The 114160-nt window shown below is 54.6% G+C and carries 107 protein-coding genes, 1 tRNA gene, 1 other RNA gene and 1 riboswitch (2 of these 110 cut by a window edge); of the genes, 74 read left to right on the top strand and 35 right to left on the bottom strand.

Features of this window, described 5'->3' with window-relative positions; translation table 11 throughout:
• A protein-coding gene (locus tag IE156_RS02995) for an ammonium transporter (protein ID WP_189390986.1) crosses the window boundary here: on the bottom strand, nucleotides 1–1088 show its 5' portion. It extends 154 nt beyond the left edge of the window; 1088 of the gene's 1242 nt are visible here — the first part of the coding sequence; its start codon is at nucleotides 1086–1088; its stop codon lies off the left edge, out of view.
• A 14-nt stretch (nucleotides 1089–1102) separates the two neighbouring features.
• A complete protein-coding gene (locus IE156_RS02990) occupies nucleotides 1103–1441 on the bottom strand; it encodes a P-II family nitrogen regulator (protein WP_189390985.1) in 339 nt (112 codons plus the stop codon).
• A 1573-nt stretch (nucleotides 1442–3014) separates the two neighbouring features.
• On the opposite strand from IE156_RS02990, the gene IE156_RS02985 reads away from it, so the two are divergent.
• The 3 genes from IE156_RS02985 (at nucleotide 3015) to IE156_RS02975 (ending at nucleotide 5783) form a co-directional block, all read left to right on the top strand.
• Nucleotides 3015–3491 (top strand): MarR family winged helix-turn-helix transcriptional regulator, encoded by a 477-nt coding sequence (locus IE156_RS02985; RefSeq protein WP_189390984.1) that lies wholly within the window; start codon nucleotides 3015–3017, stop codon nucleotides 3489–3491.
• A gap of 88 nt (nucleotides 3492–3579) precedes the next feature.
• Nucleotides 3580–4458 carry a TauD/TfdA dioxygenase family protein gene (locus IE156_RS02980; RefSeq protein WP_189390983.1) on the top strand — a complete coding sequence of 293 codons (879 nt, stop codon included), beginning with the start codon at nucleotides 3580–3582 and terminating at the stop codon, nucleotides 4456–4458.
• A gap of 35 nt (nucleotides 4459–4493) precedes the next feature.
• Nucleotides 4494–5783 (top strand): MFS transporter, encoded by a 1290-nt coding sequence (locus IE156_RS02975; RefSeq protein WP_189390982.1) that lies wholly within the window; start codon nucleotides 4494–4496, stop codon nucleotides 5781–5783.
• 120 nt (nucleotides 5784–5903) lie between these two features.
• On the opposite strand, the gene IE156_RS02970 is transcribed toward IE156_RS02975, so the two are convergent.
• Nucleotides 5904–5979, bottom strand: a tRNA-Lys gene (locus tag IE156_RS02970).
• Between the two features lie 75 nt (nucleotides 5980–6054).
• Entirely contained in the window at nucleotides 6055–6906 is an 852-nt protein-coding gene (gene ypfJ / locus IE156_RS02965; protein WP_189390981.1) for a KPN_02809 family neutral zinc metallopeptidase, read from the bottom strand.
• Between the two features lie 265 nt (nucleotides 6907–7171).
• On the opposite strand from ypfJ, the gene IE156_RS02960 reads away from it, so the two are divergent.
• Nucleotides 7172–8818, top strand: coding sequence for an ABC1 kinase family protein (locus IE156_RS02960; protein ID WP_189390980.1), 1647 nt, complete (start codon nucleotides 7172–7174; stop codon nucleotides 8816–8818).
• 154 nt (nucleotides 8819–8972) lie between these two features.
• Here IE156_RS02960 and IE156_RS02955 read toward each other — a convergent pair whose 3' ends face one another.
• On the bottom strand, nucleotides 8973–9671 hold the full coding sequence (locus IE156_RS02955; RefSeq protein ID WP_189390979.1) for a cytochrome b/b6 domain-containing protein: 699 nt from the start codon (nucleotides 9669–9671) through the stop codon (nucleotides 8973–8975).
• Nucleotides 9672–9749: 78 nt separating this feature from the next.
• Entirely contained in the window at nucleotides 9750–10262 is a 513-nt protein-coding gene (locus tag IE156_RS02950; RefSeq protein ID WP_189390978.1) for a hypothetical protein, read from the bottom strand.
• A gap of 310 nt (nucleotides 10263–10572) precedes the next feature.
• On the opposite strand from IE156_RS02950, the gene ribA reads away from it, so the two are divergent.
• Entirely contained in the window at nucleotides 10573–11244 is a 672-nt protein-coding gene (ribA, locus tag IE156_RS02945; protein ID WP_189390977.1) for a GTP cyclohydrolase II, read from the top strand.
• Nucleotides 11245–11529: 285 nt separating this feature from the next.
• Here ribA and IE156_RS02940 read toward each other — a convergent pair whose 3' ends face one another.
• A complete protein-coding gene (locus IE156_RS02940; RefSeq protein WP_189390976.1) occupies nucleotides 11530–12156 on the bottom strand; it encodes an FMN-dependent NADH-azoreductase in 627 nt (208 codons plus the stop codon).
• A 126-nt stretch (nucleotides 12157–12282) separates the two neighbouring features.
• Here IE156_RS02940 and IE156_RS02935 point away from each other — a divergent pair, with 126 nt between their 5' ends.
• Nucleotides 12283–13191: a LysR family transcriptional regulator gene (locus IE156_RS02935; protein ID WP_189390975.1), complete on the top strand. Its 909-nt coding sequence runs from the start codon at nucleotides 12283–12285 to the stop codon at nucleotides 13189–13191.
• 5 nt (nucleotides 13192–13196) lie between these two features.
• On the opposite strand, the gene IE156_RS02930 is transcribed toward IE156_RS02935, so the two are convergent.
• Nucleotides 13197–14759, bottom strand: coding sequence for a glycosyltransferase family 39 protein (locus IE156_RS02930; RefSeq protein ID WP_189390974.1), 1563 nt, complete (start codon nucleotides 14757–14759; stop codon nucleotides 13197–13199).
• 91 nt (nucleotides 14760–14850) lie between these two features.
• Nucleotides 14851–15027: riboswitch (yybP-ykoY riboswitch) on the top strand.
• Here IE156_RS02930 and IE156_RS02925 point away from each other — a divergent pair.
• Nucleotides 15028–15603 carry a TMEM165/GDT1 family protein gene (locus IE156_RS02925; RefSeq protein ID WP_189390973.1) on the top strand — a complete coding sequence of 192 codons (576 nt, stop codon included), beginning with the start codon at nucleotides 15028–15030 and terminating at the stop codon, nucleotides 15601–15603.
• A 5-nt stretch (nucleotides 15604–15608) separates the two neighbouring features.
• On the opposite strand, the gene IE156_RS02920 is transcribed toward IE156_RS02925, so the two are convergent.
• Complete coding sequence (locus tag IE156_RS02920; RefSeq protein WP_189390972.1) at nucleotides 15609–17312, bottom strand: methyl-accepting chemotaxis protein; 1704 nt, start codon at nucleotides 17310–17312, stop codon at nucleotides 15609–15611.
• A 203-nt stretch (nucleotides 17313–17515) separates the two neighbouring features.
• The gene (locus IE156_RS02915) at nucleotides 17516–18139 is read right to left on the bottom strand and encodes a helix-turn-helix domain-containing protein (RefSeq protein ID WP_189390971.1); all 624 of its coding nucleotides are present in this window, start codon (nucleotides 18137–18139) and stop codon (nucleotides 17516–17518) included.
• A 1165-nt stretch (nucleotides 18140–19304) separates the two neighbouring features.
• Here IE156_RS02915 and IE156_RS02910 point away from each other — a divergent pair.
• A complete protein-coding gene (locus IE156_RS02910; protein WP_229840920.1) occupies nucleotides 19305–20078 on the top strand; it encodes a sensor histidine kinase in 774 nt (257 codons plus the stop codon).
• 172 nt (nucleotides 20079–20250) lie between these two features.
• Nucleotides 20251–21525: a polyamine aminopropyltransferase gene (gene speE, locus IE156_RS02905; RefSeq protein WP_189390969.1), complete on the top strand. Its 1275-nt coding sequence runs from the start codon at nucleotides 20251–20253 to the stop codon at nucleotides 21523–21525.
• Nucleotides 21526–21744: 219 nt separating this feature from the next.
• Here the strand turns inward: speE and IE156_RS02900 are convergent, their stop codons facing one another.
• A complete protein-coding gene (locus IE156_RS02900) occupies nucleotides 21745–23454 on the bottom strand; it encodes a sulfate adenylyltransferase (RefSeq protein ID WP_189390968.1) in 1710 nt (569 codons plus the stop codon).
• A gap of 487 nt (nucleotides 23455–23941) precedes the next feature.
• On the opposite strand from IE156_RS02900, the gene IE156_RS02895 reads away from it, so the two are divergent.
• Entirely contained in the window at nucleotides 23942–27385 is a 3444-nt protein-coding gene (locus tag IE156_RS02895; RefSeq protein ID WP_189390967.1) for a hybrid sensor histidine kinase/response regulator, read from the top strand.
• On the opposite strand, the gene IE156_RS02890 is transcribed toward IE156_RS02895, so the two are convergent.
• The 7 genes from IE156_RS02890 to sstT form a co-directional block, all read right to left on the bottom strand.
• Nucleotides 27372–28034 carry a response regulator transcription factor gene (locus IE156_RS02890; protein ID WP_189390966.1) on the bottom strand — a complete coding sequence of 221 codons (663 nt, stop codon included), beginning with the start codon at nucleotides 28032–28034 and terminating at the stop codon, nucleotides 27372–27374. The two genes, IE156_RS02895 and IE156_RS02890, sit on opposite strands and share 14 nt — an antisense overlap.
• Before the next feature lie 128 nt (nucleotides 28035–28162).
• Entirely contained in the window at nucleotides 28163–29827 is a 1665-nt protein-coding gene (actP, locus tag IE156_RS02885; RefSeq protein ID WP_189390965.1) for a cation/acetate symporter ActP, read from the bottom strand.
• The gene (locus IE156_RS02880) at nucleotides 29824–30135 is read right to left on the bottom strand and encodes a DUF485 domain-containing protein (RefSeq protein WP_189390964.1); all 312 of its coding nucleotides are present in this window, start codon (nucleotides 30133–30135) and stop codon (nucleotides 29824–29826) included. The genes actP and IE156_RS02880 overlap by 4 nt, the downstream gene beginning before the upstream one ends.
• 272 nt (nucleotides 30136–30407) lie before the next feature.
• Nucleotides 30408–31244, bottom strand: coding sequence for a MurR/RpiR family transcriptional regulator (locus tag IE156_RS02875; protein WP_189390963.1), 837 nt, complete (start codon nucleotides 31242–31244; stop codon nucleotides 30408–30410).
• 198 nt (nucleotides 31245–31442) lie between these two features.
• Entirely contained in the window at nucleotides 31443–31946 is a 504-nt protein-coding gene (locus IE156_RS02870; protein ID WP_189390962.1) for a nucleoside 2-deoxyribosyltransferase, read from the bottom strand.
• Nucleotides 31947–32016: 70 nt separating this feature from the next.
• Entirely contained in the window at nucleotides 32017–32649 is a 633-nt protein-coding gene (locus tag IE156_RS02865) for a LysE family translocator (RefSeq protein ID WP_189390961.1), read from the bottom strand.
• 184 nt (nucleotides 32650–32833) lie between these two features.
• The gene (gene sstT / locus IE156_RS02860) at nucleotides 32834–34060 is read right to left on the bottom strand and encodes a serine/threonine transporter SstT (RefSeq protein ID WP_189390960.1); all 1227 of its coding nucleotides are present in this window, start codon (nucleotides 34058–34060) and stop codon (nucleotides 32834–32836) included.
• A 146-nt stretch (nucleotides 34061–34206) separates the two neighbouring features.
• Here sstT and ssrA point away from each other — a divergent pair.
• Both ssrA and IE156_RS02850 read left to right on the top strand, forming a co-directional pair.
• Nucleotides 34207–34568, top strand: a transfer-messenger RNA (tmRNA) gene (gene ssrA, locus IE156_RS02855).
• 233 nt (nucleotides 34569–34801) lie between these two features.
• Nucleotides 34802–35503 (top strand): pseudouridine synthase, encoded by a 702-nt coding sequence (locus IE156_RS02850; RefSeq protein ID WP_189390959.1) that lies wholly within the window; start codon nucleotides 34802–34804, stop codon nucleotides 35501–35503.
• A gap of 121 nt (nucleotides 35504–35624) precedes the next feature.
• Here IE156_RS02850 and IE156_RS02845 read toward each other — a convergent pair whose 3' ends face one another.
• Nucleotides 35625–36278 (bottom strand): FMN-binding negative transcriptional regulator, encoded by a 654-nt coding sequence (locus IE156_RS02845; protein ID WP_189390958.1) that lies wholly within the window; start codon nucleotides 36276–36278, stop codon nucleotides 35625–35627.
• Between the two features lie 108 nt (nucleotides 36279–36386).
• On the opposite strand from IE156_RS02845, the gene pdxR reads away from it, so the two are divergent.
• Nucleotides 36387–37892 (top strand): MocR-like pyridoxine biosynthesis transcription factor PdxR, encoded by a 1506-nt coding sequence (pdxR, locus tag IE156_RS02840; RefSeq protein ID WP_189390957.1) that lies wholly within the window; start codon nucleotides 36387–36389, stop codon nucleotides 37890–37892.
• Here the strand turns inward: pdxR and IE156_RS02835 are convergent.
• Nucleotides 37883–38782 (bottom strand): LysR family transcriptional regulator ArgP, encoded by a 900-nt coding sequence (locus tag IE156_RS02835; RefSeq protein WP_189390956.1) that lies wholly within the window; start codon nucleotides 38780–38782, stop codon nucleotides 37883–37885. The two genes, pdxR and IE156_RS02835, sit on opposite strands and share 10 nt — an antisense overlap.
• A gap of 109 nt (nucleotides 38783–38891) precedes the next feature.
• On the opposite strand from IE156_RS02835, the gene IE156_RS02830 reads away from it, so the two are divergent.
• The 4 genes from IE156_RS02830 (at nucleotide 38892) to IE156_RS02815 (ending at nucleotide 41212) form a co-directional block, all read left to right on the top strand.
• Nucleotides 38892–39509 carry a LysE/ArgO family amino acid transporter gene (locus IE156_RS02830; RefSeq protein WP_189390955.1) on the top strand — a complete coding sequence of 206 codons (618 nt, stop codon included), beginning with the start codon at nucleotides 38892–38894 and terminating at the stop codon, nucleotides 39507–39509.
• Between the two features lie 161 nt (nucleotides 39510–39670).
• On the top strand, nucleotides 39671–39985 hold the full coding sequence (locus IE156_RS02825; protein ID WP_189390954.1) for a DMT family transporter: 315 nt from the start codon (nucleotides 39671–39673) through the stop codon (nucleotides 39983–39985).
• A gap of 155 nt (nucleotides 39986–40140) precedes the next feature.
• A complete protein-coding gene (locus tag IE156_RS02820) occupies nucleotides 40141–40632 on the top strand; it encodes a RidA family protein (RefSeq protein WP_189390953.1) in 492 nt (163 codons plus the stop codon).
• A 76-nt stretch (nucleotides 40633–40708) separates the two neighbouring features.
• A complete protein-coding gene (locus IE156_RS02815) occupies nucleotides 40709–41212 on the top strand; it encodes a GNAT family N-acetyltransferase (RefSeq protein ID WP_189390952.1) in 504 nt (167 codons plus the stop codon).
• A 107-nt stretch (nucleotides 41213–41319) separates the two neighbouring features.
• On the opposite strand, the gene IE156_RS02810 is transcribed toward IE156_RS02815, so the two are convergent.
• Nucleotides 41320–43062, bottom strand: coding sequence for an ABC-F family ATP-binding cassette domain-containing protein (locus tag IE156_RS02810; protein ID WP_189390951.1), 1743 nt, complete (start codon nucleotides 43060–43062; stop codon nucleotides 41320–41322).
• Nucleotides 43063–43780: 718 nt separating this feature from the next.
• Between IE156_RS02810 and IE156_RS02805 the strand changes: the two genes are divergently transcribed.
• Together IE156_RS02805 and IE156_RS02800 are read left to right on the top strand one after the other, a co-directional pair.
• Nucleotides 43781–44236, top strand: coding sequence for a MaoC family dehydratase (locus tag IE156_RS02805; RefSeq protein WP_189390950.1), 456 nt, complete (start codon nucleotides 43781–43783; stop codon nucleotides 44234–44236).
• The gene (locus tag IE156_RS02800; protein WP_189390949.1) at nucleotides 44237–44830 is read left to right on the top strand and encodes a TetR/AcrR family transcriptional regulator; all 594 of its coding nucleotides are present in this window, start codon (nucleotides 44237–44239) and stop codon (nucleotides 44828–44830) included.
• 145 nt (nucleotides 44831–44975) lie between these two features.
• Here the strand turns inward: IE156_RS02800 and IE156_RS02795 are convergent, their stop codons facing one another.
• Nucleotides 44976–46259 (bottom strand): pyridoxal phosphate-dependent aminotransferase, encoded by a 1284-nt coding sequence (locus IE156_RS02795; protein WP_189390948.1) that lies wholly within the window; start codon nucleotides 46257–46259, stop codon nucleotides 44976–44978.
• A gap of 467 nt (nucleotides 46260–46726) precedes the next feature.
• Here IE156_RS02795 and IE156_RS02790 point away from each other — a divergent pair, with 467 nt between their 5' ends.
• Complete coding sequence (locus IE156_RS02790) at nucleotides 46727–47215, top strand: MarR family winged helix-turn-helix transcriptional regulator (protein ID WP_189390947.1); 489 nt, start codon at nucleotides 46727–46729, stop codon at nucleotides 47213–47215.
• On the top strand, nucleotides 47212–47988 hold the full coding sequence (locus IE156_RS02785) for a DNA alkylation repair protein (RefSeq protein ID WP_189390946.1): 777 nt from the start codon (nucleotides 47212–47214) through the stop codon (nucleotides 47986–47988). The genes IE156_RS02790 and IE156_RS02785 overlap by 4 nt, the downstream gene beginning before the upstream one ends.
• A 16-nt stretch (nucleotides 47989–48004) precedes the next feature.
• Here the strand turns inward: IE156_RS02785 and IE156_RS02780 are convergent, their stop codons facing one another.
• Nucleotides 48005–49141 (bottom strand): metallophosphoesterase, encoded by a 1137-nt coding sequence (locus IE156_RS02780; RefSeq protein WP_189390945.1) that lies wholly within the window; start codon nucleotides 49139–49141, stop codon nucleotides 48005–48007.
• 407 nt (nucleotides 49142–49548) lie between these two features.
• On the opposite strand from IE156_RS02780, the gene IE156_RS02775 reads away from it, so the two are divergent.
• Entirely contained in the window at nucleotides 49549–51624 is a 2076-nt protein-coding gene (locus IE156_RS02775) for a catalase (RefSeq protein ID WP_189390944.1), read from the top strand.
• 40 nt (nucleotides 51625–51664) lie between these two features.
• On the opposite strand, the gene IE156_RS02770 is transcribed toward IE156_RS02775, so the two are convergent.
• Entirely contained in the window at nucleotides 51665–52471 is an 807-nt protein-coding gene (locus IE156_RS02770) for a hypothetical protein (RefSeq protein ID WP_229840917.1), read from the bottom strand.
• A 109-nt stretch (nucleotides 52472–52580) separates the two neighbouring features.
• Between IE156_RS02770 and IE156_RS02765 the strand changes: the two genes are divergently transcribed.
• The 3 genes from IE156_RS02765 (at nucleotide 52581) to fdxA (ending at nucleotide 54789) form a co-directional block, all read left to right on the top strand.
• A complete protein-coding gene (locus IE156_RS02765; RefSeq protein ID WP_189390943.1) occupies nucleotides 52581–52910 on the top strand; it encodes a hypothetical protein in 330 nt (109 codons plus the stop codon).
• Nucleotides 52911–53244: 334 nt separating this feature from the next.
• Nucleotides 53245–54318 (top strand): linear amide C-N hydrolase, encoded by a 1074-nt coding sequence (locus IE156_RS02760; RefSeq protein ID WP_189390942.1) that lies wholly within the window; start codon nucleotides 53245–53247, stop codon nucleotides 54316–54318.
• Nucleotides 54319–54456: 138 nt separating this feature from the next.
• A complete protein-coding gene (gene fdxA / locus IE156_RS02755) occupies nucleotides 54457–54789 on the top strand; it encodes a ferredoxin FdxA (RefSeq protein WP_189390941.1) in 333 nt (110 codons plus the stop codon).
• On the opposite strand, the gene IE156_RS02750 is transcribed toward fdxA, so the two are convergent.
• A complete protein-coding gene (locus IE156_RS02750) occupies nucleotides 54786–56321 on the bottom strand; it encodes an MFS transporter (RefSeq protein ID WP_189390940.1) in 1536 nt (511 codons plus the stop codon). The genes fdxA and IE156_RS02750 overlap by 4 nt on opposite strands.
• Before the next feature lie 85 nt (nucleotides 56322–56406).
• Here IE156_RS02750 and IE156_RS02745 point away from each other — a divergent pair, with 85 nt between their 5' ends.
• Nucleotides 56407–57273 (top strand): LysR family transcriptional regulator, encoded by an 867-nt coding sequence (locus tag IE156_RS02745; protein ID WP_189390939.1) that lies wholly within the window; start codon nucleotides 56407–56409, stop codon nucleotides 57271–57273.
• A gap of 7 nt (nucleotides 57274–57280) precedes the next feature.
• Here the strand turns inward: IE156_RS02745 and gph are convergent, their stop codons facing one another.
• From gph to ompA, 3 genes are all read right to left on the bottom strand, one after another.
• On the bottom strand, nucleotides 57281–57976 hold the full coding sequence (gph, locus tag IE156_RS02740) for a phosphoglycolate phosphatase (protein WP_189390938.1): 696 nt from the start codon (nucleotides 57974–57976) through the stop codon (nucleotides 57281–57283).
• Nucleotides 57977–57981: 5 nt separating this feature from the next.
• On the bottom strand, nucleotides 57982–58704 hold the full coding sequence (gene ubiG / locus IE156_RS02735) for a bifunctional 2-polyprenyl-6-hydroxyphenol methylase/3-demethylubiquinol 3-O-methyltransferase UbiG (protein ID WP_189390937.1): 723 nt from the start codon (nucleotides 58702–58704) through the stop codon (nucleotides 57982–57984).
• Between the two features lie 83 nt (nucleotides 58705–58787).
• Nucleotides 58788–59384, bottom strand: a complete 597-nt coding sequence (gene ompA, locus IE156_RS02730) for an outer membrane protein OmpA (RefSeq protein WP_189390936.1) — start codon at nucleotides 59382–59384, stop codon at nucleotides 58788–58790.
• A gap of 440 nt (nucleotides 59385–59824) precedes the next feature.
• On the opposite strand from ompA, the gene gyrA reads away from it, so the two are divergent.
• From gyrA to cysM, 14 genes are all read left to right on the top strand, one after another.
• Complete coding sequence (gene gyrA, locus IE156_RS02725; protein ID WP_189390935.1) at nucleotides 59825–62512, top strand: DNA gyrase subunit A; 2688 nt, start codon at nucleotides 59825–59827, stop codon at nucleotides 62510–62512.
• Nucleotides 62512–63621, top strand: a complete 1110-nt coding sequence (serC, locus tag IE156_RS02720) for a 3-phosphoserine/phosphohydroxythreonine transaminase (protein ID WP_189390934.1) — start codon at nucleotides 62512–62514, stop codon at nucleotides 63619–63621. Before gyrA ends, serC begins: the two co-directional genes overlap by 1 nt.
• Nucleotides 63614–64705: a prephenate dehydratase gene (pheA, locus tag IE156_RS02715; RefSeq protein ID WP_189390933.1), complete on the top strand. Its 1092-nt coding sequence runs from the start codon at nucleotides 63614–63616 to the stop codon at nucleotides 64703–64705. Before serC ends, pheA begins: the two co-directional genes overlap by 8 nt.
• Before the next feature lie 281 nt (nucleotides 64706–64986).
• Entirely contained in the window at nucleotides 64987–65871 is an 885-nt protein-coding gene (locus tag IE156_RS02710) for a prephenate dehydrogenase (protein WP_189391396.1), read from the top strand.
• Nucleotides 65868–67190 (top strand): 3-phosphoshikimate 1-carboxyvinyltransferase, encoded by a 1323-nt coding sequence (gene aroA, locus IE156_RS02705; RefSeq protein ID WP_189390932.1) that lies wholly within the window; start codon nucleotides 65868–65870, stop codon nucleotides 67188–67190. Before IE156_RS02710 ends, aroA begins: the two co-directional genes overlap by 4 nt.
• Nucleotides 67187–67867: a (d)CMP kinase gene (cmk, locus tag IE156_RS02700; RefSeq protein WP_189390931.1), complete on the top strand. Its 681-nt coding sequence runs from the start codon at nucleotides 67187–67189 to the stop codon at nucleotides 67865–67867. The genes aroA and cmk overlap by 4 nt, the downstream gene beginning before the upstream one ends.
• Nucleotides 67868–67951: 84 nt before the next feature.
• Nucleotides 67952–69670, top strand: a complete 1719-nt coding sequence (rpsA, locus tag IE156_RS02695) for a 30S ribosomal protein S1 (protein WP_189390930.1) — start codon at nucleotides 67952–67954, stop codon at nucleotides 69668–69670.
• A gap of 5 nt (nucleotides 69671–69675) precedes the next feature.
• Nucleotides 69676–70035 (top strand): integration host factor subunit beta, encoded by a 360-nt coding sequence (locus tag IE156_RS02690; RefSeq protein WP_026482971.1) that lies wholly within the window; start codon nucleotides 69676–69678, stop codon nucleotides 70033–70035.
• Nucleotides 70036–70149: 114 nt separating this feature from the next.
• On the top strand, nucleotides 70150–70482 hold the full coding sequence (locus IE156_RS02685; RefSeq protein ID WP_189390929.1) for a lipopolysaccharide assembly protein LapA domain-containing protein: 333 nt from the start codon (nucleotides 70150–70152) through the stop codon (nucleotides 70480–70482).
• A 16-nt stretch (nucleotides 70483–70498) separates the two neighbouring features.
• Nucleotides 70499–71740 (top strand): lipopolysaccharide assembly protein LapB, encoded by a 1242-nt coding sequence (lapB, locus tag IE156_RS02680; RefSeq protein WP_189390928.1) that lies wholly within the window; start codon nucleotides 70499–70501, stop codon nucleotides 71738–71740.
• Entirely contained in the window at nucleotides 71737–72666 is a 930-nt protein-coding gene (gene rfaE1 / locus IE156_RS02675) for a D-glycero-beta-D-manno-heptose-7-phosphate kinase (protein WP_189390927.1), read from the top strand. The genes lapB and rfaE1 overlap by 4 nt, the downstream gene beginning before the upstream one ends.
• Nucleotides 72663–73661, top strand: coding sequence for an ADP-glyceromanno-heptose 6-epimerase (gene rfaD, locus IE156_RS02670; RefSeq protein WP_189390926.1), 999 nt, complete (start codon nucleotides 72663–72665; stop codon nucleotides 73659–73661). The genes rfaE1 and rfaD overlap by 4 nt, the downstream gene beginning before the upstream one ends.
• 116 nt (nucleotides 73662–73777) lie before the next feature.
• Nucleotides 73778–74164 (top strand): ComEA family DNA-binding protein, encoded by a 387-nt coding sequence (locus IE156_RS02665; RefSeq protein ID WP_189390925.1) that lies wholly within the window; start codon nucleotides 73778–73780, stop codon nucleotides 74162–74164.
• 101 nt (nucleotides 74165–74265) lie between these two features.
• Nucleotides 74266–75171 (top strand): cysteine synthase CysM, encoded by a 906-nt coding sequence (cysM, locus tag IE156_RS02660; protein WP_189390924.1) that lies wholly within the window; start codon nucleotides 74266–74268, stop codon nucleotides 75169–75171.
• Here cysM and mltB read toward each other — a convergent pair.
• Nucleotides 75168–76361: a lytic murein transglycosylase B gene (mltB, locus tag IE156_RS02655; RefSeq protein ID WP_189390923.1), complete on the bottom strand. Its 1194-nt coding sequence runs from the start codon at nucleotides 76359–76361 to the stop codon at nucleotides 75168–75170. The two genes, cysM and mltB, sit on opposite strands and share 4 nt — an antisense overlap.
• A gap of 11 nt (nucleotides 76362–76372) precedes the next feature.
• On the opposite strand from mltB, the gene IE156_RS02650 reads away from it, so the two are divergent.
• The 6 genes from IE156_RS02650 (at nucleotide 76373) to IE156_RS02625 (ending at nucleotide 82330) form a co-directional block, all read left to right on the top strand.
• Nucleotides 76373–77296, top strand: a complete 924-nt coding sequence (locus IE156_RS02650; protein ID WP_189390922.1) for a histone deacetylase family protein — start codon at nucleotides 76373–76375, stop codon at nucleotides 77294–77296.
• An 85-nt stretch (nucleotides 77297–77381) separates the two neighbouring features.
• Nucleotides 77382–78131 carry an electron transfer flavoprotein subunit beta/FixA family protein gene (locus IE156_RS02645; protein ID WP_189390921.1) on the top strand — a complete coding sequence of 250 codons (750 nt, stop codon included), beginning with the start codon at nucleotides 77382–77384 and terminating at the stop codon, nucleotides 78129–78131.
• On the top strand, nucleotides 78132–79061 hold the full coding sequence (locus IE156_RS02640; RefSeq protein ID WP_189390920.1) for an electron transfer flavoprotein subunit alpha/FixB family protein: 930 nt from the start codon (nucleotides 78132–78134) through the stop codon (nucleotides 79059–79061).
• A 108-nt stretch (nucleotides 79062–79169) separates the two neighbouring features.
• Entirely contained in the window at nucleotides 79170–80987 is a 1818-nt protein-coding gene (locus tag IE156_RS02635; protein WP_189390919.1) for an acyl-CoA dehydrogenase, read from the top strand.
• Nucleotides 80988–81171: 184 nt separating this feature from the next.
• The gene (locus IE156_RS02630; RefSeq protein ID WP_189390918.1) at nucleotides 81172–81813 is read left to right on the top strand and encodes a peroxiredoxin; all 642 of its coding nucleotides are present in this window, start codon (nucleotides 81172–81174) and stop codon (nucleotides 81811–81813) included.
• Between the two features lie 322 nt (nucleotides 81814–82135).
• Entirely contained in the window at nucleotides 82136–82330 is a 195-nt protein-coding gene (locus IE156_RS02625; RefSeq protein WP_042481688.1) for a hypothetical protein, read from the top strand.
• Between the two features lie 34 nt (nucleotides 82331–82364).
• Here IE156_RS02625 and IE156_RS02620 read toward each other — a convergent pair whose 3' ends face one another.
• The gene (locus tag IE156_RS02620; protein WP_229840914.1) at nucleotides 82365–83135 is read right to left on the bottom strand and encodes a lipoate--protein ligase family protein; all 771 of its coding nucleotides are present in this window, start codon (nucleotides 83133–83135) and stop codon (nucleotides 82365–82367) included.
• Complete coding sequence (gene lplB, locus IE156_RS02615) at nucleotides 83132–83407, bottom strand: lipoate-protein ligase small subunit (protein ID WP_189390917.1); 276 nt, start codon at nucleotides 83405–83407, stop codon at nucleotides 83132–83134. The genes IE156_RS02620 and lplB overlap by 4 nt, the downstream gene beginning before the upstream one ends.
• Nucleotides 83408–83677: 270 nt before the next feature.
• On the opposite strand from lplB, the gene rplS reads away from it, so the two are divergent.
• Both rplS and IE156_RS02605 read left to right on the top strand, forming a co-directional pair.
• Nucleotides 83678–84052, top strand: a complete 375-nt coding sequence (gene rplS, locus IE156_RS02610; protein ID WP_189390916.1) for a 50S ribosomal protein L19 — start codon at nucleotides 83678–83680, stop codon at nucleotides 84050–84052.
• Nucleotides 84053–84204: 152 nt separating this feature from the next.
• Nucleotides 84205–84876, top strand: coding sequence for an NUDIX hydrolase (locus IE156_RS02605; protein WP_189391392.1), 672 nt, complete (start codon nucleotides 84205–84207; stop codon nucleotides 84874–84876).
• Nucleotides 84877–84968: 92 nt separating this feature from the next.
• Here IE156_RS02605 and rsgA read toward each other — a convergent pair whose 3' ends face one another.
• Both rsgA and IE156_RS02595 read right to left on the bottom strand, forming a co-directional pair.
• Nucleotides 84969–85868, bottom strand: coding sequence for a ribosome small subunit-dependent GTPase A (rsgA, locus tag IE156_RS02600; protein ID WP_189390915.1), 900 nt, complete (start codon nucleotides 85866–85868; stop codon nucleotides 84969–84971).
• Entirely contained in the window at nucleotides 85865–87112 is a 1248-nt protein-coding gene (locus IE156_RS02595) for a M48 family metallopeptidase (RefSeq protein WP_189390914.1), read from the bottom strand. Before IE156_RS02595 ends, rsgA begins: the two co-directional genes overlap by 4 nt.
• Before the next feature lie 43 nt (nucleotides 87113–87155).
• Between IE156_RS02595 and orn the strand changes: the two genes are divergently transcribed.
• The 15 genes from orn to IE156_RS02520 all read left to right on the top strand — a co-directional run bounded on the left by orn (nucleotide 87156) and on the right by IE156_RS02520 (nucleotide 101422).
• Nucleotides 87156–87701, top strand: coding sequence for an oligoribonuclease (gene orn, locus IE156_RS02590; protein ID WP_009455985.1), 546 nt, complete (start codon nucleotides 87156–87158; stop codon nucleotides 87699–87701).
• A 286-nt stretch (nucleotides 87702–87987) separates the two neighbouring features.
• A complete protein-coding gene (paaA, locus tag IE156_RS02585) occupies nucleotides 87988–88980 on the top strand; it encodes a 1,2-phenylacetyl-CoA epoxidase subunit PaaA (RefSeq protein WP_189390913.1) in 993 nt (330 codons plus the stop codon).
• 93 nt (nucleotides 88981–89073) lie between these two features.
• A complete protein-coding gene (gene paaB / locus IE156_RS02580; RefSeq protein ID WP_003799192.1) occupies nucleotides 89074–89358 on the top strand; it encodes a 1,2-phenylacetyl-CoA epoxidase subunit PaaB in 285 nt (94 codons plus the stop codon).
• Between the two features lie 8 nt (nucleotides 89359–89366).
• Entirely contained in the window at nucleotides 89367–90131 is a 765-nt protein-coding gene (gene paaC, locus IE156_RS02575; RefSeq protein ID WP_189390912.1) for a 1,2-phenylacetyl-CoA epoxidase subunit PaaC, read from the top strand.
• Nucleotides 90132–90136: 5 nt separating this feature from the next.
• Complete coding sequence (gene paaD, locus IE156_RS02570) at nucleotides 90137–90637, top strand: 1,2-phenylacetyl-CoA epoxidase subunit PaaD (RefSeq protein WP_189390911.1); 501 nt, start codon at nucleotides 90137–90139, stop codon at nucleotides 90635–90637.
• 4 nt (nucleotides 90638–90641) lie between these two features.
• Nucleotides 90642–91724, top strand: a complete 1083-nt coding sequence (gene paaE, locus IE156_RS02565; protein ID WP_189390910.1) for a 1,2-phenylacetyl-CoA epoxidase subunit PaaE — start codon at nucleotides 90642–90644, stop codon at nucleotides 91722–91724.
• Between the two features lie 83 nt (nucleotides 91725–91807).
• Entirely contained in the window at nucleotides 91808–93472 is a 1665-nt protein-coding gene (gene paaN, locus IE156_RS02560; protein ID WP_189390909.1) for a phenylacetic acid degradation protein PaaN, read from the top strand.
• Nucleotides 93473–93486: 14 nt separating this feature from the next.
• Complete coding sequence (gene paaG / locus IE156_RS02555; RefSeq protein ID WP_189390908.1) at nucleotides 93487–94278, top strand: 2-(1,2-epoxy-1,2-dihydrophenyl)acetyl-CoA isomerase PaaG; 792 nt, start codon at nucleotides 93487–93489, stop codon at nucleotides 94276–94278.
• The gene (gene paaI / locus IE156_RS02550; protein WP_189390907.1) at nucleotides 94278–94739 is read left to right on the top strand and encodes a hydroxyphenylacetyl-CoA thioesterase PaaI; all 462 of its coding nucleotides are present in this window, start codon (nucleotides 94278–94280) and stop codon (nucleotides 94737–94739) included. The genes paaG and paaI overlap by 1 nt, the downstream gene beginning before the upstream one ends.
• Before the next feature lie 75 nt (nucleotides 94740–94814).
• Complete coding sequence (gene paaK, locus IE156_RS02545; RefSeq protein ID WP_189390906.1) at nucleotides 94815–96128, top strand: phenylacetate--CoA ligase PaaK; 1314 nt, start codon at nucleotides 94815–94817, stop codon at nucleotides 96126–96128.
• Between the two features lie 129 nt (nucleotides 96129–96257).
• The gene (gene acpS, locus IE156_RS02540) at nucleotides 96258–96716 is read left to right on the top strand and encodes a holo-ACP synthase (protein ID WP_189390905.1); all 459 of its coding nucleotides are present in this window, start codon (nucleotides 96258–96260) and stop codon (nucleotides 96714–96716) included.
• Nucleotides 96713–97768 carry a beta-N-acetylhexosaminidase gene (gene nagZ / locus IE156_RS02535; RefSeq protein WP_189390904.1) on the top strand — a complete coding sequence of 352 codons (1056 nt, stop codon included), beginning with the start codon at nucleotides 96713–96715 and terminating at the stop codon, nucleotides 97766–97768. The genes acpS and nagZ overlap by 4 nt, the downstream gene beginning before the upstream one ends.
• Nucleotides 97731–99554 carry an excinuclease ABC subunit UvrC gene (uvrC, locus tag IE156_RS02530; protein WP_189391391.1) on the top strand — a complete coding sequence of 608 codons (1824 nt, stop codon included), beginning with the start codon at nucleotides 97731–97733 and terminating at the stop codon, nucleotides 99552–99554. The genes nagZ and uvrC overlap by 38 nt, the downstream gene beginning before the upstream one ends.
• Before the next feature lie 39 nt (nucleotides 99555–99593).
• The gene (gene pgsA / locus IE156_RS02525; RefSeq protein ID WP_189390903.1) at nucleotides 99594–100166 is read left to right on the top strand and encodes a CDP-diacylglycerol--glycerol-3-phosphate 3-phosphatidyltransferase; all 573 of its coding nucleotides are present in this window, start codon (nucleotides 99594–99596) and stop codon (nucleotides 100164–100166) included.
• A 5-nt stretch (nucleotides 100167–100171) separates the two neighbouring features.
• Nucleotides 100172–101422, top strand: a complete 1251-nt coding sequence (locus tag IE156_RS02520) for an MFS transporter (protein WP_189390902.1) — start codon at nucleotides 100172–100174, stop codon at nucleotides 101420–101422.
• A 158-nt stretch (nucleotides 101423–101580) separates the two neighbouring features.
• On the opposite strand, the gene queF is transcribed toward IE156_RS02520, so the two are convergent.
• A complete protein-coding gene (gene queF, locus IE156_RS02515) occupies nucleotides 101581–102408 on the bottom strand; it encodes an NADPH-dependent 7-cyano-7-deazaguanine reductase QueF (RefSeq protein WP_189390901.1) in 828 nt (275 codons plus the stop codon).
• A gap of 308 nt (nucleotides 102409–102716) precedes the next feature.
• Here queF and aceA point away from each other — a divergent pair, with 308 nt between their 5' ends.
• The 10 genes from aceA (at nucleotide 102717) to IE156_RS02465 (ending at nucleotide 111333) form a co-directional block, all read left to right on the top strand.
• Nucleotides 102717–104024: an isocitrate lyase gene (gene aceA / locus IE156_RS02510; protein WP_189390900.1), complete on the top strand. Its 1308-nt coding sequence runs from the start codon at nucleotides 102717–102719 to the stop codon at nucleotides 104022–104024.
• A gap of 648 nt (nucleotides 104025–104672) precedes the next feature.
• Nucleotides 104673–105641, top strand: coding sequence for a P-type ATPase actuator domain-containing protein (locus tag IE156_RS02505; RefSeq protein WP_189391389.1), 969 nt, complete (start codon nucleotides 104673–104675; stop codon nucleotides 105639–105641).
• A 1-nt stretch (nucleotide 105642) separates the two neighbouring features.
• On the top strand, nucleotides 105643–105828 hold the full coding sequence (gene ccoS / locus IE156_RS02500) for a cbb3-type cytochrome oxidase assembly protein CcoS (protein WP_189390899.1): 186 nt from the start codon (nucleotides 105643–105645) through the stop codon (nucleotides 105826–105828).
• Nucleotides 105829–106010: 182 nt separating this feature from the next.
• Nucleotides 106011–107498 (top strand): cytochrome-c oxidase, cbb3-type subunit I, encoded by a 1488-nt coding sequence (gene ccoN, locus IE156_RS02495; RefSeq protein WP_189390898.1) that lies wholly within the window; start codon nucleotides 106011–106013, stop codon nucleotides 107496–107498.
• A gap of 11 nt (nucleotides 107499–107509) precedes the next feature.
• Nucleotides 107510–108169, top strand: coding sequence for a cytochrome-c oxidase, cbb3-type subunit II (gene ccoO, locus IE156_RS02490; RefSeq protein WP_189390897.1), 660 nt, complete (start codon nucleotides 107510–107512; stop codon nucleotides 108167–108169).
• Complete coding sequence (locus tag IE156_RS02485; protein ID WP_189390896.1) at nucleotides 108170–108346, top strand: cbb3-type cytochrome oxidase subunit 3; 177 nt, start codon at nucleotides 108170–108172, stop codon at nucleotides 108344–108346.
• A complete protein-coding gene (gene ccoP, locus IE156_RS02480) occupies nucleotides 108339–109253 on the top strand; it encodes a cytochrome-c oxidase, cbb3-type subunit III (RefSeq protein ID WP_189390895.1) in 915 nt (304 codons plus the stop codon). Before IE156_RS02485 ends, ccoP begins: the two co-directional genes overlap by 8 nt.
• A gap of 37 nt (nucleotides 109254–109290) precedes the next feature.
• Complete coding sequence (ccoG, locus tag IE156_RS02475) at nucleotides 109291–110790, top strand: cytochrome c oxidase accessory protein CcoG (RefSeq protein WP_189390894.1); 1500 nt, start codon at nucleotides 109291–109293, stop codon at nucleotides 110788–110790.
• Nucleotides 110791–110808: 18 nt separating this feature from the next.
• Nucleotides 110809–111012 (top strand): FixH family protein, encoded by a 204-nt coding sequence (locus IE156_RS02470; protein WP_189390893.1) that lies wholly within the window; start codon nucleotides 110809–110811, stop codon nucleotides 111010–111012.
• 66 nt (nucleotides 111013–111078) lie between these two features.
• Entirely contained in the window at nucleotides 111079–111333 is a 255-nt protein-coding gene (locus IE156_RS02465; RefSeq protein WP_189390892.1) for a hypothetical protein, read from the top strand.
• A gap of 147 nt (nucleotides 111334–111480) precedes the next feature.
• Here IE156_RS02465 and IE156_RS02460 read toward each other — a convergent pair whose 3' ends face one another.
• A complete protein-coding gene (locus tag IE156_RS02460; RefSeq protein WP_189390891.1) occupies nucleotides 111481–112209 on the bottom strand; it encodes a helix-turn-helix domain-containing protein in 729 nt (242 codons plus the stop codon).
• A 324-nt stretch (nucleotides 112210–112533) separates the two neighbouring features.
• On the opposite strand from IE156_RS02460, the gene clpB reads away from it, so the two are divergent.
• On the top strand, nucleotides 112534–114160 hold the 5' portion of the coding sequence (clpB, locus tag IE156_RS02455; protein ID WP_189390890.1) for an ATP-dependent chaperone ClpB. Its footprint extends 965 nt past the window's final position; only the first 1627 of its 2592 coding nucleotides appear in the window; it begins with the start codon at nucleotides 112534–112536; its stop codon lies off the right edge, out of view.

The raw sequence follows: 114160 nt of genomic DNA, 5'->3' as shown, positions 1-114160 counted from the left end.
TCCAATTGAATCCATAATTGCATCCAGATACTGTTTCCGGCTGCTGTGCCGGGTCCACCCAGAACGGGAGAGTTAAACAGGCCAGTCAGCAAAGCGCCCACAATTCCACCCAAACCGTGAATGCCAAACACGTCCAGCGTATCGTCGGCACGTAACCAGCGCTTCAGGCCATTCACACCCCACAAGCAAGCCAGGGAAGTGATCAGACCAATGGCTAAGGCACCTGAGGGGGCAACAAAACCAGCGGCAGGGGTAATACCCACCAATCCTGCAATCGCACCCGAACATGCACCTAACAAGGAAGGGTGGCCTTTACTGATCCACTCGCCCAAGGTCCAAGCGATGACGCCAATAGCAGCGGCCAACATGGTGTTAAAGAAAGCCAGGGTGGCGTTTTCATTGGCAGACAAAGCCGAGCCCGCGTTAAAACCAAACCAGCCTACCCAAAGCAGGGCGGCACCGATAAAGGTCAAAGGCAGGTTATGCGGCGGCATGGCTTCACGACGGTAGTTCAGTCGGGGACCCACCATCCAGGCACCGATCAAGCCTGCAATACCCGCATTGATATGCACCACCGTCCCACCGGCAAAGTCCAGCGCCCCACGGGAGTTGAGCAGGCCACCTTGCTGTTCATCGGCGAACCAGACCATATGGCAAATAGGCAGATAGGCCAGGGTGAACCAGATCACGGTAAAGACCAGAATGGCAGACAAGCGAGCCCGTTCTGCCAGACTGCCGACCACCAGTGCGCACGTCAGACCGGCAAAGGTTGCCTGGAAAGAAGCAAACAGCAGCTCAGGCAAGGTGCCTGACATGGAGAACTGTTGATCGGCGGCATTGAACATACCGTTGAACAGCACCTTGTCCAGGCTACCTATGAAGGGGTTGCCTGCGGTAAAGGCCAGCGAATAGCCGTAGATGAACCACAACACGACACCCAGACAAAACACCAACATGGTCTGGGACAACATGGACAAGGCATTTTTTTGACGCACCATCCCTGAGTAGAACAGGGCCAGGCCCGGCGCGGCCATCATCAGTACCAGAAGCGTGGATACCAGCATCCACGATAGATCAGCGTTGTTCATGATGGGTTCTCCGATTACAGGGCTTGCTCATCGCATTCGCCGGTACGAATGCGTACGACATGGTCCAGCGGCTGGACAAAGATCTTGCCGTCACCAATGCGACCGGTGCGGGCACTGCTTTGAATAGCCTCCAGCACACTGGCTAACTGCTCGTCTGGAATGGCCAGTTCAATGCGGATCTTGGGCAGGAAGTCGACCGCATATTCCGCGCCGCGGTACAGCTCGGTGTGGCCTTTTTGACGACCAAATCCCTTGACCTCAGTTAGCGTCATGCCCTGTATGCCCAGATCGGAAAGGGCCTCGCGTATCTCGTCAACCTTGAACGGTTTGACGATGGCGGTAATTAATTTCATAGATGTTCCTGAAGTAAACACAGGCAAGCCAGCCTTGCGGATGCAAAGGAACACCGAGGGGGATAGGAGACGGTTGAGAGGGGGCCAGCCGGGATGGGTAATCCTGACGGATGGCTTGAGTGCAACCGAGCAATGCCGGTTAGAGCGACTCTCAGGCTGTCAGCAACGTATGTGACAGCATGAACGCAAGTGTAGGCAAGCGGACCTGTGTTGTAGGTTGAAGAGCAACACAATTCCGGCAAGGCGAGTAAGCTAGCTAGGCACGTGACCTCGGTCTTGCCTAGTCGGTGGGTAGCGAGATAACAGCAGCGCTCTGTGACGCCTGTTTCCGCTCATCTCACCACCGCAGGAACAACGACTATGGAAAAATAATATATGCTGCGGCGCAACAAGTGCACGTTGTGTGCGGATTTTTTTTTAATAGTCTTAACTTTGCAACATTCAGTTCTGAAAAATAACGGATGCTCAAAGGCTCCGTACACCTATGTTTGCGCAACAGTCAGCGTGCTTTAGACCGCAGAGCTCAGCGTCGCGATCGCCTTGGCTTGTCTCGGAAGCAGGTGCAGCATTTTGTAGGGTGGAGACCCTCTGAAGGGTGCGCAGCGCAGCTAAAGAAGGGCGGCGGACAGGCAGCGAGTCTGTAAGAGCTGCCTGTGCATGGGGGTAACGCATTGGGTTTGTAGCGACGGTCAGGAGAGCAATTCAGGACCTTTGTACATATTGGTTTTTTTGCTGACTGTGCTCTGAGTGGGGAAAGTAAGCGGTACATGCCGCCGATTAAATGCCTGCAGCCCGCCTTGCCATAATTTGAACCCCAGGCAAGCGTCCCACTTGTCACGTTGATACAGCCAATGGGTTTGGCAGACGGTGCAGTGATAAAGGCTTTCCGTGCCTAGCTCATCTGCTTCGTCTACGCGTCTGATGGGTTTGAGGTAAGGGTGTCGCTGCGCATTGGGCTGCGAGAGCGGGAGGGTCTGGCACATGATGCACATCGTGCCTCGGTCTAACTGGGCCATACAATGCTCCTCAAATAATTTTGCGGTTGATGTAATAGCGTTAAGAGGCTTATTGGCTAATAAGAGAGACGTGATGGCTTGTAATAATTGTCAACACAATTCACTGTACTGCGGAAAGTGTAGTGTCAATGTCAGGACGCATCTCAATGTAATGACATGCGTCCTGAGATTTCATTGATAGCGGCCACAGCCGCTTCGTGCATGGCTCTGGAATCTTGCGTTTTACCTATTTTTTGGACGGCGGCTCCTTGCCCGGAATTTTTTTTGGATCGGGCTCCGGATTGGGAGTTTTACCGGGAGGAGTGGTGTCGGGCGCTTTGGTGGGATCAATGGCATTCAACATAGAAGTCTCCTGACAGAAATGATCTTCCAGCGTATCGGAATTAGCACCTGGCAAGGTAAACAACTATGACTGGCGAAATGACTCCCACGTCAGCCTAGTGCTTGTTTATTGTTTCATCAAAAGCAGGCAGGAGCAGTAGCGGGGGTAGCCTATGGCTGAGCAGTGCTATCATCGAACTCCTTAAAGAAAGCGTCGTAGCGCCTTGGGAAGCGAGTTGGAAAAAATTACCCTGGACCTGGAGAATTTTCTCCCGTATCAAGTCACGATACTGGCCTCGCATATTGCGGTGACCTTTGCCCGCCAGCATGCGCAGCAATTTGGCTTATCAATTCCGGAGTGGCGAGTTATTGCCACCCTGGGCCGCTACGGCACCTTGACGTCAGGCAGTTTGACCGAGCGCACCAGCATGGATAAAGCCAAGGTGAGCCGAGCTGTTTCCCGTTTGACTGCCGCCCAGCTGATTGCTCGTCGCGATAATGAAAACGATATGCGTAGCAATCTGTTGTGCCTGACCGAGCAAGGCCAGGAAGTGCATGATCGCATCGTGCCCATTGCCCTGGATCTGGAACAGGAGCTGACTGCCGTCTTAAGCGAAGAAGAGCTGAGCTCGTTCAAGCACATGATGCAGCGGCTGGAGCAACGCATGGTGCAGCGTTTTGGCAGCGATTTCAGCGGCGACGCACATATTTGAAGTCTCAAGGGTAATCACGGGGTGGTGCTGAATTGATATCACGCTAATATAGTTTCGTTTCAAACGAAACTATATTTAGGAGATGATAATGATGCAGGACGTAGACAGCCCAATCGCAGCCAGTCGCTTGGACACAAAGATCATGTCGCCCGCTATTGGGGTAGAGGTGGCCGGGCTTGATTTGACCCAGCCCTTGGAAGACTCACAGGTACAGGAGTTGCGTTCTTTATTGTTGAAGCATCAGTTACTGGTGTTTCGGGATCAAGCCTTAAGTTCGGCCCAGCACATCGCGTTTGCTCGCCGTTTCGGAGAGCTGGAAGTACACCCTGTTTTTCCGCACGATCCGGATTATCCCGAACTGGTCTTATTGGGTGGTGATAGCACCCAGCCAGGGAGGGAGAATCTGTACCACAGCGATGTCAGCTGGCGCGCTGAGCCGTCCATGGGATCTATCTTGCGTTGTATTGAATGCCCGCCAGCTGGAGGAGATACGATCTGGTGCAATATGGTGCTGGCCTACGAAAATCTGCCGCATCATATCAAGGATGTTTTGCATGAGCTGGAAGCAGTTCACGACTTGTTGCCGGGTTTCATCGACCGTATATCTGAAGAGGAAAGGGCGGCGATACGTGAACGTTTTCCGGCTCAGACGCATCCTGTCGTACGTACCCATCCAGAGACCGGGCAGCGGATTCTGTATGTCAGCAGCTGGACAACCCACCTGGCCAACTATATAGAAACCGGTTTCTTCCGTGGCATGCCAGAACTGCAAAGCGGTGCGCATTGGCTGCTTCAGTATTTGGTGGATCAGGCCCGTCATCCTGAATATCAGGTGCGGCTCAAATGGCAGCCTCATACGCTCGCGTTCTGGGATAACCGGTCGACTCAGCACTACGCCGTTCAGGATTATTTCCCTTCGCCTAGAAAAATGGCCCGCGCCACCATTATTGGTGACCGGCCTTATTGATCGCACTGCTGCACTTTTATCGATTAGGGGGAGACATGGAAAACCAAAAAAAGTATTTCCCAGGGCAGCGGTACGTCGTGGTGTTGCTATTGTTTTTGTTCATGGTGATCAACTTCGCTGACAAGGCGATCTTTGGTCTGGTGGCTGTTCCCTTGATGGAGGAACTGGCCATCAGCCCACAGCAGTTTGGCACAATTGCAGGCAGTTTTTTCTTCCTGTTTGCGATCTCGGGCATTGTGGTGGGTTTTGTGTCCAACACGGTGTCCTCGCGTTTGCTGTTGGTGGTGCTGGTTGTTATCTGGTCAGTCGCTCAGGTACCAATTGCCATGGGGGTCAGCACCATTGTCGGCCTGATGGCTTGTCGGATTTTGCTGGGAGTGGGGGAAGGGCCAGCCTACCCCTTGGCCTTGCATGCTTGCTACAAGTGGTTCCCGGATCAGGAGCGGACCTGGCCTACGGCCATTGTGATGCAGGGCGGGCAGGTTGGTATGTTGCTGGCCGGTCCTTTGGTCGGCTATCTGGCGATCAGTCATGGTTGGCGTTCTGTATTTTGGGTGACGGCGGCGGCCGGCGTCTTATGGTTGATTGTCTGGGCCTTGCTGGGTAAAGATGGCCCGATCAGTACGGTCAAGACTCCCGAGGCTGCTTCGGGTTTGGCCGCAGCAACTCGTTCGTATCGCCATGTTTTGCTGAATCGCAGTTTTATCGGTAATTTGCTGATGTACTGGGTTTCGTATTGGTGTGCAGCGTTGGTCTTTACCTGGTTGCCGGCCTATTTGCAGCGCGGCCTGAAGTTTTCACCAGAGACTGCGGGCTGGCTGTTTTCCTTGTGTATCTTCGTGGCAATTCCCATTGTGTCAGGTGGCTCCTACCTGTCCAATCGCCTCCTGCGCCAAGGCTACTCGTCCCGAGTGGCACGCTGTCAGGTCACGGTGGGGTTTCTGCTGGCGGGGGCCGGGTGCCTATTGGCGGCCGTCTATTTGAGTCCAGGGCCATTGGCCGGTATTGTGTTGATCGCACTGGGGCTGAGTTTTCCGCAAGTGGGCTTTGTGCTGTGTTCGGCGATTTCCGCTCAAATTAGCCCGGTGGAGAAGCGAGGCTCTACCTTGGCGATTACTAACTCCTTATCGACAACAGCAGGGCTGGTAGCACCGATTGTGATGGGCCGCTTTATACAGGCCGAGCCGGGCATGGCGGGTTTCCATCATGGCTTTGCGCTGACAGCCATTTTGCTGCTGGCCGGTGCCGTAGTGGGTTTTATCTTGGTTGACCCAGCCAGGACCCTATCCAAACTACAAGGTAAGGCGATGGGCGTCATGAGTTGATTGTGGGGTGGCTTGATGCATGCTCCGCCATTCAAGCCTGTTTTTAGACGCAAAAAAGCCCGCTGGAAGGCGGGCTAATTTACAGTGTTACGGCTTGGTGTTCCGTAAACCGCAGGTTTTTGGTGGGTCGTGACAGGCTCGAACTGTCGACCAATGGATTAAGAGTCCAGTGCTCTACCAACTGAGCTAACGACCCCTCTTTCCTGCGAAGAAAAAGATTATAGAGCGAAAATTAAGATGCACAAGGCGCGGTTACATAATTTTACGTTTATCAGGGGCTTGGGTCGGGACGAGCAAAGGTATCGCACATTTTAAGCTGGCCCGTTTTGTAGCCTTCCATAAACCAGGCCATGCGCTGTTGCGAACTGCCGTGGGTAAAGGAGTCGGGTACGACATAGCCTTGAGATTGTTTCTGCAGGGTGTCATCACCGACTGCTTGGGCAGCGTCCAGAGCTGAGCGGATGTCGCCGGGCTCCAGAATCTGTCGTTGAGCATCAGCGTGATTGGCCCAGATGCCGGCGTAGCAGTCAGCCTGAAGCTCCAGGCGTACGGAGGCCTGGCGAGCTTGAGCAGCCGAGCCACTGCGACGAGCCTCATCCACCCGGCGCATCATGCCTAACTGGTTCTGAACGTGGTGGCCCACCTCATGCGCAATGACATAGGCGGGGGCAAAGTTACCTTTGACGCCCATGCTGCGTTCCATCTCGGCAAAAAAGCCCAGATCAATATAAAGTTTTTGGTCGGCGGGGCAATAGAAGGGACCCATTGCGGATTGGCCTGAGCCACAGGCGGTAGGGGTAGCGCCGCGATACAAAACCAGTACGGGGTCGCGGTAGCTGCCATTGGTTTGCTTGGCAAAAATATCACGCCAGACATCCTCGGTTTCACCCAGGATTTTGGCAATGGTTTGGCCCTGCGCATCCGAGCTGGCCACTGGCTGAGATTGAGGCGCGCTGCCGGGGCCATCTGCCAGGTTCAGCACCACGCTGGGATCGACCCCAAAGTACATCGCTACCAGTGCCAGTACGATTGTCCCCAAGCCGATTTTGCCGCGACCTATGCGTGGCCCACTTGCACGGCGATCCTCGACGTTCTGGCTGGAGCGAGATTTATCCAGACGCATCACGCTCTCCTTAATTTTTAAAACGTCAATGTACTCTGATTTTTGCGTCTGAGCAGGAGCGTTTTCGATTATTGTCATCCTCTTTCATAGCGAGGGCTTAAATTACCCCATGATGACAAGTCATTGAATTGTTTGGGTTAATGTGACTTGTCCAAGAGCTATCCCCGAGCTTGCCCACTGAAAATGTGGATAAGTGGATAAGTAAGCCGGCTTGCCGCTGAGGTATGCTATTTTTTCTCAGGGCGTACCCTACTGGAGAGCGAGTATGTTGGCAGGAACCTTGTTGGCCTTGCGCGACCATGCGCGTGTCCGCGCGATTGGGGCGGTTATTGCTCGATACGGGATGGGGGATGTCATGCATCGCCTGGGCTTATCCGAACTTTTGCCCGGTAGCAAAACGGCCGTGCCCAGTGAAATGCCGGAGCGTTCGGCACCCGAACGTCTGCGACGTGCTCTGGAGGAGCTGGGTCCCACTTTTATCAAGCTGGGTCAAATTCTGGCGACTCGCAATGATTTGCTGCCAGTGGAGTGGACTCAGGAGTTGGAGAAGCTGCAGGGTCATGCTGCGCCTGTACCGTGGGAAAGCATACGTTCCGAGCTCGAGTCCGCGCTGGGCCAAACGGTAGAGCAGGCTTTTGCGCGCTTTGATGATCAGGTGTTGGCCTCGGCCTCTATGGCTCAGGTGTATCGGGCCTGTCTACAGGACGGCACCGAGGTGGTGGTGAAAGTGCAGCGGCCCGGCCTGGAACCGTTGATCCAGGCAGATTTGCGTTTGCTCAAGCAGATTGCCCGTCTGGTGCAACAACAAGGCTTGCTACCTGAGTACCGGCCCTACGATATTGTGCGAGCCCTGGCCGACGCTATTGCGGATGAATTAGACTTCACGCGTGAGGCGGCCAATACCGTGGCCGTACGCGAGAATATGGAGCCCTTTAAAGACATCGTGGTTCCGCGTGTTCATATGGAGTGGACCAGCCCGACGGTGATGGTGCAGGACTTTGTACCAGGAGTGTCACCCATCAAAGAAGCTGAGCTGCTGGCTATCGGAGCTGATCGCCCCTTGCTGGCTCGCCGTGGCGCTTTAGCTTTTTTGCATATGGTGTTGGAAGACGGGTTGTTTCATGCCGACCCGCACCCCGGCAATATGATGGCCTTGCCAGGTAATAAGGTCGCTTTCATTGATTTTGGCTTGGTCGGTCATGTGACCGAACGTCGGCGTCAGCAGTTGTTGGTGCTCTTGCGGGCGATTGTGGATGGGCAGGCAGATGGAGTTGCCACCACCTTGCTCGACTGGTCCGGTGCGGAGGATTTTGATTGGACCCGCCTGGAAGAAAGCGCGCAGCGCTACGTAGCCCGGCAAAGTAGTGGGCTTTTGTCGATCTCGGCTGCGCTGTTGGATTTCATGGCTCTGGCGCGCGAGAATCATTTGATTCTGCCTCCGGATCTGGCTTTGCTCTTTAAGGCCTTTATTACCGCTGATGGGGTGCTTAAGCGCCTGGACCCTCAGTTTGATGTGGTCGAAGTGGCGCAGCCCGTTATTATGGGCTTGATGCGTAAACAATATTCACCCCGGCGGGTGTATGCCGACTTGCAGCGCAGCTTGCTGGAGTCACGGCAATTGGCTATGGATGCCCCTCAGTTGCTGCGTTTATTGATGCATCGGGTGCGACAGGGCAAAATTTCGGCACGTATTCAGGTTGAAGGTATGCCGCGCCTGGCTTCGTCTCTGGAAAAGGCCGCTACCCGTTTAGCGATTGCCATTGTGACGGCGGCCTTTGTCTTGATTCTGGGGCCTGTGCTGGTAACGCGTGGTCCATCCTGGTTAGGCCTGACCATTTTTAGCTGGGCGGGTTTATTAGCCGCCTTGCTGGGTTTGGTTCTGGTTTTGTGGGGATTTTGGCGACGACGCTAAGGAAGTTGGCTGGGGCTGCCGCGTTTTGTGCACAGAGTGCTCAATCGGCTAGTCTCCGTCCAGTTTAAAAGACGGCTAGCAAAAATGCGGCTCAGCCCAAACAATCCCCGCGTTATCCCCAGGTTTATTCACAGCTTCTGGGGATAAGTCGGGCTTACATAAAGTCGTCCATACCACCGCCCACGGGAGCCAGCCCGGTCAGGTAATACACGCCCCAGCCAATCAGTGCAGCGATTATCAGAGCGAGAAAACGGGTTTTCCAGCTGTCTTGGCTGGCAGGCAGGCTAGGTTCAGCGGGTACAGGCATGCTGCCCTTGACCATGACGCTGGTTAATTTCTGACCACGCAGCACGCGATACAGGAAAATAGCGACGATGTGCAAGCCAATAATGGCCAGCATGATCCATTCGTTGGCTTTATGCAGACCGGTCAGCGTTTTGGACCAATCGCTGTTCAGGTAAGCCAGCGGACCCGTGGTGAAGATATCGTCATTGGCAAACAGCCCCGAGACGGCCTGAAAACCAAACACAATCAACATGATCCATACCGACCAGGCACCGATGGGATTGTGGCCCGGGTAGACCGCAGGTTTATCACGCAGATAACTCAGGCTGCGCACCGGGGTGGGGAGAAACTGGCTAAAGCGTGAGTAATGACCACCAATCAGGCCCCAGACCACGCGAAAGACCAGCAGCCCTAAGGCCAGCAGGCCAAAGCGGACATGCCAGTCCATCCATAGGCCACCCACCTTGATGGTCACAAAACAGCCCACGACGCTGATGACCAGCAGCCAGTGGAACAAACGGGTGGGTAAATCCCAGATGAGTAAAGGGCGAGTCGAAGAGGGCTGCATAGGGAAAATCCGGAGAGACGTAAACACTTGATTATAGATGGTGTTCCGTTTGAGTCCGGTTTCGGTCCCCGGTTCCCGCTATTGGATGGCTTGGCGACGTTTGCGCAAACTGATTTTGCGGCCGTCGTAACGGTACTCGTCGATCAAGCTAGGATTGTCCAGACTGGGCGTTTCCATGATCAAGGTCTGGCCATGATGGCGTACCCGAATCTGTGCGCTGCACGAGCCAAAGGCTGGCGAGACGGTATAGCCCTTGGAGGACACCGTGACCCAGTGGTAGTTGATCGAGCAGCCACCCAAGCCATTGTCTACAGAAATCAAGGCGGTTTGATGGTTCTGTTGCTTGAAGGCGTAGGGGATATTGATGAGGCCCTTGAGCTCCGGGGCGATGATTTGCGTGTCCAGCTGCAGTTGAGCTTCATAGACATAATCGCTCTGGCTGACTTGCAGTTTGCCGTAAGGGCTGTCCAGACTTAATTGTGATGGGGGCTGGGGCCAGGTCTGGCTTGCTGAACTATGGGCGACAAAGGGCTGCAGAGCTAGCAAAAGCCCAATCGCAACATAACGGATAAAGACCTTGTAGGCACGCATGATCAATCAAGTCTGAGGATGATCAGGGCTCAGTAAAAAACACATAGCGTCATAGATCATCTGTATTTGTAAGTTTCATAACATTTTATGTATTTTCTTGTTGCGTAGAATACCGGATAGCAGAATTTTTCGCTATAAGGATAGGCACATAAGGTGGATGTTTCATCTATGTGTCAGGGGAATCTGGATAGAATTAGCCCTGAAAAGCATTTCGTCCTAGGACTAAGTGACTGAACTGAATTGAGCTATCATTACTAGGTTGCCCCGTATGGGGTCAAGCCGCATTTCTTCCTTGCAGCAGAGACTTATTATGCAATCCATCCCGGATGCCGCACTGGCACCAGAACCGGACTCCACACCTTCAACTGAACAGGCCAAATCCGGCGCTTTATTGGACTATGTCAGTTCCAGCCGCTTGCCAACACCGTGGGCTGTGTTTGAAATCCATGTGTTCGTAGAGCGCAGCAATCAAAAAGAACACGTTTTGTTGACCTTAGGCGATGTGGCCGATGGCCAGCCTGTGCTGGCCCGAGTCCATTCCGAGTGTCTGACAGGGGATGCCCTGTTCAGCCTGCGTTGCGATTGTGGTCCACAGCTGCAACTGGCGCTGGAGCGTATTGCCAAAGAAGGGCGTGGCGCTTTGATGTATCTGCGCCAGGAAGGTCGGGGCATTGGTTTGCTGAACAAGATCCGTGCGTATCACCTGCAAGATCAGGGCGCAGATACGGTGGAGGCCAATGAGCAACTGGGCTTTCCGGCGGATATGCGCCGCTACGATATCTGTAAGGACATGCTGGAGCATGCCGGTATTCAAAAGCTGCGTCTGATGACCAATAATCCGCGCAAGGTAAAGACTTTGCAGGAAATTGGGATCGATGTGGTGGAACGTGTGCCGCACCAGATTGAAGGTAATCCTTTCAATGCCGGTTACCTGAATACCAAGCGATTGCGTTTGGGCCATTGGCTGGAAACGGACGAATAACATCGTCCAGGCCAGGTCTGATATTTCGGTTGTCAGACCCGGAAAAATGCTTCAGGGCTGCTTGCGTTAGAAACGGCGTGCCGTCTTTAAAAAATTGCCTCCTGCCCACACGGATTTAAGTCCCTGTTTGCAGGAGGCAATTTGTATTTGGGCCAAATAAATGAAAGCCAGACCTGAAACCCCTAGATGGGTTTCAGGTCTGGCTTTGACTGTCAGCGGCTAATGATTCAGACCGGATGCTGGGCCTGGTGATCGCGGCCAGGACTAGCCCGGCCGTTTGCTGTTTTAGGCGACGCTTTTTTCTAGCAAGGCGCTTACACTGGCTTTGGCGTTGTCGATAATCTGATCACGCAGCTCGGGAGCCTTGCCCAGACCTTCGGCGTACACAATGCGCAGGTCAGTCACACCCATGAAGCCAAACATGACGCGCAAGTAGCTTTCCTGGTGTTCCATGGCCTGGCCTTGCTCCGATTCGGAGTAAATGCCACCACGGCTCAGAACCAGGTAGACCGTTTTGTCGCCAGCCAGACCTTCTGGGCCATTGCTGGTGTAGCGGAACGTACGACCAGCTTGTGCCAGACGATCCATCCAGGCTTTCAATTGGCTGGGAATCGTGAAGTTGTAGAAAGGGGCGCCAATTACAACAACGTCCGAAGCCAGGAACTGTTCCAGGTATTGTTCAGTAATCGCGTTTTCGGCGCGTTGACGATCGGTCAGGGTGGCGGGGTCCAGACCCAGGCGCATACCCAGCGAGTCAGCCGAAAAGTGGGGTGGTGGGTTCAGGGCCAGATCGACGTGCTCGACTTGAACTTGATCATTTTGCTGACGCAGCTGGTCAACCACAAATTGGGTCAGTGCACGGGAAACAGAGTTCGTGCCGGTGATGCTGGAGTCGATGTGTAGCAATTTCATGATGTTTGGTGTCCAAAGCGATGAAGGAATGCTTGTCATTATGTTGGAGGAGCCGGCCTTTGATAAGCCGGTTTTTCTGAGAAAGATTATTCTACTTTTGTCTGTAATCCTGGAAAACAAGCCTGTATGTATGACTTAAATGACATGGTGCTGTTTACTGAAGTGGTGCAACGCGGTGGGTTCAGCGCCGCTGCCCGCCATTTGGGTATGCCGCCATCGCGGCTGTCGAGACGCCTGAGTCGACTGGAAGCCGAGGTTGGCGTCCGCCTGTTGCAACGCACCACGCGCAGCCTGTCCCTGACTCCGGCGGGTGAGGTGTTTTTGCGTCATTGTCAGGCCATGCGTGATGAGGCTGAGGCTGCGTATGCCGCCGTTGCCCAAGTACAGCAAGAACCGCGTGGCCTGTTACGCATCAGCTGCCCCGTCACCTTGGCGCATACCGTGCTCTCGACTGTTTTCGCTCAATTTCTGATTCGCTATCCCCAAGTCGAGCTGGAGGTGGAGGTAAGCAATCGGGTGGTGGATCCGGTGGCCGACGGAATCGATGTAGCTCTGCGGGTACGCAGTACCTTGAGCGATAGCGCCAGTTATATCGTTAAACGGCTAGGGGAGACGGGGGCCATTCTGGTTGCTCAGCCTGCCTTGTTGGCTCAGTTCGACCCCGTGCAGGGACCGGCAGACTTGGCCCGCTTGCCTACCGTGGCCATGTCAGCCCGCCAAGGAATAGGCGAGTGGGAATTGTATGGCCCTGATGGAGCCAGTCTGACTGTCAGCCACAGGCCGCGCTATATGGCCTCTGATTTGCTGACTCTGCGTGAAGGGGTGGAGCTGGGCATAGGCGTGGGCATTTTGCCTGACTATATGTGCTGCGATGCGCTGCAAGCGGGGCGCTTGGTGCAGGTCTTGCCGCAGTGGGCGCCGTTGCCTGGAATTATTCATGCCGTGTTTGCCTCACGCCGAGGCATGGCCCCGGCGGTACGGCATTTCCTGGATTATCTGGGAGCGCAATTGCCGGTGCATCACCCCAGAATTTAGGCTGCTTAGGGCTCGCTGGGCTGATACGGGCAACTACTTTTGGCCGGCAAGATCGCCCAGTTCAAATCAATCATGGGGCTGCGCTCGGAAGACCAGCGTTGCTCTGCCAAGCCCTTGATCGGTGCGTGCTCATAGAGTTCAAGTAAGGAGACCGGCGGTGTTCCGCGTGTTTCCAGACTGTAGACAATCAAGGCTCCGCACTCTAGGTCTTGCGGCAGTTTCAGCCAGGGGGAGGATTCTGGCTCTGCGTCAATAAAGACCATTACGTCTAGGCCCGCATGGACGGCGATATTGCCGCCTAACCAGGTGTCGGCCACTACGACTTTCAAGGGAATGCCGGGCATGTGCTGTTTCCAGATGGATTGCATTTGAGCAGAGACTTCAGGGCCAGGAAAGGTGGAGCGCGAGTCCCGTCCCTTTTGCCAGGCCAGCGGTCCACGCGCCAGGGCATAGCCTGATGCCAGCAGAATCTGCAACACAATCACAATGATGGCCACACGACGCAGCTGGACCTTTTCACGGCCATGCATTACCCACAAGGCAAAAAAGCCAAATAATACAAAAAAGGTAGTGGCCCAGGAAGCGACCAGCCGTGTGCCTAGGATGGCGGAGATCAGGACTGTACTGATGATGGGAGTTAGACCCACCCACAGTAAGAATTGCTTATCGGCGCGGGACAAATCATCGGCGTAACGGTAATTGCTGCGCGGGGTGGCGTCTGTGGCAGGTTCATCCTTTTGGGCGCGCCGGTTCCAGACTGCGAGAGCAATCAAGGCCACCAGCATGGGGCTTAGACGACCAAGCTGGTCCAGACTAAAGGCCAGCAGCTCTCTGTAGGCTTCCCAACGAGTGTGGGTTTCCAGCGAACCATCCATATAGCGGAAGGGGGCGAAGTCGTGTTGTGCCAACCAGTACAGATGCGGGGAGAGCACCAGCACGTAGGCGGCCAGTGCTAAAACCAGCCCGATCCAGGTTTGAAGCTGACGCCACATGCCGCTGCGCAGAAAATATAAAAAGAAGGCAGTGAACAGAATCACGGCACTGTATTTGGTGACGGTAGAGAGCGCTGCAACCGCCCCTAGCCACAGCCAGTCTGCCAGTTTTTGATCCCGGCTGGCACGATAGAAAAACCAGGTGGCGGCAGTGACGGACCACAGTTGGGCCGTATTGTGATTAAAAATGGTGCCGCGCAAGGAAAAGTAAATGCTGACTGAACTGATCAGCAGCACCATCAGGGCGCGTTCGGGGTTCAAAAACTCGCAGGCCAGCTTCCAGATAAACCACAGCCCCAGAGCCGAGGCGGTCATGCCCGCTGCAAATGTCAGCCAGATGGGGCGGCCGAACACACTGGTCAGGGCAGCCATGATCCAGGACGGGAAGGGCGGATGTTTCACATAGCCCAGTTCAAAACTGGCGGACCAGACCAGCTCTTCCATGCCGTCCAGATCAGGCGCCTTGTGGCTGATAGCCATCAAAACGGTCCACATCAAAACCATAAATAACAGATACAGCAGCACATAAGGCTGGTAGGTGTTTGGCGCGCTGGGGGCGGGGAATCGGGTGCTCATACAGACGAAAGAGTTGTGTAATTAAGTAAGTGTAACGTCTGGGCGTTGAAAAGCTCCCTATTGGACAGGCGCACTAATCTGGGCTACCATGCGCTTCGTCATTAGGGAGTAGCCGCTTCGGTTTACCGAAGACCAGCATCAACATACTTGGCCTACACAGGGTCATGGTGCTGGTAGCAACTAGCCTGGCAAGACTTTTGACCATAGACCTTCGCGTTTGGCCGGGAGGGTTTGTGGTCATTTGTCTCTTATCCGGCCAGGAGTTGTTATGGAAGCGCTGTTTATCTCCACGGGTGTGGTTGCCTTGGCAGAAATTGGGGATAAGACCCAGTTGTTGGCCTTTATTCTTGCAGCCCGCTACAAACGCCCTTGGCCCATCATTCTCGCTATCTTCATAGCAACCTTAGTTAATCATGGTTTGGCCGGTGCTATTGGCGCCTGGGTTCCCGCTTTGCTGGATCCGGAAATCTTGCGTTGGGTGCTAGGTGTTTCCTTCCTGGCCATGGCTGTCTGGATTCTGATTCCTGACAAAATCGATGATGCTGAAGCGTCCCGTACCCGCTTTGGGGTGTTCGGTACCACGCTAGTCACGTTTTTCCTGGCTGAGATGGGTGATAAAACTCAGATAGCCACGGTCGCCTTAGCCGCTAAATATCAAGAGTTCTGGTGGGTGGTTATTGGTACCACCCTGGGCATGATGTTGGCCAATGCACCGGCAGTGTTGTTTGGCGAGCGTATTGCCCGCCGCCTGCCCACTCAGCTGGTGCACCGGATTGCGGCCTGTATCTTTGCCGTCCTGGGTGTGCTGGCTTTGCTAGGGGGAGCGCAAAGCCTGGGTTTCTAGCGAGACTAGGTGCTGGATGCCAATTGTCGTAATCGTGGCGCTTGGCTGGGACGACGACGAGCGGTATCCATATTGACGACCGGCGCTAGCGCCAGGGGAGTCGGTCTATGCTGATGGTGGGTTTGCCCGCCATCACCATGATTCAAGACACTGATGGCCTCTTGCAGTTCAGCGCCGTTTTGGTTCAGTTCCTGAGCTGTTTCACTTAAGTCGTGCACCAAAGAGGCATTGTCGCTGGTGATCTGGTCCAGCTGTTTCAACGCTTGGGTCAGTTGGCCCAGACCAATGCTTTGCTCGCCCGTGGCGGCTGAGATTTCTCCCATCAAACCGGCGACTTCCGACACTGAGGTCAGGATTTCCTGCATGGTCTGCCCAGCGTGCGCTGCATGGCCTGCCCCTTCGGCACTAAGTGTCTGGGTTTCGGACACCAGCTGCTTGATTTCATCGGCCGCTTGCGCAGCCTGTTGAGCCAGTGAACGCACGGCAGACGCTACAACTGCAAAGCCTTTGCCTGCTTCCCCGGCCCGCGCTGACTCAATCGAGGCGTTAATCGACAAGATATTGGTTTGAAAGGCGATGTTATTGATCATCGACACGATATTGCCAATATGCTGCGAGCTTTCCAGAATCTGCTGCATGGAAGAGCTAACTTTCTGTACCGCTTCATTGCCGCGACCGGCAATCCCGGCACTGCGGCTGGCCAGTTCATGGCTGGCTTTAGCATTTTCAGCCGTCTGCAAGACAGCTTGCCCAAACGAGTTCATGCTGGCGGTGGTTTCTTGCATGGAGGCCGCTTGCTCTTGGGTACGTGCTTCCAGCAAGGCGCTGTTGTCCGAGAGATTGCGGGCAATGACCTGGTTATTGCCACAGCTCTGGTCCACATCCGTGCTGATGCTCATCAGACTTTTGCGCATCAAATCCAGATTCTGACCTAGGGTTTCCAATTTTTTAACGTCAGGCCCGCGGGTATTGACGGTTAAATTACCGGCTGCAATTTGTTGAGCGATATGCGTGGCGGTTTTAAACGAGCCTAAAACACGGCGCATCAAAACAGCTTGATACGCCAGAATCATAAACGTGCCTATGCCTAATGCGCTGGCCAACAGAATCATGCTTTGCCGGGGCATTTCCGTATTCAGGACCATGGCAATAATCCCGCCGGTAATACCCAGATTTAATAAGCCTTTACGCAAAAAGGCGGCCAACAAACTGGGGCCAGCCAGAAATCGTAAACCTGCAAACGGACGCCGCCAGCTGCGGGCCGTGATTTGGCCTGCACGTATGGTTCGCGAACGATTTCGGCCGTCACGCAATTCCTGATAAAACTGCTCGGCGGCTTGAATATCCTGGGGTTTGGCGCGTACCCGCACCGAAGCAAAGCCAGTTAATTCGCCTTGCTCAATAATCGGGCTGGCATGGGCCAATACCCAATAAAAACCGCCGTCTTTACGGCGGTTCTTAACGACTCCAACCCATGAACGGCCCTGTTTCAGGGTATGCCACAAATCGGCAAAGACGGCCGAAGGCATATCCGGGTGGCGCACGATATTATGCGGCTCGCCGATCAGTTCCTCCCGGCTGAATCCGCTGACCTCAACGAAAGCAGGATTCGCATAAATAATGCGACCGGCCAGATCTGTTTTGGAAATGAGATATTGATCGTCCAGCAGCTCGGTTTCGACGCCGGTGATTGGTAGGTTCTTGCGCATAGCCTTTCCCTTTGTATTTTTGTATCAGCAAAAGACTCAAGATAAGCGGATCGATTTCTTGTAGTGAATTTTCGTGAATAGTATCATTTGATTCGTTTTTTATGTCTAAAAATAAAAAAATGATAATAAAATGAAAACATTTGTCACAAAAAGACTGAAATTGAAAAAATCGATCCGTGCTGAGAAAGGGAAAAACCGTGGGTTTAAGAAGGCAGGTATTGAGCGTGAAACGCTTCGCTGAGCAACTGCAGGAGCAGGGCGATGGGAATGGGTTTGGCCAGGGCCGTTGCGTTGCTGGGCAGTCCACCGCGCGCGTGAATGTCGACTGCATTCAACGCAGAAATCACATAAATCAGAGTATGTTCTGTTTCTGGAGCGTCGGCCAAGGCTTTGAGCATGGCAAAACCATCGAGCTTGGGCAGGTTTAAATCCACGATCAAGACATCGGGGTAGAAGTTACCTGCTGCAATCAAGCCTTTTAGTCCGTCTTGCTCGCAGCGTAACTCGACCGGAAAAGGCAGGTGCTCCATTGCCATGCGGTAAATAGCCAGCAGATCCAGATCGTCCTCGACGACCAGAACGCGCAGGCAGGGCTCGCCATCGCAAACCGGCATGTTGTGGCTGGTGGGATTATCCGGCGCCGCCGGGCTGTTTTGCCCTTGGCGCTCTTGCAAGATGGCTTGCACGGATTCGCGTTCAATGCGTCGGTGTCCGCCTTGGGTTTTCCAGGCTTTGAGGGTTCCAGCTTCTACCCACAGTTGGACGGTACGTACAGACACGCCCAGTAAATCAGCAGCCTGCCGAGTGGAGTAAACGGCGTCGTTCATGGAATCAAAAAAATGAAAGCAGGCCAAACCGGGGGGGAAGAGGGTGCTTGCCCCGATACAGCAGTGCAAAGTGTAGAGACGGCATTATTAAGTACAGAAAAACTAATAATGGCAAAGGGAAGCGGCCTGTTTATGCCCATGGGCAGGCACGGTGTCCGACAAACATGCTTCTAATAGCTCCGTTTTTCAGATGTTCATGCTGTTCAGGGGACCACTTCAATTTGGCAAGCCTGTGAACCTGGACTTGCCTTGCTGATTTTACGCGTAACCCTTGCGCTAACGTGTGACCGGACGAGCCTAGTGTGGGTAGCTGAACACACTTGGGGGCGTGGTGATACAAGCCTGTCCGCAGGACGGGTTGATCGGTGACGGCCAAAAAAATGGGTGTTAGCACCCTAGCATTGGTTTTTAGCGTTAGTCTTGATATTAATCAGACTTTATGAATTAAATAAGAATCTATTTTGAATAAAGCACCCGGTTGTCTCAAAGAATTTTTATGCACCTTATGATACGTCTGTTTATGGTTTTTAGCAGCTTAACGCGCCAATCAGGAGCCAATCTTTTAAAACTGTCTATTACCTTTCCCGAAGTTACGCTTAATCGTTATTCCTTTAACTCATTAGACGATTAACCGTTTTTTTCACCTGGGCGGATGCAAGCGCATCGGCATATCAATAATCCCATTAAGAAAAAACGTCGGCCCATTGTCTGGACTGGCTTTTTGAGTGGATGGTGATTGAAAACGCACTGAGTCAGGCTCAAGACCTGTCTCAGGACGAAAAGGGGGATTGGCTTGTTGCTCACACTAGTTACTGGTTTATTGATAGGGCAACATTTTTTACACAAAACGAGTGTATCTAAATGGCTCTGGTCTACTTATACGCAGGCGTGCTGCTTTGAGAAAATGCTGGATGCTTTGCCTGATGCCGTCATTATGTTTGATGCTAATGCCCGGGCAGAAGGCTGCAATCGAGTGATGCGTACGCTTCTTGGGGATTCAGAATTACCAGCCTGTAGCGGGAATTTAGTCAGTTTTTTTCAGGGATTGGAAAAAGGAATACAGGCCGATTTAGAGTATTTGCTGCCTGGAATCATTCAAGTCGTCCAGCGGACTCAGCCCTCTTTTTTATATAGACATAGCGATGGAGAGGGTGAGCAGGCTCGCGTGCTGGAATTTCATGCCTATGCCGCTGCGGCGCCCAATGCATCCACATTGCTGATGATTCGTGATGTCAGTGCCAAAGCACAGCATGATCGCAATCGTGCCGACTGTTTCGCCGTGGCCGCACATGAAATACGTTCTCCGCTGGCCGCCATCAGTGGCTATATCCAGTTGCTGCAACTGGAGACGACACCTTCCGCTTGGGCGAGCAAGATCTATACACAGCTTCATGAAAAAGTCCGGGGCGTGGATGTGCTGCTGGACGATTTGACGCGTTTGAATCGTATGGAGTACGAAGCGGCGGGCAGCGTGGGGTGGCGCAAGCCGGATTTGCGGGCTGTGTTGCGTTTGAGCTTGCGGGCTTTCAAGGAGCAGCGCCATCGTCTTTGCTTGGACTTGCCTGCCCATAGCATGCGGGCCAAGGTGGACATTATTCCCTTATTAGTTGCGCTGCGTAATGCGCTGGAAAATGCCCTGAAGTATTCCGCGCCGGACACCATGGTGACCTTGCGTTTGCAGTCAGGCCCGCCCGGTTGGGCCTGTATTGAGGTGCTGGATCAGGGACCCGGTATCGAGCCTCTTTATAGAGAAAAGGTGTTTGAGAAGTTTTTTCGGATACCGGGGCAGCAGGAACAGGGCAGTGGTCTGGGCTTGGCTATTTTGAAGTCCATCATGCAGCACCATGGTGGACAGGTCTATTTCAAGGACAGTCCGGGACAGGGCGCGCATCTGGTCATGGAATTGGTTCTGCTGCCTTCCGCGTCGTATATACCTTAATCTTCTCTAAAATAGGGTTATTTTCATATATTTAAGTTTGATATAAGGTACAATTTGCGCTCTTTTCGAGAAGCGGGGTGATCGCCATTCCAGGTGCACCCCGCTTCAAGTTTTTACGTTGCGGTCATCTCGTTGGTGGGGAACGCAAAATCCGTTAAAGGAGCACACGATTATGCAAGGCTTGCACTTGACCGCAGACCTTTACCAATGTGCATGCAGCCCAGAGCTGCTGATCGATGCCCAGAAACTGGCCGATTTTTGCCGCCAGCAGACCCTGGATGCGGGTCTGACGATTGTTGGTGAAGAGTGGCAGGCGTTTCCCGAGTTTGAAGGGCAGCCCGGTGGCGTCACCGGCGTGCTATTGCTGGCTGAGTCCCATCTGGCGATTCATACCTGGCCAGAACGCAATGGCGTGACGCTGGACGTGTATGTCTGCAACTTCATGCAGGACAACTCCGGCAAGGCCACTCGCTTAATTAACGGGATTGAACAGGCTTTTAAACCTGGCCAGGCTCAACGCAACCGCCTCTGGCGTGGCGAGGCCGACGGCCCGGCCCATGCAGGCGAGCTTCTTACTGAAAACCTGAACGCAGATGCCCTGTACGGCTTTCGCTTTACCGAGCGCTTGCTGGAGCGTCAGACGGCATTCCAGCGTCTGGAACTGCTGCATTCCGAGACCTTGGGCAAGACCTTGCGTCTGGACGGTTGCATGATGACCTCCGAGGCCGAGGAGTTCTTCTACCATGAAGGCCTGATTCACCCAGCTGCCATGGCCCACCCCAACCCGCGCCGTGCCCTGATTGTGGGCGGTGGCGATGGCGGGGCGCTGGAAGAACTGCTGAAGTATCCAAGCGTGGAACGAGTCTGTCTGGTTGAACTGGACGCTGAAGTTATCGAGGTATCCCGCGAGCACTTGCAGTCTATTCATAAGGGGGCGTTTGATAACCCGCGCGTCCATATTCAGATTGAAGACGGTGCTCAGTTTTTGGCAAACACGCAGGAACAGTTTGATCTGATCTATCTGGATTTGACTGACCCTGAAACACCTGCTGGTCCTTTGTACACCGCGGCTTTCTTTGAATCCTGCAAACGTGCCCTGTCGGTGGGGGGCGCCTTGGTGTTGCATCTGGGTTCGCCTTTCCACGAGAGCCAGCAGGTTCAGAGCCTGAGCCGATCCCTGGCAGAGGTGTTCGCGCAAGTCCATGGTTATGGTCTGCATATTCCGCTGTACGGTTCTTACTGGGGGCTGGCGATTGCGTCCGACGAATTGAATCCGCGTGCGTATTCGGCGGAGCATATTCAGGAGCGTCTGGAACAGCGAATGAGCACTGAGAACCAGGAATCCCTGCAGTTCTACAACGCGGATGTGCATGGGGCCTTGTTTGCCCTGCCTACGTTTTATCGTCGTCTGATGCCGCTTAACGAAGTAAGTCTGGAAGTGGCCTAAGCGGCCAGTCTTGATGGTGGGGCAGTTTATGCCTGCCATACAATGAATCAAGCCCCTGATCTTGTTTGAGATCAGGGGCTTTTTTTGCCTTGATAATGGCAATCGCTGATTGCGTCGAAGCGGGCTTGGGCCTGGATGCCCAGCCCAAACCCATCGTGCCAGATGATCCGGGTTTTATGCGCCCGGAGCCTCTGGCCAGAGCGGATGAAAAATCAGCTTTTACTCTTTATCCGCTCCGCGATAACGCTGATAGGGCAGCACGTTCCAGGTGCGGGTCTGGATTTGTGTACTGCAGATCAGCCCTGGAATATTGTCCAACAGTTTGCGGGCTGACTCCAGTTCACGGACCACTTCCTGTTTATCTTGGTACATGAACTCATCCGAGGCTTCTGCCGGCGCTTGGTGCAGCTTTTCTTCCAAGTCCCCGATCAGGCGTTCTTGCTGGAAGCGCAGGGCGGAACGGGCATCCTCCACCCAGGAGGTGTGCATATTGCGGTTGTGATCCATGACTGCGCTGTATTCGGCGTAGACGCCGTTATAAATATCCCCCGCGTGATGTCGGACATCATGGCTGGCGATTTCCAGGTCCCGCACCGTCAGCTGGCTGGGGTCCAGGGGCTCGCTACGGCGTGCACCGCCCAGGCGGGTGTACTGGGTGTAGTAAGGGAACATGCTCTGGATGACTTTGCTGACGGGCTGGATGGCTTGGCCTTCTTCGCACAAGCCCTTGGGCTGCACGCCTTGCATGGCAGGCAAGATGGATTCCGGACGGCAAACTTCCTTTGGGGGCATGATGCCGTGGCGCAGCATCTCGCGAATGCCGGTTCCGGAGATGGTTAGCCTGAAGCGATCATCGTGCGGGCAGGTTTCGGAGGAGGCATGGCTGGCGCAGCGGGTGCAGTAAAAGACCTCGTGGAACAGGCGTACGTCAATGCCCATTTCTTTGGGGCTGAACTGGTCAAAAATGCTGTGGCTGGCGTACTTGTCGTAGTAGCTGCCAATACCGGCGTGGTCACGGCCAATCAAGGCATGCGTACACCCGTAGTTCTTCATGATCAGAGCGTGCAAAATGGTTTCACGCGGGCCTGCAAAGATATAGGTGACACGCAGCGGCGACAAGATGGCGCGGTCTTTGGGGTAGTAGGTATCGAGCACATTCCGGTAGGCCATCATGCGAAATTCATGACGTACGTATTCGCGCTTTGCCATCTCGACCAGCGGCTGCAGGAACAGGCCATCAATCCCTTCCAGGGCATTGCGGTGAATGTATTCGTGGCCACGGTGCAGCGGGTTGGCGCCGGTAATGAAACCGGCTACCGACTTGAATTGCTTCTCTTCGTAGAACAAATGCCAAGTGTCTTTGGGCTCACGGCGCAGTTTCTCGAACGGGCCCCAATCCACCCGCTGCAGCAGGTGTAGCGTACCGCCCAGAGAGATATCGCCCATGCGGCGATAAATGGAGTCAACGCCAGGGTGGTTGCGGTCAGTTGTTCCGAATAGTTGCTGGGCGCGCTGCTCTTTGTCGTACGAGAAAATGTCTTCGATGCTAAGAATGGCAACCGGCTCGTTCTGGCTATCGGTCAAGGCCACCTCGGAGCCGACCGAGAGCTCTTTGATAATGTCGCGGTTGCGATCGCCAATTGGGGCGAAGCTCAAAGGCACAGGCCAAACCACGCCATTACTCAAACGACCCTCTTTGAGCACGGAGTTGTAATCGGCCTCGTTCATGAAGCCTTTATTGGGAGAGAGCACCCCTGTGGCAATCATCTCGATGGTGATCACCGCTTCCAGATCCACCCGGATGCTGGGCAAAGACCGGGCCCGCTCGATTTCGTCTTTGACCAAGTGCTCAGGAACTACCTGATTGACCAGGGTTCCGCCGTGCGGTTGCTGTGGGTAGCGATCAAAGTTCAAGGTTTGATGGTTCATATTTCCTCCTTTAGTTTTGCCCCGCATGACGATGAAAGATAGTTTTATTGTCGGGGCGTTTTCCGGCTTGGTTTTGATAGATATGGCTTTAAGGCTGAGTAGTCGCCTACTTACTTACTTAAAACGCTCTATTTCTCGTTATTGGGCCTGACGAATCGAGTTAGTCCGAAGGCCTGAAACTACAGTTGTTTCATGCTGCTCCAGCCAGCTCACCGTGTTAAAGCCGGAGATACTGACTAGAGTGCAAGCAGGGGAGATATAGACAGCAATGACAGGTTTGCGCCTGCTGATTGGCAGGGGGGCGATTGATCACGGCTGTTTACGCTGCTTGTACTGCTAGGTGCCAAATGGATCAGTCTTGAAATTGAAAACGGGTATAGGGAATAAGCCCTAGTCCGCAGGGGTGAGATCCAGCTGGAACTGTCTTAGTATTACTCACAATCGCGAGAAAAATCATCGCGTTATACCAAAGTAGGAGACAGTGCTGATGACGCCGGTTTGGGTGGTCTTGGCTTCTTTGATTTACGCCGCCATTTTGTTTGCTATTGCCTGGTTTGGGGATCGGAACCCCTTGTATACCCAGCGTCCCTGGTTGCGCCCCATGGTGTATAGCCTGGCCTTGGCGGTGTATTGCTCTTCGTGGACTTTTTACGGGGCGGTGGGGTCGGCAGTGCGCTACGGCATTGGTTTTCTGCCTATCTATCTGGGGCCGTTTTTGATGCTGCTGTTTGGTTGGCGAATTCTTGAACGGCTGGCGCTAGTGGCCCAATCCCAAAACACGGTTTCTATTGCTGACTTTATGGCCAGCCGCTATGGCCGCTCTCAGCGTCTGGCTGCGATGGTGGCCGTGGTCGCTGTAGTGGCGGCAGTCCCCTATCTGGCTTTGCAGTACAAGGCGGTCGCCCTGAGCTTGAGCGTCTTGGCGGGCACCGAGTTTCATGCCAGCGTCCTGGGTGATCCGGCCTTGTATGTGGCCATTCTCATGGCTTTGTTTTCCATTCTGTTTGGCACGCGGCAAGTGGATGCGACTGAGCACAGGCCGGGCTTGATGCTGGCGGTGGCTTTTGAGTCCGTGGTGAAGCTGGTGGCACTGGTTGCAGTGGGCCTGTTTGCGGTTCGCTGGTTTGGCAAGGCCGATCTCAATATGGTGGGTGCCGTCAGCACTCTGTTTGAGAGCAGTCCTCCAGTCGGTTTTGTCGGGCAGACCTTGCTGGCTTTCGCCGCCATTATTTGTTTGCCTCGTCAGTTTCATGTGGCCATCGTCGAATGCGGGGACGTGGTGGATATACGGCGGGCGCGTTGGCTGTTTGGCGCTTACCTGCTGGTGGTCAGCGTGATGGTCTTGCCTATCGCGGCGGCGGGAGTCAGCTTGTTCGGGACGGGGGCAGAGGGTGTGGCACCGGATAGTTTTGTGCTGGCATTGCCTTTGTCGCAGAATCAGGTGGGTCTGGCTTTAATGGTTTATATCGGTGGTTTTTCGGCTGCGACCGGCATGGTTATCGTGACCAGCGTGGCCCTCTCGACCATGGTCAGTAATGATCTGGTGATGCCTTTATTGCTGCGCCGGGGCTGGGCACAGTATCAACAAAGTACAGTTGCCTCGACGGTGTTATGGATACGTCGAGTGGCCATTATGGCCTTGGCCGGGGTGGCCTATGGCTATTACATGCTCAGCGGTAGCGATACGACCTTGGCCGCTTACGGGTTGATGGCTTTTGTGGCCGTGGCGCAGTTTGGCCCTGGCTTGATTGGGGGCCTGTATTGGCGGGGAGCCAGCCGGCAGGGGGTGGAGGCGGGCTTGCTATTGGGCTTTGCCATCTGGGTTTATACCTTGCTCTTGCCAACCTTGACCGAAGTCGGGTGGCTGGCCGATGACTGGCTGTATCACGGGCCCTTTGGCCAGTCGTGGCTGCGTCCTTATCAGCTGTTTGGGTTGGATGGCTGGGACCCGTTGACGCATGGCACCTTCTGGTCTTTGTTGTGCAATATCAGTGCGTTTTTGTGGGTGTCCTGGCGCAAGCGCCCTGGCCTGGGGGAACGCTTGCGTGCAGAGCCTTTTCTGAACCCTTATGCAGAGCGGCAGACCCTGGCCTCCCGGCACTCTTATGGGGATTTGTCGGTACACGATTTATGGCTTCTGGCTGAACGGATCGTGGGCAAGAAAACGGCCCGACGAGCTTTTGAAACGCAGGCCAGACAGCTAAATCAGGTGTTTGAGCCGGGTTTGCGTGCGAATAATGCGTGGGTGCATTTTACCGAGCTCTTGCTGGCGGCAGCGGTGGGGGCGGCCTCGGCTCGCTTGGTTTTGACTAGCGCACTGCGCGGTTCCGGTATGGAAGTGGCCGCCATCATGGCAGTACTGGATGAGGCGGGCCAGGAACTGCGTTTTAACCGGGATATTCTGCTGGCTACACTTGAAAATATTGATCAGGGCGTCAGTGTAGTGGATGCGGATATGCGTTTGGTTGCCTGGAACCAGCGCTACCAGCAGCTATTCGATTACCCCCCCAGCATGCTGTATGTAGGCAGATCGGTGGCCGATTTAATCCGCTTTAATGCGGAGCGCGGCAAAGTTGATGGCGTAGAAAGTATAGGTGTGGAGCAGGCCATTGCGCGCCGTATTCAGTTTATGCGGGAAGGCTCCTCGTACGTGACCCAGCGCATGTTGAATGACAAGCAAGTAATTGAGTTGCGTGGACGCCCTTTGCCAGGAGGTGGTTACGTCACCAGTTATAGCGACATTACGCAGTACAAGCGTGTCGAACGTGAATTGAGGGAGATGAACGATAGTCTGGAGCAGCGTGTGGCCGTGCGTACCCAAGAGGCTGAAAAGGCGCAGGAGTCCCGCACGCGATTCTTGACGGCGGTTAGCCACGATGTTCTGCAGCCTATCAATGCCGCTCGCCTGTTTGCGTCCGCCTTGCGCGATACGAACGATAGGGCAGAGATGCCTAATCTGGCCGAGCGGGTTGATACCTCCTTGCGTACTGCCGAGGAGCTGTTGGAGGGCTTGCTGGACATTTCCCGCCTGGATGCAGGGGCCTTGAAGCCGGATTTAAGTGTAATTAATGCTCATCAGCTGCTGCAGCATTTGGCTGATCAATACGCCCCCATGGCGGCCCGACGCGGTATCCAGTTGCGGATTCATGCCCGCCCGCGGCTGGTGTATAGCGATCATCGCCTGCTGCGCCGGGTATTGCAGAACTTCCTGGCCAATGCCTTGCGCTACACGCAAGAGGGGCGGATTGTGCTGGGGGCTAGGGTGCGTGGGGAGGAGCTGGAGTTTCAGGTTTGGGATTCCGGGCAGGGCATACCGCCGCACCATATTGATCAAATCTACGCAGAGTTCCATCGCTACGAGCAGGCGTTTGATTGGGACGGCCGTGGTTTGGGTTTGGGCTTATCCATTTGCCAGCGTATTGCCGTGTTGCTGGGTCACACGCTGGATGTGCGATCAAACGTCGGTGCGGGGAGCATGTTTTCGATTCGGGTTCCCTTAAGCCAGGCGTCTGAGATCAGCAGCCATCAGGCTAGTGAATCCACTAAACCCCAAGATGGGATGGCCCTGTCAGGCTTGCGTGTGCTTTGCCTGGATAACGACCTGGAGATTCTGGCAGGGATGGAGGTTTTGCTTAGCCGATGGGGGGCGCAAATCATTACCGCCAATACAATAGATACCGCGCTGGAAAAGATCAGCTTGAATCCCGATGTGCTGTTGGTGGATTATCACTTGCACGATCGTCTGGACGGCTTGCAGGCTCTGCAGCTGCTGCGTCAGTATTTGCCCCATGCGCAGGGTGCCTTGTTAACAGCAGATGGTAGTGACGAACTCAAAGCAGCGGCTCGTCAGTATGGCTATCTGGTGCTGACTAAACCAGTTAAACCCGCCTCGTTGCGAGCCTTTTTAACTGCGCAGATCAGAAGGTATTAGTCGCGGGGGACTCGTCTTGATTCAAGCCCAGGTGGCTGGCCATCAAGACGGCCTGTGTTCGGTTCGAGGCACCTAATTTGCGCAAAATAGCGGTCATGTGCGCTTTGATGGTGGCCTCGGAAACATTAAGCTCGTAAGCAATCTGCTTATTGAGTTGACCGGTGCTGAGCATTTGCAGGACACGAAATTGCTGAGGAGTAAGTTCGCGTAATTTTGCGGCGACCTCGCGTTCGTCCGTGCTGATGCCGGGGGCGGATGAACCTTGCTCTGGCAGCCACGTGCCACCATCCAGGACGACTTGTAGCGCAATGCCTAGTGTGTGCGAATCAATGGATTTGGGGATAAAGCCCATTGCCCCATGATCCATGGCGCGGCGCATAAATCGGGCCTCTTCGTGGGCGGTGACCAGAATAATAGGCAGCGACGGGTAGGTTGCACGCAAGTGGACGAGGGCGCTGAAACCAATGGCCCCGGGAATATCCAGATCCAGCAGTAATAAGTCGGCGTCCGGATGGTCGTCGACCAGTGGATATAAATTGGAGATGCGATCCGCTTCGTAGATAGCGGTATTGGGAAACAAGCTGGCTACGACACCTCGTAATGCTTCACGAAATAGAGGGTGATCGTCAGCAATGAGCAGTTCAGTCATGAGGGGATTATGCCATGTCCAAGTTTCGGTAATGGTGCCTGCCAGGATGAGCCGCGTATCAGTGAAAACAGGGCACCGAAATGCCCTGTTTTCTATTCAGGCGAGCTGATTAAATCAGCTCAAAAGTCTTAGTGAGCGCTGGCCGTTGCTGCACCAATGCCGGTTTGACTACGTACTGTCAGAGCTTCAAAGGCCTCGCGCTCTTTGTCTGCGCGAGCACTCTTATCCAAGGTCGAGAACAACCAGATGGAGAAGAAAGCCAGGGGGATGGACAGGATGCCTGGGTTAGGGAAGGGAGTGATGGGTTCGGCAAAACCGAATACATCAACCCAGACGGTGCTGCTCAAGACAACCCAAGCGGTTGCCGTTACCAAGCCCAGGAAGCCGCCGATGGTCGCGCCACGGGTGGTGCAGCCACGCCAAGCAATGGACAGAACCAGTACTGGGAAGTTGGCGCTGGCAGCAATCGCAAAGGCCAGACCCACCATGAAGGCAACGTTCTGGTTCTCGAAAATAATACCCAGCAAAATTGCCAGTACACCCAGGACGACCGTGGAGATACGCGAAATGCGCATTTGGTCTTTCTCGGTGGCTCGTCCCTTGGCGATAACGTTCGCATAAAGGTCATGCGAGATGGCCGCAGCGCCTGCCAACGCCAGACCGGCGACGACAGCCACAATCGTAGCGAAGGTAACGGCTGCCAGAAAGCCCAGCAAGAGGTTGCCACCTACCGCGTTGGCCAGATGCACCGCCACCATATTGGTGCCGCCGATCAGGTTGGTCAGCATATTGAAGGAGCCGTCAGGACCCGTCTGGAAGTACTCAGGATGCTTGACCAGCAGGGCGATAGCGCCAAAACCGATGATGAAGGTCAGCAAGTAGAAGTAGCCAATAAAGCTGCTGGCGTAGATGACGGATTTGCGGGCTTCTTTGGCATCAGCCACGGTAAAGAAACGCATCAGGATATGGGGCAGGCCAGCGGTACCAAAGGCTAGGGCAATACCCAAAGACAGCACGTTAAGTGGGTTGCTGCTGACGGCGGCGCCCGGCTCAAGAATGGCATGTCCGGTGGGGTGGGTGGCAACGGCTTCGGCCAGCATGGCGTCGACGTCCCAGAAGAATGCAGCCAGCACCAACAGCGTCATCAGCGTGGCACCCACCAGCATCAGCACGGCCTTGATAATTTGCACCCAGGTGGTGGCTGTCATGCCGCCAAAGGTGACGTAAATCATCATCAACGAACCGACAATCACCACGGCGATGTTGTAGTCCAGGCCAAACAGCAACACGATCAATTTGCCCGCTCCTACCATCTGGGCGATCAGATACAAGGCAATGATCAAGAGCGAGGCACTGGCGGCCAAAATGCGCATGGGGGTTTGCGACAAGCGAAACGAGGTCACGTCAGCAAAGTTGTAGCGACCCAGGTTACGCAGGCGTTCAGCGATCAGGAACATCACAACGGGCCAGCCGAACATGAAGCCGATGGCGTAGATCATGCCGTCAAAACCGCTGACGTACACCATGCCTGCAATCCCTAGGAAAGAGGCGGCGGACAGATAGTCGCCTGCGATGGCCAGACCATTTTGAAAACCGGTCAAGCCGCCACCGGCGGTATAGAAATCCGAGGTGGTGTGCGTGCGACGTGCCGCCCACCAGGTAATGCCCATTGTCCCTGCAATAAAAATCAAGAACATCACAATGGCAGAGGCATTGGCCTGGCCCGGAGAGGCGGCCATTGCATTGCCACTGGCCAAGGTAAACAGGCCCAGACTAAGCAGTAGTTTCTTCATGTCACGTCCTTCATGATTTGAGCCAGCAAAGGATCGTAGACCTTGTTGGAAATGTAGACGAACGTGGAAACCAGCACGACGGCGCTGAGCAGAACAATCGCGGCGCTGAGCACCCCGATGGTCATGGTCATGGACCCGACGGGGCGGCTAAAGAGCTCCGGGTCGAAGGCCAGAGTCAGGATAAAACCGGCGTACACAACCACGGTCAGGCCGAAAAAAATCAGGCTCATGCGGTTGCGTTTTCTAAGTAATTCTTGATACGCCGGGTGCTGCGTCACTGCCGTTACGACAGGATTGGCTGAGGTCATCGTTATGTCTCCTTATTGGGTTGATGATTCTTAGCATCGAAGCTCCATAAGCACGACCTGTGCAGATGGAGTTGGCGCTTAGGGGCGCTCTATGTACAGCATGTATAGAACGAATCAAGTTTTCCCAACAGGCGACTTTGGTCGTAGATGGCGGTTTTAAGGGAGTGGTTTCAGGGGGGGGCGGCGCGTGCGTTGTGCCCAAACAGTCGCACGTTCCCGTTGCCTGCTTTTAGCGGGGAGGGGGACTGGCTACTTTTGTATTTTGAGCTTTATTAGAAAAGCTCATCTGCCAGGGCAAGCTCTTGTGCCTGTTCTAGCCTGCGATTCACACCGCCCAGCTTTAGCACTTCGGACAAGAGCAGATGAGACAGACTGGCGGCAGCCACCGAGTTATCAGGTTGCTGCTCAAACCCCGCCTGACAGGGCAGGGGCCAGCGAGTGCGGGGCCGCTCTTTATAGTCCTGGTCTGTAATATGGACAATCTCCGGGCAACGTATTTCCAGGCGGCTGATGACGTCCGCTAATTGAGCGGTACGCGGGATTAAATCGAAAATAACGATCACGTCCTGATTGCTGATATCAGCCAGATAGTCGGATAAGGTTTGACCAGGACTGGGGATAAGCCGTACGCCGGGAAGAATCTTGGATAGATGCCAGTAAAAATGGCCCGCCAAAAAATAATTGGCTTGCAGGCCTAGTACCCAGATCTGACGAGCACGGCTAATGGCCAGGCTCGCCTCTTGCAAGACCGGGTGGGAGATATGTCGATAGGTATTGCTTAACTTGCTGTAGCTCTCTTGCAGGTGGGCGTTGAGCGCTGCTTCGCCAGCAGATAGCGGCTGGCTGGGCGTAGGCTGGGACTCATCTTTTCTTTCTGTGCGAATCTGCTTGCGTGCCGCCTCGTAATTCGCGTATTCCAGGCGACGGATCAGGCGCGTAACCGTGGCATTAGAGACTTGGGCCAAGCCCGCCAGTTCAGACGCGGTATAGCTGGACAGGTCGCCCGAAAAATCCAGTGTGAATTGGGCCAGACGTCGCTCGGAGGCGGGCAGGTCTGTCAGGATGGCGCGGACACGGTCAAGAAAAGAGATGTTGCTGATGTCTGGCATGGTGCTGGGCAGTGCCCTGTTTTCTTATTGAATGAGGCTAGGTGATGCGGACGCCCGATTTTTGGGGCGATAGTGTTGAAGCAGGATGTTTTTCAGCGCCCATCATACCCGATTTCAGCCAGCGTTTAAGTCGTTTAATTTTGGTTCTGTTTTAATGTAATGTATTGATTTTAAATAATAAATTAATCTAAAAACTATTCAGCCTGTTGCCTTGAAATAATCCTGTGCCGCGCGCAAGGCATCCATAAAAGAGCCCTGTACAAACTCCGTACTGATAGCCACCATCAAGTTGGATGGCAGGCCAAAGTCTTCGATCAAGGCACCATGACGGTCACGCCAGATATGGGTGGCCGGGTCCAGTACAACCGGGCTGTAATGTTCGCGCACCGTATCCAGAACCGTATCGGAGCTAGCGCGATACGTGAAAACAGCTAAACCTTGGGCAACGGCATAGCCAATCTCAAAAGCGGTGCCGGTATCGATTTCAGCCCCTCTAAAGGGAGTGATATTGGCTAGCACGGCGTCGGCCTGTTCAATCAGACGGATATTGTGGTGATAGATGGCGGAAGCTTCTATTTCTTCCTGGTCAACCGGATGCAAGGGCTTGAAGCCAAAGTCGCGTACTAACTGCTTGTGCAATTTGGCACGCTCCGCAGCATCAGCGAAAAAAACGTCAGGACCTGCTAAATAGATACGTTTCATTTTGGCTCCTTGATGACTGCCGATTCTTGCAGCTATTGATCGATGATATACGATTCATCCCGCCTGAGAATCAATGGGTCTCGCTGCGGCGATACAGGCTCAGTGCCACCGCCAGACCGGCCAGCATGCCGGCACAGCCCCGATTCAGCCAGCGCATGGCCTGGTTCGAAAGAAGGCGCATGGCATGATGGCCGCCCACAGCGTAGACACTCATCAAGGCGATATCGATGAGGGCGGTGACCAGTGCCAGAGTGATGTACTGGGCGGCAATCCCTCCCTCGGGACGAATGAACTGAGGAAGAAAGGCGGAGAAAAATAGCAGCCCTTTGGGGTTGGACAGAGCAACTAATAGGGATCGCACAAAGGCAGCGCGACCAGAGAGAGGTTTTTCAGATGCGGTATCTGTCTGGATGGGGCCGACAGGGGCGCGCCACAAGCCGTAAGCCAGATACAGCAGGTATGCCGCACCTATCCATTTTACCAGCGTGAAAAGTTGCTCAGAGGCAATCAGAAGGGCTCCCAGGCCACAGCCCACTGCAGCGATCAAGATCAAGTCTGAAAGCGCTGCGCCGGCAATACCACATGCCGCGATGCGCTTGCCCCCATGGGCTCCATTGTTCAATGCAAGCAGCATGGTCGGTCCGGGCATGATGGTCACAGCAGATACGGCGATGATATAGAGAGAAAGGCTGGCTAAATGCATGGAAGACTCCTTGGCGACGGTCTGACTATTGAAAAATGCACCAGAGCCGCTACAAAGGCATGGTTGCTTGTTTCTGCGTGAAGGGCTACTTGCTGACGACGAAGGGGCAAGGCTGCAAAGTGTGCAGGACAGACACAAAAAAGGCCAGCCTGAATGGCTGGCCCTTGATGCATCAAAGCGTCAATCAGGAACGGCCTGGTTCAAGTGTTGCCGCGGCGGTAAACAAGACGTCGGTGGAGGAGTTCAAGGCGGTCTCTACCGAGTCCTGTACGACTCCAATTACAAAACCAACGCCAACCACTTGCATAGCGATATCGTTGGAAATTCCGAACATATTACATGCCAGTGGAATTAGCAGTAACGAGCCACCCGCCACGCCGGAGGCACCGCAAGCCGCAATCGTTGCTACCAGGCTCAACAACAAAGCAGTGGGTAAATCAGCCGGAATTTCCAGCGTGTGCACAGCGGCCAGTGTCAGTACGGTAATTGTGACGGCGGCACCCGCCATATTGATGGTGGCACCCAGTGGAATGGAGACCGAGTAGGTGTCTTTATTCAGGCCCAGACGCTCGCACAGAGCCATGTTTACCGGGATATTGGCGGCAGAGCTGCGGGTAAAAAAAGCGGTAATGCCACTTTCACGCAAGCAGGTAAAGACAAGAGGGTAAGGATTGCGACGCAGTTTGACGAACACAATCAGTGGGTTGATAAGCAAAGCCACTACCAGCATGCAACCGACCAGTACCATGAGCAGCAAACCATATTGGCGCAGGGCCTCAAAGCCGGAGTCGGCAATGGTGACTGCAACCAGACCAAAAATCCCCAAAGGTGCAAAGCGGATCACCAGACGCACTAGCGAGGAGACGGCATTAGACGTGTCGGTGAGCAGGTCGCGCGTGCTTTGCGAGCCGTGCTTGAGCGCCAGACCCAACACAATGGCCCAGGCCAAAATACCCATGTAGTTGGCATTGAGCAAGGCAGCAACCGGGTTCACCACAATGCTGGTGAGCAGGTCCAGCAGCACTTCAACAATATTACCGGGTGGGTTTAAGGTGGAATTGGCCAGATCCAGCTTGAGCTTCACGGGAAAGGCAAAGCTGGCGATTACTGCAATCAGGGCAGCCAAAAAGGTACCCAATATATACAGCATCAAAATAGGCCCCATGCGGCTGGAGGACTGAGCCTTCTGATTGGCAATGGAAGACAGCACCAGCACAAACACCAAAATCGGCGCAACCGATTTCAGGGCAGAAACAAACAGCTGACCGAGTAGGGCGATCGAGTGGGCGGCGGCGGGAGCAAAGTGCCCCAGCAAAATACCGGCGATCAGGCCGATCACAATTTGAGTAACAAGACTGCCATGCAGGATAAAGCCTAATGGGCCTCTGGCTTGGTTGGCGGGATGGGCCATGAAAAGCGACTCCAGACAAAAGGGGTAGGTGTGAAGCACATGCAAAAACGCTCTGGCGAGGACTCAGCCAGAGCGCGGAAAAAAGCTATTCTAGCACCAGGAACTATACATTTCGCAGCCTATGTGATATGGTTGCTAATCCACATGGGGTCGACATGGCTTCGACGTGGGTCAAGAAACAGATCAGGGCGTGTCGAGCACCAGTTCGCTCGTAAATCCACTGGAAAACTATAAACGCCAACGACGAGCGTTTCGCTCTAGCCGCTTAAGGCTGGGCCGCTGCACTAACTTGTCTTTGGGTTAGGTAGGGCAACCTACAGCAGTGTTATTTACAAAGAATCGAATCGGCCTGTGCCACGTAGTCCGGTTCTAAAACTTAGTGGATCGCCAAGGAACGGCCTGTCAATTGGCACAGTCCGAGGTTAAAACTTAAAATTAATTGACTACACATGTAGAACTGTCTGTGGACGGCTTGCGGACGGGGGTTCAATTCCCCCCGACTCCACCAAAATTCTTGAAGAATCAGTACAAAAAAAGACCGTGTCAGAAACTCTGACACGGTCTTTTTTTTATTGGCTTGAGTAAAGAATGCTGAGTCGGCTGCGTCCCGCCATGATTTCAGTCGTTTGCCCATCATTTTTCTATCCGCTTCATCGCTATATGTTTTTAAGAAGCGGTTTGTAAAAATGGATGCAGAGCAAAAACAGACAATTATTGACTAACTATTTATTTGGAAATGGCATGCGCCTGGATAAGTTTCTTGGTGAGAGCACGGACCTGAGCCGCACGGATGCGCGCAAAGTGCTTAAAAGTGGGGAAATAACGGTTAATGGGGAAATGGTCAATCAAGGCTCCCACGTTATTAAAGAAGGGGATGTGGTGTTGTGGGACGATGAGCCGCTTGCCTTGATTGGCTTGCGCTACATCATGCTTAATAAGCCTGCTGGCTATGAATGCAGCCTTAAAAATAGCGCCTACCCTTCAGTAATGATGCTGCTGGATGTGGACAAGCGAGATCGCTTGCGCACGGTCGGGCGCTTGGATGTGGATACCACCGGCCTGATTTTGATTACGGATGACGGGCAGTGGACGCATCGTATTATTTCGCCGCGCCATCAGTGCGACAAAGTCTATGTAGCGACATTGGCAGAGCCCTTGCCCGATAACGCAGAAGCTATCTTTCAGGCTGGTATTTTGCTGAATGGTGAGGACAAGCCGACCCTGCCGGCGGTGCTGGAACGCATTGATGAGCGCACAGCCCGACTCACGATTCAGGAGGGGAAATACCATCAGGTCAAGCGCATGTTCGCTTCCTTGGGGAATCTGGTTCAGGCCTTGCATCGTGAGCGTATTGGTTCTCTGGTATTGGACGATAGTCTGGAGCCGGGCGAGTCACGCTATTTAACGCCAGCTGAAGTACAGGAGTTGGCTGCAGGCAGCTGAAATAGCCATTGATTAGCGGCATAAGCAGATCGTTCTAAGTAAATCGACGCGACCTGAACGGTGCCTGCCATTAGACCCAGCAAGGCGTCTACGCCTTGCTGGGAGGCTTTACCAGCCATGCCTATTTAGGCAGCAGTGTTGCAAGCGTCTCAGCCAGCGCTGCCTGCATCGCATTGCCAATGAATGAATCCCCTTGGTGATTCAGTGCCGTGGCTGCTGCCTCTCTGTCGCGTGGCTCTTTGTTCTGACTTAGCTTGGTCTTGCCAATCAGCCGTGTGATTTCAATTTCAATTCCCACAATTGCCTTCAACATGGCATCGATATAGTCTTTGGGCCCATCCGTCATCTTCCACGGCACAGGCTGGCTGGCTTCATGGATGCGTGTCAGACGAGCCACGGCGCCGCGCACATAGCGCTCGTCATCGCGTATTGTCACCCGTCCGTAGGCGTGAGCCACGATGTAATTCCAGGATGGCACTTGCTTGTGTGTCTCGAGTTTGCTGGGAAACCATTGTGGAGAGATATAGGCGTCGCCGGCTCGAAACACCACCATCACTTCATCACCGTTTTCCAGGTCTTGCCACACGGGATTATTCCTGGCGACGTGGCAGTGCAGCACGCCTTGTGGCCCTTCTTTAGGGTGCAGCATGAAGGGCAGGTGGTTGGCGCTTAAGCCATTTTTGCCATTGGCAACCAGGATGCCCAAAGGGTGTTGGGCGATCAGCTTGTGTAGCTGTTCGGGGCGGGATTCATTGAAGTGGGCGGGAATATACATTGCAGCCTTGGCTAAGGTCTTGGGGTTCGAGGTCAATGTGTCTATTATTGGTCTATTCTGGCTCACTGTTCTGTACCAGTTTGGTGCTATTTTTATGGACCACATACTATGCCTAGAACGGCACATAATCCGAAGATTCCATCTCTTGGCGAACTGGATCGCAGGGCGGGAGCCTTAGGGCGTCAGCTGGCGCAGAAACTGCGTGATGCGGTTAAAAGTGGTGCGCTCAAATCGGGTGAATCCTTACCCTCCACGCGCGCTTTGGCCAGTTCCCTGGGAGTCGCTAGGGGTACGGTGGTAGAAGCGTTTGAGCAACTGATTGCCGAAGGTTTTTTGGAGTCCTCTCCAGGTGTAGGTACCTACATTGCCCATACACTGACCAGTCCGAAACGTCAGGCTAAAAAACGTATTGATCTACCCCTTCCTGCCCAGCCTGCGCCACCTTCTGCCGAGCCCTTCAATACGGTTGCTGCCCAGTTCGAGCCGCTGCCACCCGTGCCATTTGCGGTGTCGATCCCGCTTGGTGCCGCCTCGCCTGGTCCGGTATGGCGACGTTTGGGGAATCGTCTGCGGGCGCACGGTTTGGGGGCGCCCGGAGGCTACGGCGATCCGCAAGGTGCTTTGCCTTTGCGGGAAGCGATTGCCGAGTACGTACGCCGATCTCGTTCGGTACGTTGTGAGGCCGAGCAGGTGATTGTGACGACGGGCACTCAGCAAGGCTTGTTTCTGGCTTGTTTGGTCTTATTGGGCCAAGAGGACTTTGCCTGGGTGGAGAATCCAGCCTATCCAGGGATCACTGCCATTTTGAATACCGTTGGCGCACCTGAGCGTATGGTTCGTGTGCCGGTGGACGAGGAAGGTTTGGATGTAGAGGCGGGGAAACGCCTGCAAGCCGATGCGCGGGTGGCGTTTGTGACTCCGTCGCACCAATATCCTTTGGGCATGCCCATGAGTATGGCGCGGCGTAATGCCTTGCTGGCGTGGGCACGTGCAAAGTCTGCCTGGATTGTCGAGGATGATTACGACAGCGAATTCCGCTATTCAGGCCATCCCTTTCCCTCCATGCAGGGCCTGGACCCGGAGCGGGTGATTTATCTGGGGACTTTCAGCAAGGTGCTGTTTCCGTCCTTGCGCCTGGGTTATGCGATTGTGCCGCCTCAGTTGGTGAAGGCATTTTGTGGTGCGCGAGTTCTGCTGGATCGGCACCCGCCCAGTGCGGACCAGCATGTCTTGGCCAGCTTTATTTCAGTGGGGCATCTGGAGCGCCACATCCGGCGTATGCGCGGGGTCTATACCCACTGTCGTAGCCATCTTTTTGAGATTGTGCGCGAGGTTTTGCCGGGCAATATAGCTAGTTTGCAGCCCGGCGATCAAGGTATGCATTCTGTGTTGTGGTTGGCCCCGTCTATTGACGATGTGGCCGTGGCCCAACGGGCGCTGAAAGAGGGCGTTGCGGTGCGTCCGGTGTCTTCCATGTATCAAGCGGGCGATGGGCCGCCGGGGCTGATCTTGGGTTTGAGTGCTTTTAGTCGTGAACAGATGACGGAGGCGGCTAGCAAGCTGGCGCGTATTATTTCCGAGCTTGCAGAGCCATCTAAGTCTAATCAATTCTGAACCGGATGCAAGGAGATACTTGCCGCCTGCCGCAATGCACCACCTAGATGTTGCAAAGTATCGGATCGAATTGCGGCGTGCTGCCAATACAGGGGAACATCCAGCCAGCGACCGGGGGCGATCAGCATCAGCTCTTGTGCGTCAAGAGCCTCATAGACCAAGGATTCGGGGGCTAGACACCAGCCTAGACCTAATGCCGCGGCTTTCACAAAACCGGTTGAGGTAGGCAGATAGTGAATGGGAGGGGCAACCCGCGCCTGGGTGATCTGGCGGATAAAGCGCCATTGCAGTTCGTCCTTGCGGTTGAAGACGATCATGGGTGCCTGATCCAGCGAGCTGGCATCCACGCCGGTAGCGAAATGATTCGTCATGAATTTTGGCGAGGCGATAGCCTGATAGCGCATGATGCCCAGAGCCTGAACTTCGCAGCCTTGCAAGGGGGTGGGCTCGGCGGTGACGGCTCCCAGCACAGAGCCATTGCGTATCAGTTCCAGAGTGTGATCCTGATCGTCAACACGCACATCAAACAAGTAGCCGTGCTCCTGGCTTAGCTGGGATAAGGCTGCCAGAAACCAGGTGTCCAGCGAGTCGCTATTGACCGCGATGGCAATAGGTCTGCAGGGGCCATTTTTTTCTGGCAGGAAATCGGCCAGTGCTTCCGCTTCCAATACTTGCATGGGGCGCACCCGGCGCAGCAACAATTCACCAGCCGGAGTGGGGCGACAAGGCGGTTGGCGCAGTACCAGAACTTGTCCCAGTCTGTCTTCCAAGGTTTTGATTCGTTGCGAGACGGCCGACGCGGTGATGTACAGCTTGCGTGCTGCCGCTTCAAAACTGCCTTCCTCCAGGACCGCCGTAAAGGCCCTCAATTGTGGATTCAGTAGATCCATACCTAAACCTTGAATTAGTTTTTCTTAATCTAGTAAAGAAAAATTAGCTTTTCTTAAAACATAAATGACAGCACCATAGCGCAGTTTTCAAGTTCTGTGGATAGATCTCATGCTGTTTTCCGTTGCCGCTACGGGCTTTCTGACGGGGGCGGGCCTCATCATGGCCATAGGCACGCAAAATGCCTTTGTATTGCGTCAAGGCCTGCAACGCAGCCACGTGGGCCTGGTAGTAGGGATATGTGCGCTGGGCGACATCGTGCTGATTTTGAGCGGCGTGGCAGGTATTGGTACTTTGGTGCATGAATGGCCTGATCTGTTGCAAGTGCTGCGTTTTGGTGGGGCTGCATTTCTTGCCTGGTATGGCTTGCAGGCCGCGCAACGCGCCTGGAAGGGAACTGGGGGGTTGATGGCGGGGCAGGGGAATGAGGGTAGTCGTCGCCGTATTTTGCTGGCCTGTTTGGCTTTTACTTTTTTGAATCCCCACGTCTACCTGGACACAATGGTGCTTCTGGGTAGCCTGTCCACTCCTTATCCGGGGCGGTTGCAGTGGGTCTTTGCCTTCGGTGCTTGTGCCGCCAGTGTCTGCTGGTTCCTGGCTTTGGGTTTTGGTGCCCGGCTCCTGCAGCCTGTCTTTCGTCAGCCTCTGGCCTGGCGTGTGCTGGATGGCTGCATTGCGGTCTTCATGTTGGCCCTGTGCGCCTTATTGCTGCTGCGCCCCTTGAACTAAGCCGTGCTCCTGTCTGGTTCAGTCCCGGCATCTGAGGGTGTTTGGCTCAGACAGTCAGCCGTAAGGTTAAGGGGTGAAGTATCATTTTGTGGTGAGGACGACCTCTGCCATCAGACTTTTTTCGTCCGGGACGACCCGGCTCTTTTTGATAAGGGGGCCGTGTGGCCTGGGTTTATTTAGGTATTGCGGGTTTGCTGGAAATTGTTTGGGCATTCACCATGAAGCAGTCGGACGGGTTTACTCGTTTAGGCTATTCCGTCATCACCATTGCAGCCACGATTGCCAGTTTTGTGCTGCTGTCTGTTTCTATGAAGTCCCTTCCGTTGGGTACGGCCTATACGATCTGGACGGGAATCGGAGCGGTGGGTGCTTTTGTGGTTGGCATTGTGGTGTTGGGCGAGGTGGCCAGCCCTATGCGCATTCTGGCGGCAGTTTTGATTGTCAGCGGCCTGCTCTTGATGAAGCTTTCTTCCTGATAATACCGGCTGCTGTCGGCTTGGTGCCGCCAAGTTTTTTGAATCAAAAGATAACTGCTTGAACTTTGAAGCGGGTTTCTGAAATTAAATAGGCTTTGGGAAGAGCTCGTACTTAATGAAGTCTTGGTTTTTTAACCTTCAATCAGGAGAAACCTATGAATGTCGTAAAGATGCTTGCCTCTGCTGCGTTGGTCAGCAGCCTTGCCGCTCCGGCGCTGGCGCAGGATGTGAAGCGCCATCCTATTCCTAATTCAGATTTTCCGATTCTGACGGCGGTGGAAGTGCCTGCAGGTAAAACTACCGTCTACTTAAGCGGCACGGTTCCTGCTGTACGTGACAAATCGGCAGACGCCAGTAGCACTGCAGCCTATGGCACGATGGAGCAGCAAACTGAATCCGTCATGGCGCAGATCAAAAACCAGCTAGAGGGCATGGGCATGTCGGTCGGAGACATTATCAAAATGCAGGCTTTCTTAGTCGCTCCAGACAATGGGAAAGTGGATTTTGCGGGTTTCATGACGGGCTATTCTAAGTTTTTCGGTACTAAAGAGCAGCCCAACTTGCCGGTTCGCTCGGCCATGGTTGTGAATGCCTTGGTTAATCCGGGCTGGTTGGTTGAGTTGGAGGTGACAGCGGTACGGCCTTGATGGAAACTTGGCGTGTCTTTGTGATTAAATTCTCGACACAGTAGGCTCACTCTACTTGCACAATAAAGGATCTGTTGTGATCTCTGTACGCCCAGTTCAGGCGCATGAGTGGCGCACGTATCAAGCGCTGCGCTTAAGCGCGTTGCGCGATTCCCCCGATGCTTTTGGCAGCACTTACGAGCTGGAGGCTGCCCATGCAGATCACTTCTGGATGGAGCGGGTTCAAGCGGCTTCCCTCTCGGACACGGACTTCGTGTTATTAGCAGAAAAAGAGGGGCAGGCTTGCGGGCTGATCTGGTGCCAGTTGTCTGCCGCGGAGTCCGGTACAGCGGATATTTACCAAATGTGGGTGGCGCCTTCTGCGCGAGGTTTGCGTGCGGGTTACGCCTTGCTGGAGGCGACTGTTAAGTGGGCAGAAAGCAGATCGGCTAAGCGTGTCCGTCTCGGCGTGACAGATACCAATGAACCAGCGATTCGGCTTTATAAACGTTATGGTTTTTCCCCGAATGGGGAAGGGGAACCCTTGCGCGAAGGCTCAACACTGATGTCGCACACACTTGTTTTACGTCTTGCTGATTAAGATGATGCGGCCGGTGCCAGCCCTCAGCCTGCACCTTATTTTGCAAGCTGAGGGCTGGGCTTTATGAAGAGACCCGAGCGCGGTTCAGGGACTGCATTCGCGCAGGATCAAGTCAGTCCTAATATTTGGCGTAGAGTGTGAATCTCCTCTTGCCAGCTCGCTTGCAGGGCGATTTTTTGATGCCTGGGTTTGCGTGCCAAGTCAGCGTTCAATCTACTTTCCAGCTCGATGAGTTTCTCCAGCAAGAGCTCATCGTTAGTGGGGGCCGCTGGATTAGTGCTCTGGGCGATCATGTCCTTGTCCAAAGAGAGTACCGCTTCCTTTGGATGCTCTGACGGAGTAAACGATGCATAGAGCTGCGTCAAATCCTGCATTTCAGTCAGTGCCCTGTCATCCACCAGCCAGAAGCGATTGCAGCTTTTCTCCAGCAGTTCCCGGTCGTGTGTCACCAGGATAAAACCGCCTTTGAATTGGTACAGTTCTTCTGCCAGCTCTTCTTTGCCTTCCAGATCCAGGTGATTGGTAGGCTCATCCAGAAACAGCAGGTGATACTGGGCTAGAGACAGGGCTATAAACATCAGCCTAGCCCGTTCCCCACCACTTAGGCTGTCTACCTGCTGCGCGTGCCGCAAGTACGGAAAGCCAGCGCTGATCAAGGCCATTTTTCTGGCGTCATCAGGCAGAGAAGAAAAGTCCTGCAGGGCATGCAGCAAGGTCCTGGTGCCATCTAGCTCTTGTTGGTCCTGGTCGTAGTAACCCACTTTGCCTTGCGAGTGGAATTTCAATCCGACAGTGTCAGTGTCGGATTTCCAGTTCCGCCATATCTGGCGCAGCAAAGAGGACTTGCCGCAACCATTGCGCCCCACTAATCCAATGCGATCACCGCTACGCACTTGCAGGCCACTGACCTGGAAAAGAGCGGGCAGGCCCTCTGCCGGGCTGACGGCCATGTCCATAATATCCAGCAGACGATCGGCTTTCATCTCCAGACCATGCAATTGCAAGCTCCAGGGAGTGCCTTGCGTCAGATCGGTTTGGCTGTCGCGCAGTTTAGACAGCCGCTTTTCCATACTTTGGGCTTTGCGGGAAAAGGTCTCGTTGTCATAGACCTGCCCCCAGAGTGCCAGGCGCTTTGCACTTTGTTCTATGCGATCAATTTCCTTTTGCTCTCCTTGACGTCGACGATAATCTGCCTCGTCCCGGTTCAGCAGTTCTTCACGCGCGGCCGAGCAAGGTAGCGAGAAAAAGGACAACGTATGATCGCGCAGAATAATGGTGCTGTTGGTGACTTGGTCCAGCAAGCGTTGGTCGTGGGAGACCAGTACAAAGGTGCCGCGCCAGCTTGCCAGAAAGCCCTCCAGCCACAGTAAAGAAGGCAAGTCCAAGTGGTTGCTGGGTTCATCCAGCAAAAGCAGGTCAGGCTGGGTAATCAGTGCCCGAGCCAACAGCAGGCGAGTGTACTGCCCACCACTCAAGGCACTAATTGGGGTGCGCCAGTCCTGTTCTTGGAAGCCCATTCCAGATAGCAGCGTTTCAGCACGCCAGGCGTCCGTGCTTTGCTGATCGGTAGGTAGGGCTGCCAGCACGGCACTCAGCAAGCTTAAGGCGTGCAGATCCGCTGACAGGTATTGTTCAACACGCGCCAGAATGCAGTGCTTGGATAGTGAGATGCTGCCTTCTTTAGGCGTAAGTTCGCCGCAAAGCAGGCTGATTAAGGTGCTTTTGCCACAACCGTTGTGGCCAATAAGCCCCACTCTATCCCCGGCTTTAATCGTGAAGGCTATTTCTTTGAATAAAGGGCCGGACAGGGTTTCGTAAGAAAGGGAGTGGACCGATAGTAATGTACTCATGACATGCTCAAGTTTCTTGGTTGCGCGGATATAGCGCATCCTCGTCAATAGAAGCTGACGATAATTCTTGAGGCCTGAGGGAAGTCGTTCAGTAAGTTGTTGCTTCGCTCAAGTCTAGATTATCGCGCTGCGAAATCGAAAACTTGAGCTGTTCTCTATACCAAAGAAGAGTGCATAAATGAATTTGCACATGGTGTAGGGCCTCCTCTTAATCAATGGGTGAGCCATGCTTGAAGCAGGTGCAAAGGCGTTGTTTGATGAACGCAGCCAGAGCCTCACAGCAGGGTAGGGGATGGAATTGCCAAGCCAGGGAGTGGGTGCAAGACACCGTAGTCTCCGGGCAAAAACCGCAAGAATGTCATTGTAGTCAGCAAGCTGGGAGCGGGAAACCAGCGTGTTGGGTTTTAAGCCTGTATGTCGCCATAAAGGCGCATTGTTCAGTCTTGTGAAGAGACTTGGGTCAGCGAACACGCCGTTGGTTCTTATGCTGCGTTAAAGGAATAAAAGTGTGGTTTGCAGCTTTGCCTCTAGGTGCTTTTGGATGGGCCGGAGTCTTGTCATTAGGGCAGTAGAAGCAGGTTTTTTGCTATTTTTAAAATAGAGTTTGATCATAATCTATTCTTGATTTCCACAATGAGCTGTGCAAGGATAGCTGCTATCAGTAATCTATTTGTGCGAGCAGTAAGCGGCACTTACCCACTTTCTGGAGAGCGTTCGAATGAGCATGACGGCACCTGTCTATCTTGATGATCTGGCCTTGGGAATGGAGTTTCGCAGCGCAGAACATGCCATGGACGAAGCGCAGATTGTCAGCTTTGCCCGCCAATTTGATCCACAGCCGTTTCATCTGGATGCGGAAGCCGCCAAAGACACGTTTTTTCAGGGCTTGGCGGCCAGTGGCTGGCATACAGCGGCCATCACGATGAAGCTCTTGGTGGACAGCCTGGTATTTAGCCAAGGCATTATCGGTGCGGGTGGGCAGATTGAATGGCCACGTCCAACCCGTCCCGATGATGTCTTGCATGTGGTCAGCAAAATCATCGGTATTCAGCCCTCCCGCTCCAAGACAGATCGGGGGATTGTGACGGTGGAGTCTCACACCTTGAATCAGCACAATGAGCTGTGCCAGCGTTTGACGGCCAAGCTGATTGCTTTTCGTCGTCCGGGGGCTTGAATGGGGCGTGTCTCACGTGAACAGGCGCAGCGCAACCGCGAGCGGGTGCTGGAAACAGCGTGCCGCCTGTTTCGTAAACATGGAGTGGAAGGGGTCTCGATCGGGGACATCATGCAGGATGCAGGCCTGACAGCAGGGGCTTTTTATAAGCAGTTTTCCTCGAAAGAAGCCCTGATTGACGAGGCTTCCCGCTTTGCCTTTACGCAGTCCTCCGAGTCCTGGGAGCGGATGAGCCAGCGTTATGCAGATGATGCTGCACAAGGCTTGCAAGCTTTGATGCGGCGTTATTTCAAACATCGCCCCCAGACTCAAAGTTGCCCGATTCTGGCCTTTTCGTCGCTGAGCAGTAGCTTGCCCTCGGATGCGCCCGCCACTGCGATTTACAGCGAAGGAGTGGAGACTTTGTTTGATCAGTTTCGTACAGTCGCCCTGCAAGCCGGTGCCGAGCAATCCGAGGAGCATGTCATGCTGCTGTTTGCCGCGATGCTGGGTACTGGCATGATCAGCCGGGCCGTGGGCGATACAGCATTTTCTCAAACAATGCAGGCCGCCGTTTTAGCGGCCTTGCCGAAAGTTGAGTCAGACCAGGATTGATAGGGCCGGGCCGCGACTGTCTGCCAAGCTACCCAGGAATATGCCACCCAGCACTTGGCTGTTTGGACGAAATGTAAAACCTGATCAAGCATAAAAAAACCAGGGATGATTAGTCCCTGGTTTTTACCACGTCGTCAGCCGCTGTTTATTCGGCTGGCGTACTGTCTATTGTAGGGATCGGCGCTTGGGCAAATTCAGGCCGCTCTGTGCCGTGCTTGATGCGATAGTCTTTCAAGAACTTAGCCATGCGGTTGATGGCTTCGCGCAAATCCGGTTCATGAGGTAGGAACACCATGCGGAAGTGATCCGGGTGAGGCCAGTTAAAGCCTGTGCCCTGAACCAGCATGACGCGTGTGGCTTCCAGCAGTTGCAGGAAGAATTGGCGGTCGTCCTTGATGGGATAGATTTCGGGGTCCAGGCGCGGGAACATATATAGCGCGGCATGTGGCATGACGCAGCTGACTCCTGGAATCGCGGTGATCAACTCGTAAGCCAGATCACGCTGACGACGCAGGCGTCCACCTTCGCAGACCAGATCATTGATGCTTTGATAGCCACCTAAGGCGGTCTGAATGGCCCATTGGCCGGGCACGTTGGCGCACAGCTTCATATTGGCCAACATGCTCAAGCCTTCGATGTAATCGGCTCCGGCTTTTTTATCGCCCGAAATGACCAGCCAGCCAGCCCGGTAACCGCAGGCGCGATAGCTCTTGGACAGGGAATTGAAGGTCAGGGTCAGCACATCGGTAGATAGGCTACCCATGGCGGTGTGCTTCATGTCGTCGAACAAAACCTTGTCGTAGACTTCGTCCGCGAGCAACACCAGATTGAATTCACGGGCGATATCGACCAGGGCTTGCAGGACTGAATCGGGATAAAGTACGCCAGTGGGGTTGTTGGGGTTAATGACCACCAGGCCTTTGGTGCGTGGAGTGATCTTGGAGCGGATATCGTCCAGGTCAGGAATCCAGCCATTGGCTTCGTCGCACAGGTAGTGCACCGGCGTGCCGCCGGATAGGCTGGTTACCGCCGTCCACAGCGGATAGTCTGGCATAGGCAGGAGCAGCTCATCTCCATCGTCCAGCAAGGCATTGGTAGCCATCGCGATCAGCTCAGAAGCACCGTTGCCCAGGTAAATATCTTCCAGCGTCACGCCCTTGATACCCTGTTCCTGGGTGTAGTGCATGACCGCTTTACGGGCAGCGAAAATGCCTTTGCTGTCCGAGTAGCCGGAAGAGTTGGGCAAGTTGCGGATCATGTCGAGCTGGATTTCTTCTGGGGCGTCGAAACCGAATACCGCCAGATTGCCGATATTTAGCTTGATCAGTTGTTGACCCTCGTCTTCCATCTGTTTGGCCCGGTCCATGATGGGGCCCCGAATATCGTATAAAACATTCGCCAGTTTGCTCGATTTCTTGATGCTATTCATGATGCTAGTAATCGGATTCCATTTGTGCTGCTGATGATCGGTGGCAGGCTTGATGCCTGATCTTTATCCCGATGCCGGTTTAATGCGTGTCGCCTTTTCCGCCTCAACGGTTTGGCCTTTGCAAGGGCTATTTTGCCATGAGAGGAGTCATAGTCCGGCCAGCCTTATACCTTACCGCATGCGTGCGCTTCTCTAGTGGGCATCCCACTTAAAATTTGGCATTGTCGAATTTTGGCGACACTCTTTCGCGGGAAAACAGCTTGCCTGCGTAGGCAGACCGTGGAGATGGCGGCTTACGACCGTACCCCCCCGGTCTGTGTGGCGACGGTCTGCTACGAGGCCAGGTGAAAGGCAGGGCGCTTGGCTGTTGGTCGAGTACAGGCCATGCTTTCACCGTGTTTTAATTTATCTTGTTTTTGGCCGTTTTCATGACTAAGATTCGATATCAAACTATTTGATATCGAATTATGAAACTGGATGCAAAATATCAAGCTCTGCTTGCGCATGCGCAGGAACAGGACGGTGTTAACACGCAGGGCATGTCTCTGTGTTTTCAACTCCTGTCATTATCGGCCCGCATTGACCGTGATTGTGCTGCCTTACTGTCCCCCCATGGTTTAAGCGAAGCCCGCTTTGTCCTTCTGTTTTTGCTGGAAAACGCGCCAGACGGTATGGCGTCTCATGTATTGGCGGACCGTGCGGGCGTAACGCGGGCCACAGTAACCACGCTGGTGGATGGCTTGCTGAAAGCTGGCTTGGTGGAGCGCTTTGCGGCCGAGACGGATCGGCGCTCCGTCATGGTGAAACTTAGCGCTCAGGGGGCGGATCTGGCTAAAACTCTGGTCGCTACCCATGCGCAGTGGATAGGCAATCTATTTGCTCATTTGTCCGAGACGGAATGTCAGCAGCTGGGTTTCTTGCTCAACAAAGCTGCTCATGGAGGATCAGCATCATGAGTACTCCAAGCCGAAAGACGTATGCCAAAGCATCTGATATACCTGCTGATATTCTCCTGGCCTTGTCCAAAGGGGAGATACCTGCAGCGACCTTGTCCGAGTCCCTGGCAATTGATCAGCGAATATTAGTGGCTGCTGTGTTTCCCGAGCTGGATGAACAGGGGGCGCAGCAAATCGAGGTCCTGGTTCAGCTGGGTATTCTCAAGCGCATGAAGGACGTGGGGGAGTGGCTGCTGAAAACCTATGGTGAAGTCGCTTGGGAGCGTTGTGTAAACCATCCAGCGGATGTGGTGCGGGGCTGGGCCTGCTTTATGGTGGGGGCTCGGGAAATGCTCAGCGTGTCTCAGCGCTTGGAGGCTTTGCGACCTCTGGCGGATGATCCGCATTTTGGCGTACGTGAATGGGCCTGGATGGCTGTCCGCCCCCATTTAGTGGCGGAGCTGGAGGTATCGATTCAGGCTTTACTGCTCTGGGCGCGTTCGGATTCGGAGTATCTGCGGCGCTTTGCCTGCGAAGCCTTACGTCCTCGGGGAGTCTGGTGCGCGCATATTGCCATTCTGAAAAAAGAGCCGGAACGGATGTTGCCGATTTTGGAAGCCTTGCGCGACGATGGCAGTGTTTACGTGCAGGACTCTGTCGCTAATTATTTGAATGATGCGGCCAAGGACCAACCGCAATGGGTGCAGGCGCTGTGTGCACAATGGCTGGCTCAGTCCCCGGATAGTTTGGCTTTGCAGCGCCTGTGTCGACGGGCGCTGCGTAGCCTGTCCTGATCCTTAGGGAAGCCGTTTACGGGTGGGCTTTGGGGGCACGCAAGGTTATCTGGGTGATTTCAGACGCGCGGCCTAGACGCAGTGGAAAACCGGCCCACAGCCCCGCTCCGTAACTGACATACAGCTGCATATCACCCACTTGATACAGGCCACCTACATAGCCGTCATTGGCCATCTGCACGATCTTGTGCATGCCGACAATATGACCGCCATGGGTATGACCGGAAAGTTGCAAGGCAGCACCCGCGGTCGCACTGGCGGAGGCGGTGTCCGGGCGGTGGGCCAGCATGATGATAGGCATGCCTTCTGGAATACCGGCAATAGCAGCGCGTACATCGGGCAGCGGCTGGCCATGCGCGGCAGCGGATTTATCCGTAATACCCGCCAGCGCAAACGCCGCATCGCCTTGCTGAATGATGCTGTGTTCATTGAGCAGCAGTTCTAGCCCCAGGCTTTTAAAGTGTTCTATCCAAGGCTGATACTGGGTGTAGTACTCATGGTTGCCTGCAATGACATACACCCCGTTAGGAGCGGACAGGCTTTGCAAGGGAGCCACATCATCCCGGCGGGCTGACACCGTGCCATCGACCAGATCTCCGGTAATCACGATCAGGTCGGGGTTCAAGGCCTGTGTTTTATCGACAATGGCTTGTATCCAGGGGCCTTGCAGCAAACGGCTGGCATGCAGGTCGGTTAGCTGAACCAGCTTGAAACCATCCAGGCTGGCGGGTAGGCCCTTTAGTTGCACCTCAATCGACTTGACGGCGGGCACCTTCACGGCTTGCCAGACCCCCAACGCCGACAGGCTGATGGCCGCCAGGCCCAATACTCCGCGCAAGGCGGGTGAGCGCAGCAACACCAGCCCGGCGGGGCGGTACAGCACGCGCATCAGCAAACCGGCCAGATCCGCGATCAAGGTAAAGCAGGCTGCCAGCAAAACGGCTCCAAAGGCCCAGCCTAAAACCATGATGAGGGCACCGGGAATTTCCGGGGAGGCGCGAGTGCCCCAAAACAGGGCAACCGTGTAGTGATGCAACGTCGCCGCAATAGCCAATGCGCTAAGCAGCCACTTGATCCAGGGTTTGATCGACAGAGGTTTGATCAGTCGCCAGGCGACGTACAGGGCGAAAACGAGGGCAGCGACTTGAAACACAAAATCATTCCAAAAAGAAACAGGACCTACGCGGGGCAGCGTAATTAAAAAGCGTCGCCAGTATAGAGCGACGGCAGGCTCATCATGACAGAGACGTCAGCACAAATTGGTGAGCAAGGGTTAGAAAAGCAAGGACACGCTTGTTTACGTTTCGTGAAATCGCCTAGCACATCGGTATCTTAAAACTCCTAGGCTGTCTGTTAATGCACCCAAGGTGCGCAGGGTGTGGGCAGACTCCCACTTATTGTTGATTCCGGGCTGTAGGTCCTGGGTGTCCTGCACCGTTGCAGGCATGTCCAGGGCTCGTAAATCGAGAGTTTTACACCTGTCCTCACACCACTGCGTATCACTGGATGAGTCAACCCCCTGAAGCGGGGTTTGTTGTATTTGATTCGTTTGGAGGATATATGGTGACGAAAAAATCCGCGACTGCATCAAATCAGGATTCCTTGGGCCAGGGTGGCGAGCTGCACCAGTCTGGGCCTAACAGTATGACCACCAATCATGGTGTGCCGATTTCAGATAATCAGAACTCATTGCGGCTGGGGGTGCGTGGCCCCACCTTGCTGGAAGATTTTGTGCTGCGTGAGAAAATCTTCCATTTTGATCACGAGCGCATTCCAGAGCGCATTGTTCATGCACGTGGCACGGGGGCACATGGTTACTTTGAATGTACGCAAGCCATTCCGGAGTTGACTCAGGCAGTAGTGTTTCAACAAGCAGGCCATCGCGTGCCGGTGTTCTGTCGTTTCTCAACGGTGGCAGGTTCTAAAGGTTCCAAGGACACCCCGCGTGACGTACGCGGGTTTGCCGTCAAGTTCTATACCGAGCAAGGTAACTGGGACTTGGTGGGCAACAATATGCCCGTTTTCTTTATCCAGGACGCCATCAAATTTCCAGACCTGATTCATGCGGTCAAACCCGAGGCAGATCGAGGCTTTCCTCAGGCGGCATCGGCCCATGACACCTTTTGGGATTTTGTGTCCCTGATGCCCGAGTCCTTGCACACGGTTATGTGGTTGATGTCTGACCGTGCTTTACCTCGTTCGTTTCGCATGATGCAAGGCTTTGGTGTGCACACCTTCCGTTTCGTGAATGAGAAGGGTAAATCGCATTTTGTGAAGTTTCACTGGAAACCGAAGCAAGGAATGCAATCGACCTTGTGGGACGAGGCCGTCAAGATCTCAGGTGCCGATTCAGATTATTTGCGCCGTGATTTGTATGAGGCTATCCAAAGCGGATCGTTTCCGGAGTGGGAACTGGGCGTGCAGGTCTTTGATCAGAAATGGGCTGATAAGCAGGACTACGATGTGCTGGACGCCACCAAGCTGATTCCCGAGGAAAGCCTGCCGGTCAAAATTGTAGGTCGTATGGTGCTGGATCGTTACCCGGACAACTTTTTTGCCGAGACTGAACAGGTCGCGTTTCTGCCATCCAACATTATTCCCGGCATTGATTTCACGGACGACCCTTTGTTACAAGGGCGTTTGTTTTCCTATTTGGATACACAGAAATCTCGTCTGGGAACGGTCAATTTTCATCAGATCCCGATTAATGCACCACGCTGTCCATTCAGCAATATGCAGCGGGATGGCATGATGCAGACGCAGGTCCCCAAGGGCCGGGCAACCTATGAACCCAATAGTCTGGATGAGGTGGGAGAGTCATTGGGCCCTCGTGCACAGCCTGATGGTTTTCGGACTTTTCCCAGTACCGTAGACGATGGCGCCAAGCTGCGTGTGCGGGCTGAGTCATTCGCGGATCATTACAGTCAGGCTCGCATGTTTTATCGCTCTCAGTCTGAAGTGGAGCAAGAGCACGTGATTGCTGGTCTGGTGTTTGAGCTATCAAAGGTGCAGCTCAATCATGTGCGCCTACGTGTGCTCTCGCATATGCGTGTTATTGATGAAGACTTGGCTAAACGGGCAGCACAAGGTTTGGGGCTGGACTTGCCGCCTGCGGCTAAACCTGCCAGCAAACCTATCGATATGCCACTCTCCAAAGCCCTGTCCATTCTGGCTCAACAGCCCCCAATTGCTGGCCGCACGCTGGGGATTCTCGTCACTGATGGTGCGGATAAAGGTTTGCTGGAGTTACTGCTGGCTGGGGCTCAAGAGGCCGGCGTGGCCGTCAAGTTGATTGCGCCCCAGGTTGGCGGTGTCAAGCTATCCGATGGTTCGCATAGGGCGGCTGATGAGAAAATCGCTGGAGCACCTTCTGTGCTGTTTGATGCTGTCGCCTTGCTGCTCGATCAGGAGCAGGCCTTGAAGCTCTGTACCAATAAGGCGGCAGTGGATTTTGTGGCTGACGCTTATGGGCACTTAAAGGCAATTGGCCACGATGGCGGGGCCAAGCCTTTGCTGGATCGTGCCGGGGTGTCTGCGGATAAAGGGGTGTTTGTTATCAAGACCGGCGACGATTTACTGAGCAAAGTAGCGTCGCGTTTCTGGGAGCGCCGTCATCAGGTCGATGGCACGGCTTGATGTGACAGCAGGGGCGGCTTCGGCCGCCCCTGTCTACAAATTAATAGCGCCAGGTCAGACCGATGACCGGGCCGGACATGCGCGTGTCAAATACATGGCCGGAGCGGCGATAGTTCACATTCAACATCTTGTACCCGGCAGCCACAGAGAAATTGTCTGACAGGTCGTAGTTCAGGGTCAACGTGGCTTGGTAGCTCATGCGAGAGCCCACATCAAAGCCCCCCAGATGGATTTGGGCTTGCGTGGACAGTTCAGGGGTGAAACGATAAAAAGCACGGAGCCCAATTGCAGGGTCGACCCAGCTGAAACTTTCCTGATGATGTTTGGTTCGGCCTGCCGTTGTCAGGTGAGCGCGGGTACGGATATCCCAAAATGAAAAGCCGGCCAAGGCATCCACGCTAGCTTGCTCAGAATCGTAGACGCGATAGCCGCCTTGCAAGCTCGCCATAAACAGGCGGGTGTCTACGGTGCCTTCTGCCGCCCCAACGAAGGGCAAGCCTCCTACCACTTCACTTTCACGCGTATTGACGTAGAGCAGGTCGCTATTGAGTACGTAGCGGTCATGGCGCGCCCAGGTATTGATAAAGGCAGCGGCTCGCAGATCGTGAAATACATCCGAAAAAGATTTTTCGATATCCAGTGTGGGGGCGCGCTTGAAAGGGGAAGACTCGCCAGACAAGCCGGTGACCCAGGCATAGGGAGTGATTTGCAAGGCGTAGCGTGGGGAAGTCCAGGTGTCCGTGTCAGACAGGAGCTGGGGGTTGGGAGCATTCTCTTGACCCTGGGCGAGGGTGACCAGTGGCAAAAGCCCCAGCAGTAGCCAGCGGCAATGGATGAGTTTAGGCATTATTTTGCAAGACCCCTTTTTTATTTCTGTAAATGACCGTGTGCTAGCGCCAGTCTTATTTCTTTCGGTATGCTGGACCTGACGATCACCAACTTATGGAGAACGTGTCATGCATGTGTTTTACCTTAGCAAGCGAGATATTGATAATTTGTTGCCCCGAGTGCAAGCAGCGTTACAAGCTGACCGTGAAGGACAAGTTGGTTTCACGGATGAGGAGCTGGCATTGCGATCTGCCCTGGAAGCTTTGCAGGATCCCAAGCTGTCCGAGCTTTTGGCTGGTGCACGTGTTGATCCGGAACGTAATGCGGTCGGTTTGGCAGAAGAGGATTACCGGGAAAACTTGCTGGCCTTGGAAACTCGTGACAGCACTTACCTGATTGAACAGTTAATGAATAGCTACGCACGCTTGCCGGGATTTCTCGAGCGCTTGGAGTTTTAGTGATGTGTGAAAAACGGCCTGTAAAGGGCCGTTTTTTTGATAGGAACACAGATTTTCTTTTTTTGAATGTTTTGATTAGTGGTATGTTGCTGATTTTTTTAAATTGAATGCCTTAGAGATCAGTGATAGCACTCTTGGTTCTTATACGGTTATTGTGACGACGATGTTTGGTGTTTATTGAAAATATAGCTGGCAATTACGCTATTATTCGACCCCTCGCTTGACTGGCTGGCTTAATCCTGTTTTTGTTACATCCGTGTCCAATGAAATGACTGCGTAAGCAGTCGATTTCTTGTTTGATTAATTATGCGGCTAGCCGTTTCTGGAGAGAAAGATGTTGCTGAAAAAATGTCGTCGTACTTTGCTGGCGTGTGCTGTTGGGCTGGCTTTGGTGCCTGCGGCCTCTCAGGCATGTACCCGAGCTGTGTTTCTGGGTGATAACGGTCAGGTAATTACCGGTCGTTCCATGGACTGGAAACTAGATGTGGGAACCAACCTCTGGATTTTCCCTCGCGGTGAAAAACGCAATGGCGCGGCCGGCCCGTCTTCGATCGAATGGACTTCAAAATATGGCAGCGTCATTGCCTCGGGCTATGACCTGGCCTCTACAGACGGCGCGAATGAAAAAGGCCTGAACGTTAACCTGCTGTGGCTGGTGGAGTCGGAATACCCCACACCCAACAAAGGCGACAAGACCCTGAGTATGTCTTTGTGGGGGCAGTACGTTCTGGATAATTTTGCTACGGTAGCCGAGGCGGTTGATGCCCTGGAGAAAAATCCGTTCGTAGTGTTGAGCGATAAAGTACCCAACGAAGAACGTTTGGCTACCTTGCACTTGTCTATGTCGGACTCCTCCGGGGACAGTGCGATTATTGAATACATCGATGGCAAGCAGCACATCCACCATAGCCGTAAGTATCAAGTAATGACTAACTCGCCCACCTTTGATCAGCAGTTGGCCATCAAGGATTACTGGCAGGAAGTGGGCGGATTGAATATGTTGCCAGGCACTAGTCGGGCAGCAGATCGTTTTGCCCGTGCTTCTTTCTACATTGATGCCGTGCCGCGCAATCTCAGTGATGACAAGGCCGTGGCCAGCGTACTGAGTGTGATGCGTAATGTGTCCACACCGTATGGCATGACCGTCGCCGATCAGCCTAACAACTCCTCGACTCGCTGGAGAACCGTGTTCGACCACCAGCGTAGCTTGTATTACTTTGATTCGGTCTTGTCGCCTGGTGCTTTCTGGGTGGATATGACTAAAGTTGATTTCTCGGCGGAAACCGGCAAGGTCATGAAGCTGGATCTGGGGCCGGAGCAAAGTACGGTTTACATGGGGGAGGTGCTGGAGCAGTTCAAACCTTCCAAACCGTTCAAATTCTTACCGGTGCAGACCCCCGAGGTTTAAGTCAGGTCGCGGCGTGAGACGCTGTAGATTTATCTGAACACAGGCGGTAGGGATGGGGCATAGTCGACAGCGTACATATGGCTTTCATGGGTAGCTGTTATGCTATGTTCCGTCTTTATCTGCTGAAGTACCTGTTTCATGACCTATGTAGTGACAGAAGCCTGCATCCAGTGCAAGTACACGGATTGCGTGACGGTGTGCCCGATGGACTGTTTTTTTGAAGGGCCCAATTTCCTGGTCATTCATCCCGATGAATGTATTGACTGCTCTATCTGCGTGGCCGAATGCCCAGTGGGAGCTATCGTCAGTGATCAGGATGTGACGCCAGAGCAGCAGGTCTATCTGGAGCTGAATAGGACTTTGAGTGAAACACCGGGCTGGACACGTATTAGTCGCCAGAAAGCGCCTTTACCGGATCATGAGTACTGGGCTACCCAGACCGGTAAATTGGCTTTGTTAAAGCAGGATTAGACGGCGTCTTGATGGGCTGGTTTGCGCTGGAAATACCAGACTGCCAAAGCGGCCATCAATAAGATAGCCGTACAACTAGCCAACACAGCCACATAACCCTTGTCGAAAGAGTCTCGGGCCAGTTCACTTAAGTTTATTGCCAGTTCTTGTGGCATGGTTTCTGCCATTAGTAAGGCTTGATCCAGGCTGTCGTAAGCCAGTTCTTTGTCGCTTAAAGAATCAGGCAAAATTAGGCTGGCGCTGTAGACGAAAGACAGCAGGCTGCCCATGATGGTGACACCTAAGGCACCTCCCAACTCGTAAGACATTTCCTCTACGGAGGCCGCCATACCGGCCCGTGAGGGTGGGGCACTTTGCATGATGGTGCTGGAGGCGGCTGTCATGGCAGCGCCTACTCCCAGGCCCAGCATCACCAGACCGGTTATTTGTAGTGCTTGTGCACTGTTATGCCACAAGAGGTACGCGGCCATTCCTGCACCTGCCAGGCTTAAAGAGCCAACCAGTAAGTGTTTGCTGCCAATGACCATCAGCAGCCGGCCGGCCAATGGACCTGCCAGGAAAGCAGCTAAAGGCAAAGGAATAATCGCCAGACCCGCTTCCAGTGGTGAGAAGCCCAAGACCAGTTGCAGGCGTTGGCTAAAGACCAGTTCCATTCCGATCAGGGCTGCCGAAGCGGTTAGCGCAGACAGGACCGCGGTGCTAAGGGTGGCATCCCGGAACAGGGCAAAGTCCAGCAAGGGAAAGCGACTACGGTTTTGCTGACGTACAAACCAGCTTAAAAACACGATGCCGGTGATCAGGGCAGCGGCAGTCAGCCCCCAGTTGGTGTGCAGCTTGCCCATTTCCTTGATGGCCAGGGTGCTGGCTACCAGACCCACCATAATCAGCAAGGAGCCCTTAAGGTCCCAGGGGCGGGATGCGTCTGGCGTGGAGCGGGGCACCAGCATCCAACCCAATGGCAAAGCGATCAATACGATAGGGACGTTGATCAGAAAGACCGAGCCCCACCAGAAGTGTTCCAGCAGGAAGCCGCCCACTACAGGGCCGAAAGCGGCACCACCAGATGCGATGGAGGCCCATACCCCAAAGGCGACGGCGCGCTCACGTTCGTCTAGGAAAGTGATCCGAATCAACGATAAGGTCGCGGGCATCATCATGGCCGCTGCGATACCCAGGAAGGCACGGGCCGCAATCAGTGCGGTCGGGTTTGGGGAATAGGCCGCGGCTATTGAAGCCACACCAAAGAAGGCCAGGCCAGAGAGGAACAGGCGCTTGTGACCCAGGCGGTCGCCCAGGGTGCCCATGCCCAGCAACAGTCCGGAGACAACCAAGGCGTAGCTATTGATAATCCAGAGCTTGTCTGATGCCGAGGCTTGCAGGTCGTGAGTCAGACGTGGCAGAGCGGTGTAGAGCACCGTCATATCCACCACAATGAGTAATAAGGCAACCGAGACAATCGCTAGGATCGACCAGCGACGGCTTGGAGATAAGGGAGCGATTTGCGCTTGATGGGTAATCGAGCTGTGCAGCATATAAGTACGGAAGACTAGGGAAAGTCCTAATGATCTATCAATAATATCAACAGACAAAGTTAATTAGCATCTATAAAATAGATGAATGGAACTAACTTTAGAGCGTATTCGACATTTCGTGGCGGTGGTGGAAACCGGCTCCATGACCCAAGCTGCTAAAGAATTGGGCAAGGTGCAGTCTGCCGTCAGTACGTCGATCTCCTTGCTGGAAGCCGATCTGAATCTGGAGTTGTTTGATCGTTCACGGCGCACTCTGAGCCTGACTGTGCCGGGGGAAATTATGCTGCTGGAGGCCAAGGCTTTGCTGCGTCAGGTGGAGGTGCTGAATCGCCGGGCGATGGACTTGTCGCAGGGGCAGTCGGCGCGCCTGGAAATCAGCCTGGATGAGGCTTTACCTCAGGAGCCTTTGCGCTTGCTGCTTAAGGAGCTTGCGGTCCGCTGGCCAGCGTTGGAGCTGACGATCTGGAATGGAACGGCGTCAGAGGTTATGGATTACGTCAGTGATGGCCGCTCGGATGTTGCTTTTCAGTTTGATCGAGGTGCTGATGCCACGTCTTTTGCACAAAGTTATATTGGCGCGGTCCCACAGGCGATTTGTGTTGCGCGTACGCACCAATTGGCCAGCCAGTATCAAGTCAGCCGTAAAGAACTGACTGCACACCGGCAACTATTGATTCATATCGAAGGGATGGAACAGACGGTAGTCAGCCCTAGTGTTTGGCGTTCAGACAGCTTTTATGTCATTGCCGATATGGTGGCTGATAGTCTGGGCTGGGCGATTTTGCCGTTGAATATTGCCGAGTATGAGAATCTGCGCAATAAACTGACCCAGCTGCATTGTCAGGAAATGGTACTGCCGCCGTTGCCGGTGCGGATGCTGTGGCGGCAGGGACAGGCCTTGCCGCCTGCAGCGATCTGGATGCAGCAGCGCCTGTCGGAGCTGTTGCCCTAGAACTTGTTTAGCAGACTAACGGAGAAGGGCGGGAAAGCTGATCGTTAGCCCACCGCTGAACTCCTTCCCAGATATCGCCAGCATGGTGAACCGTCAGGTCTGCCTGCCAGGTGCCGATACTGTCGTCGTCAGCACAGTAGCCATAGGCGGCAATCATGGTTGCCATGCCAGCGGCCTGTCCAGCCTGAATATCACGCAAGTCGTCGCCTACGTACAAGCAGTCTTCGGGAGCGAAACCTGCTTGCTTGGCGGCATAGAGCAAGGGTTCTGGGTGGGGCTTGGTGTGCTGGGTTGTGTCGCCGCCTACGGTGACCGCGCAGCCTGCTTCCAGACCCAGATGACGGATCAGGGGCAGTGCCAGATATTCCAGCTTATTGGTGACAATTCCCCAGGTGTAGCCTGCTTGCTCTAATTGCTTGAGCAGGGGAGCCACGCCATCGAACAGATAGGTCAGCTCTGTCATGTGGTCGTGGTAATCCTGCAGAAAGTGTGCACGCAGCTGTGCATACTCAGGATGATCAGTATGGATATCCAGCGCGACTTTGATCAGGCCTCGTGCGCCATGGGAGGCGTAGGGGCGCAGGTCTTCGTAAGGCAAGTCGGGCAAGCCACGCGCTTGGCGCATGCGATTGGCGGTGGCGGCCAGATCTGGGGCAGAGTCGGCCAGAGTGCCGTCAAAATCAAAGAGAACCAGTTTATTCATGGGGCTTAGCTTTGGCGACGGCTGGCCAGCAGGTAGTTGACGGAGGTGTCGCCCGACAGGCGATAGTGTTTGGTAATCGGGTTGTATTCCAGACCCTTCAAGGCCAGAGCATCCAGACCGCTGCGACGTGCCGAGGAAATCAGCTCGCTGGGCTTGATGAAACCTTCATAGCTGTGTGTGCCTTTGGGCATCAAACCCAAAACATACTCGGCGCCCACAATAGCAAACAGAAAGGATTTGGGGTTGCGGTTCAGGGTCGAGAAAAAGACCCAGCCACCGGGTTTGACCAATTTGGAGCAGGCTCGAATGATGGAACCTGGATCGGGAACGTGTTCCAGCATTTCCATGCAGGTGACCACATCAAAGCGCCCAGGGTGCTGATCCGCCATGTCTTCGGCGCTGACCATCTCGTATTTGACCGGTACACCCGATTCCAGACTGTGCAAACGGGCGATTTTCAAGGAGCGCTCGGCCAGATCAATGCCGGTAACATCAGCACCGGACTGAGCCAGGCTTTCTGACAAAATCCCGCCACCACAACCGACATCCAGTACCTGTTTACCCGCCAGGGAACCGGTGTAGGACAAAATCCAGTCCAGACGCAGGGGATTGATGGCGTGCAGCGGCTTGAATTCACTGTCTGGGTCCCACCAGCGGGAAGCCAGCGCACTGAATTTATCGATCTCTGCAGGATCAACATTGGCATTAGTGACGGTGGAAGCGGTCATGGCTCATCCAAAAAAATTAAGGCCCCGCAAAAGCGGAGCCTTAATTGTAGCCTTAGCTACAGAAATACGTGATGCAGCAAGAATTACTTGCGGTTGCCCACGATTTCGATTTCTACGCGACGGTTTTGAGCACGGCCTTCGCGGGTCTTGTTAGACGCCACGGGGTTGGCTTCGCCCTTGCCTTCGGTGTAGATACGGTCAGCAGATACGCCCTTGTTGACCAAGTATGCTTTAACAGCATTGGCGCGACGCTCGGACAGCTTCTGGTTGTAAGCTTCAGCGCCGATCGAGTCTGTGTGACCTGTAGCAATCAGAGTTTCCAGATCGATAGACTGAACAGTGTCAGCTACTTGATCCAGAACCTGGCGGCCTTCTGGCTTGATGGTGGCTTTGTCGAAGTCGAAGAACGTGTCAGCGTTCAAAGTCACTTTAGTGACAGTAGGAGCGACGACAGGAGCTTCGGGGGCTTGGGCAACGGGCACACCGTCACAACCTGGAATACCTGTAGCAGGTGTCCAGAAATTGTTACGCCAGCACAGTTCGTTGGTGCCGTTTTTCCAAACGTCGCCGAACGGATTTTGCCAGTTGTTAACTTCGCCGGACTCTTGTGCGGAAACTGCACCGGTGGCCGATGCAGCGGCAATGGCGAGTACAAGTGCGATTTTGGAGGGTTTGTTCATATTTCTCCTCGTTGAGCTGATGCTGTTAAGTGACCGCAGCGAACCCCTGCCGCTGATTAACGGAACCAGTATAGCAATCCTTTAAACAGAATAAAGACTTGCTTGCGCTGGGTTTCATGCGTGTTAGGTCGAATCTTAAGACATTTCGGCCACATGCGTGAGGGGGACGGGGAACGATTCGTGAAGATGCGTGGAATTAGCCTTGTTCTTTCCTGTTATTGTTGGTTTTAGGCAACAGGAGGCGGGTGGGGCTGTCCTGTTGAACAATGAGCAACATGATTAGCAGGTGAAGGATTTTTGACGAATCCGCGCTTTGGATTGCACATTGCCCGCCTTGTCGCTGCGCTACGCTGCGTCCCTCTATGTGAAAGTGCTAGAATTTCCCCTTGTCCGTTTACGGCTGGCTTACTGCTTAACCCATATCTATAAAGAATTGACCTATGGATTCCTTTGCCAAGGAGACGCTTCCCGTTTCGCTTGAAGAGGAGATGCGCCGCAGCTACCTCGATTACGCCATGAGCGTGATTGTGGGCCGTGCACTTCCCGACGTGCGAGATGGTTTGAAGCCCGTGCATCGCCGTGTCTTGTTCGCCATGCATGAACTCAATAACGACTGGAATCGTGCCTATAAGAAGTCGGCTCGTATCGTCGGTGATGTGATCGGTAAGTACCACCCTCATGGTGACTCTGCCGTCTATGACACGATCGTGCGGTTGGCGCAGGACTTTTCCATGCGCTACACCCTGGTCGACGGACAAGGTAACTTTGGTTCCATCGACGGGGATAACGCCGCTGCCATGCGTTATACCGAAATCCGTCTGGCCAAGATCGCCCACGAATTGTTGGCCGATATCGACCAGGAAACCGTGGACTTCGTGCCTAACTATGATGGCAGCGAAAAAGAACCGGCCCTCTTGCCCTCGCGTCTGCCTAACCTGCTAGTTAACGGCAGCTCGGGTATTGCCGTAGGCATGGCGACCAACATTCCGCCGCATAACCTGGCTGAAGTGGTCAATGGCTGTCTGTATTACCTGAGCCACCCTGACTGCACGATTGATGAGCTGATCGAATACATCCCGGCCCCTGACTTCCCGACCGGCGCCATTATTTATGGCATGTCCGGTGTGCGCGAGGGCTATCGCACGGGTCGTGGTCGCGTCATCATGCGCGCCAGCACGCACTTTGAAGACATGGAAAAGGGCAATCGTCAGGCCATCGTGGTCGATGCTATCCCCTACCAGGTCAATAAAAAGTCCCTGCAAGAACGTATTGCCGAGCTGGTCAACGAAAAGCGCGTCGAGGGTATCTCCGATATTCGCGATGAGTCCGACAAGGACGGCATGCGTTTGGTGATCGAGCTCAAGCGTGGCGAAGTGCCCGAGGTTGTGCTGAACAACCTCTACAAGAACACGCAGCTGCAAGAAACCTTCGGGATGAACATGGTGGCACTGGTCGATGGCCAGCCCCGTTTACTCAACCTGAAACAGCTGGTGGATTACTTCCTGAGCCACCGTCGCGAAGTGGTCACACGTCGTACCGTGTTCCAGCTGCGCAAAGCGCGCGAGCGCGGTCATGTGCTGGAAGGTTTGGCGGTCGCACTGGCCAACATTGATGAATTCATCGAAATCATCAAGGCTGCGCCGACTCCACCTGTCGCTCGTGTCGAGCTGATGGCTCGTTCCTGGGACTCCGGTTTGGTGCGTGAAATGTTGGCGCGCGCCGACACCAGCGCCATTGTGGGGGGGCGTCAGGCCTATCGTCCCGACGATCTGGGTAATGAGTTCGGCATGGGCTCTGAAGGCCTGTACCGCTTGAGTGAAGTCCAGGCTCAAGAAATCCTGAACATGCGCTTGCAGCGCTTGACAGGTCTGGAGCAGGACAAGATTGTTAATGAGTACCGCGAGATCATGGACAAGATCGCTGATCTGCTCGATATCTTGTCCAGTCCCTCTCGTGTGTCGGCCATCATCAGCGATGAATTGATCGCCGTGCGTGACGAGTTCTCGGCCACTGGCAAGGATCTGCGTCGCTCTCAAATTGAGCACAACGCGACCGAGCTGGATACCGAAGATTTGATCACCCCCATGGACATGGTGGTGACCCTCTCGCATACCGGTTATATCAAGAGCCAGCCTTTGTCTGAGTACCGTGCTCAACGTCGTGGCGGTCGTGGCAAACAAGCCACTGCCATGAAAGAGGACGACTGGATCGACAAGCTGTTTATCGCCAATACGCACGACTACCTGCTGTGCTTCTCCAACCGTGGCCGTGTGTACTGGCTCAAGGTTTGGGAAGTGCCACAAGGTTCGCGCAACTCGCGTGGCCGTCCTATCGTCAATATGTTCCCTCTGGAAGATGGCGAAAAGATCAACGTGGTGTTGTCCGTCAAGGAATTCAGCGAAGAGCAGTTCGTGTTCATGGCGACCACGCGCGGTACGGTCAAAAAGACCCCGCTGTCTGACTTCTCCAACCCCCGCAAGGCCGGCATTATTGCCGTGGGCCTGGACGAGGGAGACTACCTGATTGGTGCCCAACTGACTGACGGCGTACACGACGTCATGCTGTTCTCTGATGCAGGCAAGGCCGTGCGCTTTGATGAAGGCGATGTTCGTCCTATGGGCCGTGCTGCCCGTGGTGTGCGTGGCATGACGCTGGAAGAAGGTCAGTCCGTTATTGCCCTGCTGGTGGCTGAAGATGAAACGCAATCGGTGCTGACGGCAACCGAGAACGGTTTTGGCAAGCGCACCCCGATTGGTGAATACACCCGTCATGGCCGTGGTACCAAGGGCATGATTGCCATCCAAACCTCTGCCCGTAACGGCAAGGTGGTGGGCGCTGTGCTGGTACGCGAAACCGACGAGATCATGCTGATCACCAATGCCGGTGTGCTGGTGCGTACCCGCGTATCCGAAATCCGCGAAATGGGCCGTGCCACACAAGGCGTTACCCTGATCAGTGTGGATGACGGCAGCGAACTCTCTGGCGTATACCGCGTCGTTGAAACCGACGACGAGGTGGATGCCGAGCTGGCTGGCGAAGAGGCACAGGAGTCCGATAGTCTTGAGCAGGATAATCAAACTGATTCCGCCCAAGACCAGGCGGAACCACCCAGCGAGGAAAACGAGTAATGCGCGTATGGAATTTTTCGGCAGGCCCCTCGATGCTGCCGTTGGAAGTGCTGGAGCAAGCGGCGGGTGAAATGACCGATTGGCATGGCACCGGCATGTCCATCATGGAAATGAGCCACCGTAGTAAAGACTACATGGGCGTGCGTGATGAAACAGAAGCTGATTTACGTGCTTTGTTGTCCGTGCCGGACGACTTCGCCGTACTGTTTCTGCAGGGCGGGGCGCAGGGCCAGAATGGCCTGCTGCCTTTGAACCTGATTCAACGCAATGGCAGTGGCAAAGCCGACTATGTGCTCTCGGGCAGCTGGTCGGTGAAGTCCTACGAGGAAGCGCAGCGTTACGGCGATGTTCGCATTGCCGGTAGCAGTGGGCAGGCCTGGCAGGATCAGGGCAAAGAGTGGGCGCCCTGGACCTGGTTTCCAGAGCCGTCCCAATGGGAGTTGCGCTCGGATGCGGCTTACCTGCACGTTTGCACCAACGAAACCATTGGTGGGGTGGAGTTCAACGACATCCCTCAGCTGGACGTGCCGGTGGTGGCCGACGTGTCTTCCAATATCCTGTCCTGCCCGATTGATTTCTCGCGTGTGTCTGTGGCGTACGCCGGGGCGCAGAAAAATGCTGGCATGTCCGGCATTGCCCTGATGATGATCCGTAAAGACCTGCTCGGTCATGCCATGGACGTCTGCCCGTCGGCGTTCAACTACGCCAACATCGAAAAGCAGCAGTCCATGTTCAACACGCCGCCGACCTATTCGATTTACATGGCTGGCCTGATGTTCAAGTGGTTGGAGCGTCAGGGTGGTGTGCCGGCAATGCAAGCGCTGAATGCCGCCAAGGCTCAGGCTTTGTACGGATACCTGGACGCCTCGGCGTTTTACAGCAACACGGTGCATCCGGCGTATCGCTCGCGTATGAACGTGCCTTTCCTGTTGCAAGATCAGTCTTTGGACGCCTTGTTCCTGGAACAGGCGACCGCAGCTGGCTTGACCTCCTTGAAAGGGCACAAGAGCGTAGGCGGTATGCGCGCCTCGATCTATAACGCCATGCCGCTGGAGGGTGTGCAGGCACTTATCGATTTCATGACTGATTTTGAACGACGGAATGGCTAATACCTTAACTGAGCGTCTGCTCCCTTGGCGCAATCGTATTGATGAGCTGGATCGCCAGATCCTGGAGCTGCTTAACGAGCGCGCTCGTGCAGCTTTGGAAGTGGGCAAGATCAAGCAGGACTTCAATACCGAGGAAGTTATCCTCAAGCCCGAGCGTGAGGCACGTATTGTGCGTCGCTTGCAGTCTGAAAATGTGGGCCCGTTTACGCCAGCTGCTGTTGAAGCGGTATGGGGGCAGATTATTTCTGCCTGCCGTGGGCTGGAAAGCGTCCTGCGGGTTGCCTATCTGGGTCCGCAAGGGTCTTTCTCGGAGCAGGCCGCTTATGAGCATTTCGGCCATGCTCTGGATGGGCTGCAATGCGATTCCTTTGACGAGGTCTTTCGCAGCGTCGAAGTCGGTCAGGCTGAAGTGGGTATCGTGCCCGTTGAAAACTCGACGGAAGGGGCGGTAAATCGCACGCTGGATTTGCTGCTGAACTCACCTTTGCGTGTCTTGGGCGAGCGCTCGATCCGTGTGCACCATAATCTGTTGACGCAGACCGGTGGCATGGAAGGCGTAACCCGCGTGATGGCCCACCCTCAGGCCTTGGCACAGTGTCAGAACTGGCTGCAAAAGCATTATCCGCAGCTGTTGCGTGAAGCGGCTTCCAGCAATGCTGAAGCTGCTCGCATTGCCGCTTCTGATCCCACCGTGGCCGCGATTGCCGGTAATACGGCCGTGGCCGCCTGGAATCTGGGTGTGGTGGAAGCGGGCATTCAGGACGATCCGCATAACCGCACCCGTTTTCTGGCTATCGGTAATATCGAAGCAATGCCTAGCGGAAATGACAAAACCAGCATCATTCTGGCCGTACCCAATCGGGCTGGTGCGGTTTATGACATGCTGTCTCCCTTGGCTGTACATGGTGTTTCCATGACTCGTCTGGAGTCTCGTCCCGCTCGTACCGGGCAGTGGGAATACTATTTCTACGTTGATCTGGTCGGTCATCGTGACGAACCCGCCATGGCTGCTGCCTTGACCGAGTTGAAGAAACAAGTCGCCTTTTTCAAAATCCTGGGTTCTTACCCGGTCAACGACTTCTAGGCATCAGAAACAAGCAAGGCCAGGGTGGGGAAAGTTTGGGACTTTCCCCACTCAAGGTCTTATTGCCTGTTTAGGACCTGTTTGTTCAAGGCATGCTTGCATAGGCTGTGTTGTTTAAGCAGAGGCTTGTGCAGGACTGAGGCTTTGCTGCTTGCCGTGGTGTTTGGCCTGGCAAAGTCTGCATCAATATCCCGGTTTTGCCAGTGCGTTTTCAAGCAATGCGCTGTGCTTAGACGGCCTGAAAGGGAACGGAATTAATCATGATAGCGTCATCAGAAACTATGGCGCCGCCGCCCTTGGTTCCGGTGCTGGCGGTCGTCGGGGTCGGTTTGATTGGCGGCTCCTTGGCTCTGGCGCTCAAGCGCTCGGGAGCCGTGGGTAAAGTATTGGGCGTAGGCCGGCAGCTGAAAAGTCTGCGGCGCGCTCAGGAGTTGGGGCTGATCGATGAAATCGCCACGCTGGAGCAAGCGGCGCAGCAGGCTGATCTGATTGTGCTGGCCACTCCCATCGGAGCGATGGCTTCGGTACTGAAGGCATTGCGTCCCCATTTGCGTGAAGACACCTTGATCAGCGATGCGGGTAGCACCAAAGTGGATGTGGTCGGCGTCGCGCGCGAGGCCTTGGGTGAACGCATCAGCCAATTTGTCCCTGGTCACCCCATTGCGGGTGCGGAGACGGTAGGCCCGGAAGCGGCCCGTGCGGATTTGTATGAGGGCCGCAACGTCATTTTGACCCCCCTGGAAGAAAACAGTGCCAACGCACGCGAACGTTTGATCGCTGTGTGGGAGTGCTGCGGGGCGCGGGTCATGTTGATGGACCCGGCGACACATGACGAGGTTTTGGCCTCGGTCAGCCATGTGCCGCACTTCCTGTCTTCAGTCTTTATGTGGCAGGTGGCCTCCAGCAGCAATTCGGACCAACGCTTCGCCTTGGCGGGGACTGGCTTTAGGGACTTCACCCGTATTGCCGCTGGTTCCGCGGAGGTGTGGCGCGATATTTTTCTGAGTAATCGCGAGGCGGTGCTCAGCCAACTTCACGAAGTACGCCTTGCCCTGGATCAGGCTGAGCAAGCCTTGCAGGATCAGGACGGCCAGGCTTTGTACGAATTTTTAGAGCGCGCTGCCTTGGCGCGCCGTTTTTGGGCGAGTAGGAGTGGTTTGCAATGAGCCAAAGCGACAGTCTTGTTTTGAACCCCATTAAACGTGCCAGTGGACAGCTGCAATTGCCCGGCTCCAAAAGCATTTCCAATCGGGCTCTTTTGTTGGCTGCCTTGGCTCAGGGGCAAACGCGCCTGGAAGGCCTGCTGCATTCGGATGACACCCGCGTCATGATGGCGGCCTTGCAGCAAATGGGTGTGGCGGTGCAGGATCTAGGGCAGGGTACGGTCGTGATCGACGGTGGCGCCCCTTTCGCGCACCGTGATGCTGATTTGTTCTTGGGGAATGCGGGCACGGCGTTCCGCTCATTGACGGCGGCATTGGGCCTGATGGGTGGCCGCTTTAATCTAAGTGGCATTGCCCGTATGCACGAGCGTCCTATCGGTGATCTGGTCGATGCCTTGCGCAGTCTTGGGGCAGATGTTCAGTATCTGGGTACCGAAGGCTATCCGCCCCTGGCGATTGGAGAGTTGGCTCAGGCGGATCAGCGTCGCGTTTCGGTAAAAGGCACTGTCTCCAGCCAGTTCCTGACGGCCTTGCTGATGGCAGCCCCTTTGTTGACGGCCCGTACCGCTCAGCCTTTGCGTATCGAAGTGGAAGGGGAGCTGATCTCCCAGCCTTACATCGAAATCACCCTGGCCATGATGGCGCGTTTTGGTGTGCAGGTAGCGCGCGATGGCTGGAGCAGTTTTACTGTGCCCGCTGATGCGGCTTATGTCAGCCCAGGCACGTATGTGGTCGAAGGTGATGCCTCTTCAGCTTCCTACTTTATTGCACTGGGTGCATTGGGCGGCGGACCGCTACGCATTCAAGGTGTGGGTACAGAAAGCCTGCAAGGCGATATTCAGTTTGCTGATGTGGCCGAAGCCATGGGCGCACGTATTGAACGTCATGCCAATGAGTTAATCGTTTCTGGTCTGTGTGTGGCTCAGGGCGAGAAGTTAAAAGCCTTTGATCTGGACTTCAACCACATTCCAGATGCTGCCATGACAGCCGCTGCCATGGCCATGTTTGCCGACGGTCCCTGCACCCTGCGAAATATTGCCAGCTGGCGTGTCAAAGAAACCGACCGTATCGACGCTATGCAAGCTGAATTGCGCAAGCTGGGTGCGACGGTGGAGTCGGGTCCGGACTGCTTGACGGTACATCCTATTGCCGCCGATCAATGGCGTTCGGCCAGCATTGAAACTTATGATGATCACCGCATTGCCATGTGCTTTTCCTTAGCCAGCTTCGGACCGGTTCCGGTCACGATTCTGGACCCGGCCTGCGTCAGCAAGACGTTCCCCGACTATTTTTCCGTTTTTGAACAATTGGTGCAGGCATGACAGAGCAGACCGCCATTCCCGTCATTACCATTGATGGCCCCACCGCATCCGGCAAGGGGACGATTGCGTCCCTGGTTGCGCAGCGCTTGGGCTGGCATACGCTTGATAGCGGGGCCTTGTACCGCCTGACGGCACTGTCCTGCCTGCGCCGTGGTGTGGATGTGCAAAACGAGGCCCAGGTCCAGGATGCGGCCCAAAATCTGAATGTACGGTTTGATTACCCCCACATCTACATGGATGGCGAAGATGTCAGTGATGCTATTCGCCAGGAAGAAGTGGGTAATCTGGCCTCGCAGGTTGCCGCTTTGCCCTTGGTGCGTGAGGCACTTTTGCAACGGCAGCGGGATTTTCGCGTAGCGCCCGGTTTAGTGGGGGATGGACGCGATATGGGCACAGTTGTGTTCCCGGACGCGCCTTTAAAGATATTTTTGCTGGCAGATGCTGAAGTCCGCGCCCAAAGACGCTGTAAACAGTTGAGCGAAAAGGGTATTTCTGCTAATCTTACGAGTCTTTTGGCGGACTTGCGTGCGCGCGATGAACGTGATCGTTCTCGAACCCATGCTCCGCTTGTGCCTGCGCTGGGTGCCCACATTGTGGATTCTTCCCAGCTCAGCATCCAAGAAGTTGTAAATAAGGTGCTCGACCTTTGGTCGGGCATTGCGGTCCCGACAGCCTAATCCCGTGCTGGTCGGGCTTTGTTCACTCCACCGGGTTTCACCTGGTGTGTTTTTTACGGCCATTTTGGCTGACGGATTGATTTAATGTCCACTAACCTTCACACAGACGCAACGGGCGGCGAAAGTTTTGCCGATTTGTTTGCAGAAAGCATTAAAAACCAAGACCTGAAAAGCGGCGAAGTTATCTCCGCCGAGGTTCTGCGTATTGACCACAACTACGTGTTGGTCAATGCTGGCCTGAAGTCCGAGGCACTGATCCCCCTGGAAGAGTTCCTGAACGATCAGGGCGAACTCGAAGTTCAAGCGGGTGACTTCGTCTCCGTGGCAATCGATGCCTTTGAAAACGGCTACGGCGACACCATCCTGTCCCGCGACCGCGCCAAGCGTCTGTCGGCCTGGTTGTCGCTCGAGCAAGCGCTGGAGTCCGGCGAGCTGGTCAACGGTACCATCACCGGTAAGGTCAAGGGCGGTTTGACTGTCATGACCAACGGCATCCGTGCCTTCTTGCCTGGTTCGCTGGTTGATCTGCGTCCTGTCAAAGACACCACGCCATACGAAGGCAAGACCCTGGAATTCAAGGTTATCAAGCTCGATCGCAAGCGTAACAACGTTGTGTTGTCGCGTCGCGCTGTGCTGGAAGCCTCCATGGGCGAAGAGCGTCAGAAACTGCTGGAAACCCTGTCCGAAGGCGCTATCGTCAAAGGTATCGTCAAGAACATCACCGACTACGGTGCGTTCGTGGATCTGGGCGGCATCGACGGTCTGTTGCACATCACCGACATGGCCTGGCGCCGTGTTCGTCACCCATCCGAAGTTCTGCAGGTGGGTCAGGAAATCGAAGCCAAGGTTCTCAAGTTCGATCAAGAAAAGAGCCGTGTCTCCCTGGGCGTCAAACAGCTGGGCGAAGATCCTTGGATCGGTCTGGCACGTCGCTACCCACAACACACCCGTTTGTTCGGCAAGGTTACCAACCTGACCGATTACGGTGCATTCGTTGAAGTGGAAGACGGTATCGAAGGCCTGGTGCACGTATCCGAAATGGATTGGACCAACAAGAACGTTGACCCACGCAAGGTCGTGACCTTGGGTGAAGAAGTCGAAGTCATGGTTCTGGAAATCGACGAAGATCGTCGTCGTATCTCCTTGGGCATGAAGCAGTGCCGTGCCAACCCATGGGAAGATTTCGCCATCAACTTCAAACGCGGCGACAAAGTTCGCGGTGGCATCAAGTCCATCACCGACTTTGGCGTGTTCGTTGGTCTGCCTGGCGGTATCGACGGCCTGGTTCACCTGTCCGACCTGTCCTGGTCCGAGACTGGCGAAGAAGCCGTTCGCAACTTCAAGAAGGGCGACGAAGTTGACGCCGTGGTTCTGGGTATCGACACCGACAAAGAGCGCATTTCCCTGGGTATCAAACAGCTGGAAGGCGATCCGTTCAACAACTTCGTAGCCACCTACGACAAGGGTGCTGTGGTAAACGGCGTCGTGAAGTCGGTTGAGCCTAAGGGTGCTGTTGTAACGCTGTCGCTGGACGTTGAAGGTTACCTGCGCGCCTCCGAGATCTCCTCGGGCCGTGTGGAAGACGCAACGACTGCGCTGAAAGAAGGTCAGGAAATCGACACCATGATCTTGAGCGTGGATCGCAAGACCCGTTCGATTCAACTGTCCATCAAGGCACGTGATACTGCCGAAACCGCTCAATCCATGGCCCGTCTGACCGAAGCTAGCGCTTCGTCCGGTACGACCAACCTGGGTGCTCTGCTGCGTGCCAAGCTGGATCAGCAGCAACGCGACGACGGTTAATCAGCGTGACAAAGTCTGAGCTGATCGCGTTGTTGGCCAGTCGCTATCCGCAGCTGGCTCTGCGCGATATGGATTTCGCCGTGAAAACGGTTTTGGATTCAATGACCCAGGCTTTGGCCAGTGGTCAACGGATCGAAATCCGAGGGTTTGGCAGTTTTTCGCTCTCTACCCGCTCGCCGCGGGTAGGGCGCAATCCCAAATCGGGTGAAAAAGTGATGGTGCCTGGTAAACAGGTGCCGCACTTTAAAGCCGGTAAAGAATTGCGTGAGCGAGTCGATTCTGTCTTTCTTGAGCAAGAGCAAATCGAAGCGGACGACCAGTCGTCTGCCTTCGAGCAGCTTAATGCGAGAGTCCGTCACGGTTAAGACCTACTTGCACACTGATTTAGCAGGCCCTTTTTAGGGCCTGTTTTGCGTGTGCGCTAAATTCCGCTTGCACGTACAATCAGACATTATAAAAACACTGTTGGAGCCCTAATAATGCGCTACTTAGTCTGGGTATTGCGTCTGCTGGTTTTTGTGATTGTGCTGTTGTTCGCACTCAAAAACACGGAACCGGTACAGGTCAGCTTTTTCGCCGAGCATATTATTCAAGACGTTCCACTGATCGTCGTGATGCTAGCGGCTTTTATTTTAGGCTTGGTGTTGGGACTGCTTTTGATGGTGGGCGCTGTTATGCGTCGCCGTCGCGAGGTCAATCGTTTGCGCCGTGAAATGGACCGTCTGCAAGACAGGCTGGAACAAGCACAACAGTCACCCGTTAACACGGCTGCCGTCGCGCCCGAGATCGTCGCCCCCTTGGCGCCTTTGTAAGCCGTTGGAGTAAACAGTGGATTTTGAAACCTGGTGGTTGGTTTTTGTACCTATTTTATTTGGCTTGGGCTGGGTGGCGGCGCGGGTGGATTTTCGGCAGATGATGTCCGAAACTCGTACTTTGCCGGACTCGTACTTCAAGGGTTTGAATTTTCTGCTCAATGAAGAGCCGGATCGTGCCATTGACGCGTTTGTTGAAGTCGCCAAGCTGGACCCAGAAACCACCGAGCTGCACTTTGCGCTGGGTAGCCTGTTCCGCCGCCGTGGTGAAATGGAACGTGCTATTCGTGTGCATCAAAGCCTTTTATCGCGTGCCGATCTGCCTGTAGCAGATCGTGAAAATGCTCAATTTCAGATTGCACAAGACTTTTTGAAAGCCGGCATGCTGGATAGGGCGGAAGCTGCCTTCGAGGCGGTGCGAGAAACGCGCTTTGCAATCCCGGCCATGCGTGCCTTGATCCGTATTTATGAGTCCGAGCATGATTGGCCGCGTGCTATTGAAGCGGTGCGTCGCTTGCGTGCTTTGGTCGACGAACCGGTGCCCCAGCTAGTGCACTACCAGTGTGAGCAAGCCGAAGGTGCTTTGCAGGGTAAGCAACCCGATTTTGATCGGGCAGGCAAAGCGCTGGACGAGGCCGATAATGCCATTCGTAAACTGGGTAGCGGTCAGCAAGGCATGTACGCCTCGCAAGCCCGAGTTGCCAGCCTGCGTGCACGTGTAGCGCGCATGCAAGGCCAAAGCGAGCAGGAACGTGCGTATCTGGTGTCTATCCTGAATAGCGCGCCAGACTATGTGGGCCTGTACGCCACCGAGTTGCTGGATAGTTATCGCAAGTTGGGTCGGGATGCGGAGGGCGTTGCCATGCTGCGCAGCCATTACCAGCAACATCCCAGCCTGGATATTTTTAATGTACTGTTCCGCGTTCTGCGAGAGCAGGAAGGCCATTTGCAGGCCTGGGCTTTTGCGCGTGACGCTTTACGTGCCCATCCTTCTTTATTGGGCTTGGACAAGATGCTGGAAGTAGAACTTCAGGATCAAGGACAGAACAAAGAGGGTGCCGATACGGTTGGGGTGGACCAGGTTATCGCGGGCGCCGATTTAAGTTTGTTGCGTTCCTTGATCCATAGACACACCCAGCGTCTGGATCGTTACTCTTGCAGCTCCTGCGGTTTTGAAGCCCGCCATTTTTACTGGCAATGTCCTGGGTGTAATTCCTGGGAAACCTATGCCCCTCGACGTCTTGAGGAGTTGAAATGATGGAGTTCCCCAGTCAAGCCGTTGCCGCTAGCCGTGTGCTGGTGGTTGGGGATGTGATGCTGGACCGCTATTGGTTCGGCGATGTAGAGCGCATTTCCCCTGAAGCTCCGGTGCCTGTGGTCAAAATGGGCCGAGTGGAAGACCGGTTAGGTGGTGCCGCTAACGTGGCGCGCAATATTGCAGCCTTGGGTGCGCAGGCTAGTCTCCTGGGCGTGATCGGGCAGGACGAGGCCGGCAAGACCGTGCGCGAACTGGCTAAAGAAGATCATGTTCAAGCGCATTGGGTGCAGGATCCTCTGATGCCCACGTCGCTCAAGCTGCGTGTATTGGGCCGTCAGCAGCAATTGCTGCGTGTAGATTTTGAAGAAAGCCCAGCCAGCAGTGCCTTGGATCAGCTGCATCAAAGCATGAGCGATCTGCTCGATCAGCATCAGGTACTGGTGCTGTCGGACTATGCCAAGGGTGCCTTGGGGCAGGTGGAAAGTTTGATCGCTTTGGCGCGGGCCAAAAATATCCCTATTTTGGTCGATCCCAAAGGGAAAACCTACGAGCGCTACCAAGGTGCCACTATCCTGACGCCCAATCGTCTGGAAATGCAGGAAGCAGTAGGCGCCTGGAAAGATGAGGATGATTTAATGCAACGCGCCCAGAACTTGCGTCGTAAGTTGGATCTGGAATGTTTGCTGATTACCCGTTCCGAGCAAGGCATGACCTTGTTCACTGAACAGGGGCGTGAGCATGTGGATGCTCAGGCACAAGAAGTGTTTGACGTCTCCGGCGCTGGGGACACGGTATTGGCAACGCTGGCGGTCATGCGAGCGGCGGGTCTGGATTGGCTGCAGGCCATGCGCTGGGCGAATCGTGCGGGCGGTATCGTAGTCGGAAAATTGGGTACGTCTATTGTGACGGCAAAGGAATTGGCATGATTGTAGTGACCGGTGGTGCTGGCTTTATTGGCAGCAATTTGGTGAAAGGTCTGAACCAGCAGGGTGTGACTGACATTCTGGTGGTGGATGACCTGAGTGATGGCGACAAGTTCGTCAATCTGGCGCATGGCCAAATTGCAGACTATATGGATAAGGACGATTTCCGTGCCCGTCTGGCTCGGGACGAGTTCTCTAATATTGAAGCTGTTTTACATCAGGGCGCATGTTCGGACACCACCGAGCGTAACGGCCAGTTCATGATGGACAACAACTACCGCGTCACCCTGGAAATCTTTGAGTACTGCCAGGCCAAGCGTATCCCCTTGTTGTACGCCTCGTCTGCTGCGGTTTACGGTGCTGGCCCCTTGTATGCTGAGGACCTGAGCAACGAAGCGCCCTTGAACGTCTATGGCTACTCCAAGTTTTTGTTTGATCAGGTCTTGCGCCGCCATCTGGGCAGTCTGCGCGCACCTGTAGTCGGTCTGCGTTACTTCAACGTCTATGGTCCGCAAGAGCAGCACAAAGGCCGTATGGCCTCGGTGGCTTATCACAATATGCTGCAATACCGTCGCGACGGCCATGTGTTGCTGTTTGGTGCTTGGGATGGCTACGTGGATGGTGGTCAGCAACGCGACTTTGTTTTTATTGATGACGTTGTTTCGGTAAATCTCCATTTCCTGGGTCAGGACAAACAGTCCGGCGTATTTAATTGCGGTTCGGGTCGTGCTCAACCGTTCAATGATGTGGCTCAGACTGTCGTCAATACCTTGCGAGAGCACGATGGCTTGCCTGCACTGGAATTGGATGATCTGGTTACCCAGCAATTTCTGCAATACATTCCCTTTCCTGACGACTTGAAAGGCCGCTATCAAAGTCATACCCAAGCGGATTTGACGCAGTTGCGTGCTGCGGGTTACGACAAGCCCTTCAATGATGTGCAGACTGGTGTGGGCGAGTACGTACGGCGTTTGCTGCAGGCAGGTGCGTTGCGCTAATTGCCATGGTTATAAAGTCCATGCGGGCTGTTACGCATGGCTAAACGCTGTCCAGGGGCAGCCGTTTCAATCCCGCAGGCGGCACCATAAAGGCTTCTTTCCAAGGAGCCTTTATCATGTCTACTTCCCTGAAGTTTCTGCCCATAGCCCCAGATCGTTTGCACTTTATGAGACGCTGGCGGGAGTTGGCCCTGCGGGCTTTGCTTGCCGTATGTTTGTGGGGACCGTTGGGTTTGGCGGGAGCAGTTGATCTGAATACTGCGGATGTCCAGCAGTTACAGCAAATCAAGGGTATTGGTCCCCGCACCGCCGAGTTGATTCTGGAGGAGCGACAGCGCGGCGGGCCTTTTGATTCGCTGCAGGATCTGGCGGATCGGGTCAAAGGCATAGGGGCTAAAAAGATTATTACGATGGAGCAGTCGGGCTTGAAAGTGGAGCCGGCCAAAGCCCAGGCCAAGGCCGCTTCCAGTACGGCTGATGCGGATATAAGAAGAAAGCCATAGCTCTGAGCGTAGACTCGCTTTAAGCTAGTAGTTTGTTTGGTCAGCAGGGGCAGTCAGTTCGTGCTGGCTGCCGCATTGCACAAGGTAAGAGATATTTATCGATGAAAAACTATCCCACAATTGAAGATACGGTTGGTCAAACCCCGCTGGTGCGCTTGCAGCGTATTCCTGGCGAGTTTGGACAGACACGCGGGAATGTCTTGCTGGCCAAGCTGGAAGGCAATAATCCTGCCGGCTCGGTCAAGGACCGTGCCGCCAGTTCCATGATTCAGGAAGCCGAGCGCCGCGGTGATATCAAGCCGGGGGATACCTTGATCGAAGCCACCAGTGGCAATACGGGTATTGCCCTGGCCATGATTGCGGCCGTGCGTGGCTATAAAATGATTTTAATCATGCCCGACAATTTGTCGCTGGAGCGTCGCGCCTCCATGACGGCTTATGGTGCGAAGCTGATTCTGACCCCAGCCGATCAAGGTGGTATGGAGTATGCCCGTGATCTGGCGATGAAGATGCAGGCCGAAGGGCAGGGCAAGGTGCTGGACCAATTTGCCAATATGGATAACCCGGCTGCACACGTACATAGCACAGGCCCTGAAATTTGGCAGCAGACCGACGGGCAGATCACTCACTTTGTCAGTGCCATGGGTACGACTGGCACCATCATGGGGGTGGGGAATTACCTGCGTAGCCAGAGCAGTGGCATTGTAGTGGTGGGTGCCCAGCCAGCACCGGGCGCGCAGATTGCGGGCATCCGTAAATGGCCCGAAGCCTATCTGCCCAAGATCTACGATCCATCCAAAGTGGATATGTTTGAAGAGATTGGCCAACAAGAGGCCGAGATCATGACGCGCCGTATGGCAGCCGAAGAAGGTATCTGTGCCGGTATTTCTTCCGGTGGTGCATTGGTAGCGGCTATGCGCGTGGCACAACGGGTAGAGAACGCCACGATCGTTTTTATTGTGTGCGACCGTGGCGATCGTTACCTGTCTACCGGCATCTTTAATTAATTAGGGTTGCCGTAGCCCATTTGTGCCGCCAGTTCGGAAGCCAGATCGGCAACCGAGCTGGCGTAAAAATAACTGCGGTTGTAATGGGTAATGGCAAAGAAGTTGGGTGTGCCCAGACGATACTCTGTCGTGTTGCGGGGTTCGTCCACCAGGTTTACCACCCCTAACTTAGCCTGCTGCCAAGGGCCGGTATTCTGGCTCTGGCCTTTTACACTGGCACCGGCTTCTTGCAATTGTGTCCAGTTCAGTTTGGGAAAGATGCCACCATCCACCATGCCTTTATTGGCGCTGCTTAGCTGAGCAGGGGCAAAAACAGGCAGGCCTGGTTCCCAGCCATGCGCACGCAGGAAGTTAGCAATCGAGGCCATGGCATCCGTGGGGTTGTTGCGCAGGTCAATACGCCCATCACCATCACCATCCACGGCATAGCGCATCAGGCTACCCGGCATGAATTGGGACATACCCATTGCGCCTGCAAACGAGCCCTGAACAATACGTGCGTCTAGTTCTCCTTGGTAATGCAGTTCGATCAGGTCTGCCAGTTGATCGCGGAACAACTGACCGCGCTCGGGACGGCTGTCATCCGGATAGGCGAAGCCCAGGGTGAACAGGGCATCCAGTACCTTGAAGTCGCCCATGATTTTGCCGTAGACAGTTTCCACCCCCAGAATCGACACAATAATAGAAGGGGGTACACCGTAGGTTTGGGAGATCTGGTCCAGGGCAAGACGGTGTTTTTGCCAGAACTGGACGCCACCCTGGATACGGGCAGGGTCAACATTGCGCTGTCTATACGTGACCCAACTACGCTTGATACGCCCTTTGGTGGGACGCATTAGTTTGGCGGCCGTCTCGTTATATTGAGCTTGCTGCAAAATTTCGGTGACAACATCTATTGGAATTTGGCGCGCGCTAGCAACTTCCCGGGAATAGGCGGCAAGGTCGTCGTTTAATTCGCCGTTTAATTTAAAGAATTGTGTCCGCCCGGAACGGGATTCGCCTGCCTGAATGGACGCAGGCGCCTCCAGGGATTTGATTTGGACCAAAGTGGTTTTTTTTGAAGAGGCTTGTAAAGCCGCGTCGTTACTGGGTTTGGGGCCTGTAGCTGGTGCTTGGGGCGTGGTGGTCGCGCAGCCGGCCGTGCTCAGCGCGATCAGTACTGCTTGCAAAATTCGAGTGGGTCTGAACATAATCCATCCTCATGGAGACACTATATTTTATCCATCCATCGTGCCATTTGCATGAGATGGGTCGATGGCATCCGGAAAGTCCGCAGCGGCTCGATGCCATAAACGATCAACTGCTATCCAGCGGTCTGGCATCCTATCTGGCCCAGCGGCAAGCTCGGCTGGCTACGGATGCGGATATCTTGCGGGTACACGATGCAGCATACGTGCAGCAGCTCAAAGATCAACTGCCAGGTCAGGGATATTTCAATATCGATCCTGACACGCTGATGAATCCGCATACCCTGGAGGCGGCCTATGCGGCTGCCGGAGCCGGGCTGGATGCGGTTGATGGCGTCATGAACGAAGGGGCTACCGGCGCATTTTGTGCTGTACGACCTCCTGGACACCATGCTGAGCGGGCTAGGGCGATGGGGTTCTGCTTTTTCAACAATATCGCTGTGGCCGTAGCCTACGCGATGGAACGCTATGATCTCAAGCGCGTGCTGATCGTTGATTTTGACGTGCATCACGGCAATGGAACCGAGCAGATTTTTGCTGGTGATGAGCGGGTTCTGATGTGCAGTTTTTTCCAGTCCCCGTTTTTTCCTGATTCCTTTCAGGACCCGGCGGCGCAAAACATGGTAAATATACCGGTTGAGGCCTACACCAAATCGGCTCAGATTATCGATCTGTTCAGACAGGTTTGCTTACCCCGCATCGAGGCCTTCGCGCCTGAAATGGTCTTTTTCTCGGCAGGCTTTGATGCTCACCGTGAAGATGAGATGGGGCAGTTAAGCCTGGTTGAAGCCGATTATGCAGAATTGACAGCGATGGTGGTCCAAGCCTGTGCGCCTACTGCCGGACAACGTCTGGTCAGTATGCTGGAAGGGGGTTACGATCCCTCCTCCTTGGGACGCAGCGTAGTGGCCCACATCAAAGCCCTTGCCGGGCTTTAGGCAAGTGGCTTCGGGTTTTGGAATTCTTCTAAAGCCTTATTTCAACAGAACAATTTTTATTTAAGACTGCACTGGAGAACATTACATGAAGGTGTTAGTACCCGTGAAACGCGTAGTTGACTATAACGTCAAGGTGCGTGTGAAATCCGACCAAACCGGGGTGGACATTGCCAATGTGAAAATGTCCATGAACCCCTTTGACGAAATCGCTGTCGAAGAGGCCACTCGCCTCAAAGAAAGCGGTGCAGCTACCGAAGTGATCGCTATTTCTTGCGGTGTTGCGCAAAGCCAGGAAACCTTGCGCACTGCGCTGGCCATTGGTGCTGATCGGGCCACTCTGGTGCAAACCGACGTCGAATTGCAGCCCCTGGCCGTGGCCAAGCTGATCAAGGCCGTGGTTGACAAAGAACAGCCTCAGCTCGTGATCCTGGGCAAACAGGCTATTGACGACGATGCCAACCAGACAGGCCAGATGCTGGCTGCCTTGCTGGACTGGCCACAAGCCACCTTTGCCAGCAAGATTGAAGTGTCAGGCGACAGCGTGTCGGTTACCCGTGAAGTGGACGGCGGCCTGGAAACGCTGAAACTGAGCCTGCCTGCCGTGATCACCACCGACCTGCGCTTGAACGAGCCTCGTTACGTGACACTGCCCAACATCATGAAGGCCAAGAAAAAGCCCTTGGAAACCCTGACTCCAGAAGAGCTGGGCATTGATGTGGCTCCTCGTATCAAAACGCTGAAAGTGACTGAGCCACCAGCTCGTGCTGCCGGCATCATGGTGCCTGATGTTGCCACACTGGTCGAGAAACTGAAGAACGAAGCGAAGGTGATTTAAATGGCTATCCTTGTTATTGCCGAGCACGACAATCAGCAGCTCAAGGCTGCGACTCTCAATGCCCTGGCTGCCGCTCAGAAGATCGGTGGTGATGTGCATGTTCTGGTCGCTGGCAACCAGGCTGCCGGCGTCGCTCAAGCGGCTGCTAAAGCTCAGGGCGTCAATAAAGTGCTGTTGGCCGATGGCCCTGCATTGGCTGACGGTTTGGCTGAAAACGTGGCTGCCCAAGTGCTGGCTATTGCTTCCAGCTACAGCCACATCCTGTTCCCGGCCACCGCTTCGGGCAAGAATATTGCTCCTCGTGTTGCCGCCAAGCTGGATGTTGCTCAACTGTCGGACATCTTGTCCGTGGAATCAGCTGACACCTTTACTCGTCCTATCTATGCCGGTAACGCGGTGGCAACGGTGCAGTCCAGCGATGCCGTCAAAGTAATCACCGTGCGTACCACGGCGTTTGACGCCGTGGCCGCAGAAGGTGGTAGTGCCGCCGTTGAAGAATTGAGCGCTGTGGCTGACTCGGGCCGTTCGTCGTTTGTCAGCCGTGAAGTGGCCAAGAGCGACCGCCCTGAACTGGCTGGTGCCGGTGTCGTGGTGTCTGGTGGTCGTGGCATGGGTAGCGCTGAAAACTTCAAGTTGCTGGACGGTCTGGCTGACAAGCTGGGTGCTGCACTGGGCGCATCGCGCGCAGCGGTGGACGCCGGCTATGCACCGAACGACTGGCAGGTGGGTCAGACAGGCAAAATCGTGGCTCCTCAGCTGTACGTGGCGGTGGGTATTTCTGGTGCCATTCAGCATTTGGCCGGCATGAAAGACTCCAAGGTCATTGTGGCGATCAATAAAGATCCTGAAGCGCCTATCTTTGGCGTTGCCGACTACGGTTTGGTGGCGGATCTGTTTGAAGCTGTGCCTGCCTTAGAAAAAGCGCTTTAAGCGTTAATCGGCCTGCTGGTTAGTTCTCCAGCAGGCTTTTTTTTAATGCATATATCCTAGGGGCCTGATTGTGGCTTCGGTCCTTTTTGTTTCTGTGTAGGAGTGTTCATGACGTATCGTGTACCCACCCAAGACATCCGCTTTGCCTTGCAAGAGCTGGCTGATCTACCTGGTGTGCTGGAATTGCCTGGCTTTGAGGATTTCTCGGCCGAGTTGATCGATGCCATTATTGATGAGAACGCCCGCTTCGTTGAGCAGGAAGTAGCACCTTTGAACCGTGCCGGGGATCAGAACGGCGCCAAATGGAATGATGGTGTGGTCACCACCACGCCCGGCTTTAAAAAAGCCTTTGAAGAATTTGCAAAAGCGGGTTGGCAGGGCTTGCAGCACGAAGCTGAACTGGGTGGCCAGGGCCTACCCAAGTTGATCGGTGCCGTGGCATGTGAAAACATCAATGCCGCCAACCTGGCTTTTTCCCTGTGTCCATTGTTGACGGACGGCGTGATCGAAGCCGTCTCTATGGTGGGCTCGGACGAACAGAAAGCACGCTTTCTGCCTCCTTTGATGGAAGGCCGCTGGACAGGCACCATGAACCTGACTGAGCCTCAGGCGGGTTCGGATCTGGCCCAGGTCGCCAGCCGTGCGGTGCCTCAAGACGATGGTAGCTACCGCATCAGCGGTCAAAAGATTTTCATCACTTATGGTGAGCACGATATGGCCGAGAATATCGTCCATCTGGTGCTGGCCCGTACCCCTGATGCACCAGCCGGTGTGAAGGGCATTTCCCTGTTCATCGTGCCCAAGTTCATGGTGGGCGAAGATGGCTCCCTGGGGGCTCGTAACGACGTCTGGTGTGCTTCGCTGGAGCATAAGCTAGGCATTCATGGCAGCCCAACGGCGGTGCTGCTGTACGGCTCGGGCAAGGGTGACGTGGGCGAGGGTGCCATCGGCTACTTGGTCGGCCAGGAAAACGAAGGCCTGAAGTACATGTTCATCATGATGAACGCCGCCCGTTACGCCGTGGGTGTGCAGGGTATTGCGGTGGCCGAGCGTGCTTTGCAGCAGGCTATTGAATACGCTAATGACCGTGTGCAGGGTGCTCCTCTGACAGGGGGTAAGGCGGTGTCTATTGCTCACCACCCTGACGTGCAGCGCATGGTGGTCCAAATGCGTGCTCTGACAGAAGGATCTCGTGCGCTGGCGTATTTTGCAGCTGGTGTGAACGACAAGGCTCGTCACAGTGCAGACGAAAATGCCCGCAAACGCTATCAGGCGCTCTACGAGTTCCTGGTGCCTGTGGTCAAGGGCTTCAGCACGGAAATGTCCTTGGAAGTGACTTCTTTGGGTGTGCAAGTTCACGGCGGTATGGGCTTCATCGAAGAAACTGGTGCGGCTCAGCACTACCGTGATTCGCGCATTTTGCCTATCTACGAAGGCACAACAGCCATTCAGGCCAATGACTTTATCGGTCGCAAAGTGTTGCGTGATGCCGGTGCCGTGATTCAAGGTCTGGCCCCTGAGTTGGTTGCGACTGTTGCCAAGCTGCGCGAGCGCGCGGCTCAAGGCGGCGAGCATCAAGCAGCCTTGGGTTTGATTGCTGATCGTCTGGAAGCGGGCGTGAAAAGTGTGGAACGTGCGGCCATGTTCACCTTGATGAACGCGCAGAAAGACCTGTCCGCCGTGTTCCTGGGTAGTGTGCCGTTCCTGATGCTGTCTGGTTACGTTCTGACCGGTTGGCAGATGGCTCGTGCTGCCTTGGCGGCCGAGAAGGCATTGAGTGAAGGCAATCAGGATCCCTTCCTGCGCCGCAAGCTCTCGACTAGCGTGTTCTTCGCCAGCCACTTGTTGCCGCGTGCTGGTGCCTTGGCGCAGTCTGTGGCGGACGGTGTGGAGTTGACTCCGTACCTGTCGGCTGAGCTACTGTAAGTTTGCAAGGCTAAGGCGTAAAGGCCCGTGCAGCGTTTCTGGCTGCCGGGCCTTTTTTGAATATATCTATATAGCTTTTAATTATTTGAAACGTCGTCTTTATACTGACAAAATCGTCTGACTAGTCCTGATTATTTAAGTCAGTGATGTCCTAATCGCTGCTGTATTTAGAAAGAGGAACGTAATGGCTACACTTCGTCTGGGTGACCTGGCCCCTGATTTTGAACAAAAATCCTCCGCTGGCACCATCAAGTTTCACGAGTTCTTGGGCAATAGCTGGGGTATCTTGTTCTCCCATCCAGCCGACTTCACGCCTGTGTGCACTACCGAGCTGGGCTACACCGCCAAATTGGCGGATGAGTTTGCCAAGCGCGATGTAAAAGTCATTGCTGTTTCGGTTGACGATGTCGATTCCCACGGTAAGTGGATTGATGACATCAACGAAACTCAAAAAACCACGGTTAATTTCCCGATCTTGGCTGATGCTGATCGCAAGGTGTCGGATCTGTACGATATGATCCACCCCAATGCCAGCACCACCGTGACGGTGCGTTCGGTGTTCATCATCGATCCTGCCAAGAAAGTGCGTCTGATCATTACTTACCCTGCCAGCACGGGCCGTAACTTCAACGAAATCCTGCGTGTGGTCGACTCGCTGCAATTGACCGACAGCCACAGCGTGGCAACGCCTGTGAACTGGGAAGATGGCGACGACGTGATCATCGTCCCTAGCCTGAAAGACCCTGAAGTTCTGAAGCAGAAATTCCCCAAAGGCTTCACCGAGATCCGTCCCTACTTGCGTGTGACGCCTCAACCTAACAAGTAATCGCTACTTGGGCCTTTAGGTTCAGACAAAAAGCCCTCTTGCTGTCATGGCAAGAGGGCTTTTCTATGGGCGCTGGATTTGGAAAAAGCTCTGTCTCCACCGTGTTTTATACAGTGGTTTATACAGCGTTTTGAGGAGAGATAACACTGTGGTTTCGTAGTGCAAGCAGTAGGGATGGATCTTGCATAGTTCTTGGAAATGGCTTGTTGTCTGGGTTTCAAGCGTCCCGTGGGTTGGGCGCAACAAGACTTGTATCAGCAATTGCACTAGATGCTGGTTTTAAGTACAGTACTGTATAAGAAAACAGTAAACGGAGTTAGTCATGTCCAGTCCAAGCCGTCATTACCGTCCTCAAGCCACTCCACGTTTCCGTGGTCCTGTGCGTTCAGCTGCATCGTCCAGCCCATTCTCCAAGCCTTTGTCCTTCAAGGCCAAGGTCATGGATGTATGTTTGGTTGCTGTGTGGGGTGCCAGTATTCCTGGCTTGCTGTGGCTGGGCAGCATGGGTGGGTTTTAAGCCTGCACCACGACACTGCCCTTTCCAGTAAAGATCAGGGCACTAGCTGTGTCCATTCGTTCGACAGGAAGCGGTCCCGCGCCAGTTTCTCGGCTTGTTCCAGTGTTGATGCATCCAGCGTGCTGGGTTTAAGAGCCGTTTTTTTACGGAACACATCCAGCATGGCTTCGATGACCGCTTCACGACTCATGCCCGTTTGACTGCGGATCGGGTCAACGCGTTTCTTGGCGCTGGTTGTGCCTTTGTCGGACAGCTTCTCTTTACCAATCCGCAGGACTTCCAACATCTTGTCGGCGTCAATGTCGTACGCCATGGTCACATGGTGCAACACCGCATTGCCGCGACGCGCTTGTGCTGCACCGCCAATTTTGCCACCGGCACTGGTGATGTCGTTTAACGGCTGATACCAGGCATCAATGCCAATTTCACGCAGGGCTTCAATGACCCAGGAATCCAGGAATTCGTAGGACTCCTGAAAGGTCATGCCAGCTACAAACTGCTTGGGTACGCTTAGCGAGTAAGTAATCGTGTTGCCTGGCTCGATAAACATGGCACCACCACCGCTGATGCGACGTACCACGCGGATACCGTGGTGGGCCGCGGCATCGGCTTCGATTTCATTGCGCAGTGATTGGAAGCGGCCAATCACGACAGCGGCTTCTTGCCACTCCCAGATACGCAGGGTAGGGGCGCGGGTGCCGTCGCTGACTTCCTGGGTAATAATTTCATCCAGCGCCATATGCAAGGCGGCAGGCTGCGGGTCGGTATGGATCAGTTCCCAGGGCAATTCGTTCCAACTCATCATGCCAGTGCCCTCCGCAGCACGATGCCTATGGCTTGTGGGTCCAGGCCGAACATTTCCGTATCCGATGGCAGGGCGCGACTGACGTGGGCGGCAATTTCTTCAGCGCTGCTGTTAACGGACAGGCCTTGTAAAGCCTGATTGATCAGGCCCAGTGCTTCGGGGGGTTCCAGAAAGAAGTCGCCGCTCAATCGTGCTTGTTCGATCATATTGTCTTTGACATCCAGATCGATCACGACCAGCTTGCCCCCAGGAACTTTGTATTCGGCATGCATAGACTTGTCCTCTTGATAAGGTCGGCCCCGGTTCAAGGGGGCGGCGGTGCGTGTAAAGAGCCGCAGGCGCTGCGTTTAATATGGGGCAGAATGCCCAAAGTGTCGTATTTTAGCGTAGTTAAACGCTGATGAGACTGGGCTTGATCGGGCAAAAGGCTTGGTAATTCATGCTTTTTGCTGGTAGAATCATGGGCTAATCATTTTTTTTCATCCTCTGTCAGCGCAATTTTTATAATTGCTGTGGCTGATACGATGATTTTGGAGTTAATCGTGGATTTGATCGCAATTCTTGAGCAAGAAGAAATCCAGCGCCTGACCGGTGGCAAACTGCCTCCCGAGTTCGGTCCTGGTGACACTGTCGTTGTGAACGTAAACGTGGTTGAAGGTACGCGTAAGCGTGTTCAGGCTTACGAAGGCGTGGTTATCGGCCGTCGCAATCGTGGTTTGAACTCTTCTTTCATCGTTCGCAAGATTTCTTCTGGCGAAGCGGTTGAGCGTACATTCCAGCTGTATTCCCCGCAGATTGCCAGCATCGAAGTCAAGCGTCGTGGCGCTGTGCGTCGTGCTAAACTGTACTATCTGCGCGAACGCTCGGGTAAAGCCGCTCGCATCAAAGAAAAACTCGTTCGTCGTTCGGGTAACTAATCCCAAGCGAATAGCGATGCAAAGGCACCCAGGCGGGTGCCTTTGTTTTTATGTGGGATCACATACCAGTTCTTATGGATAAGCCTCGTATCAGGCCCGTTATCGTTCCTGGATTCGACCCTCGCAGCCAGCCCTTGGTTGCCCTGGACCCATTGCCTGACTTGCCTGCTCAGGCGCTACAGCTTGATTTCTTGCGCAGTGCGTTTGCCGAGCCCATACAGTGGCAGGTCGAGCCTTTGTTTCGCAGCTCTTTTTATCCAGAGTTTCTGCCTGGTTCCATGAATGTGCGCTCCGCCGTTTGTATTGGTGTGATGCAGCGCCCCGAGGGGCCAACCGTCATTTTTACGCGCCGGGCCATGCACCTGCATAATCACGCAGGGCAGATCAGCTTTCCGGGTGGACGTATTGAGGCCTCTGACTTGGGGCCGGTTGAGGCAGCCTTGCGTGAAACGCAGGAAGAAATCGGCATCGAGCCGCGTTTTGTGCGTTATCTGGGCCAGCACCCTATTTTTGTCACCAGCACCCAGTTTGCCATGCGCCCGATTATTGGCGAGCTGCAGGCGGGGTTTCAGCTCTTGCCTGATAGCTCGGAGGTGGCTGAAGTATTTGAGGTGCCACTGGCCGTCTTGCTGGACCCGCAACGTCACCAGTTGCACCATGCAGACTTACCGGATGGGGCGGGCCGCTATTACTTCTCTATTCCGTGGGGGCCGTACTTTATCTGGGGCGCCACCGCGGTTTTGATTCGGAATCTGTACCACCATCTCTCTGCTGCCTGGGGGCAATTGTCTGCCGGCGGGGACACTCAAGCCAAGAACCTGTAATTTGGTTTGATGAGCTTGGGTTGAAAGCAAGCGTGAGGGCAGGGTCTTGGACGTTTTGCGCCTAGGCCCCACCGTCTGGTTGCTTGAGAGACTCAATAGCGGGACTTGTTTTCGTGCTCAGCCAGTAAACGCTGATAAAGAGCATGGCGTTCGGGGTGAATAGTGCCTGCCTCGATGGCCGCCAAGACACCGCAACCGGGTTCGTGGCGGTGGGTGCAATTATAAAAACGACAAGACTCGACCGCTTCCCGAAAGTCCGGGAAACCGTGCGCAATATCTTCCTGTGTCATATGCGACAAACCGAAGGCTTGAAAGCCGGGGCTATCGATCAGATCGCCACTATTGGGCAGGTGATAGAGGCGTGTGCTGGTCGTGGTGTGCCGCCCCGCTCCTAGCGCCACTGAATATTCCTGAGTCAGTGCGCCCGCATCGGGTACCAGAGCGTTGAGCAAGGTGGATTTGCCCATACCACTTTGCCCCAGCAGCAAAGTGCGTTTGTTGGCCAGCCAAGGGTCCAGTGTTTGCCGGGTCTGCTCAGGCTCCAGCGCCACCATTTCCAGGATAGGTACCCCTAGGGCGGCGATCGGTGCAAGCTTCTTGCGCGCTCGCTCCAGATGGGTGCCCAAATCGGCCTTGTTCAGGATAATGACTGGTTTAATATCTACACTCCAGGCCGCCACCAGGGCGCGCCCCAGCAGGTCTTCGGAGTAGGCTGGCTCGGGTGCCACCACAATCAGGAGCTGATCAATATTGGCAGCAAATTGCTTGGTGCGAAAATCGTCCGAGCGGTAGAGCAGGTTGCGCCGTTCCTGCACCCCTTCAATAGAGCCTTCATCTTTACCCTGCATCAGCACATCGACCTGATCGCCAACGGCTATTCCTGCTTTTTTGCCGCGTGGAAAGCACTTGATGGTCTGGCCATCAGGCAGCTCGACAAAGTAGTGGCGACCATGGGCGGCGGTCACAAGACCGCTAATGTATTTGGATGTCATGCCAGGCTTTTCAGATGTCGAATGCGATCAATCGCGTTGGGGTGGCTGTCGTAAAAGGCAGAATGCATAGGGTCGGGTGTCAAGGTTGCAGCGTTGTCGTTATACAGTTTAAGCAGTGCGCTGATCAAATCCTGGGCTTGGCTGTGCTCTGCGGCAAAGCGGTCGGCCTGATACTCATCGCGGCGTGACAGCATGGCACTCAAGGGGCCCATCCAGAAGGTGAAGGTAGGCACCACCATGAAGAAAAGGATCAGGGCCAGGGCATCGTTGGCATGGTCCAGTTGGGGGACCACACCCAAGCCGGTATAAAAGCCCACCTTGCCCCAGGCCCAGCCTGCCAGCAGGAAAAACAGTAATGAGGTTACGACGCTGATCAGCAGACGGCGTTGAATGTGGCGGTGTTTAAAGTGGCCCAGCTCATGAGCCAGCACCGCTTCCACCTCTTCGGCTTGCAGCTTATTTAGCAGAGTATCAAAAAAGACGATGCGCTTTTGGCGTCCCATGCCGGTGAAGTAGGCATTGCCATGCGCGGAGCGGCGCGAGCCGTCCATCACATACAAGCCGTTGGTTTGAAAACCGCAGCGTTGGGCCAAAGCGTTGATTCGATCACGCAAGCTGACATCGTCCAAGGGCTTGAAGGTATTGAAGATAGGGGCAATTACGCGCGGGTACAGCCAGAGCACCAACAGGTTGAAGACCAGCCACAAGCCCCAGCCGTACCAAGGCCAGGAAGGGCCGGCCCAGCTCATCAGGCTGAGCAGGGCGGCGCACAAGGGAGTGCCCAGAATCAGCACGATGAGCAGTGTTTTGGCAGTATCTGCAAAAAACAGGCCGGGCTTCATGCGATTGAAGCCAAAGCGGGCTTCCAGCACAAATTTGCGATACCAGGCAAAGGGCAGGCCAACGATTCCCATAATCGCCAACACAGCACCAATCAGGCTTAGTTGACGCAGCAATTCATGACTGATCCAGTTGCTTAGTGTGATATCCAGCCATTCCAGGCCGCCCAGCAGCGTAAAGCACAGCAATACGACCGCCTCGACTAAACGCTCGCTCAAACCCAGCCGGGTGCGCGCAATGGTGTAGCGCGCTGCCCGCTGATGGCTATGCAGGCCAATGCGTTCGGAAAACTCGGCAGGCACTTCGTTTTTATGACGGTACACGTGCCGGATCTGCCGCAGGCCTAAATAAAAGCGCAGCAAAACATCCGCAAGCAGAAAGATAATGAACAACAAGGTCAGCATGTAGGCGGCTATATGTAAAATGGGCGTTTTGAGGAATGATTATATGGCGGTTCACACACAGCGTCTGGTCTGGCTCGATATGGAGATGACAGGACTGGACCCGGACAAAGAGCGCATCATCGAAGTTGCGGTCGTGGTAACGGAAGCAGACTTGACCCTGGTGGCCGAAGGCCCGGTCCTGGTGGTCCATCAAAGCAATGCATTGCTCGATGGCATGGATGCCTGGAATAAAGGGACTCATGGTCGCAGCGGCCTGATCGACAAGGTCAAAGCTTCTACCCTGACCGAAGCGCAGGCCGAGGATCAGTTGTTGGAATTTCTGAAAGAGCATGTGCCTGCTGGAAAGTCGCCCTTGTGCGGCAACACCATCAGCCAGGATCGACGCTTTATGTACCGTTACATGCCTCGTCTGGAGGCCTTCTTCCATTACCGCAATCTGGATGTCAGCACCTTGAAAGAGCTGGCTTTGCGTTGGAAGCCTGAAGTGGTTAAAAGTTTCGTCAAGCAAAGCCGCCACGAGGCTTTGGCTGATATTTACGAATCCATTGATGAGCTGAAGCACTACCGAGAGCACTTTATCCGCCTGTAAAAAGAAGGTGGGGCAGGGCTGGCAAAACGCTGGCCGGAATCAGGTTTTTAACCTGGCGATCTGCTCGAGGCGGGGCCTGGTTGCTGGATCAAGACCGAGGGAAGCGATTTATCGCCCCTCGGTTTTTTTACGTCTAAGTATTTACCCTTAAAGCATCTGTTCTGGGGCCATATGATACGGATTTGCGATTGACATCACATTTTTCGTATTAAATAATGAAGCGTATATTGTTTGCGTCAAAACAAATTTTGTTGAGTCGCTTTCAGCACTCTTACCGGGGATGGTCATGTATGCACAACTTGTAGAGACAGGCGTCAAGCAGGTCCAGGATATCGAGCTGATGTCCGACGAAGAACGTCGGTTTCAAGAGCGCATCGATGAGGGTGTTCGCATCGAAGCCAGGGACTGGATGCCCGAAGCCTATCGCAAAACTTTAGTGCGCCAGATCTCTCAGCACGCGCACTCCGAGATTGTCGGGATGCTGCCCGAAGGTAACTGGATTACCCGTGCCCCTTCGCTCAAACGCAAAGCCATTTTGATGGCCAAGGTGCAGGACGAGGCCGGTCATGGTCTGTACCTGTACAGCGCAGCTGAAACGCTGGGCGTAGGCCGCGACAAGCTGGTCGACGATCTGTTGTCGGGCAAAGCCAAGTACTCCAGCATTTTTAATTATCCCACCCTGAACTGGGCTGATATCGGCATGGTGGGCTGGCTGGTCGATGGCTCAGCCATCATCAACCAGATTCCCTTGTGCCGTTGCTCCTACGGTCCTTACGCCCGTGCCATGGTGCGTGTGTGTAAAGAAGAATCCTTTCACCAGCGCCAGGGTTATGACCTGCTGCTTCAGATGTGCCTGAACGGTACACCGGAGCAAAAGGCCATGGTTCAGGATTCCATCAACCGTTGGTGGTGGCCAGCTTTGATGATGTTCGGTCCTTCGGATGCGGACTCCACCAACAGCGCCCAGTCCATGCAGTGGAAGATCAAGCTGTTCTCCAACGACGAATTGCGCCAGAAGATGGTGGACCAGACAGTGCCACAGGCCGAGTACCTGGGTCTGACGATTCCTGATCCTGATCTGCGCTGGAACGAAGAGCGCGGTCATTACGACTTTGGCGAGATCGATTGGGAAGAGTTCTGGGCGGTGATCAAGGGCAATGGTCCCTGTAATCGTGAACGACTCCAAGCCCGAGTCCAGGCCCATGAAAACGGCGCCTGGTTCCGTGATGCCCTGGAGGCACATGGCCAAAAACAGGAAGCTGTCCGCAGGGTGGCTTGATCAATAAGGCTTGGAAACCTGCCCGGTTTCTGATTCGATCCGATTCGCAGCAGGCGCTTTGAGAGCACCGCTGCACAGCAAGGAATTTTCAGTATGAGCAAGAACGATTGGCCCCTGTGGGAAGTGTTTATTCGCAGCCAGCACGGCTTGGCCCACAAACACGTAGGTAGCTTGCACGCCCCTGATGCCGAAATGGCCATCAACAATGCCCGCGATGTGTACACCCGTCGTAATGAAGGCGTGAGCATCTGGGTAGTCCGTGCAGCTGATATCGCGGCCTCTAGCCCAGGTGACAAAGGCCCGCTGTTCGAGCCTTCCAACACCAAGGTCTACCGTCACCCTACTTTTTTCCCTATGCCTGACGGCATCAATATGTAGGAATGGGTATGGATAACGCTTTATTTTCCTACGCCCTGCGCATGGGCGATTCCACCTTGGTGCTGGCTCAGCGTCTGGGTGAGTGGACTGGTCACGGCCCGGCTCTGGAAGAAGAGCTGGCCTGTGCCAATACTGCACTGGACTTGTTGGGTCAGGCCCGCATGTGGCTGAGCTTGGCTGGCGAGACGGAAGGGCAGGGCCGTGACGAAGATCGTCTCGCCTACCACCGTGACGTTCATGAGTACGCCAACTACCTCTTGGTGGAGCGCGAGAACGGTCATTACGGCGACACCCTGGCACGTCAGTTCCTGTTTGATGCCTGGCATTGTTTCTTGCTGGAGAAATTGATTGAATCCAGCGACGAGCAGATCCGTGCCATTGCCCAGAAGGCGCATAAAGAAGTGCTGTATCACCTGCGCCGCTCGACAGATTTGATTGTGCGTCTGGGCGACGGTACGCCAGAAAGCCACCAGCGCATGCAGCAAGCCATTGATGAAGCCTGGTACTACACCGGCGAATTGTTCCTGGATGATGCTGTCACCGAGGAACTGGCTCAGCGTCAGGCCGTGCCTTTGATGGCCAGCCTGTGGGGGCCTTGTTTTGAGTACATGCAGTCTGTGTTTGAGCGTGCAACCTTGCGTTGCCCGGCCGAGCAGGACGCCCAGCACAAAGCGTATCGCGGTGGCCCTCAAGGTCGTCACACGGAAGCGTTAGGGTTTCTGCTGGCGGAAATGCAACATCTGCCACGTATGTACCCCGACGCAACGTGGTGATCGCCATGACACAGACCTGGAGCACCGAGCAGGTTATGCAGGTATTGGCCACGGTTCCAGACCCGGAGATCCCGGTGATCTCCCTACTGGACCTGGGCATTGTGCGTGACGTGAACTGGGAAGAGGGCGTGTGTGTGGTCACCATCACACCGACCTATTCCGGTTGTCCGGCGATGTACGAGATGAGCCACTCGATTGAGCAGGCTTTGCAGCAGGCTGGCATCGAGCAGGTTCGTGTCGATACCAAGCTGTCGCCGGCCTGGACGACCGACTGGATGAGCGAGCAGGGCAAAGTGGCCTTGCGAGATTACGGTATCGCTCCCCCAGCCCAGAATGCGGTTGATATTTCTGGTTTGCTAAGCCAGCCCGAGGCGCCTGTGGTGGCTTGTCCTCAATGCGGGTCCACGCATACACGGGTGATCAGCCAGTTTGGCTCCACCCCCTGTAAGGCGCTGTATCGCTGCATCAGCTGCGGTGAACCATTCGATTACTTTAAGGCGCATTAATCCTATGAGTCAGTTTTACTCTCTTCCTGTGGCCTCGGTCTCCCGCAGCACTCGCGATGCAGTGGTGGTGGCCTTTACTGTGCCCGACGATTTGCAGGATGTGTTTCAGTTTCGCCCCGGTCAGTACCTGACCTTGCGCACCCATTTGGACGGCCAGGAACTGCGCCGCTCTTACTCGATCTGTGCTGCGCCTCACGATCGTTTGTTGCGCGTGGCGATCAAGCGCGTGAATGATGGTGCTTTCTCTACCTGGGCCAACAGCAATCTGGAAGCCGGTGCCTCCCTGGAAGTGATGCCACCGGATGGCAACTTCACGGTGGATTTCGAGCCCGGTCAGGCTCACCGTTACGCCGCCTTTGCCGTGGGTAGCGGGATTACGCCGATTCTGTCGCTGGTGAAAACCGCGCTGAATACCGAACCTAATTCTACCTTTACGCTGTTTTTTGGTAATCGTGCTTCGTCGGCCATCATGTTCCGCGAAGAGATCGAGGACCTGAAAAACACCTATATGGAACGTTTCTCCATCGTGTATATCATGAGCCGGGAAACGCAGGATATTGACCTGTTCAATGGTCGTCTGGATGGCGAGAAAGTGCGCCAGCTGATGCAGCAATGGTTCGATCCAAGCAGCGTGGACGTGGCCTTTGTGTGTGGTCCTCAGGACATGAGCGAGCAGGTGGTTGCTGCCTTGCAGGAAAATGGCCTGGAAAAATCCCAGATCAAGTTCGAGCTGTTCGGCGCCCCCAAAGGCCCCCGCGCTCTGCGTACGGGCGAAGAGTCGCGCAAGGCACCGGGCAAGGAAGAGTGCGAACTAACCGTGATTCAAGACGGTATCACCCGCAACCTGACCATCAGCAAGAGCAATAGCAGTATTTTGGACGCGGCTCTGGAGCAAGGACTGGAGTTACCTTACTCCTGTAAAGGTGGGGTTTGTTCCACCTGCCGTTGCAAAGTGGTAGAGGGCGAAGTGGATATGGACGCCAACTTTGCACTGGAAGATTACGAAGTCGCCCGTGGTTTCGTGCTCAGTTGCCAAAGCTTTCCGGTGACCGACCGGGTGGTGATTGACTTCGATCAGGAAACCTAAGACCGCAGAAAAACAGCGGTTTTTCAAGAATCTGGACGCCAGCTTCCCCGCTTGGCGTCCTACTAGTTTCAGGAGCACATTGTATGGCAGCAGATTTTTTCAAGACGCATCAGGCAACGCTGGATCAAGCCTTGAGCAGCATTCTGGAGCGCAATTTCTGGAGCGCTTATCCTGAAAATCCTAGCCCTCGCGCCTATGGCGAGACGGCGGCTCAGGACGGTCAGGCTGCTTTTGAGGCTTACCGTGGCAAAGCCTTTCCATTGGCGCTGGAAGGCGTACAAGGTGAAGTAGGCAATGAGCAGTCGCCTTTTGGTTTTGACCTGGGTATCCGCTATCCCAAAGTATCTGTAGACCAATTGGTGGCCCAATCGCAATTGGCGCTGGATAGCTGGCGCGACGCCGGCCCGCAGGCCTGGGTTGGGGTCTGCCTGGAAATCTTGCACCGCCTGAACAAGCGCAGTTTTGAAATTGCCCACGCCGTGCAGCACACCACCGGTCAAGGCTTCATGATGGCCTTTCAGGCAGGTGGCCCTCACGCTCAGGAACGTGCGTTGGAAGCCGTGGCCTACGCCTGGCAGGAAATGGCTCGTATTCCTGGTCTGGTTGAGTGGATCAAACCCCAGGGCAAACATGATCCTATCCAGATGAAAAAGCAGTTCAAAGTGGTGCCCCGTGGCATCGGTCTGGTGATTGGTTGCTCCACTTTCCCGACCTGGAACGGTTACCCCGGCCTGTTTGCCTCGTTGGCAACCGGTAATACAGTGATTGTGAAGCCGCACCCTGGCGCGATTCTGCCCTTGGCGATTACCGTTGCGATTGCTCGCGAAGTATTGGCTGAAGCGGGCTTCAACCCTAATGTAGTCTTGTTGGCCGCTCACGAGCCACAAGAAGATACGGCTCAGCAGCTGGCCATGAGTCCAGCCGTCAAGCTGATCGACTTTACCGGCAGCAGTCAAAACGGTAACTGGTTGGAGCAAAATGCTCGCCACGCTTTGGTCTACACCGAAAAAGCGGGTGTGAACCAAGTCATTATTGATTCGGTTGAAGACTTTAAGGCCGTGGCCCGTAACCTGGCTTTCTCCTTTGCGCTGTACTCCGGCCAAATGTGTACTGCCCCTCAGAACATCTATGTGCCCCGTGATGGTATCCGTACCGCTGACGGCGTAATGAGTTTTGACGAAGTGGCTCAAGGCTTGGCTCAAGCGGTGCAAAAACTGGTGTCCGATCCTGCTCGTGCGGTTGAAATTACCGGCGCGGTACAGAACGAAGCCTGCGCACAACGTATTGATCAGGCTCGCCAACTGGGCATGCCTATTCTGGCAGATAGCCTGACACTGGAACATCCCGCCTTCCCGGATGCTCGTGTGCGCACTCCACTGGTCTTGCAGGCCCGTGTGGATCAGCCCGAGATCCAGCAAGAGTGGTTTGGCCCCATCGTATTTGTGGTGCAAACCGATTCGACCGAGCAAAGCATTGAAGTGGCAGGTCGCAACGTGGTCGAGCACGGTGCACTGACTTTGTCGGCCTACAGTACCGATGATGCTGTGACTGCCAAGATTCAGCGCATGGCTGAGCGTTCCGGCGTGTCCTTGTCCCTGAACCTGACCGGCGCTGTGTTCATTAACCAGACCGCCGCCTACAGCGACTTCCACGGTACGGGCGCCAACCCGGCTGCCAACGCATCCCTGTCGGATTCGGCCTATGTGGCTAACCGTTTCCGCGTCGTCCAGACTCGTTGGCATTTCTAAAGGAGGGTGGCCAGGTGACTGACCAAAGTATTCAATTTCAGCTGGAAAATGGCGTAGCGCGCATTACCTTGAACCGTCCGGACAAGCTCAACAGCTTTACGGCCGATATGCACGCTGAGCTGGCACAGGCTCTGGATAAGGTAGAGCAGTGCGCGGATCTGCGCGTATTGATTCTGACGGGTAATGGTCGCGGCTTTTGCGCCGGCCAGGACTTGTCCGAGCGCCAGATGAGTGCAGGCGATGCGCCTGTGGATCTGGGTGCCACGATTGAAAAGTTCTACGGACCTTTGGTGCGTCGACTGCGCGCCCTGGCGGCCCCCGTCGTGGTGGGGGTCAATGGCGTGGCGGCGGGTGCCGGGGCCAATCTGGCCTTGGCTGGTGACCTCGTCATTGCCACTCGTTCGGCCAGCTTCATCCAGCCGTTCTGTCGTCTGGGTTTGCTGCCCGATACCGGCGGCACCTTCTTCCTGCCGCGTCTGGTGGGTACAGCACGCGCTATGGGTCTGTCTTTGCTGGGCGATAAGCTCTCGGCCGAGCAGGCTGCTCAATGGGGCTTGATCTGGGAATGTGTTGACGATGACGCTTTCCAGGCTCGCCTGGATGAGTTGGCCGTCCATTTTGCTCAGGCACCTACCAAGGGTCTGGCCTATGCCAAGAAAGCAATTTATGCCAGTGATGCCCATTCGCTTGATCAACAGTTGGACCTAGAGCGCGATTTGATGCGTGAACTGGGTGCATCCGGGGATTATCGCGAGGGTGTTAACGCATTTCTGGGCAAGCGTGCCCCCCAATTCAAAGGAAAGTAATGCAAAGCAACGCACTTGCTGTTGAAGATCCACAAGCGCTGGCTCAACAGGTCAGCGAGCATATGTATAGCAATGACCAGGCATCCCAGGCCTTGGGCCTGAGCCTGGATACCGTGGCACCCGGTGCGGCCGATATGAGCATGACGGTGCGTGCCGACATGCTGAACGGTCACAAGACCTGTCACGGTGGTTTCATTTTTGCTTTGGCTGACAGCACGTTTGCGTTTGCCTGCAATTCTCGCAATGCACCGACCGTGGCTTCAGGTTGCACCATTGATTACTTGGCACCTGCCTTTGAAGGGGATGTCCTGACGGCTCGTGCTGTCGAGGCTTCCCTGGCAGGCCGCACCGGTGTGTATGACATCGAAGTGGTCAACCAGAACGACAAGCGTATTGCCTTGTTCCGTGGGCGCTCGTATCGGCTAAATGGCACGGTACTGGGCGGAATTGAGAAAAAATAAACCTTTTGACGTTACATACCCTGTGGACCCGGGGGGGTCGGAAGTACCACACCAGCGGCAGGGCAGGAGTACACCATGACAGCAATTAAAGAACAGGTTGGCCGCGATGCTATCGAGCATGCAAGTGTTGACGAAATCCGTAACTTGCAGCTGCAACGTCTGAAATGGACCTTGCAACACGCTTACGACAATGTGCCGCATTACCGGCAGAAATTTGATGAGGCGGGCGTGCATCCCGACGATTTGAAGCAATTGTCGGATATTTCTAAATTTCCTTTCACGACCAAGCAGGACCTGCGTGATAACTACCCCTTCAAGATGTTTGCGGTCCCCCGTGAACAGGTAGCACGCGTGCATGCTTCCAGCGGTACCACCGGTAAACCTACCGTGGTGGGTTACACCGCCAATGATATTTCCACGTGGGCAGATTTGTTTGCCCGTTCTATGTGGGCGGGTGGTGCTCGCCCCGGCGACATCGCTCACGTTGCATACGGCTACGGTTTGTTCACAGGTGGCTTGGGTGCGCATTACGGTGCCGAGCGCCTGGGTTGCACGGTAGTCCCCATGTCCGGTGGCCAGACTGAAAAGCAGGTTCAGCTGATCCAGGATTTTCGTCCTGACGTGATCCTGGTTACGCCTTCGTATTTCTGCAATATCTTGGAAGAAATCGAGCGTCAAGGCATGGACCCACGCGATACCTCTTTGCGTATCGGTATTTTTGGTGCCGAGCCCTGGACGGGGCAGATGCGTCTGGATATTGAGCAGCGTGCCGGTATCGACGCCGTGGATATCTACGGCCTGTCCGAAGTGATGGGCCCTGGCGTGGCGATGGAGTGTGTAGAAAGCAAGGATGGCCCCGTGGTGTGGGAAGACCATTTCTACCCTGAAATCATCAATCCGGAAACCGGCGAGCCTGTGGCCGAAGGTGAAAGTGGTGAGCTGGTCTTTACCTCGCTGAGCAAAGAGGCCATGCCCGTCATTCGCTACCGCACCCGCGACCTGACCTCACTGCTGCCACCTACTTCGCGCAGCATGCGTCGTATCGGCAAGATTACGGGTCGCAGCGACGATATGGTCATTGTGCGCGGTGTGAACCTGTTCCCGACCCAGGTCGAAGAACTGGTTCTGAAAATGCCTGAACTGGCTGCCCAGTACCAGTTGGTGCTGAGCCGCAATGGCAATATGGACGAGCTGGAAATTCTGGTGGAAGTGCGTCCCGAGTTCAATCATTTGGACGATGCCCAGCGCGAGCAGCTGGCCCGCCGCCTGAGCCATTCGATCAAGACCTTTATTGGCGTCAGCGCACGAATTCGTGTGCAGTCTGCCGGCATGGTCGAGCGTACGATCACTGGCAAGGCCAAGCGTGTCGTGGATAAGCGCGCGTTTTAAGCCTGGTTCCTCTTGATCAAAAACGGCTCTGCCCAGGCAGGGCCGTTTTTGTATTCGGCGCTCTCACGGTATCATTGCAAGCTGGTAGGCGGCACAGGCCGTTTTCGCTGTCTTTTTTCTGATGACATCATGCCCCCAATACAGCCCGGTTTGATTGCCGGCATCGGCACCGACCTGATCCGTATTGATCGGATCGAGCGCGCCTTGGCTCGTCATGGTGAGCGCTTTGTAAAGCGTATCCTGGGCGAGCAGGAGCGAGAAGTCTATGCCCGTCGTCAGGCACGCGATCCGGTGCGAGGCTTGCGGTATCTGGCTACCCGTTTTGCGGCTAAAGAAGCCTTTTCCAAAGCGGTGGGACTGGGTATGCGTATGCCGATGGCCTGGTCGCGTATGCAAACCTTGAATGCGCCCGGTGGCCGTCCCGTCGTGCGCTTGTCTGCTGAGCTGCAAAGCTGGTTTGATGCCCGTTATGGGGCTGTTCATATTTCCCTGACCGACGAATCCGATATGGCCATGGCCTTTGTCGTGCTGGAAGCCAAAGCGCCTGCCATTTCCTCCTTATCCTTAGCTGAGTCTGACACTAAATGAGTTCTTCCTCGCAAGCAGTATTGCCTCCGGGCCCGGTCATGGTGGACGTGCAAGGCATGGTCCTTACCGATCAGGAGCGCGAGCGCCTGCGTCACCCGCTGGTTGGTGGCGTGATTTTGTTCAGCCGCAACTTTGAAAACCGTGCCCAACTGACCACCCTGTGTCAGTCCATTCACGAAGTGCGTAACGAGCCCTTGCTGATCGCCGTCGATCACGAAGGGGGGCGAGTCCAGCGTTTCCGTGAAGATGGCTTTACCACCCTGCCAGCCATGAGCCAGCTAGGCCAGCTGTGGACCCGCGACGCCGTCAAGGCTGCTGCCGTGGCCGCTGACACCGGTTATGTGTTGGCTGCTGAATTGCGTGCCTGCGGTGTGGACATGAGCTTTACGCCGGTTCTGGATCTGGACTGGGGTGTCAGCAAGGTTATTGGCGACCGTTCTTTCCACCGAAGCCCACGCGCCGTGTCCATGCTGGCCGCTGGATTGATCCGTGGTTTGAATAAAGCAGGCATGGCCGCTTGCGGTAAACACTTTCCTGGTCATGGTGGGGTCGAGGCTGATTCGCACCATGAAATCCCGGTCGATGATCGTACGCTGGAAGAAATCCTGGACGAGGACGCGGCGCCCTACGGTTGGCTGGGCACCTTACAGCTGCCGTCTGTGATGCCTGCTCACGTCATCTATTCCAAAGTCGATCCGCTGCCTGCCGGTTTCTCGCCATACTGGATCCAGCGCGTGCTACGCAAAGCTCTGGCCTATGACGGCGTGATCTTCTCTGACGACCTGACGATGGAAGGCGCCACCGTTGTGGGCGATATTCTGGCCCGTGCGCAAGCCGCTCTGGGAGCTGGTTGCGATATGGTGCTGGTGTGTAATCGCCCCGATCTGGCGGACGACTTGCTGGCACGTCTGGACTTCACTATTTCAGCAGAATCGCAAGACCGCATTCGTCGTTTGATGCCTACGACACCGGCTTTGGACTGGGACGCTTTGCAAGCGGATGAACACTATCAATATGCCCGCGGACTTCAATCTAAAATCCTATCTGTCTGATTTGCCGAATTTGCCGGGCGTGTACCGGCATATCGACGAACAGGGCGAGGTGCTGTACGTAGGCAAGGCGCGTGATCTCAAGCGTCGTGTCAGCTCGTACTTCCAAAAAACGCTAAGCAGTCCCCGTATTGCGCATATGGTGGCGCGCGTCGTGCGTATTGAAGTCACCGTGACCCGCAGCGAGGCCGAGGCCTTGCTGCTGGAAAACAACCTCATCAAGCGTCTGCGGCCGCGCTACAACATCCTGTTCCGGGATGACAAGTCCTACCCCTACCTGATGATCAGCGCCCACCAGGCGCCGCGTATTGCCTATTACCGGGGCAGTACCAGCGGGAAGGGGCATTTTTTCGGGCCGTACCCCAACTCCTGGGCAGTGCGTGAAACCATACAGATTCTGCAGCGTGTGTTCCGTTTGCGCACCTGTGAGGATAGCGTCTACGCCAACCGTAGTCGCCCCTGTTTGCTGCATCAGATCGGGCGCTGTTCTGCGCCCTGTGTGAACTTGATTTCACCCGAGCAGTACCAAATGGATGTGCAACGGGCTATCCACTTCCTGGATGGGAACACCACCGAAATCCTGGGTGAACTGCAAGATCGCATGATGCAGGCTTCCGACTCCCTGGATTTTGAGCAGGCCGCTGCCTTGCGCGACCAGATGAAAGCCCTGTCTGCCGTGCTACAGCAGCAAAGCATGGAGCAGGTGGGCAAGGAAGACGTAGACATTATTGTGGTGCTGAATGCCGGCGGGAAGTTCTGCGTGAACCTCGCCATGGTGCGGGGTGGACGCCATCTGGGCGACCGGGCCTTTTTTCCTACCCAGATCAACGACGATACCCCCAGCGATGTATTGGCGGCCTTTATCGCCCAACACTATCTGGAACGCCGCATGCCGCCTGTGCTGGTCTGCTCGCACTCCTTGCCGGATGCGGACTTGATGACCTTGCTGGCCGAGCAAACCGGTGTGAAAGCACGTGTCGTAGTGCGCCCGCAGGGTGTACGCAAGATATGGCTGGAGCAAGCCACCAAAAATGCGGGTCTGGCGCTGGCCCGCGTGCTTAGCGAATCCACTGCCCGCGCTGACCGTACCCGAGCTCTTGCGGAGGCTCTTCAGCTGGATTTGGACGAAGCCCAGCTGGACGCCTTGCATATCGAGTGTTTTGATATCAGCCATACGGCAGGCGAGGCCACGCAGGCCTCCTGTGTGGTTTATAAACACCATGAGATGCAGAACTCGCTTTACCGCCGCTACAACATTGCGGGCATCACGCCGGGCGATGATTATGCGGCAATGCGCCAGGTGCTGAACCGACGTTTCTCGCGGGTTGCCGAAGGTTTGGCCCCTTTGCCCGATATCGTCTTGATTGATGGTGGCAAGGGGCAAGTTGAAATCGCTCGCCAGGTTTTTGTGGAACTGGGTCTGGATATTCATGTCCTGGTCGGCGTAGCCAAGGGCGAAAAGCGTAAAGTAGGTCTGGAAACCTTGGTGTTTGCCGATGAACGCCCCCCGGTTGCCTTGGGGGTGGAGTCCGCCGCACTGATGTTGGTAGCTCAGGTACGTGACGAAGCCCACCGTTTTGCCATTACGGGCATGCGTGCCCAACGTGCCAAAACGCGTAATGTGTCACGACTGGAAGACATTGACGGGATTGGCGCCAAGCGGCGTCAGCGGCTGCTGGCTCGCTTTGGTGGTTTTAGCGGCGTTGCCGATGCAAGTATTGATGAGCTTAGTGCGGTTGATGGAATATCCACTGAACTGGCCGAACGCATTTATCATGCTTTACGATAGGCGAGAGCCTTTGTTTTAAATTAGGTTGGTATCCAAGCTATGCCTTTTAATCTGCCCATTGCCCTGACGTGGCTGCGCATCGTTCTGATCCCTTTGATCGTGGTCTTGTATTACCTGCCAGAAGGTTGGTTGGCAGCCGATACCCGCGATCTATGGGCTGCTGCCGTCTTTATTGTGGCTGCCGCCACTGATTGGTTCGATGGCTGGCTGGCCCGTCGTTGGAACCAGACCTCGTCCTTTGGTGCCTTTCTGGACCCGGTGGCTGACAAGCTGATGGTGGGAGCTGCATTGCTGGTCCTGCTGGATCTGGGCCGTGTGGATGCCTTTATCGCGCTGATTATTATTGGCCGTGAAATCACCATTTCGGCATTGCGGGAATGGATGGCTAAGATTGGTGCCAGTGGTAGTGTGGCCGTACATCGTTTGGGTAAATTCAAAACCGCCGCACAGATGATTGCCATTCCTTGTTTGCTGTACTGGTCGCCTGTCATGGGACTGCCAACACGGATTATTGGGCAAGCCCTGATTATTGTGGCTGCGGTCCTGACGGTCTGGTCTATGTGCTACTACTTGCAAAAGGCTTGGCCGGAAATCAAGAAAAAGCAGATCTGAGACAAATGGCTAATTCAACAACATCGACGCTGGATGGGGCGGGGCCTGACGGTTCACAGGATTGGCGGGTTATTGGTGTTATCGGTATTGCACACGCCAGCTCGCACTTCTTTCAGCTGATTCTGCCTACGCTTTATATTTCCCTGGGTCAGGAGTTTGGTTACGACTTCCTGACCTTGGGCGGCTTGGTCACCACCTTTTATCTGGTGTCCTGTTTTGGGCAGGCTTCCTCCGGTTTTCTGGTTGATCGTATCGGTGCCTTGCCGGTGCTGAAAGTGGGCTTGTCCTGTTTTGTTGTGGCGGCGTTGCTGATTGGTACCGCTAATGGCTATGGCATGTTGCTGGCAGCTGCTCTTATTGGTGGCGTGGGCAATGCCGTCTTCCATCCTGTCGATTATTCCATTTTGAATCATCGTGTCAGTCCGGCTCGCCTGGGTCATGCCTTCAGCGCACACGGTTTGACGGGAAATCTGGGCTGGGCGTTGACGCCAGTCTTTATTACGACACTGACTATTTACTTTAATTGGCGTGTGGCTGTGCTGGCTGCAGCCGCCTTGATCGCCGCCATTCTGGTGCTGGTCTTGCTGAATCGGGATGCCTTGGCGGGGCGGACGGCTGCCGGTGGTGTACAGACCCGACCACAAAGCAAAGAGTCGGTCTGGACTACCTTGTCTACTTTGCTGTCGCGTCCCTCTCTGTGGGGAGCGTTCCTGTTCTTTGCCTTCGCTACAGCGGCCATGGCAGTGGTGCAAAACTACACCATCCCCATGCTGCACAACACGTATGGGATTGATAAGGTTGTGGCCGGTACCGCCTTGTCTGGCTTCATGCTGGCCTCGGCTGCCGGTATGTTTGTAGGTGGGTTTATTGCCTCCACCACGCCTCGTTCCGAAGTAATTGTATTTGTCTCCCTGTGCGTCTCGGGAACCTTGCTTTTGGTGCTGGGCGCAGGTTGGGTGATGCCGTCTCTGGCTTTGTTTGTGGTGGGGGCGGCTGGCTTTTGCTCAGGCATTGCTTCGCCCTCGCGCGATATGCTCATACGCCGTGTCACGCCTAAAGGCTCCACCGGAGCCGTTTACGGCCTGGTGTACTCAGGAATGGATGTGGGCTCGTCGATTGCGCCCGTGGGCTTTGGTTTGCTGCTGGACGTGGGCCTGACTCAGGCCCCTTGGTATGGGGCTGCTATTGGCTATTGGACGGCAGCTGGCTTGGCCGTGTATGTGGCGTCGACAGTAGGACGCGCGACCAAGGCGTAAGTAGTCTGGTCGTGGCAGCATCATGCTGCTTTAAAAGAAAACCCCAAAAATGCTATGACGTTTTTGGGGTTTTTCCATACCTGCCCTCTGATTGTGGGGCGGGCTTTTAGCAAGCCCAAAGTGGCTGGGCTTAGAGGGTTTGATACGCGCTAGATAGATTACTGGCGTGCCAGACGTGGTTCTTCCACGCTATCGGCATGACTGCTGCGCCAGGGATTGATATCCAGCCCACCGCGACGGGTGTAGCGCGCATAAACCAGCAGACGTTCAGGTTGGCAGCTTTGTTGGATATCGCTATAGAGCCGCTCTACACAGTGCTCATGAAACTCGGTGTGACGACGCAGTGAAACAATATAGCGCAGCAAGGAAGCGGGGTCGATTTGCGGTCCGGTGTACCGCACTTGCACGCTGCCCCAATCGGGTTGGCCTGTGACCGGGCAGTTGGACTTGAGCAAATCCGACACCAGGGATTCCGTCACGACTGCGGCCTTGGGCAAGCAAGTAAGCAGGTCACTCTGAGGCGTGTAGTCCTGAATGCTGATATCAAGCTCATCAATAGACTGGCCTTCCAGCGCAGTGATGGGTTGGCCGTTCAAAGCGCGTAAAGGGATCAGGCTGACCTGGACGGCCGCGCCTGCAACGGCGCTCAGGTCTTGTTCCATACGCTGGACGAGGCTGGCCATATCCTCTACGACTTCATCATTAAAAGAGTTCAGATACAGCTTGAATGATTTGGACTCGATGATGCGCGGGCTATTCCAGGGAATGACAAACCGGGCCAGAGCCACGACCGGCTTGCCCTTGGGGTTGAGCCAAGAGGTCTCGTAACCGTTCCAGATATCGGCACCATGCCATTGTTCGGGAATGTGAAGCGACTGGCGGTTCAAGGAACGTTCAATACCGAACAAGACACTGGGATCGTAGTGTGTGGGGTAAACCACATCGTGCCCAAGAGGCGAGTCTTTAAGAGGGGAGGTGTTGCTCATTGGCGGGTGCTGCAGAAATAAATCAGGGGGCCGGTGCAGCGAGCAGGCGCCCACCGGGCGGTATAAGGACGATTATCCCACATTGTGAAATCCTTGTCTCAGTATGCAAAAAAGTCCTGTCGCGGCGCACAGTTTTCTATTTCATAAGCAGGTAAGTAATTTCATATCTCGAAATAAATTAACTATCTATATGATTTTAAAAGTAAAAATAATTACTCTTATATAAGATATAAAACATGGTTGCGGTGCAGCATTTGAGTAGACTGTAGTCATCTTGTTCACTGTTAAATCCTTCTTAGGAGTCCATCATGAATGCTCGAGAAACTGAGATCCGCAATTTGCAAAAACGCTGGGCAGAAGATCCACGCTGGCAAGGTATCAAGCGTGGTTATACCGCTGAGGAAGTCATTCGTTTGCGTGGTTCTCTGGTCGAGGAGCACACACTGGCTCGCCGTGGCGCAGAGCGTCTGTGGCAATCCATCAATCAAGAACCCTTTGTGAACGCATTGGGTGCCTTGACGGGTAACCAGGCCATGCAACAGGTCAAGGCCGGTTTGAAAGCGATTTACTTGTCGGGTTGGCAGGTGGCGGGTGACGCCAACAGTGCGGGCGAAATGTACCCCGACCAGTCCCTGTACCCCGTCAACTCGGTGCCATCCGTAGTGCGTCGCATCAACAACTCCCTGGCCCGCTGTGATCAGATCCAGTGGATGGAAGGGGTTAATCCAGGCGACGAAGGTTATACCGATTACTTCGCGCCTATCGTGGCTGATGCGGAAGCCGGTTTCGGTGGCGTGCTGAACGCGTTCGAGCTGATGAAAGCGATGATTGTTGCAGGTGCGGCAGGCGTTCACTTCGAGGACCAATTGGCATCGGCCAAGAAGTGCGGTCACTTGGGTGGCAAAGTGCTGGTGCCTACCCGTGAAGCCGTGTCCAAGCTGGTCGCTGCTCGTCTGGCTGCTGACGTGCTGGATGTACCGACCATTTTGCTGGCTCGTACCGATGCAGATGCAGCGGATCTGATTACCAGCGACGTAGATGAATACGATCACCCCTTCATTCTGGAAGAGCGTACGGTTGAAGGTTTCCACCGCACTCGTGCTGGTCTGGATCAGGCCATTGCCCGTGGTTTGGCCTACGCTCCTTACGCAGATCTGATCTGGTGCGAAACCTCCACGCCAGATCTGGAATACGCCCGTCGCTTTGCGGAAGCTATTCACCGTCAGTTCCCAGGCAAGATGCTGTCTTACAACTGCTCGCCCTCGTTCAACTGGAAAAAGAACCTGGACGACGCGACCATTGCCAAGTTCCAGCGCGAGTTGGGTGCTATGGGCTACAAGTTCCAGTTCATCACCCTGGCTGGCTTCCACGCACTGAACTACGGCATGTTCGAGTTGGCGCACGGCTACGCCCGTAACCAGATGAGTGCTTTCGTTCAGCTGCAGGAAAAAGAGTTTGCGGCCGCTCCTTTGGGCTTTACCGCTGTGAAGCACCAACGTGAAGTGGGTACAGGCTACTTTGATGCTGTCACTCAGACAGTAGAAGCCGGTAAGTCCTCGACGACAGCGCTGGCTGGTTCGACAGAAGCCGAGCAGTTTGCTTCGTCCGAGGCATAAGCAAGACAGGGAAGGGTAGATAGCCCCTTCTTTGAGTGCAGGCAGCCCACCGTACGCTCCAGTCGGTGGGCTGCTTTTTTATGCTTGCTCCTTAGGGGGAGTAAGGCAGAGCCAGGCACGGCGAATAGGCAACATCGCTGCGCATGGAATAGGGCGCTATCCGAGGTGAGTTTTTGCTGAAAAAGCAGAGCTGAAACACAGACTGACTATGATTGAAATCAGTCTTGGACCGAGCGGGAATGAGGGCTGCCAGAATTATCTATTTTTAAATTCAAGATTCAAGCATCTAGTCGCTATCTGAGAACTGATTGGCATTCTCGGTAGCAATGAATTTTCTTATGGAAAGTCCCCATATTCCAGGCGTTCTCATAGGAAAGAGGCGTGGTAGACTCTGTGCGCTTGATGAGGTAACTCCAGCAATAAGAGGTATCGAACCTGAGCATGAAATACTTGATCAGATTGATTGATGCTTTAAGTGTGGAATAAAAAAAAGGCTGCTAAAGCAGCCTGAAAGCATTGAACAGTTAGCGCCGCGTTGGGGGGGTAACGGCCTGAACAAGATGCATAAGGACAACGATATAGGATCGAAGCAAAGTCGTATTGATTTAAATCAAGAATGAAGAAATATCAGTGGCTTATAGTCCTTCCATGCGCGCATATTCGATTTTCTCTCTACCCAAGCCTCTTTCTGATGAGCAACGGTCGCGTCGGCGGCACACCTTAGCCCGCCTGGGCCTTGCTTGGCTGGCCGCCATGCAGGTGATGATGTTCGCGTTTCCCGGCTATATGCGCTCGTTCAGCAGTTCTCCAGCTGATATCGAATCCTTGTCGCAGGTGATTGTGCTCATGAATTGGGCCAGCCTGTGCCTGACTATGCCTGTCGTCCTGTACTGTGCCTGGCCCATCCTAAAAGGGGCTGTAGAGAGTCTGTCCGTGGGCCGCGTTGGCATGGACGTACCGGTTGCCTTGGGGATTGTCGGTGCCTTTTTGCCCAGTGTGCTCAACACCTGGACTCAGAAGGGCGAGGTCTATTACGACTCAGTCACCATGTTTGTGGCCTTTTTGCTGACGGCCCGTTATCTGGAGCTTTGTGCGCGCCAGTCCGTTACGCAGTCAGCTTCGCATGACCTCATCGAACGTTTCCGCCAATCTGTTACCGGCCACGCCAATACCTTGGCATTCTGGTTTGTCAGTATTCAGCTGGTTCTGGCGGCGGTTTTGGGTCTGGTCTGGTATTGGCTCGATCCCTCTCAGGCCGTGCCCGTCGTGGTGGCCTTGCTGGTCATGAGCTGTCCCTGTGCCATGTCCATGTCGGTTCCTTCAGCCGTGGCTGCAGCCCATGCCAGCCTGTTGGCACGACCTGCCAAGAGCGAATTTGAAGTCGTACAACTTACCCAGCACACTGGTCGCATCGCCCGTCAAAACTTGTACGGCTCGATTGTCTGGCATTTGCTCATGACGCCTCTGGCTGCGCTGGGCATTGTGGCCCCTTGGCTAGCTGCCGTCAGCATGCTGGTGTCCTCTCTGGTTGTTGCCGCCAACTCCTGGCGCATCTATCGCAGTCGCACCCGCGAGGTGCCTGCCCAATGGACCGGTCCAGCGGCAAGGCAGGGCTGATATGTTCGGCTCTTTGCTGGTCCTGATTCCTGTCTCCATTTTTCTGATCATTGTCATTGGCATCTCGTTCTGGTGGGCTATTTTCGCCGGCCAGTTTGAAGATGCGGGCAATGCGGCTGATTCCATCTTGCTCGATGATGATTCCACCGTCAGCCTGTCTGGCGCGCAGCGTCCACCCGATACCTGATATCCACTGATTTGTTTTTTAGCCCTGCAAATGGTCGGCGACACGCAGTCTGCAGGGCGGAAACACGCGCGAGCGCGTGCTTTCCGAAGTTTTTTGATAAGCATCAAGTAGCGAATTACCGACTTGCTGGATGATGTACCTTGTTGTCGCTTGTATTAACAATATTTGTTTAGGGGAAGCAAATGGGCACTTCCGATGCAGTCGGAAATAACGCCGAAGTCTTCAACTACGGGATAGTGAGGCAGTTTGCCATCATGACCGTATTTTGGGGCGTCATCGGCATGGCAATAGGCCTTTTTATTGCCTTGCAGTTGATTTGGCCAGAACTCAATTTCGACACACCGTGGCTTAGTTATGGGCGTTTGCGTCCATTGCATACTAACGCTGTGATTTTTGCCTTTGGTGGCACCGGCTTGTTCGCGACATCCTACTATGTGGTGCAGCGTACCTGTCAGGCCCGTTTGTTCTGCGACAAGCTGGCAGCGTTCACTTTCTGGGGTTGGCAAGCTGTGCTGGTGGCTGCGGTCATCACGCTGCCTATGGGTTACACCAGCTCCAAAGAATACGCCGAACTGGAATGGCCCATCGACATCCTGATCACACTGGTCTGGGTGGCTTACGCCGTTGTGTTCTTTGGCACTATCGTCAAGCGCCGCGTGCGTCACATTTATGTGGCCAACTGGTTCTTTGGCTCCTACATCGTCACCATTGCTGTACTGCACATTTTCAACAACCTGGAAATGCCTGTCAGCTTCATGAAGTCCTACTCGGCTTACGCCGGTGTACAGGACGCCATGGTTCAGTGGTGGTATGGCCATAATGCCGTGGGCTTTTTCCTGACCACGTCCTTCCTGGGCATGATGTACTACTTCATCCCCAAACAGGCCAACCGTCCTATCTACTCGTACCGTCTGTCCATCGTCCACTTCTGGGCGCTGGCCTTTACGTACATGTGGGCCGGCCCTCACCACCTGCTCTACACCTCCTTGCCCGACTGGACTCAGTCCCTGGGTATGGCGTTCTCCCTGATCTTGTTGGCACCTTCTTGGGGCGGCATGATCAACGGCATCATGACCTTGTCGGGTGCCTGGCACAAGCTGCGTACAGACGCTATTTTGAAGTTCATGGTGGTGGCACTGTCCTTCTACGGTATGTCGACATTTGAAGGCTCGATGATGGCGATTCGCACCGTCAATGCCTTGTCGCACTACACCGACTGGACCATTGGTCACGTGCACTCTGGTGCGCTGGGCTGGGTTGCCATGATTACGTTTGGCTCCCTGTACTACCTGATTCCACGTCTGTATGGCCGCACTGAGATGGCCAGACCCCGTCTGATCGATCTGCACTTCTGGCTGGCTACCCTGGGCGTGGTTCTGTACATCGCCGCGATGTGGATTGCCGGTGTGATGCAAGGTCTGATGTGGCGTGCTACCGGTATTGATGGCACCTTGACCTACAGCTTCGTGGAAGTCGTGAAGGCAACGTACCCCTTCTACGCTATCCGTGCTTTGGGCGGCGCCTTCTTTGTGACCGGTATCCTGATCATGTCCTGGAACGTGTTCCTGACGGTTCGTTCCGGTCAGAAAGGCATCAACCCTGTTGTGCCACTCAAGAATCCAGATGCCCGCGACCCAGCGCTGGTGGGTCAAACCACTTTGCTGGCCTAAGGAGTTAAATCATGGCTAATGACACTAATAAGCGTTTCTCGCACGCCTCGATTGAGAGAAACACCGGGCTACTGATTATTCTCAGCATCTTGGTGATCTCCATTGCGGGTCTGGTTCAGATCGTACCCTTGTTCTTTCAACATTCGACCACCCAGCCTACCGAAGGCATCCAGCCTTACGAGCCTTTGAACCTGATTGGTCGCGATATTTACATTCGTGAAGGTTGCGTAGGCTGTCACTCGCAGCAGATTCGTATGCTGCAGTCCGAAGTACAGCGTTACGGCCCTTACTCGCTGGCTGGTGAGTCCGTGTACGACCATCCCTTCCTGTGGGGTTCCAAGCGTACCGGTCCTGACCTGGCTCGCGTGGGTCAGCGTTACAGCGACGAATGGCACCGTATCCACTTGCGCAACCCGCGTGACGTGGTCAAAGAGTCCAATATGCCTGCCTACCCATGGCTGCAGAAGAACTCGGTGGAAGGCGAAAACATTCAGGCTCGCATGAATGTCCTGCGTACGCTGGGTGTGCCTTATACCCAGGAACAAATCGATGCTGCTCCTGACCAGCTGGTAGGCAAGACCGAAGAAGATGCGGTCGTTGCTTATCTGCAAGGGTTGGGCGTAGCTAGCCGCGACGCAGCCGCCAAGGCTGTGGAGCAAGGGAGCTTCTAAATGGTCGCTATCATCAACGCCGTTATGACAACTTTGGCGATGGTGACCTTCCTTGGCATTTGCTGGTGGGCGTTCTCTCGGGGACGTCGCCAGGCCAACGAGGAAGCTGCTCTCCTGCCTTTCGCCTTGCCCGACGAGGGAAGCAACGATAAAAACCCTGGGGGTTCGAATGAGTGACTTTTTTTCTAATGGCTGGAGCCTCTGGATTTCCGGCATCGCTTTGCTCGGTATCGTCTTTTGTCTGTGGTTGCTCTACACCCAGCGCTCTTTTCTGGGCAAGACGGCTGAAGTCGAAGAAACTGGCCACGTCTGGGACGGCGACCTGACCGAACTGAACAGCCCCGTGCCTCTGTGGTGGACGGTGATGTACATCGGTCTGTGTATCTTTGCCCTGGGTTATCTGGTGCTGTACCCCGGCCTGGGTAATTACAAAGGCACGCTGGGCTTTTCCGCCGGTCAGCAGGTTAAACAGCAACAGGCTGAGATCAATGCTCGTCTGGAGCCTGTTTACGCTCGCTACCGCGAAATGCCTATCGAAGAGATCGCTCGCGATCAGGAAGCCCGTGAAATTGGTCAGCGCCTGTTCCTGAACAACTGCGCTCAGTGTCACGGCTCGGATGCACAAGGTGCTCCTAGCTTCCCTAACCTGGCTAACAAAGCCTGGTTGTGGGGCGGTGAGCCCGAGCAAATTCTGCACACCATTACTGAAGGCCGTACCGGGATGATGCCGCCACAAGCGCAATTCACCCCCGCTCAAGCCTCTGATGTGGCGCAGTATGTGCGTTCTTTGTCGGGCCTGGCTGCCGATCCTCTGCGTCTGGTCGCTGGTAAACGTGTCTATGACAGCGCATGTTTTGCCTGTCACGGTGCCGATGCCAAAGGCAATACCTTGTTGGGCGCACCTGACCTGACGGACGACTACTGGCTGTATGGCAGTTCTGAAGCCACGATCGTTCAAACGGTTCTGCAGGGGCGTACTAACGAGATGCCCGCTCAGAAAAGCACCATGACTCCTGAGCAGATCCGTTTGCTGGCTGGTTGGGTCTGGGGCTTGTCCAATGCTGAGCCTGCCCAGGCTAACTAATGTGTTTTAAATTGATCTGACGCCTTCAGGACTTGCAATGAGTAGTGATTCTTCCCAACCCGGTGCTGACAATGCGCAGGGTAATGTGCCCAAGTGGCAACCTCCACGTAACACCAAAGGGGCGGGTGGAACCTCTCCGCAAGTCGAGAAGGCGCTGGTCGATGTACGCAGCAAAATCTATCCACGATCCGTCAAAGGCGTTTTTGCCCGTTGGCGGATCTGGATGGTGTATTTAACGCAGATCATTTTTTATGGTTTGCCCTGGTTGGAATGGCACGGCCGTCAGGCGGTGCTATTCGACCTGCTGGAACGAAAGTTCTACATCTTTGGCATGATTCTGTGGCCCCAGGACGTGATCTACCTGACGGTGCTGCTTCTGATATCAGCCTTTTCCCTCTTCCTCTTTACCGCCATGGCGGGCCGCTTATTCTGTGGCTACGCTTGTCCGCAGACGGTCTATACCGAGATCTTCATGTGGGTCGAGCGCAAGGTGGAAGGTGACCGTCTGGCACGCATCCGCTTGGATGAACAAGCCTGGAACGCCAAAAAATTACGTCTCAAAGCTACCAAGCATTTCCTGTGGGTGGTCATTGCGTTGTGGACCGGCTTTACCTTTATTGGTTATTTCGCTCCTATCCGTGAACTGGGCGGCGAGCTGATCGCCTTGTCCCTGGGCCCCTGGCAGTGGTTTTGGCTTTTGTTTTATGCTTTTGCCACCTGGGGTAACGCCGGTTTCATGCGTGAAGCCGTCTGTAAATACATGTGCCCCTATGCGCGCTTCCAAAGCGCCATGGTGGACAGCGATACCTTTGTGGTGACCTACGACTTTGTACGGGGTGAAACCCGGGGCGGACGATCTCGCAAGATCGACCACAAGGAAGCGGGCATGGGCGACTGCGTGGACTGTAGCCTGTGTGTGCAGGTCTGTCCGACCGGCATCGACATCCGTGACGGCCTGCAATACATGTGTATTGGCTGTGGCGCCTGTGTGGACGTCTGTGATCAGGTCATGGACAAGATGGGCTACGAGAAAGGGCTTATCCGCTATACCTCCGAGCGTGCCATCAAGGAGCGTATGACGCAGCCGCAAGTACGACGTCGCATGCTGCGCCCGCGTGTTATTTCTTACATTCTGATCCTGGCGGTGATTTGTGGTGCCTTTGTCTACACATTGGCAACGCGCACGCCTATGCGTGTGGACGTGATCCGCGACCGGGGAGCCCTAGGGCGTGAAGTGCCGGGTGGCCTGATTGAAAACGTGTTCCGCTTGCAGGTCATCAATACCTCGGAAGAGGCTATGGAGTTGCAATTGTCCGTGACGGGCCTGGAAGGCGCGAGTATTCACTTGACTGAGAACGGCCAGGATCGCATTCATGTTGCACCTGCAGGCAACCGTTTATTGCCGGTCGTGGTGCAAGTCCCAATAAGTAGCGCTAAGCCGGGCCTGTATGATATTTCTATTCAAGCCGTGGGCGAGCATGAGCAAGGCCGCAAGACCTACGTGAACGAACGTAGTAGTTTTTATATCCCTAAGTAACTTTATAAAGAGCAAAACATGGACGAATCAAAGGACAGTGGACCCTGGTGGCGTGAGCCGTGGCCCTGGTTGCTGATGGCCGGACCGGCTCTGGCTATCGTTGGATGTGCCATTACTATCGTGTTGGCCTTCCAGAACTTCAGTAGTCAAGGGATTGTGGACGGCGGAGTCAAGCAAGGCTTGGTTGTCAGTAAAACAGAGCCTGCCCGCGAGCAGCGCTAAGAGTGGTCGATTCACCGTTACGCTAGGGTTGAGAGAAGTATGTTTCCGTTCAAGAAGGGGGTACGAATGACCATCCGATCGTTGATGTGGATACTGTGGCCTTCATTCCTGGTCGCTGGGGTGTTAAGCGCAATTGTGTTTGCTTTGGTGGACCCGCTGGACATTGTTGTACTTGGACATATGCAAGTAGATCGACTGACCTTTTATACGGTGGCTTTTTTTCTGTTCTGGCTGGCCGCCTCGGTGGCTTGTACGCTCAGCCTGTATATGTCGTCCGGTTCACCGGCGATATTGGCGGAACCGGCTGATGGGCTGGATTGATTTAGCAAGTCACGCAGAGATAAAAAAAGCACATGCAAATTGCATGTGCTTTTTTTGGCTTGGATGCGCCAGCTGTTCAGGGCAGAGTAAGCAGGCTGTAGGAGGACTTGATGATTAGTTCATGCCCCCCGATAGCAGCAAGGCACTTTAGTCGCACTCTGTGCCTGCCAGGGTGCGCAGGGCAGCCAGATCTAGTAGGTGGACTTCGCGCTGAGCGATTTTCAGCAGACCCTCACGCGCAAAACGCGAGAACAGGCGGCTGACTGTTTCCAGTGTCAGGCCCAGGAAGTTGCCGATTTCTTCGCGGCTCATGCGTAGAATGAATTCGTAGGGAGAATAACCAAGCAGTGACAGGCGCTGGGACAGGTTCAGCAAGAAGGCGGCCAGGCGCTGTTCGGAGCGCAGTCCAGCCAAGGTCATCATCAGTTGATGGGCGCGGTTGATTTCCTTGCTCATCAAACGGCGGAACTGTTGTTGCAAGATAGGCAGCTGGGCCGACAGGCGGTCCAGATCATCCAGGCGGATCACACAGACTTCGCTGTCTTCCAGGGCGATAGCATGGGAGACGTGGCGGTTTTCTACCAGGCTGTCCATCCCCAGGATTTCACCTGGCAATAAAAAGCCCGTAATCTGGATGTGGCCAGAGGAATCTTCCAACTGCATCTTGATCGAACCAGAGCGCAGACCATAGATTCCTTCGACTGAATCGGCCAGCCGGAACAATACGCCGCCCTTAGGGATGCGGATGCGCTCCTTGACTAATTCGTCCAGCCGCTCCATTTCATGCTTAGGCATGCCCAGAGGTAGACACACCTCATTGAGCATACAGCTAGAGCAGCGTATGGAGTCAGCGGTAACCGAGATACGTTTTTGCATAAGGAATAATGTCAGATGGCGAAACGCTAAATCTTTGAGTCAAATCAAGTGTAATTGTAGCTTTTTATTGGTTGGTATTCCCGCTAATCCTTAATATGTTTAGTTCTTAAGGCCCGTGGCTAGCGGGAAGTGGCTTGTCATGCCGGGTACAGCGCTGTGTAACTGTGCAGGTGTTGTTGTTGTTTAAAAGCGATCTAAACACTTGAATACTTGGTTTTTGTCCTTATCTTCAATTCATCCTGTTATTTGTTGCGAGATCTGAGCGAGCAGTTTTTAGTAACTGTTTGCTTTAGCTGATCGCATATTTTCTCAAGTGAAAATTCTATGCGAATCGATAAACTGACAACTAAGTTTCAACAGGCTTTAGCGGATGCGCAAAGCCTGGCTGTACGCGAAGACAACCCGTATCTGGAACCCGCTCACGTTCTGGTCGCCTTGTTGGCCGATGCCGATTCAGGCACGGGCAGCTTGCTGGCTCGTGCGGGTGTGGCTATTCCCCGTCTGGAAAATGAGCTGAACCGTTTGATTTCCAATCTGCCCAAGGTACAAGGGGCAGAGGGTCAGCAGCAGCTCAGTTCGGCCCTGCAGGCCGCATTGGCGAAAACTGATAAGGAAGCGGCCCAGCGCGGCGATACTTATATCGCTAGCGAATTGTTCTTGTTGGCTCTGGCTGACGACAAAGGCGAAACCGGGCGTGCCTTGCGCGACGCCGGTTTGCAGCGCCGTGCGCTGGAAGCTGCTATTGAAGCCGTACGTGGTGGTGCCAATGTGAATGACGCCGAAGGCGATAGCAACCGTGAAGCCCTGGATAAATACACTACCGACCTGACGGAGCGGGCCCGTTTGGGCAAGCTGGACCCGGTGATTGGTCGTGACGACGAAATTCGTCGCACTATCCAGATTCTGCAGCGTCGTACCAAAAACAACCCCGTGCTGATTGGTGAGCCTGGGGTGGGTAAGACTGCGATTGTGGAAGGTTTGGCGCAGCGCATCGTGAACAACGAAGTGCCTGAAAGCTTGAAGGGCAAGCGGGTTTTGGTGCTGGACCTGGCGGCTTTGCTGGCTGGTGCCAAGTACCGTGGTGAATTTGAAGAGCGCCTGAAAGCGGTATTGAAAGAGCTGTCCAAGGATGATGGCAAAACCATTGTCTTTATTGACGAGCTGCACACTATGGTGGGCGCGGGTAAAGCCGAAGGCGCCATGGATGCAGGCAATATGCTCAAGCCCGCCTTGTCGCGTGGCGAGCTGCACTGTATTGGTGCAACAACCTTGAACGAGTACCGCCAGTACATCGAGAAGGATGCCGCTTTGGAGCGTCGTTTCCAGAAAGTGCTGGTCAACGAGCCGGACATGGAATCCACCATTGCGATTCTGCGCGGCTTGCAGGAGCGTTATGAGCTGCACCACGGTGTGGCCATTACCGACCCGGCGATTGTGGCCGCTGCTGAGCTGTCGCAGCGTTACATCACCGATCGTTTCCTGCCCGATAAGGCCATTGACCTGATCGACGAGGCGGCTGCCCGTATCCGTATGGAGATCGACTCCAAGCCTGAGGTCATGGACAAGCTGGATCGCCGCATTATCCAGTTGAAGATTGAGCGTGAAGCCGTCATCAAGGACACGGACGAAGCCTCTCAGCGTCGTTTGCAGGCCATTAATGACGAGATGGAAAAGCTGCAGCGCGAGTACAACGACTACGAAGAAGTCTGGAAAGCCGAGAAAGCCGCAGTTCAGGGTTCGCAGGTCGTTAAAGAGGAAATCGAGAAGGTTCGCGCCGAAATGGCCGAGTTGCAACGCAAGGGCCAGTTCGACAAGTTGGCCGAGCTGCAGTACGGCAAGCTGCCCGAGCTGGAAGAGCGCCTGAAAGCGGCTGAAGCCAATATGGATAAGGCTGACCAGGACAAGCCACGTTTGCTGCGTACCCAAGTGGGTGCGGAAGAAATCGCGGAAG

Origin of the sequence: Alcaligenes pakistanensis (assembly GCF_014652815.1) — a bacterium.
In the GTDB taxonomy this organism is placed as follows: Bacteria; Pseudomonadota; Gammaproteobacteria; order Burkholderiales; family Burkholderiaceae_B; genus Alcaligenes; species Alcaligenes pakistanensis.
Note: the sequence above shows the minus strand (reverse complement) of the source record. Positions and strands in the feature narration are given on the sequence as shown.

Bases quoted from the DNA above. Each gene is read 5' to 3' on its own strand.
- IE156_RS02990 (WP_189390985.1), bottom strand. From the start codon at position 1,441: ATGAAATTAATTACCGCCATCGTCAAACCGTTCAAGGTTGACGAGATA.
- IE156_RS02980 (WP_189390983.1), top strand. From the start codon at position 3,580: ATGATGCAGGACGTAGACAGCCCAATCGCAGCCAGTCGCTTGGACACA.
- IE156_RS02975 (WP_189390982.1), top strand. From the start codon at position 4,494: ATGGAAAACCAAAAAAAGTATTTCCCAGGGCAGCGGTACGTCGTGGTG.
- ypfJ (WP_189390981.1), bottom strand. From the start codon at position 6,906: ATGCGTCTGGATAAATCTCGCTCCAGCCAGAACGTCGAGGATCGCCGT.
- IE156_RS02960 (WP_189390980.1), top strand. From the start codon at position 7,172: ATGTTGGCAGGAACCTTGTTGGCCTTGCGCGACCATGCGCGTGTCCGC.
- IE156_RS02955 (WP_189390979.1), bottom strand. From the start codon at position 9,671: ATGCAGCCCTCTTCGACTCGCCCTTTACTCATCTGGGATTTACCCACC.
- IE156_RS02950 (WP_189390978.1), bottom strand. From the start codon at position 10,262: ATGCGTGCCTACAAGGTCTTTATCCGTTATGTTGCGATTGGGCTTTTG.
- ribA (WP_189390977.1), top strand. From the start codon at position 10,573: ATGCAATCCATCCCGGATGCCGCACTGGCACCAGAACCGGACTCCACA.
- IE156_RS02940 (WP_189390976.1), bottom strand. From the start codon at position 12,156: ATGAAATTGCTACACATCGACTCCAGCATCACCGGCACGAACTCTGTT.
- IE156_RS02935 (WP_189390975.1), top strand. From the start codon at position 12,283: ATGTATGACTTAAATGACATGGTGCTGTTTACTGAAGTGGTGCAACGC.
- IE156_RS02930 (WP_189390974.1), bottom strand. From the start codon at position 14,759: ATGAGCACCCGATTCCCCGCCCCCAGCGCGCCAAACACCTACCAGCCT.
- IE156_RS02925 (WP_189390973.1), top strand. From the start codon at position 15,028: ATGGAAGCGCTGTTTATCTCCACGGGTGTGGTTGCCTTGGCAGAAATT.
- IE156_RS02920 (WP_189390972.1), bottom strand. From the start codon at position 17,312: ATGCGCAAGAACCTACCAATCACCGGCGTCGAAACCGAGCTGCTGGAC.
- IE156_RS02915 (WP_189390971.1), bottom strand. From the start codon at position 18,139: ATGAACGACGCCGTTTACTCCACTCGGCAGGCTGCTGATTTACTGGGC.
- speE (WP_189390969.1), top strand. From the start codon at position 20,251: ATGCAAGGCTTGCACTTGACCGCAGACCTTTACCAATGTGCATGCAGC.
- IE156_RS02900 (WP_189390968.1), bottom strand. From the start codon at position 23,454: ATGAACCATCAAACCTTGAACTTTGATCGCTACCCACAGCAACCGCAC.
- IE156_RS02895 (WP_189390967.1), top strand. From the start codon at position 23,942: ATGACGCCGGTTTGGGTGGTCTTGGCTTCTTTGATTTACGCCGCCATT.
- IE156_RS02890 (WP_189390966.1), bottom strand. From the start codon at position 28,034: ATGACTGAACTGCTCATTGCTGACGATCACCCTCTATTTCGTGAAGCA.
- actP (WP_189390965.1), bottom strand. From the start codon at position 29,827: ATGAAGAAACTACTGCTTAGTCTGGGCCTGTTTACCTTGGCCAGTGGC.
- IE156_RS02880 (WP_189390964.1), bottom strand. From the start codon at position 30,135: ATGACCTCAGCCAATCCTGTCGTAACGGCAGTGACGCAGCACCCGGCG.
- IE156_RS02875 (WP_189390963.1), bottom strand. From the start codon at position 31,244: ATGCCAGACATCAGCAACATCTCTTTTCTTGACCGTGTCCGCGCCATC.
- IE156_RS02870 (WP_189390962.1), bottom strand. From the start codon at position 31,946: ATGAAACGTATCTATTTAGCAGGTCCTGACGTTTTTTTCGCTGATGCT.
- IE156_RS02865 (WP_189390961.1), bottom strand. From the start codon at position 32,649: ATGCATTTAGCCAGCCTTTCTCTCTATATCATCGCCGTATCTGCTGTG.
- sstT (WP_189390960.1), bottom strand. From the start codon at position 34,060: ATGGCCCATCCCGCCAACCAAGCCAGAGGCCCATTAGGCTTTATCCTG.
- IE156_RS02850 (WP_189390959.1), top strand. From the start codon at position 34,802: ATGCGCCTGGATAAGTTTCTTGGTGAGAGCACGGACCTGAGCCGCACG.
- IE156_RS02845 (WP_189390958.1), bottom strand. From the start codon at position 36,278: ATGTATATTCCCGCCCACTTCAATGAATCCCGCCCCGAACAGCTACAC.
- pdxR (WP_189390957.1), top strand. From the start codon at position 36,387: ATGCCTAGAACGGCACATAATCCGAAGATTCCATCTCTTGGCGAACTG.
- IE156_RS02835 (WP_189390956.1), bottom strand. From the start codon at position 38,782: ATGGATCTACTGAATCCACAATTGAGGGCCTTTACGGCGGTCCTGGAG.
- IE156_RS02830 (WP_189390955.1), top strand. From the start codon at position 38,892: ATGCTGTTTTCCGTTGCCGCTACGGGCTTTCTGACGGGGGCGGGCCTC.
- IE156_RS02820 (WP_189390953.1), top strand. From the start codon at position 40,141: ATGAATGTCGTAAAGATGCTTGCCTCTGCTGCGTTGGTCAGCAGCCTT.
- IE156_RS02810 (WP_189390951.1), bottom strand. From the start codon at position 43,062: ATGAGTACATTACTATCGGTCCACTCCCTTTCTTACGAAACCCTGTCC.
- IE156_RS02805 (WP_189390950.1), top strand. From the start codon at position 43,781: ATGAGCATGACGGCACCTGTCTATCTTGATGATCTGGCCTTGGGAATG.
- IE156_RS02800 (WP_189390949.1), top strand. From the start codon at position 44,237: ATGGGGCGTGTCTCACGTGAACAGGCGCAGCGCAACCGCGAGCGGGTG.
- IE156_RS02795 (WP_189390948.1), bottom strand. From the start codon at position 46,259: ATGAATAGCATCAAGAAATCGAGCAAACTGGCGAATGTTTTATACGAT.
- IE156_RS02790 (WP_189390947.1), top strand. From the start codon at position 46,727: ATGAAACTGGATGCAAAATATCAAGCTCTGCTTGCGCATGCGCAGGAA.
- IE156_RS02785 (WP_189390946.1), top strand. From the start codon at position 47,212: ATGAGTACTCCAAGCCGAAAGACGTATGCCAAAGCATCTGATATACCT.
- IE156_RS02775 (WP_189390944.1), top strand. From the start codon at position 49,549: ATGGTGACGAAAAAATCCGCGACTGCATCAAATCAGGATTCCTTGGGC.
- IE156_RS02770 (WP_229840917.1), bottom strand. From the start codon at position 52,471: ATGCCTAAACTCATCCATTGCCGCTGGCTACTGCTGGGGCTTTTGCCA.
- IE156_RS02765 (WP_189390943.1), top strand. From the start codon at position 52,581: ATGCATGTGTTTTACCTTAGCAAGCGAGATATTGATAATTTGTTGCCC.
- IE156_RS02760 (WP_189390942.1), top strand. From the start codon at position 53,245: ATGTTGCTGAAAAAATGTCGTCGTACTTTGCTGGCGTGTGCTGTTGGG.
- fdxA (WP_189390941.1), top strand. From the start codon at position 54,457: ATGACCTATGTAGTGACAGAAGCCTGCATCCAGTGCAAGTACACGGAT.
- IE156_RS02750 (WP_189390940.1), bottom strand. From the start codon at position 56,321: ATGCTGCACAGCTCGATTACCCATCAAGCGCAAATCGCTCCCTTATCT.
- IE156_RS02745 (WP_189390939.1), top strand. From the start codon at position 56,407: ATGGAACTAACTTTAGAGCGTATTCGACATTTCGTGGCGGTGGTGGAA.
- gph (WP_189390938.1), bottom strand. From the start codon at position 57,976: ATGAATAAACTGGTTCTCTTTGATTTTGACGGCACTCTGGCCGACTCT.
- ubiG (WP_189390937.1), bottom strand. From the start codon at position 58,704: ATGACCGCTTCCACCGTCACTAATGCCAATGTTGATCCTGCAGAGATC.
- ompA (WP_189390936.1), bottom strand. From the start codon at position 59,384: ATGAACAAACCCTCCAAAATCGCACTTGTACTCGCCATTGCCGCTGCA.
- gyrA (WP_189390935.1), top strand. From the start codon at position 59,825: ATGGATTCCTTTGCCAAGGAGACGCTTCCCGTTTCGCTTGAAGAGGAG.
- serC (WP_189390934.1), top strand. From the start codon at position 62,512: ATGCGCGTATGGAATTTTTCGGCAGGCCCCTCGATGCTGCCGTTGGAA.
- pheA (WP_189390933.1), top strand. From the start codon at position 63,614: ATGGCTAATACCTTAACTGAGCGTCTGCTCCCTTGGCGCAATCGTATT.
- IE156_RS02710 (WP_189391396.1), top strand. From the start codon at position 64,987: ATGGCGCCGCCGCCCTTGGTTCCGGTGCTGGCGGTCGTCGGGGTCGGT.
- aroA (WP_189390932.1), top strand. From the start codon at position 65,868: ATGAGCCAAAGCGACAGTCTTGTTTTGAACCCCATTAAACGTGCCAGT.
- cmk (WP_189390931.1), top strand. From the start codon at position 67,187: ATGACAGAGCAGACCGCCATTCCCGTCATTACCATTGATGGCCCCACC.
- rpsA (WP_189390930.1), top strand. From the start codon at position 67,952: ATGTCCACTAACCTTCACACAGACGCAACGGGCGGCGAAAGTTTTGCC.
- IE156_RS02685 (WP_189390929.1), top strand. From the start codon at position 70,150: ATGCGCTACTTAGTCTGGGTATTGCGTCTGCTGGTTTTTGTGATTGTG.
- rfaE1 (WP_189390927.1), top strand. From the start codon at position 71,737: ATGATGGAGTTCCCCAGTCAAGCCGTTGCCGCTAGCCGTGTGCTGGTG.
- rfaD (WP_189390926.1), top strand. From the start codon at position 72,663: ATGATTGTAGTGACCGGTGGTGCTGGCTTTATTGGCAGCAATTTGGTG.
- IE156_RS02665 (WP_189390925.1), top strand. From the start codon at position 73,778: ATGTCTACTTCCCTGAAGTTTCTGCCCATAGCCCCAGATCGTTTGCAC.
- cysM (WP_189390924.1), top strand. From the start codon at position 74,266: ATGAAAAACTATCCCACAATTGAAGATACGGTTGGTCAAACCCCGCTG.
- mltB (WP_189390923.1), bottom strand. From the start codon at position 76,361: ATGTTCAGACCCACTCGAATTTTGCAAGCAGTACTGATCGCGCTGAGC.
- IE156_RS02650 (WP_189390922.1), top strand. From the start codon at position 76,373: ATGGAGACACTATATTTTATCCATCCATCGTGCCATTTGCATGAGATG.
- IE156_RS02645 (WP_189390921.1), top strand. From the start codon at position 77,382: ATGAAGGTGTTAGTACCCGTGAAACGCGTAGTTGACTATAACGTCAAG.
- IE156_RS02640 (WP_189390920.1), top strand. From the start codon at position 78,132: ATGGCTATCCTTGTTATTGCCGAGCACGACAATCAGCAGCTCAAGGCT.
- IE156_RS02635 (WP_189390919.1), top strand. From the start codon at position 79,170: ATGACGTATCGTGTACCCACCCAAGACATCCGCTTTGCCTTGCAAGAG.
- IE156_RS02630 (WP_189390918.1), top strand. From the start codon at position 81,172: ATGGCTACACTTCGTCTGGGTGACCTGGCCCCTGATTTTGAACAAAAA.
- IE156_RS02625 (WP_042481688.1), top strand. From the start codon at position 82,136: ATGTCCAGTCCAAGCCGTCATTACCGTCCTCAAGCCACTCCACGTTTC.
- IE156_RS02620 (WP_229840914.1), bottom strand. From the start codon at position 83,135: ATGATGAGTTGGAACGAATTGCCCTGGGAACTGATCCATACCGACCCG.
- lplB (WP_189390917.1), bottom strand. From the start codon at position 83,407: ATGCATGCCGAATACAAAGTTCCTGGGGGCAAGCTGGTCGTGATCGAT.
- rsgA (WP_189390915.1), bottom strand. From the start codon at position 85,868: ATGACATCCAAATACATTAGCGGTCTTGTGACCGCCGCCCATGGTCGC.
- IE156_RS02595 (WP_189390914.1), bottom strand. From the start codon at position 87,112: ATGCTGACCTTGTTGTTCATTATCTTTCTGCTTGCGGATGTTTTGCTG.
- orn (WP_009455985.1), top strand. From the start codon at position 87,156: ATGGCGGTTCACACACAGCGTCTGGTCTGGCTCGATATGGAGATGACA.
- paaA (WP_189390913.1), top strand. From the start codon at position 87,988: ATGTATGCACAACTTGTAGAGACAGGCGTCAAGCAGGTCCAGGATATC.
- paaB (WP_003799192.1), top strand. From the start codon at position 89,074: ATGAGCAAGAACGATTGGCCCCTGTGGGAAGTGTTTATTCGCAGCCAG.
- paaC (WP_189390912.1), top strand. From the start codon at position 89,367: ATGGATAACGCTTTATTTTCCTACGCCCTGCGCATGGGCGATTCCACC.
- paaD (WP_189390911.1), top strand. From the start codon at position 90,137: ATGACACAGACCTGGAGCACCGAGCAGGTTATGCAGGTATTGGCCACG.
- paaE (WP_189390910.1), top strand. From the start codon at position 90,642: ATGAGTCAGTTTTACTCTCTTCCTGTGGCCTCGGTCTCCCGCAGCACT.
- paaN (WP_189390909.1), top strand. From the start codon at position 91,808: ATGGCAGCAGATTTTTTCAAGACGCATCAGGCAACGCTGGATCAAGCC.
- paaI (WP_189390907.1), top strand. From the start codon at position 94,278: ATGCAAAGCAACGCACTTGCTGTTGAAGATCCACAAGCGCTGGCTCAA.
- paaK (WP_189390906.1), top strand. From the start codon at position 94,815: ATGACAGCAATTAAAGAACAGGTTGGCCGCGATGCTATCGAGCATGCA.
- acpS (WP_189390905.1), top strand. From the start codon at position 96,258: ATGCCCCCAATACAGCCCGGTTTGATTGCCGGCATCGGCACCGACCTG.
- nagZ (WP_189390904.1), top strand. From the start codon at position 96,713: ATGAGTTCTTCCTCGCAAGCAGTATTGCCTCCGGGCCCGGTCATGGTG.
- uvrC (WP_189391391.1), top strand. From the start codon at position 97,731: ATGCCCGCGGACTTCAATCTAAAATCCTATCTGTCTGATTTGCCGAAT.
- pgsA (WP_189390903.1), top strand. From the start codon at position 99,594: ATGCCTTTTAATCTGCCCATTGCCCTGACGTGGCTGCGCATCGTTCTG.
- IE156_RS02520 (WP_189390902.1), top strand. From the start codon at position 100,172: ATGGCTAATTCAACAACATCGACGCTGGATGGGGCGGGGCCTGACGGT.
- queF (WP_189390901.1), bottom strand. From the start codon at position 102,408: ATGAGCAACACCTCCCCTCTTAAAGACTCGCCTCTTGGGCACGATGTG.
- aceA (WP_189390900.1), top strand. From the start codon at position 102,717: ATGAATGCTCGAGAAACTGAGATCCGCAATTTGCAAAAACGCTGGGCA.
- IE156_RS02505 (WP_189391389.1), top strand. From the start codon at position 104,673: ATGCGCGCATATTCGATTTTCTCTCTACCCAAGCCTCTTTCTGATGAG.
- ccoS (WP_189390899.1), top strand. From the start codon at position 105,643: ATGTTCGGCTCTTTGCTGGTCCTGATTCCTGTCTCCATTTTTCTGATC.
- ccoN (WP_189390898.1), top strand. From the start codon at position 106,011: ATGGGCACTTCCGATGCAGTCGGAAATAACGCCGAAGTCTTCAACTAC.
- ccoO (WP_189390897.1), top strand. From the start codon at position 107,510: ATGGCTAATGACACTAATAAGCGTTTCTCGCACGCCTCGATTGAGAGA.
- IE156_RS02485 (WP_189390896.1), top strand. From the start codon at position 108,170: ATGGTCGCTATCATCAACGCCGTTATGACAACTTTGGCGATGGTGACC.
- ccoP (WP_189390895.1), top strand. From the start codon at position 108,339: ATGAGTGACTTTTTTTCTAATGGCTGGAGCCTCTGGATTTCCGGCATC.
- ccoG (WP_189390894.1), top strand. From the start codon at position 109,291: ATGAGTAGTGATTCTTCCCAACCCGGTGCTGACAATGCGCAGGGTAAT.
- IE156_RS02470 (WP_189390893.1), top strand. From the start codon at position 110,809: ATGGACGAATCAAAGGACAGTGGACCCTGGTGGCGTGAGCCGTGGCCC.
- IE156_RS02465 (WP_189390892.1), top strand. From the start codon at position 111,079: ATGACCATCCGATCGTTGATGTGGATACTGTGGCCTTCATTCCTGGTC.
- IE156_RS02460 (WP_189390891.1), bottom strand. From the start codon at position 112,209: ATGCAAAAACGTATCTCGGTTACCGCTGACTCCATACGCTGCTCTAGC.